This is a genomic window from Paraburkholderia sprentiae WSM5005 (assembly GCF_001865575.2).
GTDB classification, from domain to species: Bacteria; Pseudomonadota; Gammaproteobacteria; order Burkholderiales; family Burkholderiaceae; genus Paraburkholderia; species Paraburkholderia sprentiae.
Map to the genome: position 1 here is coordinate 964,646 of NZ_CP017561.2, position 114,224 is coordinate 1,078,869.

General features: G+C 63.2%; 106 protein-coding genes, 1 tRNA gene and 1 pseudogene. 65 read left to right on the forward strand and 43 right to left on the reverse strand.

Annotated features, from left to right (window positions below; genetic code table 11):
* Window positions 1-182: 182 nt before the first annotated feature.
* Together BJG93_RS04495 and BJG93_RS04500 are read left to right on the forward strand one after the other, a co-directional pair.
* Window positions 183-683: a GAF domain-containing protein gene (locus BJG93_RS04495; RefSeq protein WP_027197147.1), complete on the forward strand. Its 501-nt coding sequence runs from the start codon at window positions 183-185 to the stop codon at window positions 681-683.
* A gap of 110 nt (window positions 684-793) precedes the next feature.
* Window positions 794-1,603, forward strand: a complete 810-nt coding sequence (locus tag BJG93_RS04500; protein WP_027197148.1) for a mechanosensitive ion channel family protein — start codon at window positions 794-796, stop codon at window positions 1,601-1,603.
* On the opposite strand, the gene BJG93_RS04505 is transcribed toward BJG93_RS04500, so the two are convergent.
* Complete coding sequence (locus tag BJG93_RS04505; protein ID WP_027197149.1) at window positions 1,600-2,004, reverse strand: VOC family protein; 405 nt, start codon at window positions 2,002-2,004, stop codon at window positions 1,600-1,602. The genes BJG93_RS04500 and BJG93_RS04505 overlap by 4 nt on opposite strands.
* Before the next feature lie 276 nt (window positions 2,005-2,280).
* Here BJG93_RS04505 and BJG93_RS04510 point away from each other — a divergent pair, with 276 nt between their 5' ends.
* Together BJG93_RS04510 and BJG93_RS04515 are read left to right on the forward strand one after the other, a co-directional pair.
* Window positions 2,281-3,057, forward strand: coding sequence for a hypothetical protein (locus tag BJG93_RS04510; protein WP_027197150.1), 777 nt, complete (start codon window positions 2,281-2,283; stop codon window positions 3,055-3,057).
* Window positions 3,058-3,067: 10 nt separating this feature from the next.
* Window positions 3,068-3,484 (forward strand): DUF4279 domain-containing protein, encoded by a 417-nt coding sequence (locus BJG93_RS04515; protein ID WP_082194615.1) that lies wholly within the window; start codon window positions 3,068-3,070, stop codon window positions 3,482-3,484.
* Here BJG93_RS04515 and BJG93_RS04520 read toward each other — a convergent pair.
* The gene (locus tag BJG93_RS04520; RefSeq protein WP_027197151.1) at window positions 3,379-3,744 is read right to left on the reverse strand and encodes a hypothetical protein; all 366 of its coding nucleotides are present in this window, start codon (window positions 3,742-3,744) and stop codon (window positions 3,379-3,381) included. The genes BJG93_RS04515 and BJG93_RS04520 overlap by 106 nt on opposite strands.
* A gap of 690 nt (window positions 3,745-4,434) precedes the next feature.
* Here BJG93_RS04520 and BJG93_RS04525 point away from each other — a divergent pair.
* From BJG93_RS04525 to BJG93_RS04545, 5 genes and pseudogenes are all read left to right on the forward strand, one after another.
* Window positions 4,435-4,770, forward strand: a pseudogene (locus BJG93_RS04525) (protein mobD); the annotation flags it as partial.
* A 371-nt stretch (window positions 4,771-5,141) separates the two neighbouring features.
* Window positions 5,142-6,440, forward strand: coding sequence for an ATP-grasp domain-containing protein (locus BJG93_RS04530; protein WP_027197152.1), 1,299 nt, complete (start codon window positions 5,142-5,144; stop codon window positions 6,438-6,440).
* A gap of 10 nt (window positions 6,441-6,450) precedes the next feature.
* The gene (locus tag BJG93_RS04535; RefSeq protein WP_027197153.1) at window positions 6,451-9,150 is read left to right on the forward strand and encodes a CoA-binding protein; all 2,700 of its coding nucleotides are present in this window, start codon (window positions 6,451-6,453) and stop codon (window positions 9,148-9,150) included.
* Between the two features lie 140 nt (window positions 9,151-9,290).
* The gene (tcuC, locus tag BJG93_RS04540; protein WP_027197154.1) at window positions 9,291-10,589 is read left to right on the forward strand and encodes an MFS transporter; all 1,299 of its coding nucleotides are present in this window, start codon (window positions 9,291-9,293) and stop codon (window positions 10,587-10,589) included.
* A 45-nt stretch (window positions 10,590-10,634) separates the two neighbouring features.
* Complete coding sequence (locus BJG93_RS04545) at window positions 10,635-11,417, forward strand: substrate-binding domain-containing protein (RefSeq protein ID WP_027197155.1); 783 nt, start codon at window positions 10,635-10,637, stop codon at window positions 11,415-11,417.
* Between the two features lie 15 nt (window positions 11,418-11,432).
* Here BJG93_RS04545 and dctA read toward each other — a convergent pair whose 3' ends face one another.
* Window positions 11,433-12,734, reverse strand: coding sequence for a C4-dicarboxylate transporter DctA (gene dctA / locus BJG93_RS04550; protein WP_027197156.1), 1,302 nt, complete (start codon window positions 12,732-12,734; stop codon window positions 11,433-11,435).
* Complete coding sequence (locus BJG93_RS04555; protein ID WP_027197157.1) at window positions 12,731-13,660, reverse strand: LysR family transcriptional regulator; 930 nt, start codon at window positions 13,658-13,660, stop codon at window positions 12,731-12,733. Before BJG93_RS04555 ends, dctA begins: the two co-directional genes overlap by 4 nt.
* A gap of 957 nt (window positions 13,661-14,617) precedes the next feature.
* On the opposite strand from BJG93_RS04555, the gene BJG93_RS04565 reads away from it, so the two are divergent.
* Together BJG93_RS04565 and BJG93_RS04570 are read left to right on the forward strand one after the other, a co-directional pair.
* Window positions 14,618-15,967: an iron-containing alcohol dehydrogenase gene (locus BJG93_RS04565; RefSeq protein ID WP_231337434.1), complete on the forward strand. Its 1,350-nt coding sequence runs from the start codon at window positions 14,618-14,620 to the stop codon at window positions 15,965-15,967.
* Window positions 15,968-16,121: 154 nt separating this feature from the next.
* Window positions 16,122-17,633: a CoA-acylating methylmalonate-semialdehyde dehydrogenase gene (locus BJG93_RS04570; protein WP_027197159.1), complete on the forward strand. Its 1,512-nt coding sequence runs from the start codon at window positions 16,122-16,124 to the stop codon at window positions 17,631-17,633.
* A gap of 113 nt (window positions 17,634-17,746) precedes the next feature.
* Here the strand turns inward: BJG93_RS04570 and acuI are convergent, their stop codons facing one another.
* The 16 genes from acuI to upp form a co-directional block, all read right to left on the reverse strand.
* Window positions 17,747-18,754, reverse strand: coding sequence for an acrylyl-CoA reductase (NADPH) (acuI, locus tag BJG93_RS04575; RefSeq protein WP_027197160.1), 1,008 nt, complete (start codon window positions 18,752-18,754; stop codon window positions 17,747-17,749).
* A gap of 145 nt (window positions 18,755-18,899) precedes the next feature.
* Window positions 18,900-19,739 (reverse strand): ABC transporter permease, encoded by an 840-nt coding sequence (locus BJG93_RS04580; protein ID WP_027197161.1) that lies wholly within the window; start codon window positions 19,737-19,739, stop codon window positions 18,900-18,902.
* A gap of 4 nt (window positions 19,740-19,743) precedes the next feature.
* Complete coding sequence (locus BJG93_RS04585; protein ID WP_051374377.1) at window positions 19,744-21,006, reverse strand: ABC transporter permease; 1,263 nt, start codon at window positions 21,004-21,006, stop codon at window positions 19,744-19,746.
* A 52-nt stretch (window positions 21,007-21,058) separates the two neighbouring features.
* Window positions 21,059-22,096: an ABC transporter substrate-binding protein gene (locus BJG93_RS04590; protein WP_027197163.1), complete on the reverse strand. Its 1,038-nt coding sequence runs from the start codon at window positions 22,094-22,096 to the stop codon at window positions 21,059-21,061.
* Between the two features lie 39 nt (window positions 22,097-22,135).
* The gene (locus tag BJG93_RS04595; protein ID WP_027197164.1) at window positions 22,136-23,227 is read right to left on the reverse strand and encodes an ABC transporter ATP-binding protein; all 1,092 of its coding nucleotides are present in this window, start codon (window positions 23,225-23,227) and stop codon (window positions 22,136-22,138) included.
* A gap of 375 nt (window positions 23,228-23,602) precedes the next feature.
* Window positions 23,603-26,101: a CoA transferase gene (locus BJG93_RS04600; RefSeq protein WP_027197165.1), complete on the reverse strand. Its 2,499-nt coding sequence runs from the start codon at window positions 26,099-26,101 to the stop codon at window positions 23,603-23,605.
* Between the two features lie 286 nt (window positions 26,102-26,387).
* Entirely contained in the window at window positions 26,388-27,296 is a 909-nt protein-coding gene (gcvA, locus tag BJG93_RS04605; protein WP_027197166.1) for a transcriptional regulator GcvA, read from the reverse strand.
* 748 nt (window positions 27,297-28,044) lie between these two features.
* Entirely contained in the window at window positions 28,045-29,514 is a 1,470-nt protein-coding gene (gene rng / locus BJG93_RS04610; RefSeq protein ID WP_027197167.1) for a ribonuclease G, read from the reverse strand.
* Window positions 29,515-29,523: 9 nt separating this feature from the next.
* The gene (locus BJG93_RS04615; protein WP_027197168.1) at window positions 29,524-30,153 is read right to left on the reverse strand and encodes a Maf family protein; all 630 of its coding nucleotides are present in this window, start codon (window positions 30,151-30,153) and stop codon (window positions 29,524-29,526) included.
* A 138-nt stretch (window positions 30,154-30,291) separates the two neighbouring features.
* Complete coding sequence (gene rlmH, locus BJG93_RS04620; RefSeq protein ID WP_008919684.1) at window positions 30,292-30,762, reverse strand: 23S rRNA (pseudouridine(1915)-N(3))-methyltransferase RlmH; 471 nt, start codon at window positions 30,760-30,762, stop codon at window positions 30,292-30,294.
* Window positions 30,763-30,798: 36 nt separating this feature from the next.
* Window positions 30,799-31,248: a ribosome silencing factor gene (rsfS, locus tag BJG93_RS04625; RefSeq protein WP_027197169.1), complete on the reverse strand. Its 450-nt coding sequence runs from the start codon at window positions 31,246-31,248 to the stop codon at window positions 30,799-30,801.
* Between the two features lie 4 nt (window positions 31,249-31,252).
* On the reverse strand, window positions 31,253-31,996 hold the full coding sequence (locus BJG93_RS04630) for a nicotinate-nucleotide adenylyltransferase (RefSeq protein ID WP_027197170.1): 744 nt from the start codon (window positions 31,994-31,996) through the stop codon (window positions 31,253-31,255).
* A 19-nt stretch (window positions 31,997-32,015) separates the two neighbouring features.
* Entirely contained in the window at window positions 32,016-32,939 is a 924-nt protein-coding gene (gene hemF, locus BJG93_RS04635) for an oxygen-dependent coproporphyrinogen oxidase (protein ID WP_027197171.1), read from the reverse strand.
* A 112-nt stretch (window positions 32,940-33,051) separates the two neighbouring features.
* Complete coding sequence (gene purD / locus BJG93_RS04640) at window positions 33,052-34,335, reverse strand: phosphoribosylamine--glycine ligase (protein WP_027197172.1); 1,284 nt, start codon at window positions 34,333-34,335, stop codon at window positions 33,052-33,054.
* A gap of 103 nt (window positions 34,336-34,438) precedes the next feature.
* Complete coding sequence (locus BJG93_RS04645; protein ID WP_027197173.1) at window positions 34,439-35,167, reverse strand: YebC/PmpR family DNA-binding transcriptional regulator; 729 nt, start codon at window positions 35,165-35,167, stop codon at window positions 34,439-34,441.
* Between the two features lie 434 nt (window positions 35,168-35,601).
* Entirely contained in the window at window positions 35,602-36,252 is a 651-nt protein-coding gene (gene upp, locus BJG93_RS04650; RefSeq protein ID WP_027197174.1) for a uracil phosphoribosyltransferase, read from the reverse strand.
* A gap of 216 nt (window positions 36,253-36,468) precedes the next feature.
* Here upp and BJG93_RS04655 point away from each other — a divergent pair, with 216 nt between their 5' ends.
* From BJG93_RS04655 to BJG93_RS04725, 15 genes are all read left to right on the forward strand, one after another.
* On the forward strand, window positions 36,469-37,248 hold the full coding sequence (locus BJG93_RS04655; protein WP_027197175.1) for an SDR family oxidoreductase: 780 nt from the start codon (window positions 36,469-36,471) through the stop codon (window positions 37,246-37,248).
* A 101-nt stretch (window positions 37,249-37,349) separates the two neighbouring features.
* Window positions 37,350-37,739 carry a methylglyoxal synthase gene (locus BJG93_RS04660; RefSeq protein ID WP_027197176.1) on the forward strand — a complete coding sequence of 130 codons (390 nt, stop codon included), beginning with the start codon at window positions 37,350-37,352 and terminating at the stop codon, window positions 37,737-37,739.
* Window positions 37,740-37,785: 46 nt separating this feature from the next.
* A complete protein-coding gene (locus BJG93_RS04665; protein ID WP_027197177.1) occupies window positions 37,786-38,760 on the forward strand; it encodes a quinone oxidoreductase family protein in 975 nt (324 codons plus the stop codon).
* Window positions 38,761-38,942: 182 nt separating this feature from the next.
* Entirely contained in the window at window positions 38,943-39,053 is a 111-nt protein-coding gene (locus BJG93_RS04670; protein ID WP_027197178.1) for a hypothetical protein, read from the forward strand.
* Window positions 39,053-39,145, forward strand: coding sequence for a K(+)-transporting ATPase subunit F (gene kdpF, locus BJG93_RS04675; protein WP_027197179.1), 93 nt, complete (start codon window positions 39,053-39,055; stop codon window positions 39,143-39,145). Before BJG93_RS04670 ends, kdpF begins: the two co-directional genes overlap by 1 nt.
* Window positions 39,142-40,947: a potassium-transporting ATPase subunit KdpA gene (gene kdpA, locus BJG93_RS04680; RefSeq protein ID WP_027197180.1), complete on the forward strand. Its 1,806-nt coding sequence runs from the start codon at window positions 39,142-39,144 to the stop codon at window positions 40,945-40,947. The genes kdpF and kdpA overlap by 4 nt, the downstream gene beginning before the upstream one ends.
* Window positions 40,948-41,026: 79 nt before the next feature.
* Window positions 41,027-43,138 carry a potassium-transporting ATPase subunit KdpB gene (gene kdpB / locus BJG93_RS04685; protein WP_027197181.1) on the forward strand — a complete coding sequence of 704 codons (2,112 nt, stop codon included), beginning with the start codon at window positions 41,027-41,029 and terminating at the stop codon, window positions 43,136-43,138.
* 58 nt (window positions 43,139-43,196) lie between these two features.
* Window positions 43,197-43,775: a potassium-transporting ATPase subunit KdpC gene (kdpC, locus tag BJG93_RS04690; RefSeq protein ID WP_027197182.1), complete on the forward strand. Its 579-nt coding sequence runs from the start codon at window positions 43,197-43,199 to the stop codon at window positions 43,773-43,775.
* A gap of 152 nt (window positions 43,776-43,927) precedes the next feature.
* On the forward strand, window positions 43,928-46,762 hold the full coding sequence (locus BJG93_RS04695) for a DUF4118 domain-containing protein (RefSeq protein WP_027197183.1): 2,835 nt from the start codon (window positions 43,928-43,930) through the stop codon (window positions 46,760-46,762).
* Window positions 46,755-47,453 (forward strand): two-component system response regulator KdpE, encoded by a 699-nt coding sequence (kdpE, locus tag BJG93_RS04700; protein WP_027197184.1) that lies wholly within the window; start codon window positions 46,755-46,757, stop codon window positions 47,451-47,453. The genes BJG93_RS04695 and kdpE overlap by 8 nt, the downstream gene beginning before the upstream one ends.
* Window positions 47,454-47,555: 102 nt before the next feature.
* Window positions 47,556-47,876, forward strand: a complete 321-nt coding sequence (sugE, locus tag BJG93_RS04705) for a quaternary ammonium compound efflux SMR transporter SugE (RefSeq protein ID WP_027197185.1) — start codon at window positions 47,556-47,558, stop codon at window positions 47,874-47,876.
* A gap of 230 nt (window positions 47,877-48,106) precedes the next feature.
* On the forward strand, window positions 48,107-48,721 hold the full coding sequence (locus BJG93_RS04710) for a DUF4126 domain-containing protein (protein WP_027197186.1): 615 nt from the start codon (window positions 48,107-48,109) through the stop codon (window positions 48,719-48,721).
* 101 nt (window positions 48,722-48,822) lie between these two features.
* Window positions 48,823-51,312, forward strand: a complete 2,490-nt coding sequence (locus BJG93_RS04715; protein WP_034479918.1) for an ABC transporter permease — start codon at window positions 48,823-48,825, stop codon at window positions 51,310-51,312.
* Window positions 51,313-51,347: 35 nt separating this feature from the next.
* Window positions 51,348-51,761 carry a group II truncated hemoglobin gene (locus BJG93_RS04720; protein ID WP_027197188.1) on the forward strand — a complete coding sequence of 138 codons (414 nt, stop codon included), beginning with the start codon at window positions 51,348-51,350 and terminating at the stop codon, window positions 51,759-51,761.
* Window positions 51,754-52,398 carry a DUF924 family protein gene (locus tag BJG93_RS04725; protein ID WP_027197189.1) on the forward strand — a complete coding sequence of 215 codons (645 nt, stop codon included), beginning with the start codon at window positions 51,754-51,756 and terminating at the stop codon, window positions 52,396-52,398. Before BJG93_RS04720 ends, BJG93_RS04725 begins: the two co-directional genes overlap by 8 nt.
* A gap of 54 nt (window positions 52,399-52,452) precedes the next feature.
* Here BJG93_RS04725 and BJG93_RS04730 read toward each other — a convergent pair whose 3' ends face one another.
* The 11 genes from BJG93_RS04730 to BJG93_RS04780 all read right to left on the reverse strand — a co-directional run bounded on the left by BJG93_RS04730 (window position 52,453) and on the right by BJG93_RS04780 (window position 62,952).
* Window positions 52,453-54,513, reverse strand: coding sequence for an ArnT family glycosyltransferase (locus tag BJG93_RS04730; protein ID WP_027197190.1), 2,061 nt, complete (start codon window positions 54,511-54,513; stop codon window positions 52,453-52,455).
* A 277-nt stretch (window positions 54,514-54,790) separates the two neighbouring features.
* Window positions 54,791-55,537, reverse strand: coding sequence for an SDR family oxidoreductase (locus BJG93_RS04735; RefSeq protein WP_027197191.1), 747 nt, complete (start codon window positions 55,535-55,537; stop codon window positions 54,791-54,793).
* A 63-nt stretch (window positions 55,538-55,600) separates the two neighbouring features.
* On the reverse strand, window positions 55,601-56,188 hold the full coding sequence (locus tag BJG93_RS04740; protein WP_027197192.1) for an LOG family protein: 588 nt from the start codon (window positions 56,186-56,188) through the stop codon (window positions 55,601-55,603).
* Between the two features lie 2 nt (window positions 56,189-56,190).
* Entirely contained in the window at window positions 56,191-56,916 is a 726-nt protein-coding gene (locus BJG93_RS04745) for a TetR/AcrR family transcriptional regulator (RefSeq protein ID WP_027197193.1), read from the reverse strand.
* Between the two features lie 280 nt (window positions 56,917-57,196).
* Window positions 57,197-57,883: a diacylglycerol kinase gene (locus BJG93_RS04750; RefSeq protein WP_082194616.1), complete on the reverse strand. Its 687-nt coding sequence runs from the start codon at window positions 57,881-57,883 to the stop codon at window positions 57,197-57,199.
* A gap of 22 nt (window positions 57,884-57,905) precedes the next feature.
* Complete coding sequence (locus tag BJG93_RS04755) at window positions 57,906-58,937, reverse strand: glycosyltransferase family 4 protein (protein WP_027197195.1); 1,032 nt, start codon at window positions 58,935-58,937, stop codon at window positions 57,906-57,908.
* A 47-nt stretch (window positions 58,938-58,984) separates the two neighbouring features.
* Complete coding sequence (locus BJG93_RS04760) at window positions 58,985-59,926, reverse strand: UDP-2,3-diacylglucosamine diphosphatase (RefSeq protein WP_027197196.1); 942 nt, start codon at window positions 59,924-59,926, stop codon at window positions 58,985-58,987.
* A 704-nt stretch (window positions 59,927-60,630) separates the two neighbouring features.
* Window positions 60,631-61,155, reverse strand: coding sequence for an RDD family protein (locus BJG93_RS04765; RefSeq protein ID WP_027197197.1), 525 nt, complete (start codon window positions 61,153-61,155; stop codon window positions 60,631-60,633).
* Window positions 61,156-61,176: 21 nt separating this feature from the next.
* Window positions 61,177-61,944 carry a DUF3106 domain-containing protein gene (locus BJG93_RS04770; protein ID WP_027197198.1) on the reverse strand — a complete coding sequence of 256 codons (768 nt, stop codon included), beginning with the start codon at window positions 61,942-61,944 and terminating at the stop codon, window positions 61,177-61,179.
* A 16-nt stretch (window positions 61,945-61,960) separates the two neighbouring features.
* Entirely contained in the window at window positions 61,961-62,392 is a 432-nt protein-coding gene (locus tag BJG93_RS04775) for a DUF3619 family protein (RefSeq protein ID WP_027197199.1), read from the reverse strand.
* Entirely contained in the window at window positions 62,389-62,952 is a 564-nt protein-coding gene (locus BJG93_RS04780) for an RNA polymerase sigma factor (protein ID WP_027197200.1), read from the reverse strand. The genes BJG93_RS04775 and BJG93_RS04780 overlap by 4 nt, the downstream gene beginning before the upstream one ends.
* A gap of 358 nt (window positions 62,953-63,310) precedes the next feature.
* Here BJG93_RS04780 and BJG93_RS04785 point away from each other — a divergent pair, with 358 nt between their 5' ends.
* The 6 genes from BJG93_RS04785 (at window position 63,311) to BJG93_RS04810 (ending at window position 70,391) form a co-directional block, all read left to right on the forward strand.
* Window positions 63,311-65,074: an acetolactate synthase 3 catalytic subunit gene (locus tag BJG93_RS04785; RefSeq protein WP_027197201.1), complete on the forward strand. Its 1,764-nt coding sequence runs from the start codon at window positions 63,311-63,313 to the stop codon at window positions 65,072-65,074.
* 124 nt (window positions 65,075-65,198) lie between these two features.
* A complete protein-coding gene (gene ilvN / locus BJG93_RS04790; protein WP_027197202.1) occupies window positions 65,199-65,690 on the forward strand; it encodes an acetolactate synthase small subunit in 492 nt (163 codons plus the stop codon).
* Window positions 65,691-65,795: 105 nt separating this feature from the next.
* A complete protein-coding gene (gene ilvC / locus BJG93_RS04795; protein ID WP_008920617.1) occupies window positions 65,796-66,812 on the forward strand; it encodes a ketol-acid reductoisomerase in 1,017 nt (338 codons plus the stop codon).
* 131 nt (window positions 66,813-66,943) lie between these two features.
* Window positions 66,944-67,582 carry a phosphatidylserine decarboxylase gene (locus tag BJG93_RS04800; protein WP_008920616.1) on the forward strand — a complete coding sequence of 213 codons (639 nt, stop codon included), beginning with the start codon at window positions 66,944-66,946 and terminating at the stop codon, window positions 67,580-67,582.
* A gap of 24 nt (window positions 67,583-67,606) precedes the next feature.
* Window positions 67,607-68,476 carry a CDP-diacylglycerol--serine O-phosphatidyltransferase gene (gene pssA, locus BJG93_RS04805; protein WP_027197203.1) on the forward strand — a complete coding sequence of 290 codons (870 nt, stop codon included), beginning with the start codon at window positions 67,607-67,609 and terminating at the stop codon, window positions 68,474-68,476.
* Between the two features lie 367 nt (window positions 68,477-68,843).
* Window positions 68,844-70,391: a 2-isopropylmalate synthase gene (locus tag BJG93_RS04810; protein WP_027197204.1), complete on the forward strand. Its 1,548-nt coding sequence runs from the start codon at window positions 68,844-68,846 to the stop codon at window positions 70,389-70,391.
* 126 nt (window positions 70,392-70,517) lie between these two features.
* On the opposite strand, the gene BJG93_RS04815 is transcribed toward BJG93_RS04810, so the two are convergent.
* From BJG93_RS04815 to BJG93_RS04825, 3 genes are all read right to left on the reverse strand, one after another.
* Window positions 70,518-72,080, reverse strand: a complete 1,563-nt coding sequence (locus tag BJG93_RS04815; RefSeq protein WP_027197205.1) for a SulP family inorganic anion transporter — start codon at window positions 72,078-72,080, stop codon at window positions 70,518-70,520.
* Window positions 72,081-72,188: 108 nt separating this feature from the next.
* Window positions 72,189-72,824 carry a carbonic anhydrase gene (locus tag BJG93_RS04820; RefSeq protein ID WP_027197206.1) on the reverse strand — a complete coding sequence of 212 codons (636 nt, stop codon included), beginning with the start codon at window positions 72,822-72,824 and terminating at the stop codon, window positions 72,189-72,191.
* Window positions 72,825-73,052: 228 nt separating this feature from the next.
* Window positions 73,053-73,604, reverse strand: a complete 552-nt coding sequence (locus BJG93_RS04825) for a hypothetical protein (protein ID WP_027197207.1) — start codon at window positions 73,602-73,604, stop codon at window positions 73,053-73,055.
* A gap of 186 nt (window positions 73,605-73,790) precedes the next feature.
* Here BJG93_RS04825 and BJG93_RS04830 point away from each other — a divergent pair, with 186 nt between their 5' ends.
* The 30 genes from BJG93_RS04830 (at window position 73,791) to BJG93_RS04975 (ending at window position 102,200) form a co-directional block, all read left to right on the forward strand.
* On the forward strand, window positions 73,791-75,167 hold the full coding sequence (locus BJG93_RS04830) for a branched-chain amino acid ABC transporter substrate-binding protein (protein WP_027197208.1): 1,377 nt from the start codon (window positions 73,791-73,793) through the stop codon (window positions 75,165-75,167).
* 210 nt (window positions 75,168-75,377) lie between these two features.
* On the forward strand, window positions 75,378-75,650 hold the full coding sequence (rpsO, locus tag BJG93_RS04835) for a 30S ribosomal protein S15 (protein WP_008920609.1): 273 nt from the start codon (window positions 75,378-75,380) through the stop codon (window positions 75,648-75,650).
* A 345-nt stretch (window positions 75,651-75,995) separates the two neighbouring features.
* Window positions 75,996-78,131, forward strand: coding sequence for a polyribonucleotide nucleotidyltransferase (pnp, locus tag BJG93_RS04840; RefSeq protein ID WP_027197209.1), 2,136 nt, complete (start codon window positions 75,996-75,998; stop codon window positions 78,129-78,131).
* A 149-nt stretch (window positions 78,132-78,280) separates the two neighbouring features.
* Window positions 78,281-79,297, forward strand: coding sequence for an NAD(P)H-quinone oxidoreductase (locus tag BJG93_RS04845; protein WP_027197210.1), 1,017 nt, complete (start codon window positions 78,281-78,283; stop codon window positions 79,295-79,297).
* 167 nt (window positions 79,298-79,464) lie between these two features.
* Window positions 79,465-80,241 carry a triose-phosphate isomerase gene (gene tpiA, locus BJG93_RS04850; protein WP_027197211.1) on the forward strand — a complete coding sequence of 259 codons (777 nt, stop codon included), beginning with the start codon at window positions 79,465-79,467 and terminating at the stop codon, window positions 80,239-80,241.
* Window positions 80,242-80,323: 82 nt separating this feature from the next.
* Window positions 80,324-80,710 carry a preprotein translocase subunit SecG gene (gene secG / locus BJG93_RS04855; RefSeq protein ID WP_027197212.1) on the forward strand — a complete coding sequence of 129 codons (387 nt, stop codon included), beginning with the start codon at window positions 80,324-80,326 and terminating at the stop codon, window positions 80,708-80,710.
* A gap of 112 nt (window positions 80,711-80,822) precedes the next feature.
* Window positions 80,823-80,907: transfer RNA gene (locus BJG93_RS04860), tRNA-Leu, on the forward strand.
* Between the two features lie 158 nt (window positions 80,908-81,065).
* Window positions 81,066-81,425, forward strand: coding sequence for an NADH-quinone oxidoreductase subunit A (locus BJG93_RS04865; protein WP_027197213.1), 360 nt, complete (start codon window positions 81,066-81,068; stop codon window positions 81,423-81,425).
* A gap of 62 nt (window positions 81,426-81,487) precedes the next feature.
* Window positions 81,488-81,967 carry a NuoB/complex I 20 kDa subunit family protein gene (locus BJG93_RS04870; protein WP_006052903.1) on the forward strand — a complete coding sequence of 160 codons (480 nt, stop codon included), beginning with the start codon at window positions 81,488-81,490 and terminating at the stop codon, window positions 81,965-81,967.
* A 20-nt stretch (window positions 81,968-81,987) separates the two neighbouring features.
* On the forward strand, window positions 81,988-82,590 hold the full coding sequence (locus BJG93_RS04875; protein WP_027197214.1) for an NADH-quinone oxidoreductase subunit C: 603 nt from the start codon (window positions 81,988-81,990) through the stop codon (window positions 82,588-82,590).
* A gap of 9 nt (window positions 82,591-82,599) precedes the next feature.
* Window positions 82,600-83,853, forward strand: coding sequence for an NADH-quinone oxidoreductase subunit D (locus tag BJG93_RS04880; protein WP_027197215.1), 1,254 nt, complete (start codon window positions 82,600-82,602; stop codon window positions 83,851-83,853).
* A gap of 133 nt (window positions 83,854-83,986) precedes the next feature.
* A complete protein-coding gene (nuoE, locus tag BJG93_RS04885) occupies window positions 83,987-84,472 on the forward strand; it encodes an NADH-quinone oxidoreductase subunit NuoE (protein WP_027197216.1) in 486 nt (161 codons plus the stop codon).
* Window positions 84,469-85,797 (forward strand): NADH-quinone oxidoreductase subunit NuoF, encoded by a 1,329-nt coding sequence (gene nuoF / locus BJG93_RS04890; protein WP_027197217.1) that lies wholly within the window; start codon window positions 84,469-84,471, stop codon window positions 85,795-85,797. The genes nuoE and nuoF overlap by 4 nt, the downstream gene beginning before the upstream one ends.
* 143 nt (window positions 85,798-85,940) lie before the next feature.
* The gene (nuoG, locus tag BJG93_RS04895) at window positions 85,941-88,274 is read left to right on the forward strand and encodes an NADH-quinone oxidoreductase subunit NuoG (RefSeq protein ID WP_027197218.1); all 2,334 of its coding nucleotides are present in this window, start codon (window positions 85,941-85,943) and stop codon (window positions 88,272-88,274) included.
* Window positions 88,275-89,339, forward strand: coding sequence for an NADH-quinone oxidoreductase subunit NuoH (nuoH, locus tag BJG93_RS04900; protein ID WP_027197219.1), 1,065 nt, complete (start codon window positions 88,275-88,277; stop codon window positions 89,337-89,339).
* Window positions 89,340-89,354: 15 nt separating this feature from the next.
* Window positions 89,355-89,843 carry an NADH-quinone oxidoreductase subunit NuoI gene (gene nuoI / locus BJG93_RS04905; RefSeq protein ID WP_013088942.1) on the forward strand — a complete coding sequence of 163 codons (489 nt, stop codon included), beginning with the start codon at window positions 89,355-89,357 and terminating at the stop codon, window positions 89,841-89,843.
* A 192-nt stretch (window positions 89,844-90,035) separates the two neighbouring features.
* Complete coding sequence (locus BJG93_RS04910; protein WP_027197220.1) at window positions 90,036-90,722, forward strand: NADH-quinone oxidoreductase subunit J; 687 nt, start codon at window positions 90,036-90,038, stop codon at window positions 90,720-90,722.
* Between the two features lie 20 nt (window positions 90,723-90,742).
* Window positions 90,743-91,048 (forward strand): NADH-quinone oxidoreductase subunit NuoK, encoded by a 306-nt coding sequence (nuoK, locus tag BJG93_RS04915; protein WP_006052894.1) that lies wholly within the window; start codon window positions 90,743-90,745, stop codon window positions 91,046-91,048.
* A gap of 17 nt (window positions 91,049-91,065) precedes the next feature.
* Window positions 91,066-93,132, forward strand: coding sequence for an NADH-quinone oxidoreductase subunit L (gene nuoL / locus BJG93_RS04920; RefSeq protein ID WP_027197221.1), 2,067 nt, complete (start codon window positions 91,066-91,068; stop codon window positions 93,130-93,132).
* Between the two features lie 14 nt (window positions 93,133-93,146).
* Complete coding sequence (locus BJG93_RS04925) at window positions 93,147-94,637, forward strand: NADH-quinone oxidoreductase subunit M (protein ID WP_027197222.1); 1,491 nt, start codon at window positions 93,147-93,149, stop codon at window positions 94,635-94,637.
* A gap of 24 nt (window positions 94,638-94,661) precedes the next feature.
* Entirely contained in the window at window positions 94,662-96,134 is a 1,473-nt protein-coding gene (gene nuoN / locus BJG93_RS04930; protein WP_034479241.1) for an NADH-quinone oxidoreductase subunit NuoN, read from the forward strand.
* A complete protein-coding gene (locus tag BJG93_RS04935) occupies window positions 96,134-96,430 on the forward strand; it encodes a DUF2818 family protein (RefSeq protein WP_027197224.1) in 297 nt (98 codons plus the stop codon). Before nuoN ends, BJG93_RS04935 begins: the two co-directional genes overlap by 1 nt.
* A gap of 44 nt (window positions 96,431-96,474) precedes the next feature.
* Window positions 96,475-97,065: an NUDIX domain-containing protein gene (locus BJG93_RS04940; protein ID WP_027197225.1), complete on the forward strand. Its 591-nt coding sequence runs from the start codon at window positions 96,475-96,477 to the stop codon at window positions 97,063-97,065.
* A gap of 303 nt (window positions 97,066-97,368) precedes the next feature.
* Window positions 97,369-97,614 (forward strand): hypothetical protein, encoded by a 246-nt coding sequence (locus BJG93_RS04945; protein WP_082194617.1) that lies wholly within the window; start codon window positions 97,369-97,371, stop codon window positions 97,612-97,614.
* A 63-nt stretch (window positions 97,615-97,677) separates the two neighbouring features.
* Window positions 97,678-98,202, forward strand: coding sequence for a helix-turn-helix transcriptional regulator (locus BJG93_RS04950; protein WP_027197226.1), 525 nt, complete (start codon window positions 97,678-97,680; stop codon window positions 98,200-98,202).
* Window positions 98,203-98,413: 211 nt separating this feature from the next.
* A complete protein-coding gene (locus BJG93_RS04955; RefSeq protein WP_027197227.1) occupies window positions 98,414-98,839 on the forward strand; it encodes a DUF1178 family protein in 426 nt (141 codons plus the stop codon).
* 48 nt (window positions 98,840-98,887) lie between these two features.
* The gene (locus BJG93_RS04960; RefSeq protein WP_027197228.1) at window positions 98,888-100,084 is read left to right on the forward strand and encodes an acyl-CoA dehydrogenase family protein; all 1,197 of its coding nucleotides are present in this window, start codon (window positions 98,888-98,890) and stop codon (window positions 100,082-100,084) included.
* An 11-nt stretch (window positions 100,085-100,095) separates the two neighbouring features.
* Entirely contained in the window at window positions 100,096-101,223 is a 1,128-nt protein-coding gene (locus tag BJG93_RS04965; RefSeq protein ID WP_027197229.1) for an acyl-CoA dehydrogenase family protein, read from the forward strand.
* A 33-nt stretch (window positions 101,224-101,256) separates the two neighbouring features.
* Complete coding sequence (locus tag BJG93_RS04970; protein WP_027197230.1) at window positions 101,257-101,715, forward strand: MaoC family dehydratase; 459 nt, start codon at window positions 101,257-101,259, stop codon at window positions 101,713-101,715.
* Complete coding sequence (locus tag BJG93_RS04975) at window positions 101,712-102,200, forward strand: MaoC family dehydratase (protein ID WP_027197231.1); 489 nt, start codon at window positions 101,712-101,714, stop codon at window positions 102,198-102,200. The genes BJG93_RS04970 and BJG93_RS04975 overlap by 4 nt, the downstream gene beginning before the upstream one ends.
* A gap of 99 nt (window positions 102,201-102,299) precedes the next feature.
* Here BJG93_RS04975 and BJG93_RS04980 read toward each other — a convergent pair whose 3' ends face one another.
* From BJG93_RS04980 to BJG93_RS05005, 6 genes are read right to left on the reverse strand one after another with little or no spacing between them, the layout of a single operon-like run.
* The gene (locus BJG93_RS04980; protein ID WP_027197232.1) at window positions 102,300-103,001 is read right to left on the reverse strand and encodes a glutathione binding-like protein; all 702 of its coding nucleotides are present in this window, start codon (window positions 102,999-103,001) and stop codon (window positions 102,300-102,302) included.
* Between the two features lie 58 nt (window positions 103,002-103,059).
* Window positions 103,060-104,328 (reverse strand): acyl-CoA dehydrogenase family protein, encoded by a 1,269-nt coding sequence (locus BJG93_RS04985; RefSeq protein ID WP_027197233.1) that lies wholly within the window; start codon window positions 104,326-104,328, stop codon window positions 103,060-103,062.
* A gap of 56 nt (window positions 104,329-104,384) precedes the next feature.
* Window positions 104,385-105,491 carry a phosphotransferase gene (locus BJG93_RS04990; protein ID WP_027197234.1) on the reverse strand — a complete coding sequence of 369 codons (1,107 nt, stop codon included), beginning with the start codon at window positions 105,489-105,491 and terminating at the stop codon, window positions 104,385-104,387.
* A gap of 20 nt (window positions 105,492-105,511) precedes the next feature.
* Window positions 105,512-106,228, reverse strand: coding sequence for a histidine phosphatase family protein (locus tag BJG93_RS04995; RefSeq protein ID WP_027197235.1), 717 nt, complete (start codon window positions 106,226-106,228; stop codon window positions 105,512-105,514).
* Between the two features lie 23 nt (window positions 106,229-106,251).
* Window positions 106,252-107,040, reverse strand: a complete 789-nt coding sequence (locus BJG93_RS05000; protein WP_027197236.1) for an oxepin-CoA hydrolase, alternative type — start codon at window positions 107,038-107,040, stop codon at window positions 106,252-106,254.
* Window positions 107,037-108,593 (reverse strand): 3-hydroxyacyl-CoA dehydrogenase, encoded by a 1,557-nt coding sequence (locus BJG93_RS05005; protein WP_027197237.1) that lies wholly within the window; start codon window positions 108,591-108,593, stop codon window positions 107,037-107,039. The genes BJG93_RS05000 and BJG93_RS05005 overlap by 4 nt, the downstream gene beginning before the upstream one ends.
* 95 nt (window positions 108,594-108,688) lie before the next feature.
* Between BJG93_RS05005 and BJG93_RS05010 the strand changes: the two genes are divergently transcribed.
* Complete coding sequence (locus BJG93_RS05010; protein WP_027197238.1) at window positions 108,689-109,336, forward strand: glutathione S-transferase family protein; 648 nt, start codon at window positions 108,689-108,691, stop codon at window positions 109,334-109,336.
* A gap of 109 nt (window positions 109,337-109,445) precedes the next feature.
* Here BJG93_RS05010 and BJG93_RS05015 read toward each other — a convergent pair whose 3' ends face one another.
* Window positions 109,446-110,618: a pyridoxal phosphate-dependent aminotransferase gene (locus BJG93_RS05015; protein WP_027197239.1), complete on the reverse strand. Its 1,173-nt coding sequence runs from the start codon at window positions 110,616-110,618 to the stop codon at window positions 109,446-109,448.
* 152 nt (window positions 110,619-110,770) lie between these two features.
* Window positions 110,771-111,277: a putative toxin-antitoxin system toxin component, PIN family gene (locus BJG93_RS05020; RefSeq protein ID WP_027197240.1), complete on the reverse strand. Its 507-nt coding sequence runs from the start codon at window positions 111,275-111,277 to the stop codon at window positions 110,771-110,773.
* 57 nt (window positions 111,278-111,334) lie between these two features.
* Here BJG93_RS05020 and yaaA point away from each other — a divergent pair, with 57 nt between their 5' ends.
* Window positions 111,335-112,117 (forward strand): peroxide stress protein YaaA, encoded by a 783-nt coding sequence (gene yaaA / locus BJG93_RS05025; RefSeq protein ID WP_027197241.1) that lies wholly within the window; start codon window positions 111,335-111,337, stop codon window positions 112,115-112,117.
* Window positions 112,118-112,163: 46 nt separating this feature from the next.
* Window positions 112,164-113,330, forward strand: coding sequence for a M14 family metallopeptidase (locus BJG93_RS05030; protein WP_027197242.1), 1,167 nt, complete (start codon window positions 112,164-112,166; stop codon window positions 113,328-113,330).
* 110 nt (window positions 113,331-113,440) lie between these two features.
* Here the strand turns inward: BJG93_RS05030 and BJG93_RS05035 are convergent, their stop codons facing one another.
* Window positions 113,441-114,058: a BspC domain-containing protein gene (locus tag BJG93_RS05035; RefSeq protein ID WP_027197243.1), complete on the reverse strand. Its 618-nt coding sequence runs from the start codon at window positions 114,056-114,058 to the stop codon at window positions 113,441-113,443.
* Window positions 114,059-114,224: the final 166 nt, after the last annotated feature.

Consider the following 114,224-nt stretch of genomic DNA (forward strand, 5'->3'; position numbering starts at 1 on the left):
TGGAATATAGCAGAATAGACGCCGCAAAAAGACTAGTCGATTTAAGTTAGTGCGAATTGAATATTAAGATATTGCGACGCGCGCCGTGTATCGCAGCGCTCGACAGGCGCGCGCACGGCTAGCGCTTGCTTTACACTGCATCCGCTGGCACTTTTCATCCCGCACTGATCACGGACGCCGTCATGTTCGAAGTTTCCTCCACCTCGCATCTGCCCAAAGCCGCGCAATATCACGAACTGGTCGCGCAGGCGCGCGCGCTGCTCGCCGGCGAAACCGACTGGATCGCCAACGCGGCGAATTTTTCATCGTTCGTATTTCATTCGTTGAGCGATCTGAACTGGGCCGGCTTTTACTTTCACGACGGCCGCGAACTGGTGGTCGGCCCGTTCCAGGGCAAGCCCGCGTGCGTGCGCATTGCGCTCGGCAAGGGCGTCTGCGGTACGGCCGCGCAAACCCGTCAGACCCAGGTCGTGCGCGACGTGCACGAGTTTCCCGGCCATATCGCGTGCGATTCGGCGTCGCAATCGGAAATCGTCGTGCCGCTCGTCGCGCCCGACGGCACGCTGATCGGCGTGTGGGATGTCGATAGCCCGCTCGTCGCTCGCTTCGACGACGACGACGCCCGAGGCATGGAAGCGCTGTGCGCGGTGTTCGTCGAGGCAGCGTTGCCGCGCGTCGTATAACGTCGCCGATCCGCTGCGGCAAGCAACTCGCGTACCGCTCGGTGCAACGGCCGGACAGGAACGTATCGTGCTTAATCTGCGTCGGGACTCACAAACGATTCAAGCCGACGATGAACGACACGCTCTCCCGCTTATTTCATTTTCAGCCGTCGCTGCTCGTCACGCTGACGCACGACGTCGTGCATATCGTGATCGCCGTGCTGATCGTCGTGGTCGGCTGGTGGTTATCGAACCGCGTCGGCGCGATGCTCGCGAAGGCGCTCGCGCGCACGCATGCGGACCCGACTCTCGCGCCGATGCTCGCCGCGATGGGCACGTGGGCCGTGCGCGTGCTCGTCTTGATCGCGGCGCTCGGTGAAGTCGGCATCGCGACCGCGAGCGTCCTGGCCGTGCTCGGTGCGGCCGGCCTCGCGATCGGCCTCGCGCTGCAAGGCACCTTGCAGAACATCGCGGCCGGCATGATGCTGCTGTTGCTGCGGCCGTTTCGCGTCGGCGACGTGATCGAGGGCACTGGCGCGGCGGCGGGCATCGTGCGCGAGGTGGGGCTTTTCACGACGCGGATCGAACGCGGCGACGGCAACATCGTGTTCGTGCCCAACAGTCAGATCTGGAGCAATCCGGTGATCAATTTCAGCTGCGGCGGCACGCAGCGCATCGAGGTCGAGGTGGAACTCGCGCAGCGCAAGGACGTCGATGCGGCGATCGGGCAACTGCAAAAACTCGTGGCCGACGAGCCGCGCGTGCTGAGCGGCTCGACGCTGGCACCGGTGGTGTCGGTTGCCGACTATCCGGCGAATGGCGGCGCGACGTTGCGGATCGCTGCGTGGGTCAGGTCGCCGGATGCGTCGTTGGCGAGCGGCGATCTGCATCAGAGGGCGCAGGCTGTGTTGGAGCAGGCGGGGTGTGAGGTGGCGGTTTAGGGGTTCGTGCTCGGGCCATGACAGACGGCCTCGACGCGATTGCCAGCCGGGTCGGCCAGAAATGCCGCGTAATAGTCGCGGTGATAGTGAGGCCTCAAGCCGGGCTCTCCGTCGGATTTGCCTCCAGTCGAGAGTCCTGCTTTGAAGAATGCATCGACATGATCGCGCGACGGCGCTTTGAAGCACCAGTGGCGCCTGTTTTCTGTGATGTCGCCTGGATCGAGGTAGACGGCCAGATAGGTCGATGTTGTGTCGTCGGTCGTGCAACGCTCGCCATACCCTAAGGCAGTGGGGCGGTCGTAGACTTTGTTCGCGCCGAGAGCCGTCATGATGGCATCGTAGAAGCGGCGCGCTGCCTCGATGTCAGGTACACCGATCGATACGTGGTCAAGAAGCTGCATTGCACGTTCTCCTATTGAATTTGCACTGAGTTTATACGCGCGACTTGCTCCGTCGAGCGGCTGGAAAGGTAATAGACCGGCGGTACGGTCGCTGCCCGCGAGCATCCGCGCTACGGGCGCGAAAAACCGCAGTATTCCTGCGGGCGCTTTTTTTCCGTTTCGTCGAGAGCCGTGGCGATTTTGGGCGGTCGCCCATGTACGGACTGCCTGTCGCACGGTAATTATCTGACTGCTGTCAACCCCGGCAGCGACTTCAGATAGACCATCGACACACCCATGTCCCTGTCCGTATTTGAAATGCACTCCGTGGAGCTGTCCTGCCAGCGGCCACCGGGGGCCTGTTATGTCATCTGCGACGAATGGCACTATAAGGCGTGCCTCGGCAAGGCCGCAGACCTTCAGAGGGCCAAGGCGGAGACCCGGGAGTTTCTTGACATTGCCGAACTGAATCACAGGGCGTGGCAGGAGGACCGGAAACTGGTCAGGAATCTCATTGGCAGTCACTGGCTGTTTTTTCATCGCGTACGTGACCGCAACCCTGACACCGATGGCTGGTGGGTCATCGGTGCGCTTCTCGAAGAGGTGCGCCGGGGTGCCCTGCTTGCCATTAAAGGTCCGCGTAATGGCCTGTTTCCGTCACCGTACAGCAGCGCGCCGTTGAGGAATATCGCAGCGAGGGCCGGTAATCGCCCGGACGGCGAACCCATTCTGTCTGTGCAGTACGATCCGGCCACCTGGCAAACCCAACTGAACGCTGCCCGCGCAGCCAGGGCTGGCGATAGACGCGCATCAACGCGGCTCGGCGACGCGCAGCCGTTCGAGTATGTGCCTGATGCGTTGAGCGGCGATGTCGTTGAACTCGCCGCGAGCACGAACAACCCAAACTACGCGGCGAAGATGCTGGGGTATGACCGCAAGACGTTTGGGGCTATCTTGCACAGGTTCAAGCCAGGCAATGGCTTGGGGCCAGCCGATAACGTCATCTGGCATGACAACGGCGACGTGTACTTTAATGGTAACCACATCGGAAATTTTCATGACTGGGCAAACTGAGGCCGCTCCAATGGCAGATCACCAACTCGCGCACGCGACCTTTTACATATCCGGCGACTCATTGGAGCCAGCCTTTTGGACGGCGTATTTCGACATCGAGCCGGATACAGCGATTACCAAGGGACAGCCGTTCACCACACCGTCTGGGCGACCGAGCAGCGCGCCGGGCCGCGTTGGCCTTTGGGGCGTGCGCAGTGAGGGCGCAGTTCGTAGCGATTCACTTGAGCCGCATTTGCGTTACCTGATTGGGCGCCTGAATCTGCCGAGAGCGGAACTTGGCCAACAGCTCGCAGACAAGGGACTTCGGATGCGCTTCTTCTGTTACTGGTACAACGAGAGCGGCGACCGCGTGCCCGATGTGCCCGACGATATCCGCGTGATGATGGAAGCGATGGGCGGCACGGTCGAGATTGACGAGTACCGATAGCGCGGCGTGAGCCCGCCCAAACGCAAAAGCTGACCCTCGTAAGGTCGGTTTTCGTGCCCGTCTTTCCCGGCTGCCAGTTCGACGCCGGACTCGAAATCTGGCGTCGCGATCGCGATGCGCTGCGTCTGGCCGTTGGGCTGCGAAGCGAGCCAGTAGCCGCCCGCCTTGGCCCCGCCTGCGAGCGCCGACTTGCGGCCGTCATCGTCGATCATTTCGAGGCTGGTGAGCTGGCTGTTGCGCTCGATGCGGGCAATCAGCACGCGGCCCGCCAGTTTCTTGCCTGAAGCCTTGCGCGCAGCCGCTCAGCCTCCGCAACTTTGCTTGTCGCGCTCGATGTCGGGCGGAATCGCGGCGGGCGCCGCCTCGATGCGTTGCTGTTCATCCATGATTTCGCTCATTGCGTGCGCGCCTCCCGCGAGCGCAACTCGCGTTCATTTCCTGTCCCATCGCCGCCGAGCAGACGATGGGCTGTGTCACCTTGATTCCGTTTTCACGCATGGCTGAACTCCTGCGCGCTCGAGCTCGCGCTTGAGGGCTGCGAGAATGCAAGCAGCTTCCGCGCGGATCAACTCAGGGTCGACGCTGCGCGAGTCGAAGGCGCAGCGCGGCTGTATTGGGGAGTTGGCGCACAGTTCCAGAGGTGCCCACGGCTCGTAGGTAGTGGAATAGTCGGTGCCGCGCAGGGGTCACGCTGGCGTTCGCAACTGGCGGCCAGCGCATCAATAACCACGTCGGCCTTGGCGTCGATGTCTTCAGGCGAGACAAGCCGCGTGTCGACGGCGTGCGCAAAGCGATAGGGCCACGCGACCGACACCGCTACAACGGCCGCGCATTGACCCGGACGCGCGAATGATCCGGCACGATCCTCACATCAAAACAACGTCATACTATTCCATTTTGCGGGTGCCGATCGTTATCCAGTAAGGGTTTCGCGGCATTTTCCTGCGCGCGTGCTGTGGGTTATCAACCGGCAGCGCGACAGCCTCGAACTGCTTCTGAAGTTCGGTGCGACGTTCCCAGGTGCGATCACGCATGTGGTGCGCAACGGCTATTTCGGTACGCGGGAAAAATTCACCCTGTACCGGGATTCGCAATTGCGAAAGGCCGTCGAGGCGCAGGTCCGGTCGCTGGATTTTCCCGATCTCGCAGACCGCGTCGCGGATGAACTTCGCAGTCAGCGGCTGTCGATACGCAAGGCGGCAGAAACGATGCATATTGGCGAACGGGCCGAACTGCTGCGCTGGCGCGCGCTGTATAGCACGATGTTCGCCGCGGTGTGCCGGTGATGCCACGTTTCATGCAGCTGCATTGATAACGTGCAAACATCAATGCTTCGAAAAAATGCACTTATCGCGTGGCTCCATTTGCGTGAGTATCAGTACTCAAGATTCCAGCGAGATTGGAACGAAAGTAAAACGCATCGGAGACAAGCCTACGTACAACGCAAGGCGCACCTGGGGCGGCTAACGATCGCCCCTTGGGCCGGGTCGTCTCGAGCCTCAGCCGGTTCGAGCACCGGACAATTCAACACACATCAGCAACGCATTCCGAACGCCATCGGCGTCACGGCCGCTTGTCACGCCTGGCGCTTTCGCCAAACGACCAATCCGAACACCCGTTTCTTTCTATATCGCTATGCCCTTCAGGAGACAACTTCATGCAAATCACCGGTATGTTGCACGGCGCGCGCCTGCTGCAATTCGTCGGATTTCCGGCGAGTGAGATCCTCGGCCCGAGCGCGAGCGAAGAGGAAGTCAAGGCGCTGATCGACCGTCATCGCCAGATCTTCATCAAGCCCGTCTTCAAGGGGGGAGTCGGCAAGAAGGGCAAGGCAGGTTTGCTTGGCCGCGCGACCGACCTGAAGACCGCGCTCGCGGAAAAGGAGCGGCTCTACTTCGCCGAGCATACCGTCGGCCACATCAAGGCGAAGGCGAATGGCGTCACCTTCGAAGCCGGTGTGCCGGCCACGCACGAAGTCTACTTCTCGATTACGGATTCCACCCGCTTTCGTGCGCCGACCATGACGCTTTCGCATGTGGGCGGCATGGACATCGAGGAAGTCGACCCGAAGCAGGTGGCGATGGTGCCGTTCGATGCGCTGACCGGGCTGAAGGCGTTCGTCGTAGCGAATGCACTGAGCGAGATCGGCGCGCCGAAGGAGATCATTTCGCCGCTCGTGCAGCAGTTGCCGAAACTCTGGGAGCTCTTTCACGACTTCGGCATGACGACGCTGGAGTTGAATCCGATCCGCATGCGCGAGGACAGGCACGGTCGCCTTACGCCGGTTGCGTGCGACTTCAAGTGCGGCTTCGATCGCGACGATCCGCGCTGGGCGCGTCTTGGCCTGCCGCCTCATCTGTTCGCCGCCGATTACTCGGATTTTGAGCAGGAGATCAACCAGCTTCGCACCCATCAGGGCCAGAGCGACGTGTATGTCATCAACGAGAAGGGCACGATCCTGGCCCCGACCTTCGGCGGCGGCGCCAACTCGCTGGTCACCGAAATGCTGGGCGACGCCGCGATCATCTCGTCGGATTTCGGCGGCAATCCGCCTTACGCGAAGATGAAGGAAGTGGCGCGCATCTGTTTCAGGCACTGGCTCGGACAGGCGAACGTGCTCTTCATCATCGGCGGCAAGTCAAATAACACGGACATCTACGAGACGCTGCGCGCCATGGCCGACGCCCTGCGCGAGCACTTCAGCGAGCACGGACCGACACCGCTTTATGTCGTGCTGGGCCGTGGAGGTCCGAACCTCGTGCGGGGCATGTCGGCGCTGAGGGACACATGCGACTCGCTGGGCCTGCCTTACCGGCTGTTCGGCTTCGACTCTGACATCAGCGAAGTGATCCAGTACGCACGCCAGGCGGACGCCTGGATGCGCGCCGGTGGCCGCACCGAGATCGCAGCAAGGATTGGCGCGTCACCAAGGCAAACCGAAACGGCTCGTGCCTGAGGAGATCGACATGTACAAGCAAGGCAGCAATACGTTCAGGTATTTCGTTGGCGTCAGCTCACTCGCACAGATCGCCACGCGCGAGGATCGCGTGTGCGTGCTCAACATCCTGGGCGGTGAATCGTCGGACGTGACGCCCGTGAGTCACGCATTCTCGGGCGGTAACGTCGTATTCGGCACGGCGCCGGGCAAGGGCGGGCAAGTGCTCGCGACGCCGGCCGGCGATATCCCCGTGTACAACAACGTCCGTGAGGGGCTGCAGGCGGGACACCGGTTCAACTGCGGCGTCGTCTATCTGCCGCCGTCCGCGGCCCGCGACGGCGTCGCCGAACTGATTCGCGTGAATCCCGAGTTGCGGAAGATTTTCATCATCACCGAGAAGATCGCGGTCCACGACGCCCGCGAAATCCGCGCGATGGGCCAGCAGGCGGGCATCGACATCTTCGGCGCGAACGGCCTCGGCGTCGCCGATTCGTGGAATCGCGTGAGGATCGGCGGAGCGCTCGGCGGCGACAATCCTGACGATTCGTTGCGCAAGGGCTCGATCGCGATCTTCTCCAACTCCGGTGGCTTCAGCACGACGATTGCGCAATACCTGCGCATGGGTGGCTGGGGCACGTCGACAGTCATTTCCAGCGGCAAGGACGTCTATATCCACTATGCCGCGCCGGAATTCGCGTTCGCACTCGCCAACGATGCGCGCAGCAAGGCTGCGGTGCTTTACTGCGAGCCCGGTGGCTACTACGAGGCCGATGCGGTCTTCACGAAGCCAGTCGTCGCGTGCGTCGTGGGACGGTGGAAGAGCCGCCTCACGCGGGCAGTCGGCCACGCCGGCGCGATGGCCGGCGGCAACGACGATGCGCAAGCCAAGGAACGCTGGTTCATGCAGAAGTTCGGCGTCGAGCGCCTCTTCACGCCGGATGATCCATGCTGCTCGACGAAGGGTGCCGTGGTGACGAACATCGCGCACATCCCGGCCGCGCTGAGCGCCGTGATGCGCGCCAACGCGACGATGCCCGATTTCGACTCGGAGGGCAGTCTCGCGCTCAAGCCGTGGTTCGGCTCCGATCAGGGCCTCGCGTTGCCGGACGGCCTCGCGATTCCGGTCGTGGAAGCTGTTGCGCCGTATAACGAGCAGGTCCATCAGGTCAATCGACAGATCGGCGTGATCGCTCCGCGTCAGGCGCTCAAAGACGCATCGGGCGCATCGCAGATGGATGCGAAAACGCAAGTGAGCAGCCTGTACGGCGCCTCGATGCTCGACGCGGCGACGCATTCGCTCGAAGCGAACGTCAGCCTTGCCCTGCTTCACGAGTTCGGCGGAGAAAACGACGAGAAGCTCGTCGATGTGGCGATCGCTGCGTCCGTCAATCTGCACGGAACGCCGGAACTCGCGGCAGCGCAAGCCGCACGCGAGGCCGGCAATGCACCCAACGCCATCCTGGCCGCCGCGGCCTCCATCATCGGGCCGAACCGTCAGCGCGCGGCGCGGGATGCCGCGAAATGGATGATCGAACGCTTCTCGGCAGCCGGCCTGACGAGTGCGCTCGACGAGAACTTTGACATCGCCCGGATCGACGTAAACGGCTGCGAGCCGCTCTTTACCGACACGCGCGATCTGCGCGCCGAAGCGATGCTCGCGGGACTCGCCGAGCGTCGAGTCAGATCGGTCATCGTGCGCTGGCTCACGTCTCAGCCCGCTCACCCGACGGCAGACGCTGTTCTGGCCGCGATCTCCATGACGCTCGCGTGGGGACCGCTGATGCGCAAGCGCATCTCGCGCGTCACGGCCGAGAGCCTGCCCTGGTGGACCATGTTGTTCGGGACGCTGATCGGTGCATCGGCGGACGCCTCGCGACACCGTCCCGACGGCTTTTGCGGCTTTACCACGCAAGCGCTGCTGAACGAACGCAGCCTGACGGAAATCTGTTTTGCCGCGTTGCTCAACCTCGCGCCGGGACCCAACGATCTGTTCGCCTTCAAGACGCTCGTCGGTCTGCTGCTCACCAACGGTCCGGGCGCCATCTCGGCGCAGGGAGCAAAGGGCGCGGTATCCGCCGACGGCCCGGAAAGCCCCGAGCGCGTGCAACTCAACAAGGCGCTGGTCGGCTTTCTCACCCATACAGGCTACACGCACGGCGGCAATGGCTATGAAGGCATCGCCTTCCTGATCGAAGCGTTCAGGGACAGCGGGCTTGCCGATCCGTCCGACCCCGCGCACGGCGTGGACCTGCGCTCGCTCGCCGAGCGCTCGGCCGAGCGCTATGCGCAGTACAAGGCCCGACAGAAGCATGCCGGCAGCCTCGATATCGCGAAGCTGCCGGGCGTGAACCATCCCGTCTTCAAGGACAGGCCGGTCAACTACGATCCGCGCGAAGTGTTCATCGCGGAACTGTGCGGGAAGCGTGGGGAATATAACGTGTTCCATGCGTTCTATCGCGAACTGGTGCAGGCGTTGTTTGATGCCGGCGTCTCCCGCAACGTGTACTGCGTAAACGTCGATGCCGTGATCGCGGCGCTGCTGCTGAAGATGCTGTGGCAGCCGCTGCAACGTGGTGAATTGACTGAGACCGATCTGGAAACCGCCGCATTCACGATCTTCCTTTATCCCCGCATGCTCGGATGCGCGGCGGAAATCGACGATCACCTGAACCGGGGGCGCAACATGGACACCCGAACGCCCGCGTCCCAGTGCCGCTTCGTAGCTTGAGCGCTTCGCCGACACCGATAACCAGCGGACATCAATCGTTTCGAAAATAGCACTTATCGTTTCGTGCGGTCCGGGCGAATATTCGACAAACAACAAATCGCCCGAACACCGCAAGTTCAAAATTTTCTGGAGACACCTCGATGCATCCCTCCTCACCCCCGCTGGCCCCCGGGCAATCGAAGCCATTCGCCGTGCTACGCGTGACGGCAGGCAACTTCCTGGAGCAGTTCGACTTCTTCCTGTTCGGCTTCTATGCCACGCAGATTGCCGCGGTCTTTTTCCCGGCGGGGAGCGAGTTCGCTTCACTGATGATGACGTTCGCAGTGTTCGGCGCTGGCTTCCTGATGCGGCCGCTCGGCGCGATCATCCTCGGCGCGTATATCGACGATGTCGGTCGCCGCAAGGGCCTGATTGTCACGCTGTCGATCATGGCGAGCGGCACCATCCTGATCGCGTTCGTGCCCGGCTATGCGACGATCGGACTATTCGCCCCGGCCCTGGTTCTCCTTGGCCGTCTGCTGCAGGGCTTCTCCGCGGGTGCGGAACTGGGCGGCGTATCGGTTTACCTCGCCGAGATGGCGACGCCGGGCCGCAAGGGTTTCTTCACGAGCTGGCAGTCGGCGAGCCAGCAAGTGGCGATCGTCATCGCTGCCGCGCTCGGCTTCGCGCTGAATCATTGGCTCGACACGGCGACGATTGCTGCGTGGGGATGGCGCGTGCCGTTCTTCGTCGGCTGCATGATCGTGCCGTTCATCTTCATGTTGCGGCGCAATCTCGAGGAAACGCAGGAATTCAAACAGCGCCAGCACCGCCCGAGCATGAAAGAAGTCTTCACGACGCTCGTGCAGAACTGGAACGTCGTGATCGCGGGCGTGCTGCTCGTCGCCATGACCACCACGAGCTTCTATCTGATCACGGTGTATGCGCCGACTTTTGGCAAGACAGTCCTGCATCTCAGTACCGCCGATAGCCTGCTCGTCACCCTGTGCGTGGGGATCTCCAACTTCATCTGGCTGCCGATCGGCGGCGCGCTGTCGGACCGGATCGGACGCCGTCCACTCCTTCTCGGAATGACGATGCTGGCAATTGCGACGGCGTATCCTGCGCTATCGCTGCTGGCTCACGCGCCGAGCTTCGTCAACATGCTGCTTGTGCTGCTCTGGCTCTCGTTCATGTACGGGATGTACAACGGTGCGATGATCGTCGCGCTCACCGAAGTGATGCCGGTCGAAGTGCGTGTCGCTGGCTTCTCGCTGGCCTACAGCCTCGCGACGGCGGTCTTTGGCGGTTTCACACCCGTTATCTCGACCGCGCTCATTCACATGACGGGCGATAAAGCCGCGCCGGGCTACTGGATGAGCTTCGCGGCGGTCTGCGGGCTCGGTGCCACACTCGCACTGTATCGGCGCCGTCGCGTTCCGCTGCATGCGGCTTCCTGAAGCAGCGCTTCGCTGCTCGAACTTCAGCCTGACGTTCCTTCAACCATGAAATCCATCCTTCTGAAACTGTGCACTGCGGCGCTCCTCGGCAGCGCCGCCGCTGCGGCGAATGTGCAGGCCGCCGAACTACACGTGATGAGCTCTGGCGGCTTCACCGCCGCCTACAAGCTACTCGGCCCGAAGTTCGCGGCGTCCACGGGCAACACGCTCGATACCGCGCTCGGACCGTCGATGGGCAAGTCGCCGGAGGCCATTCCGAACCGGCTTCAGCGCGGCGAACCTGCCGACGTGGTGATCATGGTCGGCTATGCACTCGACGATCTCATCAAGCAGGGCAAGGTGATCCCCGATTCGCGCGTCGAGCTCGCGGATTCGCGCATCGGGATGGTCGTGCGCGATGGCGCGCCGAAGCCCGACATCGGGTCCGAGGCGGCGCTCAAGGAAACCTTGCTGCATGCCCGCTCGATCGCCTACTCGGATAGCGCGAGCGGCGTCTATATCGAGCGCGAGTTGTTCAAGCGGCTCGGCATCGAGGAACAGGCGAAGGCCAAGGCGAAGATGATCCCGAGGATCCCGGTGGCGTCGGTGGTCGCAACCGGCGACTACGATGTGGGATTTCAGCAGGTGAGCGAGTTGCTCCCGGTGAAGGGCGCGGCTTACGTCGGTAAGATTCCGGAGTCGGTGCAGTCCGTCACGCGCTTTGCAGGCGGCATCCCGGTCGGCGCGCAGCATCCGAAGGAGGCGAAAGCGCTGCTCGACTATCTCGCGTCGCCCGCCGTGCAGCCGGAGGTGACATCGACCGGGCTCGATTCCGTCGCCACGCATTGAGACGACGGCAACGATTCAGCCCGGCAGGTCGGCGGGCTGATCGAAGGCTTCTTCGGGCTGGTGCGCCAGGCTCAATGCATCCTTCAGACGCGTTCGGTCGCAGGCGCGCTCCCACATCGATACGAAGATCACCGCGCAGGCGTTGCTGATCACGCTCGTCAGGGCACGCGCCTCGGACATAAAGCGATCGATGCCGACCAGTAGCGCGACGCCTGCAACCGGCAGATCGGGAATGACGGCGAGCGTCGCGACGAGTGCAACCAGTCCGCTGCCCGACACGCCCGCCGCGCCCTTCGACGTGATCAGCATGACCACGAGCATCGTCGCGATCTGGCCGCCCGATAGGTGTACATCGCACGCTTGCGCGATGAACATCGAGGCGAGCGTCAGGTAGATCGCCGTGCCGTCGAGATTGAAGGAATAGCCGGCGGGCAGCACGAGACCCACGATGCCCTTGTCGCAGCCGAGCGCTTCGAGCTTGACGATGAGGCGCGGCAGCACGGGTTCGCTCGACGACGTCGCGAGCACGATAACGAGTTCCTCGCGAATGTAGCGCAGCAAACGCCAGAGGGAGAAGCGATGCAGGCGTGCGAGCGGACCGAGCACGCAGACCAGGAACAGCAGGCAGGCCGCATAGAACGACAACATCAGCATGCCGAGCGAGCCAATCGAATGGATGCCGAAACGGCCTACCGTGAACGCCATCGCGCCGAACGCCCCGACGGGGGCAAGCCGCATGATCAGCGCGAGGATGCGGAACAGCACGTGTGCGACGCTATCGATGAATTCCTGCACTCGCCGTCCGGCGCTTCCGCTGGCGTTCAATGCGAAGCCGAACAGAAGGGCAAGCAGCAGGACCGGCAGCACCTCGCCTTTCTCGAAGGCGCCGACGAGCGTCTCCGGAATCAGATGCAGTGCGAACTCGACGAGCCCGTGCGACTGCGTGCGCGTCGAATACTGCGCCAGCATGGCCGTGTCCAGATGATGCGCGTCGATGTGCAGTCCCGCACCCGGATGCAGCGTGAACGCGGTCGCGAGGCCCAGAACGAGCGCAACGATGGTGAGAACGTAGAACAACGCGAGCGCCTTCAGGATGGTCCGGCCGATCTTCGAGCCGCTCGCAAGCGACGTGATGCCGATGACGATCGTGCAGAAGACGATTGGCGCGATCATCATGCGAACCAGCGCGACGAACGCATCGCTGAGCGGCTTCAGCGACGCACCGACCTGTGGCCAGAAGTGGCCGACGGTCATGCCGAGCCCCATTCCAAGCAGGACCTGGACGTAAAGCAGCCGGAATGGCCTTGGCAGTGTCATTTCGGGCTCTTCTTCGCCGCGCGGGCCATGCCGCTGCGCTTCATGTCGAGAATCGTCTGATAGAACTGCTGCGCGGCCGGCGCGAGCGGACGCCCCCGGCGTCTGACAATACCCACTCGCCTCGTCACGACCGGATCGACGAGCGGCACGCTGGTCAAAATCGGGTGGTCGCGCATGGGCATTGCCATTGAAGGCACCGCTGCTGCACCGAGTCCCGCTTCGATCAGGCCGAGCATGGTGGTGACATGGCGAGTCTCGCAGACGCTCGGCACTGCCGGCGCCACGTTGGTCAACGCCTGATCGAGCAGCAGGCGGTTGCCAGAAGTCTTGTCCACGGATACATATTCGTGTTCATAAAGCTCGTTCCAGGTCACCTGCTTTTTCCTGGCAAGGGGATGATCGCGACGGCACGCGGCGACGAACCGTTCCTGCAGCAGGACCTTGAACTCGACCTCGGTTTCCTGGCTCCCCATGAAGCTGACGCCGAAATCGGCTTCACCGCTGATGACCGAGCCGAGCACTTCGTTGGCGCTCGAGTCCAGCAGCTTGACCCGGATACGCGGATAGCGGCTGTGATAGGCGGCAACGACGCTCGGCAGGAAATAGTAGGCGACCGACGGCACGCATGCGATGGTCACATGACCGAGGCGGCTGCTGGAGACGTCGCGGATGCCGAGCAATGCGACATCGAGATCGTCGAGAAGTTGTTCCGCGCTTGGGGCGAACACGCGACCTATGGTGGTGAGCGTCACGCTGCGAGTGGTCCGCTCGAAGAGCCGCACACCGAGCGCCGCTTCAAGCTTCTCGATGCGCCGGCTCAGCGCTGGCTGCGAAATATTGACCGCCTCCGCTGCTTTGCGGAAGCTACCCAATTCCACGACGGCTCGAAACGCCTGCAAATCGTTCAGGTCGAAGTTGACACCCACGGGCCATCCTCCGCGTTTTCGATGCGGCTATTTTGCATGATGCGGGTGAAAGCGCCCATCGAGGACAACTCTCGGTGATTAGCCCGCGAGGGGTTACCGAAGGCGGGATCGAGGGCCGACCCGATACGATAAGCGATAGTCAGGCACAGCGTTGCACCGACACGATGTTCGCCACTATCTTGCACGCGCCCTCGCAATAGCAGCCCGTCGAACTGCTGCCCGAGCATTTACGCAACCGGCCAACTTCGCTGAACCAGGTACCCGCCGAACCCATTCGTCGATGCCCTGGCCGTCCCAAACGGAGCTTCTCCGATCACAATCCCGGCTGATCACCGGTTACACAGCGTGGGGATTTTTACTTCGACACTCCCTCGACGAGCAGCCCGGACCGAAGGATGGCAAGAACAGCGGTCGTGACCTCGACTCGCAATACGCCTTGCGGGAGTTCGATTCCCGATGTGGAGAATAGACCAGTCGGCTATTTTTGCTGCAGTACACCCCTCAAAGCCAAGCCTGGCAGCGGTTTGCCGAGGATTTCAGATTTCGGGGGATGGGCAAAAATAGCCTTCCACTTCGCTCCCGACGGCCAAAGCCATAAGTAAAGCGGACCCATTACGGTCTTTTTTATTGCTTTACCCGCTCCTCGTTCTACCCGACAGTAACCTCAGCGCGCCGCCACGGCAGCTTGCAGCCGAAACGCGATTGATCAGTGCTGACGGCTACCTATGACAATGATGACCTGCATTGCAGAAAATCTGCGGGTCCGGGAGACGAGTCGATGATCCATATGGACAGAAGCTTAATCAACTACCGGCTTACGAAGTCAGGGGCCATTCACTTCGGCCAACACACGGCCGGCCCGGCCATGGGCACATCACCTTGCTGCTACCTCTATTAATGACGCGGGATTTATTGCGTCATTGCGATGCACGCCTGCAGGGACCTCTCGAACAGGTGATGCGCAACTGGGCATTAAGGAACACCGAAAACCATACCGCTCCGGCAAGTTTCACCATTCTCAATATCAAAGATATCGACTTCTTATTATCTAAATTATCGAAAAGACAAGACATCGAGCCGAAGACTTCAATTAATGAATGGATCCCGGCTAGCTTTTTATATTTAACCGACATTAATACTGGATTCGATATGTCTAACCAAATGATTTTGCCGCGCATCCTTCAGGTCGGCGCCAACGCCAGCGAGACAGTTTCCACGGTTCTGGCGACTCTCGGCTGCAGTCGCCCCTTGATCATCACCGACAAGATGATGGTGCAGCTGGGCTATGCCGGGCGCATTCAGGAAGGTCTCGCCGCCAATGGCAGGACAGCCGAAATTTTCGCTGATACGGTCCCCGAGCCCACGGTTGACTCGATTCGAGCTGGCGTGCAGAAGGCTCGCGCAGGAGACTACGACAGCATCATTGCACTGGGCGGCGGCAGTCCGATCGACAGCGCCAAGGCTATTGGCATTCTTGCCAAGCATGGTGGAGAAATGCGCGACTATAAATTTCCGCGCATTGTTACCGAGGTAGGGTTGCCCATTATCGCGGTGCCCACCACTGCGGGAACCGGCTCGGAAGTGACCCGTTTCACGATCATCACTGACGAGCAGAACGACGAAAAAATGCTTTGTGTGGGCATCGGCTTCATGCCCGTAGCAGCCTTGGTCGACTACAACCTGACCCTCAGCCTGCCGCCGCGCGTCACCGCCGATACGGGTATTGATGCGCTGACCCACGCGATCGAGGCCTACGTTAGCCAGAAAGCCAACCTGTACAGCGACAGTCAGGCCTTGGCGGCCATGCGCTTGATTGGCCCCAATCTGCGTAAAGCCTATCGATCCGGCCAGGATACAGCCGCCCGCGAAGCCCTGATGCTCGGTTCGACGCTCGCGGGTGTGGCGTTCTCCGCTGCATCCGTGGCGCTGGTACACGGCATGAGTCGACCGATCGGCGCTTTTTTCCACGTTCCCCATGGCCTGTCCAACGCCATGCTGCTGCCCAGTGTGACCGCGTTCTCGATCCCGGCGGCGGAAGAACGCTACGCTGAGTGCGCTCGTGCCATGGGCGTGGCCGACAGGCAGGACAGTACGCAGACCGCCAATGGCAGGTTGCTCGCTGAATTGCGGTCGATCAACGCTGACCTTCAGGTGCCGATGCCTGAACAATTTGGTATCGACCGCGAGCGCTTCTTCAGCTTAATGCCGACCATGGCACAGCAGGCTCTGGCCTCTGGCTCTCCTGGCAATAACCCACGCGTGCCCTCGGTCGCGGAAATGGTCGAGCTCTACCGCGGTCTCTGGTAAGCGAATTCCCCCTCAAAAAAACCGCATCGGATCTGTCGAAGTGACGGTCATTCAGACGCAACAACAACTCTGGCCATCGGAAGGCAAAACCCTATTCCCATCGCCCGTTTTTGTGGCACTTAGAACCTGTTCCAATCCCAGCAAGGAGTATGAAATGCAGCCCTTCAACGACGACGCAGACGTGGTTCACTTCATCAACGGTCGCCACGTGCCTGGCTCAGGCACTCGAAAGCAGCCGATATTCAACCCCGCGACCGGTTCTCCTGCACGCATGGTGCACCTCGGCGACGCGTCCGACGTAAGTGCCGCAGTAGCGTCGGGGAAACAGGCGTTCCAGGGATGGAGTAATACGCCACCCATCCGTCGCGCGCGCGTCATGCGCCGCTTTCTCGAACTGATGAACCAGTACAAGGACGAGCTGGCAGCGATCATGACCGCCGAGCACGGAAAAGTGTTCAGCGATGCGCAAGGCGAAGTGGCACGGGGCATCGATGTGATCGAGTTTGCCTGCGGCATTCCGCAATTGCTGAAGGGCGACCATACGGAACAGGTGTCGACCGACATCGACAACTGGACGACCCGGCAACCACTCGGCGTTGTCGCGGGAATCACGCCTTTCAACTTTCCGTGCATGGTTCCTTGCTGGATGTTTCCGATTGCGATTGCCGCAGGCAATGCGTTCATTCTGAAGCCCAGCGAGCGTGATCCGTCAGCGTCGCTCTACATGGCCCGCCTGCTGCAGGAAGCCGGGTTGCCTGACGGCGTGTTCAACGTCGTGCAAGGGGACAAGGTAGTCGTGGATGCGCTACTCGAGCATCCTGACGTAAAAGCCATCAGCTTCGTCGGTTCGACGCCGATTGCCAACTACATCTACGAGACGGGGGCAAAGCACGGAAAACGGATCCAGGCGCTTGGCGGAGCGAAGAATCACATGGTTGTGATGCCCGACGCTGACATTGATCAAGCCGTCGACGCTTTGGTCGGCGCAGGCTACGGCTCCGCGGGGGAACGGTGCATGGCGATCTCGGTCGCAGTCCTCGTAGGCGACGTTGCGGACAAGCTGATTCCGCGGCTCGCTGATCGAGCACGCTCCGTAATAGTAAAGAACGGCATGGAGGCCGACGCCGAGATGGGGCCAATCGTCACACGTCAGGCGCTGGAACGCATTGAAAACTACATCGCGATTGGTCTCGAAGAAGGCGCGTCGCTGGTTGTCGATGGACGTGGCCTCAAAGTTCCGGGGCACGAGGAAGGCTTTTTTACCGGTGCCACGTTGTTCGACCACGTCACGCCGGAGATGCGCATCTATCAAGAGGAAATCTTCGGACCGGTGCTGTCCTGCGTCCGTGCGAAGGACTTTACAGAGGCCGTCGACCTGGTCAACGCGCACGAATTCGGCAATGGCGTCGCCTGTTACACTCGCGACGGACACGTCGCGCGCGAGTTCGGCCGGAGAATCGAGGTTGGAATGGTTGGCATCAACGTACCGATCCCGGTACCGATGGCGTGGCACGGGTTTGGCGGCTGGAAGCGTAGCTTGTTCGGTGACACGCACGCGTATGGCGAGGAAGGCGTCCGGTTCTATACGCGTCAGAAGTCAATCATGCAACGCTGGCCGGAGAGTATCGAGCAAGGTGCCGAATTCGCGATGCCGACGGCGAGATAGCCTTTCCACTGCAAAATCCGCTACAGCTCCCGTGCTGCCACATCCCGGCACGGGAGAGCACACCACCGGTCCCGAAGTCGCAGGCCTTCAAATCCGAACGGAAGCGTCCGACATCATGCGCTGCGGCAAATGTCGACAACCGTTCGACCGCTCAGCTTTCCATCCATCATTTGCACGGCTGCCTCGGGCACGTCGTGCAACGCTATCAGGTGCGTGAGTTCGGCGAGCTTTGCTCGATCCAGATCTGCAGCGAGCCGATTCCACGCAATCTGACGATGAGCGATCGGACACATGACCGAGTCGATGCCCAACAGTTTGATACCGCGCAGAATGAACGGTGCAACGTTCGCCGGGAACTCCATGCCTTGCGCGAGACCACACGCCGTCACGACGCCGCCATATTTCGTCTGTGCGCATGCGTTGGCAAGCGTATGCGAGCCGACAGAATCGACAACCGCCGCCCAGCGTTCTTTCTGCAACGGCTTGCCGGCTGCCGACAGCGAGTTCCGATCGACCACATCGGCGGCGCCGATACGCTTCAGAAAATGCGCCTGCTCGGGCTTGCCCGTCGACGCCACGACCGTAAATCCCCAACTGCTCAATAGCGAGATTGCCACGCTGCCCACACCGCCGCTCGCGCCGGTCACGAGGACTTCACCGTCGGCCGGCTTGACACCCGCCTGTTTCAGCGCAAGGCAGGACAGCATCGCCGTGTAGCCGGCCGTCCCGATTGCCATGCTTTCGGCCGTTGATAGTCCCTGCGGTACCGCAATCAGCCAGTCGGCCTTCAGGCGGGCTTTCTCTGCGAGGCACCCCCAGTGTGTTTCGCCGAGGCCCCATCCGTTGACGAGGACAATATCGCCCGCTTTCCAGCGAGAATCTGTCGATGTCACCACCTCGCCGGCGCCATCGATACCCGCGATCATTGGCCAGGCGCGTACGACCGGACCGCGGTTCGTGACCGCTAGCGCGTCCTTGTAGTTAAGCGTCGAGTGCGCGATACGAATGAGCACTTCGCCGGCTGCGAGGGGATGCTCGTCGAGGGTTCGGTCATCGAGGCTGGTAACCCCGGCCGAAAAACCGTTGTCATTCTGCTGCAGATAAAGGGCTGAGAAAGCCATACTTGTCCTCTCTGACGGTAAACGCACGCGGTCAGGCATGGCGAAGTGATACATCCAGACAACATAAACCATTCGAGGATGTACCACTACGCCATGCCCGACGGGTTCCACGGGCATGAGGCGACAGGTGCCGCGGCAAGCAATGTCACGTCGCTATCTGCCGCGCCGCGCTTCTGGACCTCAGCCACTCCATCGTCACTAGAAGCAGGCTGGAAAATACAATCAGAATTGTCGCAAGGGCAGCAATCGTCGGAGTAATGTTTTCCCGCAGGCCGATGAACATCTGCAACGGCAGCGTACCTTGTGTCGGACCCGCGATGAACATCGTGATGACGACATCATCGAGCGACGTGGCAAATGCAAACAGGGCTCCAGAAATAACGCCCGGCGCAATGATGGGCAGGGTGACGGAGAAGAACGTCGTGACGGGCGACGCACCGAGGCTCAGGCTCGCGCGCACGTAATTCTGGTTGAACCCGGCAAGGGTGGCGTTGACAGTTACCACCACGAATGGAGCAGCGATAGCGGTATGACCCAGAATCAGACCAAGGTACGACCCGGCTAACCCCCACTTCGCAAAGAACAGATACATCCCGACGGCAGTGACGATCACCGGCACGATCATCGGCGAGATCAAAATGCCGATCAGCGCGCCCTTGCCTTTGAACGTCGCCTTGTTGAGGCCTAACGCGGCCAACGTCCCGAGGACAGTGGCCAGGATCGTGGCAAGCGGAGTTACGATGAAGCTGTTTTTTCCGGCACGAAGCCAGTCAATCGACGTAAACAGATTGTGGTACCACTTGAACGAGAACTTGTGTATCGGATAGACCAGGAATGTATTGTCCGTGAAAGAAAGCGGGATGATCACCAGTATCGGCAAGACCAGAAAAAGCAGGATCATGACATTGGTCGATCGCAAAACGTAGTGCCACGCGATCTCGGGAGCCGACGTATAAGGTGCAAAACGCGATATGGTCGTTTTCATGGTCCTAACCTACCTTCAGTTCATTGCCGACGATCTTTCGATAAACACCGAAGAGTATCAACGTCACGAGAAGCAAAACCGCTCCCAGTGCGCACGCCATCCCCCAGTTCAAGGCCACGTTCGTGAAATAGGCGATGTAGTAGCTCACCATCTGGTCGCCGGCTCCGCCCAGCAATGCCGGAGTAATGTAGTAGCCCAAAGCCGTGATGAATACCAGCAGTCCGCCGGCGCCGACTCCTGGCAGCGTTTGCGGAAAGTAGACCTTCCAGAACGCGCCGAACGGGTGACTACCCAGCGAGATCGCTGCCTTCGTATAGCTGGCTGGCACCGATTTCATGACGCTGTACAGCGGCAGAATCATGAACGGCAGGAGGATATGAGTCATCGAGATCAGCACCCCCGTCCGGTTGAACAGCAGTGTCAATGGAGACGATATCAGGTCCAGCGACAGCAACGCCTTGTTGACGAGGCCCGATCCTTGAAGGATGACAATCCAGGCGGAGATCCGCACGAGGATCGAAGTCCAGAAGGGAAGGAGCACCAGGATCATCAGCAGATTTGCCTTACCCGCCGGCAGACTGGAGATCCAGTATGCCAGGGGGTAGCCGAGGAGCAGCGCGGCGAGCGTTACCAGGCCGCTAATCACGAACGTTCGCTTGAATACCTCCCGATATGCCGAGGCGCCTGGATCGACCGGAACGATGTCACCGACAGAATTGCGACGGTAGTCCATCGTCGCGAGGAGATACTGGCTTGTGTATCGGGATGAATCTTTAGCGATTGCCTGCCAGTAACCGGGATCTTCCCAACGCCTGTCGATTTCGATCAGCTTTTGTCGAACCTCATGCGCAGGCAGCGCTGAATCATCGTCGCCGAACGGAAGTGCGCTCGAAGTCTTGTAAAACAACGAACGGAAACCCGCCTTCTGCCCGTTCAGTCGACCGGCAGCGGTACCTGAACTGTTGTTCCCGCCGTTGCGCTCGATATCGAGCATCAGCCCGCGAAAAGCGTCATCCGGAACCGCCGATTTCCGATCCCAGTTTCGCAGCGCCGCCGTCGTGTCTGGCAACGCGTCAACGACTTCCGGACTCTGAATCGACCGCGAAATCATGGATGCAACGGGCATCACGAATACCAAAAAAATGAAAATAGCAAGAGGAGCGATTAGCGCCAGCGCCGCCATCTGCTTGCGTAAATTCACGTTCCTAAGCGATCGCTTGAGCTCACGCAAATGCCAATCCTGCTGCTGAGTAGTTACCGCGCTCATGTCTCTCTCCTTCGCGTACCCATGCGTTCGAGCGATGGGTACACGATTCGCGTTATTTCGCTGCCCACGCGGTGAAGCGCTGTTCCAGCCCGTCGCCGTGGTCGGTCCAGAACTCTACGTCGTTGGGGATAGCGTCTTTGCCGTTCTTCGGCGAGTTAGGCAGGTTTGCAAGAGTGGTTGCATCAAGCAACTTTAAAGCGCCCTTGTTGGTTGGTCCGTACGGGATGTGCTGGGCGAACGTAGCTTGAGCCTGAGGTCCGAGCACGTAGGCAAGGTACTTCTCGGCTGCATCCTTATTTTTTGAGCCCTTCGGAATCACGAAAAAGTCCAGCTCATAGACGCTTTGGTCCCACGAGATCCCCAGGTTCTTGTTCCCTGCCCGCATTGCGGCGTCGATGCGGCCGTTATACGCGGTGGACATCGAAACGTCACCGGCGACCAGGAACTGCGGCGGCTGTGCGCCAGCCTCCCACCACTGAATGTGTGGCTTGAGTTCGTCCATCTTCTTGAACGCCCGATTGACGCCAGCCTCCGTGCCCAGCACGGTGTAGACGTCTTTCGCCGGAACGCCATCTGCCATCAGTGCGAACTCGAGGTTATAACGCGCCTCCTTCTTCATGCCACGCTTGCCAGGAAATTTCTTGACGTCCCAGAAATCCTTCCAGCCCTGTGGCGTGCCCTTCGTCAGCGTCGGGTTGTATGCCAGCACGGTCGACCACACGAATGTGCCGGCAGCGCAGGGAGTCACCGATCCAGGCACCAGATCACCCTTTTTCGCGATCTTCGACCAGTCGAGCTTCTCGAAGAGTCCGTCCTGACAGCCGCGTCCGATGTCTGCCGACTCGACTTCAACGACATCCCACGTGACATCTTTGGCGTCGACCATCGCTTTGACTTTGGCCATTTCGCCCGTGTACTCAATCGCATTCGTCGGAATGCCGCTCGCTTTCGAGAACGGTTCAACCCAGGCAGCTTTCTCGGCGTTCCCCACGGCGCCACCGTAATTGACCGTCGTAAGGCCGTCGGCCAATGCGAAAGCGGAACAACACATCATGGCAGCCACGCCGACCGTATTTCTAAAGAACCTCATTTCGTTCTCCTTGGCACAAGGTGATTTCGCTACGCGCGGTCAATTGAAAACTCGTAGATGATCTTCATGAAACGACAACGCGATTCGATTTCCCGGTTGGACATAGGCCGCCCCGTCCTGTCCGAGCGGAACCTTCACGAAACACTCTGTTTCTCCGGGGCAGCGGCAGCGTAGCCGGACGTGATCGCCGAAGTAGATCATCCCAAGCGTTTCGCTGTTGATGACATTGCGCTGCTGTTCGGATTGCCGTCCAATCGAGAGCCGCTCGGGACGGATCACCCCTGTGGCGTGGCTACCGACATTGAGTCCGGCAACATTCAGCGCACGTACGGTCGTACCGTCTGCAATGCACAACTCGCAATAGTTTCCATCCCGGCTTACGACGGTGCCTTCCACCCGGTTACTGTCACCAATGAAGTTGGCTACAAACAGATTCCTCGGCGATTCGTAGAGCGAGTCGACCCGGTCGAGCTGTTGGATCACCCCCTGATCAAAGACCGCGACTCGATCAGACATCGTGAGCGCCTCACCTTGATCGTGTGTGACGTACACAAAGGTCAGGCCAAGAGATTCGTGCAATGCCTTGAGCTCTATCTGCATGTGCACGCGCAGCTGTTTGTCCAGCGCGCCAAGCGGTTCGTCCATCAGCACAAGCTTTGGGTTGAACACCAACGCACGCGCAAGCGCCACTCGCTGTTGCTGACCGCCTGAGAGCTGAGCTGGCATTCGCTTACCCAGCTTTTCCATGTGGACCATCTCGAGCGCCCGCTTGACGCGCGCGGCCCGTTCGTCTGGCGGCATCTTGCGAACCTTGAGGGGATACTCGAGGTTCTGTCCGACGGTCAGGTGTGGAAAGAGTGCATAGTTCTGAAATACCATTCCAATGTCGCGTTTATGCGGCGGAATACGATTGAGCAACTGACCATCCAGCCAGATTTCTCCATCGGTTGGGTATTCAAACCCGGCGAGCATCATGAGACAGGTGGTCTTTCCCGAGCCAGACGGACCAAGCAAAGTGAGAAACTCCCCCTTCTGTATGTCGAGATTCAGGTCTTTGACGACGAGTGTTTCTCCGTCGTATGTCTTCCGAACATTGCGGAAGCTCACAAATGTGTTGCCCTGGTCTTGCATGATCGTTACCCTCAATGTCTTTCGGTGCGGAAGGCACCTGGCAGCGCAGGCGGTCGCGCTGTGTCTGCAGATCGGCTGCGGCGACAGGGAGGCGCACAGGGTACCTCCTTCCCCATGCCTCGCCATCGGCGTTTTCGCGCCATGTGCTGCGTAGCTCGATTGAGATTCTCGATAACGATTTCTGCGCCTCGCCGGGTGTTTTCGGTACCCGGGAGCTTGCGGTGTCGTACATGCATCTTTGTCTCCAATCTTATAAATAGTCGAACACCCCTTCGCTACAGCCTTTTTTCTTCTAGGGTGCTTGTTGCTATCGGCCGCGCCCACGCATCAGCGGAGCGGTCGCGATGTGTTCCGGCTTGCCCGCAACGGTGACGTTCAGCTGGGCAAGTACTCTTCGCACCAGCTTTCGCCGACCGCCCCTCGCGCAATCAACGTCGCAATCTGGGTATCGCTGTAGCCCATCTTGCGCAGAACCCCTCGGGTCGAGGCACCAAACTTTTCTGCTGGCGCCAGTGCGCGGATCGGAGCAACGTGGGGGCGAATCGCAAAAGGATCGAGTTGGATGACGCGTCGTCCACTCGGATGCTCGGCATACACACTGAATGAATAGCTGGCGTTATCGATACCCGGACGATTGTCAGCAGGGCGGCTGTAGCGTTGGCGCAAGTTGTCGATATTGTCCGGAATGGCTGCCGCCACATTGGCCGCTTGCAACCGCGTCTGCCAGGTTTCGGCGGAGGCCGTGGGGAACGCGGAGCTGAGAAACGCTGCGGGATCTGCCGCGTCGCGGATGCCCGTCAGTCCCTCTACGGCGTTTAGCTTGTCCAGTTCCTTTTCGCTGGCGTCCACATACAACCAGTCATCCGCGGCTCGAAAGAAGCGTGACAGGTTGCCAAAGCCCTGGGCGCTACGGCCGGAAGGCTCATCGAACGGGGCCCGCCGCGGGTAGTCGTAGCAGAAGGGAATCTGCACCAGGTTGCCGAGCGATGCCAGGGAGGTCCGGGCACGGCTGATCTGGCCGGTTCTGGCTTTGCGATATAACGCGGCGGCAATGCCGAGCGCTGCAGCGAACCCGCAATTCACGTCAATGGTTCCGACGTGAGCGTGTTCCTCTGGCGTTGCCATGCCGCCGCCGAAGCGCAGCATGATGCCGGTGCTGGCCTGGATCAAGTCGTCGTAACCGAGATAATCGGTCCGTGGGCCGCGACGCGGTCCCCCAAAGCAATCCAGTTGACAGAAGATCACGCCAAGGTTGACGGCCTGGAGACTGGCTTCGTCAAGACCCAAAGGTGCCAGTTGACGATCCGGTGCATTCATCACGATCACATCAACCGAACGGACCAATTGGTTAAACACCTCGCGTCCGTCAGGGCGGTTCAGGTCGACCAGGACGCTTTGCTTGCCGCGACCCGAAGACATGCCAAAGACCACTGTGTTCCAGGGATCATAGTTGGGTGTTACGGGGTCGAGCTTGATAACGTCGGCGCCGAACCGGCCGAGGTAGGAGGTCGAATGCGGACCCGCGATGACATTGGTCAGATCGAGGACACGCACACCATCAAGCCAGCCGCCAACACGCTGTTCGGTTGGGGGCGGCAGTGCCGTGGGCGCGCACTCATCGAGGATGGCCAGGGCTTCTTTGAGACTCACCGTGCGGCGTGCGTCGGGCGAGAGCATCAGTTCGGCACTGTCTTCCAGCCAGGCGATCGCGCCAGGCTGTTTCATGTTGCCGTACTGGTGGTCGTCGACATCGACCACCAGACCCGCGGCGTTGGCGTGCTCGTCGTGCAACCACTCCTGAGTCGAGCGGTGGGGTGCCCCGGGAAAACGGCCTTCGCCGAAGATGTTTTCCCACTCGGCTGCTGTCCTGGTCAGGAACACCTCCTTCATGCGTGCCGAAATGCGCCGGGCCCAATGGGCAGGCAACGGGTAGACACCGAGTGAGGCATCCCCCTCCCACTGAGAGATAGGAAGGTATGGGTCGCTCACTGTCGGCAGCCCGGCAGATAGCATTTCCTCGTACAAGCCCATCGCCTGAAGGCAACGCTTGGCGTGCGAGCGGTGTGACGGGCATACCGCATAGAACTTGCGACCGTCCGCGCACTCGTACGTGCGGTAAAAGGGGTCGAGATATTCTTGCAGTTCTTCGTAGCTGAGGTTCATCGGAAGATTTTCCGACCGCCGCCGCTCAATTTCCTTTTCGCGCAAGGTCTTGTAGCGTTCGGGATAACCGTCGATCTTGATCGAGTTGTAAGACAGCCCCTCCATCACCGCCGCGGCCAGAGGCACCTCGATCTGATCACCCACTCCCGTGCGCTCCCGCGCTTGCAGAGCGAGTGCCACCGCGGAGACAGCCAGCATGGTGCCGTAGGACGAGGCTAGCGGCAGCGGCGAAAAGCTCGGGTTTATCCCCATCAGTACGCGGTTCTGGCCCATATCGGTGAATACCCCGGAGGCCGACGCAATAATCGGCTCGAGCGCGCGCCAGTGACGACGCAACTGGTCGTTGCTGGCGAAGCCAGGGATGGACAGCGTGATGAGCTCGGGCCTTTGACGACGCAGCTCGGCGAAGTCCAGGCCCAACCGGGTCATGACGCCCGGCCGGAAGTTCTCGATCACGATATCGGCACGCGCGATGAATGCCATGGCCGCCTCGCGCCCCTGCGCGGACTTCAGGTCAAGCTGCAAGCAATACTTGTTGCGGTTCAGTACGGCATTGGCCGGGCTGTCCCAAAGCGGCCCAGCAGGGGGATCGATGTGAATGACGGTGGCGCCGAGATCCGCCAGGATCATCGCCACGGCCGGGCCGGCGATGTACTGGCCAAAGTCGATGACTTTCACGCCGCTAAAAGGCAGTTGATTATGCTTTCCCATGGCTCACCGACTCATCTCCAGGACCTGCAGATTTCCGAAACGCAGGTCATCATTGTGGTGGGTCGCCGCCCGTACCAATCAACCGCATTTCGAATGCGAGGCGAGTGGCCTTGGCGACGAACTGGGGATCACTGTCGGATACAACGGGGAGCCGGTAAAGCAATAAAAAAAACGAGGATGGGGCTATTTTATTTATGGCGGAGGCCGGCGGAGTTAACGCGCAGGAAAACGGCCAGTCGATCACTGGCAGCCCCGCGAAATGGACGGGCGATGTCAACCTGGTCGATCAGTTCCGCGCACGCCCCTCTTGGGCCTTCGCACTCAACCAGGCCACGAACGCCGCGGCATCAGGGTTGACGATGCTGTGCGGAGAATAGACCAGGTAGAAAGCTTCACTGGTCGTTAGCCGGGATTTGAAAGGCGCTATCAGTTGCCCAGTGTCCAGCATCGACTGGACCAGCGACGAGCGCGCCAAGGCCACCCCTTGACCAAGCTCGGCCATTCTCAAAGCAGAGATCAAGGTATCGAACTGCATTCCTTTCGAAGAGTCGACCTGTCCCGCGCCTGCTTTCTTCAACCAGTATCCCCAGCCCTCCTCGTAGCCCAGCACGTGGAGTAGTTCGTGGTGACGGAGATCCTTCGGAGTAGCCAGTGGCGCCTGTTCGGAGGGCAAGAATGGGGCGCAGACCGGCAGCAACGTATCCCAGGTCAGCCGCTCGGCCTTGAGTCCCGTCCATTCTCCATGTCCATAGCGGATTTCCATATCGGCTTCGACGTCGGTCACGCTCGAATCGCCCCCCCATATGTTGCTGGTGATACGCAGATTGACCTCGGGGTGGCGTTCACGAAAGTCGGGTAAGCGCATTGCCAGCCAATGGGTAAAGAACACCAGGCTGACCCGAACGGTAAGGACTCTGCCGTGACCTTGCCCGAAGATCTCTTCAGTTGCGGCCGCCAGTCGCTCTATGGCCTCGTGGACAACCGGCAAATAGGCTAGCCCGGCCTCAGTGAGTTCGAGTCCTCTTGGCAAGCGCTTAAAGAGGACTGCCCCCAACTGCGACTCGAGTCCCTTCACCTGTTGGCTTACCGCCGCCTGGGTCAGGCTCAACTCTGTCGCCGCATGGGTGAAGCTGAGATGCCGGGCAGACGATTCAAATGCGCGCAACCAGTTAAGCGGAGGTAATCGTTTTCTCATTCTGCAGGCCGTTTGACTCAAGCTGTCCGACTTCGTGGATTAGTTGCGTGTTGCGGCAACTCAAGATCCACTAGACCCGCGGACGCTGCGGCGTTCCCAGGCGTCGACGAGTGCATGCTCACTCCATCCAATCGGGCAATCGAACATATGTTAGCGCGGAATTTCGAACACTCTGAAATGACAAGCCTGGTGGGGCGGTTTCAAGAGCGAAGTGCAACACGGCCACGGGAGTGTTGCCCTTCCCAATGCAAGTATTCTCGCGACGTCAAGCGCAGTCGGGCCGACAACTGTACGTTGTTCGCGTTTGATTGTGGACACTCGCAGCTACCGACTACTTTGTCCGGCCGTTCGTTCAGGGCCGATGACGCGCCGAGCGACTGGCAGGAATGGATGGCCGCTGTAGTTGGCGCCAACCTTTAGTTGGAATGCCATCTGGCATAAGTGTTCTCAGCTTGTGCCGTTGAATGTACCAAAATCTGTTTGAATCAATTGCTGCCACCACGTGGCGTCACAGCGACGAGTAGCAGCTGACCTCGCTTTTACCGTCGGCGGTCTTCTGGGAATCAAGCTGGCGCTCTGGACGCGCCCCAGTCACCCAGATGCTCTCTCGTTATCCGATTATTCCAGCGCATTTCAAGCGTGCGGAGACGCTGCCGGGCAACAGATTGACCCGGACGGATCTTTTTATATGAAATTGAATTTAAAGATTTTGTTTGTATTCGCTCGAACTCATCGGACTTCGGTGGACCTACATGAGAACAATGTCGTACTGCTCCTGACTCAGATTCGACTCCACCTGCAAGGACACCGGCTTGCCGATGAAATCGATCAGCATCGCCAGATGCTGCGACTCTTCCTCGAGAAACAGATCGATCACCTGCTGAGAAGCGATCACGCGAAACTCGCGCGGATTGAACTGCCGCGACTCGCGCAGAATCTCGCGCAACACGTCGTAGCAAACCGTGCGCGCGGTCTTTACTTGCCCCTTGCCCTGGCAAATCGGGCACGGCTCGCACAGCACATGCGCGAGCGACTCGCGCGTACGCTTGCGCGTCATTTCCACGAGCCCGAGTTGCGAGAAGCCATTGACGGTCACACGCGTGCGATCGCGCGACAGCGCCTTCTTCAATTCTCCTAACACCTGGTCGCGATGCTCGACGTTTTCCATATCGATGAAATCGATGATGATCACGCCGCCCAGGTTGCGCAGCCGCAGTTGCCGCGCGATCGTGTGCGCGGCTTCGAGGTTGGTCTTGAAGATGGTGTCGTCGAAGTTGCGCGCGCCGACGTAACCGCCGGTGTTCACGTCAATCGTGGTCATCGCCTCGGTCTGGTCGATCACGAGGTAGCCGCCCGACTTCAGATCCACGCGGCGCGACAGCGCACGTTGAATCTCGGTCTCGATGTTGTACAGATCGAAGAGCGGCCGCTCGCCGGTGTAGTGATGCAGCTTCGACGAGACCGCCGGTGTAAATTCGGCCGCGAAATCGGCGAGCATCTGATGCGTCTCGCGCGAATCGACCTGGATGCGCGACGTTTCATCGTTGACGAAATCGCGTAGCACGCGCTGCGCGAGATTCAGATCCTGGTAGAGCAGGCTGGTGGGCGGCATGCGCTGCGCCTGCGACAGAATCGTCGTCCATGTCTTGCGCAGATACGCGACGTCCGCGGCGAGTTCTTCGCTCGTCGCATCCTCGGCGATCGTACGTACGATGTAGCCACCTTTCTCGTCGGTGGGCAGCACGGCGGTCAGACGCGCGCGCACGGCCTCACGCTCAGCTTCGCTTTCGATCTTCTGCGAGATGCCGATGTGGGGCTCCTGCGGCAGATACACCAGCGTGCGCCCGGCGATGCTCACTTGCGTGGACAGCCGCGCGCCCTTCGTGCCGATCGGGTCCTTGACGACCTGCACCATCAGCGTCTGGCCTTCGAACACGATTTTTTCGATCGGCTGGTGCGGCGTTTGATGTTGCGCTTCGCCGGCGATGCGCGGATGCCAGATGTCGGCGACATGAAGGAACGCGGCGCGTTCGAGGCCGATGTCGATGAACGCCGATTGCATGCCCGGCAGCACACGCACGACCTTGCCGAGATAGACATTGCCGACGCGCCCGCGCGATAGCGTTCGTTCGACATGAAGTTCCTGGACGGCGCCCTGTTGAACGAGCGCGACGCGCGTTTCCTGCGGCGTGACATTGATCAGGATTTCTTCATTCATGGTGTTGTTCTAGAAGTCGATGCGCGCTGCACGCAGGAGGGCAGCGGTTTCAAAAAGCGGCAAACCCATGATACCCGAATAGGACCCGTCTATACGCTCGATAAACTCCGCCGCGCGTCCCTGCACACCATACGCGCCTGCCTTGCCGAGCGGCTCGCCGCTCGCCGCGTAGCGACGCAGCGCGTCTGCGTGCACCGCAGCAAAACGCACCGTCGAGACTGATAGCGCGGCGGGCAGCAACGCGCCGTCCGCGTCGATCACGGCGAGCGCGGTCAGCACTTCGTGCGTGCGGCCCGCGAGGCGTGTGAGCATGGTGACCGCATCGTCGGCATCGATGGGCTTGCCAAGAATCGCGTCGTCGATCGTCACGGTCGTGTCCGCGACGAGGATCGGCCGCGCGGCGTGGCCGCCGTCGACGAGCCGCGCGCGCGCCGCATGCGCCTTCGCGATGCACACGCGCTGCACGTAGTCGCGTGCGTGTTCGCCAGGCAGTTCGGCTTCGAGCGCTTCGGCGTCTTCATCGGGACGCGGCAGCAGCAATTCGAAACGCACGCCGAGCTGTTGCAGCAGTTCCTGGCGGCGCGGACTTTGCGACGCGAGGTAGACGAACGGATGCAGCGAAGCGGAGGACATGGACATGAACGGGTCTTGACGGAGCGGGAAACGGATGGCGTGACGGGGAGGTGAACGCGGTGGGACGTGGACGCCTGGACAGAGCATCCACGACGCGCCATCAGCAATGAACGGTTGCAGGCGTCGCCGCGCCTCGCTCACCGCTCACGCGCGATGATAGGGATGATTCTGCGTGATGGTCCACGCGCGGTAAAGCTGTTCGGCCAGCAGCACGCGCACCATCGCATGTGGCAACGTAAGGCTCGACACGCGCAGCATCATATCGGCGCGTGCCTTCAGCTCGGGATCGAGCCCGTCCGCGCCGCCGATCAGAAAAGCCACGTCGCGGCCGTCCTGCTGCCAGCCCGGCAACGCGCCCGCGAGCTGCATCGTGGTCCAGTCCTTGCCGCGTTCGTCGAGCGCGACGATGCGGGCGTTCTTCGGCAACGCGGCTTCGATCTTCTGCCGCTCGGCGGCCATCACGCTTTCGGCCGAACGCCCTGACGAGCGCTGCTCCGGTTTGATCTCGCGCAGCTCGATGCGCAGCTCGGGCGGCATGCGCTTCGCATATTCGTCGAAGCCGGTCGCGATCCAGTCCGGCATCTTGTGGCCGACGGCGAGGATGTGCAGTTTCATCGCGAGGGCAGTAGCGGTGTGCCCGACACGGCGCGCTTACTTGCGGCGTGCCGTGGTCTTGCGCGCAGGCTTCGCGGCCGGCGTTTCGTCGTCTTCCTCGTCGTCGGGCTCGCTTGCGCGCGCGCCACCGAACGGGTCCGGCGTCGACAGCTTGATGCGCACCGGCTTGTCGCCCCAGATTTCCTCGAGGTTGTAGTACTGGCGCAGCGCCGGCTGCAGGATGTGCACGACCGCGTCGCCGCAATCGACCAGCACCCATTCGCCGATGTCCTCGCCCTCGGTGCTGATGATCTCGCCGCCGGCTTCCTTCACGCCTTCGCGCACGCTCGACGCGAGCGCCTTGGTTTGCCGGTTCGACGTCCCGCTCGCGACGACCACGCGATCGAACAGCGAGGTCAGGTGGCTGGTGTTGAACACTTTGATGTCTTGCGCCTTGACGTCTTCGAGAGCGTCGACGATCACGCGCTGCAGTTTGCGAATATCCATGGAGTTACCGGTGGTACAGATGATGTTGAAGAATATAGTCCCACACCGCGGCGGGGACGTGACTGGCGGCCTGATCCTGCACACTGTCCGCACCCGCGCGGGCGAGCCGCTGGTTGACCTGCTCGCGCAGATGCGCGCGAATGTCGGTGGCCGAGACGTTGAACGCGAGCGTCGTGTCGATCAGCAGATGGCCGCAGCGCGTGGCCTGCAGCACGTCGGCGCTGGCGCGGCGCGCGGCGATCTCGCGGACGACCTCGGGGGCGATCGAGGTCAGGTCGAAGCCGGGCCGGGTCGCCGCGCCGATATGCGCGAGCTCGAACAGGCGCCGCCAGTCGCGCCACGTGTCGAGATGCACCAGTTGATCCGCGCCGATCAACAGCGTGAGCGACGCGTCGTCGCCTTCGCGCTCGCGCCAGCGTTGCAGCGTGTCGACCGTGTAGGTTGCGCCTTCGTGCTCGATTTCGTCGGTCGCGACGCGCACCGTCACGCCGGGGATCGCGAGCGAACCGGCCGCCGCGCGCGTCATCGCGAGTCGATGCTCGGCGGGCGACACGTCGGTCTTCTGCCACGGCTGGCCGGCCGGCAGCAACACCAGCTCGGTCAGCCGCAGCACGTCGGCGAAACGCCGCGCGAGCGCGAGATGGCCGTCGTGGATCGGATCGAATGTGCCGCCCAGCAGACCGATCCGGCGAGGCAGGGCGACAGGGTGAGCGTTCGGCTTCAGGTGAGGATCCTTTGTCGTGACCATGCGCGAGCCAGGTGGCGCGTCAAACCCACTCGCGCGGCACGAGGAAATCGCTGTACAAACGGGCTTCCGGCGTGCCCGGTTCGGGCTGCCAGTCGTAGCGCCAATTCACCACGGGCGGCATCGACATCAGGATCGATTCGGTGCGCCCGCCGCTCTGTAGTCCAAACAGTGTGCCACGGTCGAAGACCAGATTGAACTCGACGTAGCGGCCGCGCCGGTACGCCTGAAACGCGCGCTCGGCTTCGCCGTACGGCGTATTGCGGCGCCGCTCGATGATCGGCAGGTACGCGTCGAGAAAGCCCTCGCCGACGCTTTTGAGCGTCGCGAACGACGCGTCGAAGCCCGGCGCCGAGAAATCGTCGATGAAAATCCCGCCGATGCCGCGCGGCTCGTTGCGGTGCTTCAGGAAGAAGTACTCGTCGCACCAGCGCTTGAAGCGCGGGTACAGGTCCGCGCCGTACGGCGCAAGCGCGTCGCGGCATACCCGATGGAAATGCCGCGCGTCCTCTTCGTAGCCGTAGTAGGGCGTCAGGTCCATGCCGCCGCCGAACCAGAACACCGGCTCTTCGCCTTCCCTGGTTGCGACGAGCAGGCGCACGTTCATGTGCACGGTCGGGCAGTGCGGATTATGCGGATGCAGCACGAGCGACACGCCCATCGCCTCGAATCCGCGCCCGGCCAGTTGCGGCCGCGCGGCGCTCGCCGAGCCCGGCAGCGCGTCGCCCGCGACGTCCGAGAAGCCGATGCCCGCGCGCTCGAAAAACTGCCCGCCTTCGAGAATCCGCGTGATGCCGCCGCCGCGCAGCTTCTCGCCGGGCTCGCGTTGCCATGCATCGGTCGCGAACGCGGTGCCGTCGAAGGCGCCGAGCGTGTTCGCGATATGCGATTGCAGGCCTTGCAGCCAGCTGCGCACGGCCGGTGCGTCGTAGCTCGAATTGCTCATGAATGCCGGTGCTGAGGGCGGCACGCTTGTCGTGCCGCGGGTTCGTCGATGCAGTGTAGCGCGCGCCGTTTGGCGTGGCCGCCGCCCGCGCGGCGGCCGACGCAAGCGCCGCTTACTTGCTGTCGTGCTTACGATTGAGCGCGCGATAGCCGATGTCGCGGCGATATTGCATGCCGTCGAACGCGATCTGATTGATCGTTTCATAGGCGGCCGCCTGCGCGGTGCGCACCGAATCCGCCAGACCCACGACGCACAGCACGCGCCCGCCGGAGGTGGTCAGCTTGCCGTCCGCCAGCGTGGTGCCGGCGTGGAACGTGACCGAATCCGCGGTTTCGGCGGGAATGCCGTTGATACGGTCGCCCTTCCTCGGCGTGTCCGGATAGTTGTACGCGGCGAGCACGACGCCGAGCGCCGTGCGGCGGTCCCATTCGAGCTCGACGGTGTCCAGCGTACCGGCAATCGCGTGTTCGACCACCTTCGAATAGTCGCCCTTCAGGCGCGCCATGATCGGCTGCGTTTCGGGGTCGCCCATGCGGCAGTTGAATTCGAGTGTCTTCGGGTTGCCTTGCGCGTCGATCATCAGGCCCGCGTACAGGAACCCGGTGTAGCGGATGCCTTCCTTCTCCATGCCGCGCACGGTCGGCAGGATGATTTCGCGCATCACGCGCGCATGTAGCTGCGGCGTGACGATCGGCGCGGGCGAGTAGGCGCCCATACCGCCGGTGTTCGGGCCTTGGTCGCCGTCGAGCAGACGCTTGTGATCCTGGCTCGACGCGAGCGCGAGCACGTGCTTGCCATCGACCATCACGATGAAGCTCGCTTCCTCGCCGGCGAGGAATTCCTCGATCACGACGCGCGCGCCGGCGTCGCCGAGCTTGTTGTCCGATAGCATCATGTCGACCGCGGCATGCGCTTCTTCGAGCGTCTGCGCGACCACCACGCCCTTGCCGGCGGCGAGGCCGTCGGCCTTGATCACGATCGGCGCGCCCTTGGCGTCCAGATACGCGTGCGCTGCCGCGACGTCGGCGAAGGTTTCGTATTCGGCGGTCGGGATGCCGTGGCGCTTCATGAACGCTTTGGCGAAATCTTTCGAGCTTTCGAGCTGGGCGGCCTCTTTGGTCGGCCCGAAGATCTTCAGACCGCGCGAGCGGAACAGGTTGACGATGCCTGCCGCGAGCGGCGCTTCCGGCCCGACCAGCGTGAACGCGATCTGCTCTTTCTCGACGAAATCGGCGAGCGCGGCCGGCTCGGTGATGTCGATGTTGCGCAGACGCTCATCCTGAGCGGTGCCGCCGTTGCCCGGCGCGACGTAGACGAGCTGGACCCGCGGCGATTGCGCGAGCTTCCATGCGAGCGCATGTTCGCGACCGCCGGAACCGACGACGAGTAACTTCATGTGAATCCCCGAGACTTAAAAACCATAAACGGCCGAGCGGTGCGCTCGGCCGTGCAATGAACCATCAACAGCAAGGGCGAACAGATGTGCGGCCGGCGTGCCATCACTCGTCGGCGATCGACGCGTTTGTATAGACTTCCTGCACGTCGTCCAGATTTTCCAGCGCGTCGAGCAGCTTCTGCATTTTCACGGCGTCGTCGCCGGTGAATTCGACTTCGGTCTGCGGCTTCATCGTCACTTCGGCCAATTCGGCCTTGAAGCCGGCTGCTTCGAGCGCAGCCTTCACCTTCGAAAAATCGTTCGGCGCGCACAGCACTTCGATACTGCCGTCCTCGTTCGTCACGACGTCGTCGGCGCCCGCTTCCAGCGCGGCTTCCATCAGCGCGTCTTCGGCGGTGCCGGGCGCGAACAGGAACTGGCCGATGTGATCGAACATGAACGACACCGAGCCGTCCGTGCCCATGTTGCCGCCGTTCTTCGAGAACGCATGACGCACTTCCGCGACCGTGCGCGTGCGGTTGTCGGTCATCGCGTCGACGATCACCGCCGCGCCGCCGATGCCGTAGCCCTCGTAGCGGATTTCCTCGTAGTTCGCGCCGTCCGCGCCGCCGACGCCGCGCTGGATCGCGCGGTTGATGTTGTCTTTCGGCATGTTGGCGTCGTACGCCTTGTCGACCGCGAGTCGCAGACGCGGGTTCGAGTCGATTTCGCCGCCGCCCAGACGGGCCGCAACCTGGATTTCCTTGATGAGCCGCGTCCAGACCTTGCCGCGCTTGGCATCGGCCGCTGCTTTCTTATGCTTGATATTGGCCCATTTCGAATGACCCGCCATACTTTTCTCCGTCGCGCGCGCCAGCGGGGCGCACGCATAGTGCAATTGTCGTTGCGATGTCGGGCGCCTCGCGTGTTGCGCCTCGATGTCAAACCGTCAGGTGAAAGGCTGCCGGCCGCTCGTTCTGGCCCGTCGGGTCGGCCACTGCTGCCGCCGATCACAGCCTGACCGTTCCCGTGCGCCATGCCGCGCGTGCCCGCCGGTAGGCGTGCGTGCCGGTTGCATGACCGGCCGGCCAAGCGGGGCCGCAGGGCGGCAGCGCGAGGGGGGCGGGGCGGCTTGCGCGGCTAGCCGCCGCATGACCTGATGCGAAGGCGCGTTGCGCCAGTCGAAATTGCGGACGGTGGTGCGAGTGATCGTGCGGGTCGAGCCGCTCGTCGAGCGGATTCGAATTTTATCACGCCGCGCGGGTGCGGCAGAGGGGCCGCGGCGCGTCAGTTCTTGGTACCGAACAGCCGATCGCCCGCGTCGCCGAGTCCCGGCACGATGTACGCATGCTCGTTCAGATGCGAATCGAGCGACGCGACGAACAGCTTGACGTCCGGGTGCGCGTCCTGGAACACCTGCACGCCCTCGGGCGCGGCGACCAGCGCGAGGAACATGATGTTCTCCGCGGCCACGTTGCGGCGCTTGAGCACATCGACGGCGTGCACAGCCGAGTAGCCGGTCGCGACCATCGGATCGCACAGGATGAACACGCGGTCTTCGAGGTCCGGCAGCCGCACCAGGTATTCGACCGGCCGATGGTCCTCGGCGCGATACACGCCGATGTGGCCGACGCGCGCCGACGGCACCAGCTCGAGCAGGCCGTCCGACATGCCGACGCCCGCGCGCAGCACCGGCACGATCGCGAGCTTCCTGCCGGCGATCACCGGCGCGTCGATTTCGACGAGCGGCGTGGTGATGCGCCGCGTGGTCATCGGCAGGTTGCGGGTAATTTCGTAGCCCATCAGCAGCGTGATTTCGCGCAGGAGTTCGCGGAACGTGCGCGTCGACGTGTCCCGGTCGCGCATGTGCGACAGCTTGTGCTGGATCAGCGGGTGATCGAGGATGAAAAGATTGGGGAAACGGCTGTCCTGGGTCATGGCGGGCTCGCGCGCGGCGGCAAGGTGGATCGGTTCGGCGCGTTTGTCCGTTCATTTCATCCGCACGCAGAAGCCGGGCGAAGGCAGGAGAAGCGCGCCACCGCGCAAGTTTATCGAAAGAGTGCCACCCGGCGATACCTGAGATTGCAGCGGCGCGGCACAGTCCGGCACCGATTCTTCTAGAATCTGAGAAAACTTCGCCACGAGGACACACACATGGACATGGGAATCGCAGGACGCACCGCGCTCGTTTGCGCGGCGAGCAAGGGTCTGGGACGCGGCTGCGCGGAGGCGCTCGCCGCCGAGGGCGTCAATCTGACGATCGTCGCGCGCACCGCCGAAACGCTCGAAGCGACCGCGGAGGCGATCCGTCAGCAGAGCGGCGTCGACGTGAAGACGGTCGCCTGCGACATCACCACGCCCGAAGGGCGCGCCGCCGCGCTCGCCGCGTGCCCGCAGCCGGACATCCTCGTCAACAACGCGGGCGGCCCGCCGCCGGGCGATTTCCGCAACTTCACGCACGAGGACTGGATCCGCGCGCTCGAAGCCAACATGCTGACGCCGATCGAGCTGATCCGTCAGACCATCGACACGATGAGCGCGCGCGGCTTCGGGCGCATCGTCAACATCACGAGCTCGGCGGTGAAGGCGCCGATCGACGTGCTCGGTCTGTCGAACGGCGCGCGCTCGGGGCTGACCGGTTTCGTCGCGGGGCTCGCGCGCAAGGTCGCACCGACCGGCGTGACGATCAATAACCTGCTGCCTGGCCTGTTCGACACCGACCGCATCGCGGTCACGTTCGAGGCGCAGGCGAAAACGCACAACATTTCCGTCGACGAAGCGCGCAAGCAGCGCATGAAGACGATCCCCGCCGGGCGCTTCGGCAATCGCGACGAATTCGGCCGCGCCTGCGCATTCCTGTGCAGCGTGCACGCGGGCTACATCACCGGGCAGAACTGGTTGATCGACGGCGGCGCTTATCCAGGCACGTACTGAGCGGGTACGTTCCGGGCCGCCGTGTAGGCGAAGCGCGCGCCGGAACGAACGACACACGTCACATCACAACAACATCACAACGGTTCGAGGAGTCTTACGTCATGACCACCCGCATTGCGCTGATCGCGCACGATCACAAGAAGGACGACATCGTCAAACTGGCCGGAGAATACGTCGACACGCTCGCGCGCTGCGAGATCGTCGCGACCGGCACGACCGGCGGCCGCATCAGCGATGCGCACGGCCTGACGGTCGAGCGCATGCTGTCGGGTCCGCACGGCGGCGACCTGCAGATCGGCGCGCAGCTCGCCGAAGGGCGCGTCGACATGGTGATCTTCCTGCGCGACCCGATGACGCCGCAGCCGCACGAGCCGGACATCAACGCGCTCGTGCGCGCGTGCGACGTACACAACATTCCGTGCGCGACGAACATCTCGACCGCGCGCATGGTGCTCGACGTGTTGACGCTGCGCATGTCCGGCGAGGCCTGAGGGCGCGCGTCACCGCACCCATATTCATCCAGATCAAGGAGACATGATGGCCAAGGCAATCCGATTCGATAAAACCGGCGGCCCGGAAGTAATGAAGTGGGTCGACGTCGAGGTGGGCGAGCCCGGCGCGGGCGAGATCCGCATCCGCCAGACGGCGGTCGGCCTGAACTATATCGACGTGTATTTCCGCACCGGTCTGTATCCGCTGCCGCTGCCGGGTGGGCTCGGTATGGAGGCGGCCGGTGAGGTCAGCGCGGTCGGTTCGGGCGTGAGCGGTCTGAAGGTCGGCGATCGCGTCGCGTATGTGGCCCGGCCGCCCGGCGCGTATGCGCAGGAGCGCGTGCTGCAGGCCGCACAGGTCGTCAAGCTGCCCGATGCGCTCAGCGACGAGCAGGCCGCCTCGGTGATGCTGCAAGGCTTGACCGCGCAGTATCTGCTGCGCCGCACGTATCGGGTCAAGGCCGGCGACACGATCGTCATCCAGGCCGCGGCGGGCGGCGTCGGTCTGCTCGTGTGCCAGTGGGCGAAGGCGCTCGGCGCGACGGTGATCGGCACGGTCGGTTCCGACGAGAAAGCCGAGATCGCGAAAGCGCACGGCTGCGATCACGCAATCGTCTACACGCGAGAAAACTTCACGAAGCGCGTACGCGAGATCACCAACGGCGCGGGCGTGCCGGTCGTCTACGATTCGATCGGCAAGGACACCTTCGAAAAGTCGCTCGACTGCCTCGCGCCGCTCGGCCTGTTCGTGAGCTTCGGCAACGCGTCGGGTCCGCTGCCGCCGATCGATTCGTCGGAGTTCGCGGGACGCGGCTCGCTGTTCTTTACGCGCCCGACGCTCTTCACCTATATGGCGAAACGCAGCGATTACGAGGCGATGTCGGCCGAGCTGTTCGACGTGCTGACCTCGGGCAAGGTCAAGACGAGCATCAATCAGCGCTATGCGCTGAAGGACGTCGGGCAGGCCCATGCCGATCTCGAGGGCCGCCGCACGACTGGGTCGACGATCCTGCTGCCGTAAAAAAATCAAAGCGCGGCCTCGGGCTGCAACATACGTCATCCGGCAAGGCCGTTTCATCGCGAGATGAAACGGCCTTGTCCGTTTACGCGATTTTTACGCGCACCCCGCCATCTTTTGATCAGCTCTTTAGGCGGATCGGCATACCGTTGCACCTATCCAAAATCCGTACATGGGGAACAACAATGGATCTGCTGTATGTCGGGGGGCTCGTCGTGTTCGCCGCGCTGACCTTTGGGCTGATCGGCGGCTGCGAAAAGCTGATGCAGTTCCGCCGCGGGCAGGGAGCGCGCTGATGACCTGGATGCTGTGGCTGGCCGGCGCGTGCACCGCGCTGCTGTTCGTTTATCTCGTGTATGCGCTGCTGCGCGCGGAGGACATTGAATGAACTCGAACAATGTCCTGCAGGCGAGTCTTTTTATCGTCGTGCTACTGGCCGCCGCGGTGCCGATGGCGAGCTATCTCGGCGCCGTGATGGACGGCAGCTCGCGCGTCGTGCGCTTGGGCGCGCCGCTCGAACGGCTGCTGTACCGCATCGCGGGCGTCGATCCATCCGCGGAAATGGGCTGGAAGCACTATGCGATCGCCACGGTCGCGTTCAATGTGCTCGGCGTGGCGTTCCTGTACGTGTTGCTTCGCGTGCAAGGGTGGCTGCCGGGCAATCCGCAGCAATTTGGCGCGATGTCGGTCGACAGCGCGTTCAACACCGCGGTCAGCTTCGTGACCAACACGAATTGGCAGGACTACACGCCCGAGCAGACCGTCGGCTATCTGACGCAGATGCTCGGCCTGACCGTGCAGAACTTCCTCTCGGCGGCAACGGGCATCGTCGTCGTGATCGCGCTGATTCGCGGCTTCGCGCGTCATACCGCGCAGACGATCGGCAACTTCTGGGTCGACATCACGCGCGTGACGATGTACGTCCTGCTGCCGATGGCGGCGATCATCGCCGCACTGCTGATGAGCCAGGGCGTGATCCAGAATTTCAAGGCATATCAGGAGGTGCCGACGCTGCAGACCACCACCTACGCTGCGCCGAAGCTCGACGCGCAAGGCAATCCGGTGAAGGACGCGAAGGGCGATCCGGTGACGCTCGACACGCCTGTAAAGACACAGACCATCGCGATGGGCCCGGTCGCGTCGCAAGAAGCGATCAAGATGCTCGGCACCAACGGCGGCGGCTTTTTCAACGGCAACTCCGCGCATCCGTACGAAAACCCGACGCCGTTCTCGAACTTCGTGCAGATCTTCTCGATCCTGATCATTCCGGCCGCGCTCACGCTGGTGTTCGGCCGCGTGATCGGCGACCGCCGGCAGGGCGTGGCCGTGCTCGCGGCGATGACGATCGCGTTCGGCGTCTGCGTGTTCGGCGAGATCAGCGCCGAGCAAAGCGGCAATCCCGCGTTCACGGCGCTCCACGTCGATCAGTCGGCGAACGCGCTGCAGGCCGGCGGCAATGCGGAGGGCAAGGAAACGCGCTTCGGCATCGCGCAGTCGGGCCTCTTCACGGTCGCGACGACGGCGGCTTCGTGCGGCGCGGTCGCCAATATGCACGATTCGTTGACGCCGCTCGGCGGCCTGTATCCGATGCTGCTGATTCAGCTCGGCGAAGTGATTTTCGGCGGCGTCGGCTCCGGCATGTACGGGATGTTGGTGTTCGCGCTGCTCGCGGTGTTCGTCGCGGGACTGATGATCGGGCGTACTCCTGAATATGTCGGCAAGAAGATCGAGGCCTACGAGATGAAGATGGTGTCGATCGTCGTGCTGCTCACGCCGCTGCTCGTGCTCGTGGGCACCTCGATCGCGGTGCTCAGCGACGCGGGCAAGGCTGGCATCGCGAACCCCGGCGCGCATGGCTTCTCCGAAATCCTGTATGCGTTCAGCTCGGCCGCGAACAACAACGGCAGCGCGTTCGCGGGTCTGTCGGTGAATACGCCGTTCTACAACTGGCTCACCGCGATCGCGATGTGGTTCGGGCGCTTCGGCACGATCGTGCCGGTGCTCGCGATCGCCGGCTCGCTCGCGGCGAAGAAGCGCATCGGCGTCACCGGCGGCACGCTGCCGACGCACGGACCGCTGTTCGTCGTGCTGCTGCTCGGCACGGTGCTGCTGGTCGGCGCGCTGACCTACGTGCCGGCGCTCGCGCTCGGCCCCGGCGTCGAGCATCTGATGATGATCGGCGTGCAGTGACCCGCGGCAGCGAGCCAACGACCGAACAGGCGCTTGCACGCGGCAAGCCTGCAAGCGCCCACGGACATTCGAGGATTCAATGACTGAACATAACGCTACCCGGTCCATGTTCGACGCGGCGCTGCTGCGCCCGGCGATCGTGGACTCCTTTAAAAAGCTCACGCCGCGCACGCAGTTTCGCAACCCGGTGATGTTCTGCGTGTACGTCGGCAGCATCCTGACGACCATTCTATGGATCGCCGCGCTCGGCGGTCAGGCCGAAGCGCCCGCGGGCTTCATTCTCGCGGTCACGCTGTGGCTGTGGTTCACGGTGCTGTTCGCGAACTTCGCGGAGGCGCTAGCCGAAGGCCGCTCGAAAGCGCAGGCCGCGTCGCTGCGCAGCGCGAAGAAAGACGTGATGGCCAAGAAGCTCAACGAGCCGCATCCGAAGTCGCCGATCCGCATCACCACAGCGACCGATCTGCGCCGTGGCGACGTCGTGCTGGTGGAGACCGGTGACGTGATTCCGGCCGACGGCGAAGTGGTCGACGGCGTCGCGTCGGTCGACGAATCCGCGATCACCGGCGAATCGGCGCCGGTGATCCGTGAGTCGGGTGGTGATTTTTCGTCGGTGACGGGCGGCACGCGGGTGCTGTCGGACTGGATCGTCGTGCGCGTCACGGCGAATCCGGGCGAGGCGTTCCTCGACCGCATGATCGCGATGGTCGAAGGCGCGAAGCGTCAGAAGACGCCGAACGAAATTGCGCTGACCATCCTGCTCGTCGCACTGACGATCGTGATGCTGCTTGCCACCGCGACGCTGCTGCCGTTCTCGATGTTCTCCGTCGAAGCGGCGAAGGCGGGCCACGTGGTGACGATCACCGCGCTCGCCGCGCTGCTGGTGTGCCTGATCCCGACGACGATCGGCGGCTTGTTGTCCGCGATCGGCGTGGCCGGCATGAGCCGCATGATGCAGGCGAACGTGATCGCGACCTCGGGCCGCGCGGTCGAAGCGGCCGGCGACGTCGACGTGCTGCTGCTCGACAAGACCGGCACGATCACGCTCGGCAACCGTCAGGCGTCGCAGTTTCTGCCCGCGCCCGGTCTGACCGAAGAGGCGCTTGCCGATGCCGCGCAGTTGTCGTCGCTGGCCGACGAAACGCCGGAAGGGCGCAGCATCGTCGTGCTCGCGAAGCAGCGCTTCAATATCCGTCAGCGCGATATGGCCTCGTTGCACGCGGTGTTTCTCGCGTTCACCGCGCAGACGCGCATGAGCGGTGTCGATCTGTTCGCGCAGGGAACGCCCTCAGGCGCGCCCGGCCGCGAAATCCGCAAGGGCGCGGCCGATGCGCTCAAGCACTACGTCGAAGCGCACGGCGGCCGTTTCCCGCAGGAAGTCAGCAATGCGGTCGCCGATGTCGCGCGACGCGGCAGCACACCGCTCGTGGTCGCCGAAAAGAGCGAGCAGGGCGCGCGCGTGCTCGGCGTGATCGAGTTGAAGGACGTCGTGAAGGGCGGCATCAAGGAGCGCTTCGCCGAGTTGCGCAAGATGGGCATCAAGACCGTGATGATCACGGGCGACAACCGGCTGACCGCCGCCGCGATCGCGGCCGAAGCGGGTGTCGACGACTTCCTTGCGGAAGCGACGCCCGAAGCCAAGCTCGCGACGATTCGCGCGCACCAGGCCGAGGGGCGTCTCGTCGCGATGACCGGCGACGGCACCAACGACGCGCCGGCGCTCGCGCAGGCCGACGTCGCGGTCGCGATGAACACCGGCACGCAGGCGGCAAAAGAGGCCGGCAACATGGTCGATCTCGATTCGAATCCGACCAAGCTGATCGAGATCGTCGAGATCGGCAAACAGATGCTGATGACGCGTGGCTCGCTGACCACGTTCTCGATCGCCAACGACCTCGCCAAGTACTTCGCGATCATCCCGGCCGCGTTCGCATCGACGTATCCGGCGTTGAATGCGCTGAACGTGATGCATCTGGCCACGCCGACCTCGGCAATCATGTCGGCGGTGATCTTCAACGCGCTGATCATCGTGCTGCTGATTCCGCTCGCGCTGAAGGGCGTGCGCTACCGCGCGCTAGGCGCCGCGATCCTGCTGCGCCGCAACCTGCTGATCTATGGCCTCGGCGGGATCATCGCGCCGTTCATCGGCATCAAGCTGATCGATATGGTGCTCGCCGGGTTCGGCTGGGTTTGAGCGCGAAGCGAGTCGCTACCAAGTAACCGGAAGTGATGAAAAGAGAAAGAGAACCATCATGAAAAATCTGTTCCGTCCGCTGATCGTGATCTTCGCGGTGCTGACCGCGATCACCGGACTCGCTTATCCCGCGGTGATGACCGCGTTCGGCCAGGCGGCGTTCCATGAGCAGGTGAACGGCAGCCTGATCGAGCAGAACGGCAAGGTGGTCGGCTCGCAGCTGATCGGCCAGCAGTTCGACGCGCCGCAGTACTTCTGGGGCCGGCTGTCGGCGACGAGCCCGATGCCGTACAACGCGCAAAGTTCGGGCGGTTCGAACCTCGGGCCGAACAACCCGGCGCTGCTCGACGAGATCAAAGGCCGGCTCGCCGCACTCAAGGCAGCGGGCACCGATATGTCGACGCCGGTGCCGGTCGATCTGGTCACGTCGTCGGGCAGCGGGCTCGATCCGGAGATCAGCCCGGCCGCGGCCGCGTACCAGCTCGAGCGGGTCGCGCGGGCCCGTCGCCTCACGCCGAACGACGTGCGGGCGCTCGTCGAGCGCTACACGACGGGGCGCCAGTTCGGCGTGCTCGGCGAGCCGCGCGTGAATGTGCTGAAGCTCAATCTCGCGCTCGATGAAATGAAGCGCGGTTGACACGACGACGCACGAGCCACGCACGAACCGCCGTTGCGGTTCATCGATAAGACAGCGGCGTGCGTGTGGCGCCGCGCCGTCATTTGCGGGCCGGCGCGGGCCGTGCCACCATGCAGGCACCGCCGCTCGCACGACTATCGCAATTACTGAGCATGAACCGCCCCGATCCTGATCAACTGCTCGACAAGCTGCAGCGCGACGAAGCAAAACGCCAGCGCGGCCGGCTGAAGGTTTTTTTCGGCGCGTCGGCCGGCGTCGGCAAGACCTATGCGATGCTGCAGGCCGCGCTGCGCCGCCAGCAAGAAGGTGTCGACGTGCTGGTCGGCATTGCCGAAACCCATGGACGCGGCGAAACCGCCGCGCTGCTCGCGGGGCTCGACGTGCTGCCGCTCGCGCAGTTCGAGTATCGCGGCCGCAAGCTCGGCGAGTTCGATCTCGACGCCGCGCTCGCGCGCAAGCCGCAACTGATCCTCGTCGACGAACTCGCGCATTCGAACGTGCAGGGCGCGCGCCATCTGAAGCGCTGGCAGGACGTCCACGAACTCCTCGACGCGGGCATCGACGTGTATACGACCGTCAACGTGCAGCACCTGGAGAGCCTGAATGAAGTGGTCGGCCAGATCACCGGCATCCGCGTGTGGGAGACCGTGCCCGATCGCGTGTTCGATCATGCCGACGAAGTCACGCTCGTCGATCTGCCGGCCGAGGAACTGCTCGACCGCATGCGCGACGGCAAGGTGTACATGGCGCAGCAGGCCGAGCACGCGGTGCGCAACTTCTTTCGCAAGGGCAACCTGATCGCGCTGCGCGAGCTGGCGCTGCGCCGCACCGCCGATCGCGTCGACGCGCAGATGCGTGAGTACCGCGCCGACCGTTCGATCCAGCGTATCTGGCAGGCGCGCGAGCGGCTGCTGGTGTGCGTCGGGCCAGGTGCGCAGGCGCCGGCGCTGGTGCGCTCGGCGGCGCGCCTCGCCGCGAGCCTGAAGGCCGACTGGCTCGCGGTCTATGTCGAAACGCCCGCGTTGCAGCGCCTGCCCGACGCGCGACGCGAGCGCACGTTGAATGCGCTGAAGCTCGCCGCCGAGCTCGGTGCCGAAACCGCGACGCTCGCCGCCGCCGATGCGCTCGACGCCCTGATCGGTTATGCGCAGGCGCGCAACGTATCGAAGCTGGTGGTGGGCGCATCATCGCGCACAGGCGTGAGCCGCTGGTTGCGGCGGCCGCTTGGCGAGCGTATCGCGCAGAAGAGCGGCGATCTCGATCTCACGCTGATTCGCGTGTCGTCGGAGCGCGACGGCGGCGCGCAGCGGCGTCTGTTGAACACGACCGCAAACGCGTGGCGCGAGGCGTTGAGCGCGGCGCGCGAGCGTCGTTCGCCGCCGCGCGCGTATGCGCTCGCGCTCGCGATCGGCGCGGCGATCACGCTGCTGTCGAGCCAGCTGATCGATCGCATCGACCAGACCAACCTCGTGATGCTGTATCTGCTCGGCGTGATCTTCACCGCAGTGAAGCTCGGGCGCGGGCCCGGTGTCGTGCTGTCGTTCGCGAGCGTCGCCGCGTTCGATTTCTTTTTCGTGCCGCCGCGCATGTCGCTGTCGGTCTCCGATACGCAGTACGTGCTGACATTCTTCGGCATGCTGCTGACCTCGCTCGTGATCAGCCATCTGACTTCGAGCCTGCGCCGCGAAGCAAGCGTCGCGCGCCGCCGCGAGCAGCGCACCGGCGCGATGTACGAGATGGCGCGCGAGCTTGCCGCGGCGCTTGCGACCGAGCAGATCGTCGGCATCGGCAGCCGGCACGTGAGCGAGGTGTTCGGCGCGCGCGTCGCGATTCTGCTGCCTGACAGCGCCGATCAGGTCCGACAGAAGATCGAGGACCCGGACGCGGCGATCACGCTCGAAGGCGATGCGCTCGATCTCGACGTCGGCCAGTGGGTCTACGATCAACAGAAGCCGGCCGGGCACGGCACCGACACGCTGCCGGGCGCCGCGGCGCTGTATCTGCCGCTGAAGGCGCCGATGCGTACGCGCGGCGTGCTGGCGGTCGCCGTGCGCGACGAGCGCGAGCTGACCGTGCCCGAACAGCGGCGCATGCTCGATGCGTTCGCCGCGCAGATCGCGCTCGCGCTCGAACGCGTGCACTACGTCGACATCGCGCGCGATGCGCTCGTCAATATGGAGTCGGAGCGGTTGCGCAATTCGCTGCTGTCGGCGATTTCGCACGATCTGCGCACGCCGCTGACGACGATCGTCGGCTTTTCGTCGATGCTCGCGCAAGGGCGGCAGCAGAGCTCGGCAGGCGAGGAGAAGCGCAGCGACGAACTCGTCGACGCAATCCACGAAGAAGCGCTGCGCATGACCGGCATCGTCACGAACCTGCTCGACATGGCGCGCTTGCAGGCCGGCAGCCTGCAACTGAACCGGCAATGGACGCTGCTCGAGGAGACCATCGGCGCCGCGCTGCGCGTGTGCAAACGCGTGCTCGCCGATCATCCGGTGCACGTCACGCTGCCCGCCGATCTGCCGCTGCTGCATCTCGACGCGGTGCTGATGGAGCGGCTGTTCTCGAACCTGTTCGAAAACGCGGCCAAATATACGGCGTCCGGCACGCCGCTCGCGATCGGCGCGCAGCAGATCGACGCGGACGGCGCGCCGTTCGTGCGCGTCACGATCGACGACAACGGCGCCGGCCTGCCCGCCGGCATGGAAGCACGCGTGTTCGAGAAATTCACGCGCGGCGAGAAGGAGTCGGCGAAACCGGGGATCGGCCTGGGGCTCGCGATCTGCCGCGCGATCGTCGAGGCGCACGGCGGTACAATCGGCGCGCTCAACCGGATCGCCGCCGATGGCCACGTCGAGGGTGCGCGCTTCTGGTTCACGCTGCCGGTCAAGCCGCCGCCCGACGCACCCGATCCGCTCGAAGACGAGGGCGCCGCCACCGACACCACCGTTGAGCTCAACCCGCTCACCCGACCCGCCCATGAGTGACCTGAGCATCACCGTCGTTCTGATCGAAGACGAAAAGCAGATTCGCCGCTTCGTGCGCGCGGCGCTCGAAGGCGAAGGCATCGCCGTATACGACGCCGAGACCGGCAAGCAGGGACTCGTCGAAGCGGCGACGCGCAAGCCCGACCTCGTGATCGTCGATCTCGGCTTGCCCGATACCGACGGCCTCGACGTGATTCGCGAATTGCGCGGCTGGAGCGAGCTGCCGGTGATCGTGCTGTCGGCGCGCACCCAGGAAAGCGAAAAGGTCGCCGCGCTCGACGCCGGCGCCGACGACTACCTGACCAAGCCGTTCGGCGTGTCCGAGTTGCTCGCGCGGATCCGCGCGCACCTGCGGCGGCGCAATCAGGGCGGCGCGAACGAATCGCCGCAGGTGCGCTTCGGCGCGGTCACCGTCGACCTCGCGCTGCGCCAGGTGACACGCGACGGCGCGGCGATCCATCTGACGCCGATCGAATACCGGCTGCTCGCGACGCTCGTGCGCCACGCCGGCCGGGTGCTCACGCACCGGCAGTTGCTGCGCGACGTGTGGGGGCCGTCCCATGTCGACAGTCATCACTATTTGCGCATTTACATGGCGCATCTGCGCGGCAAGCTCGAGCGCGATCCGGCGCAGCCCGAGCATATCGTCACGGAGACGGGCGTCGGGTATCGGCTGCTGGGCGCGGCGTGAGTCGGGCCACCATGCCGCTCCTTTATAATTTCGCGACGTAAGGACGACCTTGCGCTTGCATCAATCATCGGGGACGGCCCCACTTTTCATGGAGCTGTTTCGATGTCCTGGTTTCTTCTATTGATCGCTGGTTTGCTCGAAGTCGCGTGGGCCGCCGGTCTCAAAACTTCCGAAGGTTTCACCCGCTTGTGGCCGTCCGTCTTCACGGTCGTGACCGCGCTCGGCAGCTTCGTGCTGCTTGCGCTCGCCATGCGCCAGTTACCGCTCGGCACGGCCTATGCGGTGTGGACGGGGATCGGCGCGGTCGGCGCGTTCATCTTCGGGGCCGTGATGATGGGCGAGGCGTTGACGGTCGCGCGCGTCGCCAGCGCGTCGCTGATCGTGATCGGACTCGTCGGGCTGAAGCTGTCCTCGGGGCACTGACCCGGCGGCCGCGTCAGCTCTAGGCGCGGCGGCCATTGTCTGCGAGCCACAGCGAGGCTGCGCCGCTCTACGTTCTGCGAATTATCGTGGCTATAATGAGACGGGAAAGACCCTGAGATTGCCCTCGGCCCGGTTGGCGCGGCCGGCTGGCGAGCCTGACGGCTTCGGCGCGGAACACCCGCTTGTTCCTGCCGCGGCGCCCGGCACGCACAAAGCGCGTGGAGGCGGCCATGCTTGAATCACTTTCGCTTGCAGCGGGCCTTTCGTGGGGCAGCGGTTTGCGCCTCTATCTGACGGTCCTGCTGGCCGGCGCGTTCGAACGTCTTGGCCTGATCCACTTGCCGGACACGTTATCCGCGCTATCTTCACCGTGGGTCATCGGCGCGGCGGCCGTGCTGACGCTGGCCGAATTCTTCGCCGACAAGATCCCCGCGTTCGATTCACTGTGGGACGCGATCCACACCTTCATTCGGATTCCGGCAGGCGCTGTGCTGGCCGCCGGCGCGCTCGGCCACGCCGCCGATCCGGCGCTGCTGACCGTTGCGGCGCTCGCGGGCGGCACACTCGCCGGCACCGCGCATCTCGCGAAGGCGGGCACTCGCGCGCTGATCAACCTGTCGCCGGAGCCGGTGTCGAATCTCGTCACGTCGACTGCCGAGGACGGCCTCGTGTTCGGCGGCGTACTGCTTGCGCTGTTCGTGCCGCTCGTGTTTCTGGTCTTGATGGTAGGCTTCCTGCTGCTCGCGGCGTGGGCATTGCCGCGATTGTGGCGTGGCGTGCAGGGCGGTTTTCGCGGCATGGCCACGCACATGGTGTCGCGATTGGCGAGGAGCAGGCACGATTGAGCGAAGCACTACCAGGATCTAAGGCGGCTTCAACGACGCGTGCGGACACGCGGCCGGCGCGGCGGCTCGGCGGCATCGATCTGTGGCGCCAGGCCATGCAGATGACGGCGCGCGACTGGCGCGCGGGCGAGCTGACCATGTTGCTGCTCGCGCTCGTGCTGGCGGTCGCGGCGTTGTCGAGCGTCGGGTTTCTGGGCGACCGCCTGCATCAGGGGCTCGAGCGCGACGCGCGGCGCATGATCGCCGCCGACTTCGTCGTGCGCGCCGATCATCCGGTCGATCCGCAATTCGCCGCCGAGGCGCACGCCCTTGGCCTGCGCACCGCTACCACGGCAATCTTCCCGAGCATGATCAATTCGACCGGCGCGCAACCGGCGTCGCGACTCGCCGCGGTCAAGGCGGTGTCGCCGGGCTATCCGCTGCGCGGCGCGTTGCGCATCGCGCCGGCGCCGGGTGCGGCCGATCATCCGGCGACCTCGATTCCGGCGCCGGGCACCGTGTGGGTCGACCAGGCGTTGCTCGACGCGCTGAAGCTGAAGATCGGCGAAGCGGTGAAGGTCGGTAATCGCAATTTCACGGTCGGCGCGGTGATCACGCGCGAGCTCGACCGCGGCTTTTCGTTCGTCAACTTTTCACCGCGCCTGATGCTGAACGCCGCTGACGTTCCGTCGACCGGCCTCATCACCTACGGCAGCCGCGTCACGTACCGGCTGCTGGTCGCCGGTTCCGACAACGCGGTCGCGCGCTTCGCGCAGTTCGCGCATGACCGCGTCGACGGCGGCAAGATGCGCGGCGTTGCGCTCGAGTCGCTGCAAGACGGCCAGCCGCAGGTGCGTCAGACGCTCGATCGCGCGGGCCATTTCCTGACGCTCGTGTCGCTGCTGACCGCGCTGCTCGCGGCCGTCGCGATCGCGATGGCCGCGCATCGCTACATGCGCCGGCATCTCGACGGCTGCGCGGCGATGCGCTGTCTGGGCGTGAGCCAGGCCGCGCTGCGCGCGCTGTTTACGCTCGAATTCGTCGGGCTCGGCGTGATTGGCGGCCTGCTCGGCGTGGCGCTCGGTTACCTCGGCCATCTCGCGCTGCTGACGTGGCTCGGCGGCCTGATCGACGTGGTGCTGCCGCAGCCGACGCTGTGGCCCGCGCTCGAAGGCGTCGCGGTCGGCCTCGTGCTGCTGCTCGGTTTCGCACTGCCGCCGTTGTTGCCGCTCACGCGCGTGCCACCGGTGCGCGTGCTGCGCCGTGAGTGGGGCGAGGCGGGACGCACTGCGTGGGCCGCCTACGGGTTCGGCATCGTGCTGTTCGCGGGGCTGCTGATGCTCGCCGCCGGGGAATTGAAGCTTGGCGGCATCGTCGCGGGCGGTTTTGCGGGCGGGCTGCTGGTGTTCGCCTGCATCGCGCGGCTCGCGCTGTGGGGCGCTGCGCGCGCGGTGCGCAGCGAGCGCGTCAATGCGGGCATCGGCTGGCGCTATGCGCTGGCGTCGCTGGAGCGGCGCAGCAGCACGAGCGCGCTGCAGATCACCGCGCTCGGCATCGGCCTGATGTGCCTGCTGCTGATCGCGATGACGCGCAACGATCTGGTGCAGGGCTGGCGCAAATCGACGCCGCCCGATGCGCCCAATGAGTTCATCATCGACATCCAGCCCGATCAGCGCGGCGCGGTCACGCAGTATCTGGACACGCACGGGATCGCCGGCGCGGCGCTGTCGCCGATGGTGCGCGGGCGGCTCGTCGCGATCAACGGCAAACCGGTCGACCCGGATTCGTTCAAGGGCGAGGATGCGCGGCGTCTGGTGGACCGCGAGTTCAATCTGTCCTACACGACGCAGTTACCCGACGATAACCGGGTCGCCGCGGGCAGCTGGTTCGGCGAGACGACCAAGCCGCAGATCTCGATCGAGCAGGGTCTGGCGAAGCTGATTAACGTGAAGCCCGGCGACGTGCTGCGCTTCGACGTGACGGGCCTGACGGTCGAGGCGCCGGTGACGAGCGTGCGCAAGCTCGACTGGGGTTCGTTCAAGGTCAACTTCTTCGTGCTGATGCCGCCTGCCGCGTTGCAGGACTTCCCGGCGACGTTCATCACGAGCTTCCATTTACCGTCGGACCAACAGTCGACGATCGATGGGCTGATCGCCGCGTATCCGAATCTGACCGCGATCGATACCGGCCCGATCCTCGCGCAGGTGCAGCGCGTCTTGCAGCAGGTGATCGGCGCGGTGCAGTTCCTGTTCGCGTTCACGCTCGCGGCCGGCGTGCTGGTGCTGTACGCGGCGCTCGCCGGCACGCGCGACGAGCGTATGCGAGAATCCGCGCTGCTGCGCGCGTTGGGCGCATCGCATCGCCAGGTGCGTGCGGTGCAGGTGGCTGAATTCGTCGCGGTCGGCGCACTTGCGGGCCTGATGGCGGCGCTCGGCGCGCAGGTCGTCGGCTCGATGCTGGCTACCCACGTGTTCCAGTTTTATCTGGACTTCGACCCGTGGCTGCTGCCGGCGGGCGTTGCCGCAGGCATCGCGTGCGCGGGTGTCGGCGGGTGGCTGAGTCTGCGGCATGTGCTGGCGCGGCCCGCGCTGCAATCGCTGCGCGACGCGTGAGCTTTTTCGGGTGTTTGTTTGCTGTTGAGCAGGGTATGAGTGATTTGAACGACGAAGTGTCCTCGGACAAGCCGACGGCCTTCGAACTGATAGGCGGCGAGGCGCGCGTTCGCGAGCTGATCGACCGGTTTTACGACCTGATGGATCTCGAAGCGGATTTCGCCGGGATTCGCGCGCTGCATCCCGCGTCGCTCGAGGGTTCGCGCGACAAGCTGTTCTGGTTCCTGTGCGGCTGGCTCGGCGGCCCCGATCATTACATCAGCCGCTTTGGGCATCCACGTCTGCGCGCGCGGCATCTGCCGTTCGCGATCGCGTCGAGCGAGCGCGACCAGTGGTTGAGGTGCATGGCGTGGGCGATGGAGGATGTCGGCTTGCCCGAGCCGCTGCGCGAGCGCCTGCTCGGCTCGTTCTTCGACACCGCCGACTGGATGCGCAACCGCAATGGCTGACGCGCCGCGGCACGCCACACCGGCACCGTATTCGTTCGAAGCGGACTATGCGGCGCTCGCGCCGCGGGTGCGCGAGGTGCTCGACTGCTGGTTCGGCGCGCCGGGCACGGCCGAGCACGGCACCGAGCGCAAGCTCTGGTTCAAGCGCGACGACTCCGTCGATACGATGCTGCGCGAGCGTTTTGGTGACCTGATCGATGCGGCGAACGCGGGCGAGCTCGACGCATGGCAGGCGACACCGTTGGGCGCGTTGGCGCTCGTCATCGTGCTGGACCAGTTTTCGCGCAACTGCCATCGCCATACGCCGCGCGCCTTCGCGGCCGACAGCAAGGCGCTGCAAACCGCGCAACGGATGATCGCGAGCGGCGCCGATCGGCTGTTGCCGGACGTGCAGCATCGCGCGTTCGCGTATCTGCCGTTCGAGCACGATGAAACGCTCGCGAGCCAGCAGGAATCGCTGCGTCTGTTCGAACGGCTCGCGCAGGAGCCGGGCGGTGAGGGCTACTATCGGTACGCGCTGCGCCACGCGAAAGTCATCGAGCGGTTTGGCCGCTTTCCGCATCGCAACGTGCTGCTCGGGCGGGAATCGAGCGATGAGGAGATCGCGTTTCTACGCGAGCCCGGTTCGTCGTTCTGAATCGACGTGGACGCGTGCGCGAGACACTGAGCCGGCGCGACGCACTCCGCGGCGCTATTCGTCGCCGTGCAGCTCGCCCGCCACCGGCGTGCGCACGAATACGCGCAACAGCTCATCCGAATCGCCCGGCCGCGCGCCGGACCAGAACAGCCGCCATTCGCCGGGCGGCGGCCGCGCGTTGTCGCGGCGGCTTTCCTCGATCAGCCACGTGCAGGCGGTCGTACGCGGATCTTCGCTCGGCTGATGTTCGATGCCGGTGTAGTAGTAGAGCATCGGCGCCTCGGATTCGCCCAGTCCGGAGCTTGCCATGCAGTCGCCGTCGTTCCATTCGATATTCATCTTCGCGCCGAGGTCCCGGAACACCGAGCGGTAGCTTTTCGCGTAGTCGAGCCACGGCAGCAGCAACGTGCTGACCAGCCCCCAGGCGAGCATCGCGCCCGCGCACCAGCTGAGCGCGCCGCGCCATCTGCCCGCGTACTTGAACGACGGCAGCAGCCACAGCCAGCCGATCGTCAGCAGCAGCGCACCGACGATCAGTACGGGCGAAATCGGCAGCACCCAGTCGAGCGGCAGCCAGCGGCCGAGCAGATGCAGCGGCGCATGCGTGCTTGCCGGGCTCGTCATGGTCGACCAGACGATCCACACGAGCGCGGCCGCGCTGCCGAACAGCACTCGGCTCGTCATGTCCCAGCCGGCATGCAGGCGCGCCGGCAAGCGCTCGACGCCCTGCATCGCGACCAGCGCGAGTGGCGCGATGAACGGCAGGATGTACAACTCGCGGACCGTCGCCGAGCTTTGCAGCACCGCGAAGCCGATGCCAGCGAACAGCACCGGCAACGCGACGCGCGGATCGCGCCAGCGTCGCCATGCGCCGCCGGCGAGCGCAGCCAGCGCGAGCGGCACCACCGGAAAGCCGACGCTCAGCACGGTGCGCAGCACGAACAGGCGACTTTCGTTTTCTGAGCCCAGCTCGGCGACCGAAAAACCGAAGAAGCGCCCGACGTTGTTATCCCATAGCCACACTTTGAAGAGTGCCTCGGAGCGCAGGTAGAAGCAGACCGGCCAGATCAGCGTGAACGGCGCGCAGACGAGCGCGGCCAGAGCGAGCGTGCCCGCGAAGCTGCGGCTGCGGCATGCGGGATAGAGCAGCAGCGCCGCGCAGAGGGTCGCGCCGAACACGAGCGGTACGAACAGTCCCTTTGCCAGCAGCGACACGCCCACGCCCGCGCCGAGCATCGTCGCGCCGCTGATGATCGCGTGACGCCGCTCGCGGGCATCGAGCGGTTTGGTCTGGCTGGCGGCCAGCGCATGCATCGGCAAATACGACGCGGCGCGCGGATTGTCACGCAGATGCAGAAGTACCAGTTCGAACAGTCCGCAAAAGCCGAGCGCGGCGCCGGCCATCAGCGCGACGTCGGTCATCATGTCGTGCACGTGCTTGACGACCACCAGCGTGCCGCCGAACAGCGCGAGCGTACCGATCACGCGCAGGTCGAACCAGCTCGACGCATCGACCGCGCGACGCGCGACGCGCCCGGTGTAGTACATCGTCAGGCCCGCGAACAGCGCGCTCGCGAGCCGTGCCGCATCCGGCAGCGGCAGATAGCGGCCGAACATCCATGCTAGGCCGGCGGCGACCCAGTCGTAGAACGGCGGCTTTTCGACGAAGGGCTGCCCGGCATTGGTCGGCACGACGAGATCGCCGGTAGCGAGCATGTGCTGGACGATGCCGAACGTATAGGTTTCGTCCTGCTTCCACGGCTCGTGGCCAAGAATGCCTGGGATCAGCCACGCGCACAGGATCGCCAGCGCGACGAGCCACAGCAGCGGACGGAGCGCCGCGAGCGCATGCCAACGCTGCAGGCCGCGCGTAGCACGGTCGCCCGAAACGGCGGAGCCCGATGCCTGGGCGGTGTCGGTGCTGTGTATCGCGGGGGCGGAAGCTGCGGGATCCCCAACCGGCAGCTGGGTCTGCGCGTCGGTAAAGGCGTGCGCGGAGTGCGCGGTGCTGGCGGAAAGCGCGGCCTCGTGCGCGCCGCCTGCCGGAGCGGCCGAGGTCGACGCCGTCGCGCTGGCATTGTGCGCGCGCCAGCGCGCGGACTGCTTGTCTTGCATCGAAGTCTCAGGTCAGCGTACGCGGCGGCGTGGGCCTCGTACTGATGTTTTGCTTGCGTCGCCTGCGGATGCACACGATCCGGTCGATTGTAGCGCGGCATTATTACTGGACATTACAGACGCAGCGAGGCGCGCGTAATCGACGCGCGGCTGTCTCGGTTTCACGACAGACCGATTCCGACTAGCACGAAAGGAGGAGGAGAGCGCCGAAAATGCGTGGCCGTGGCCGACCGCGCCTTGCGTTTGACGCTGGCGGCCGCTCTCGCGCGGCCCTCGCTCAGCGGCCGCCGGTCACGTCGAACAGCGCGCCCGTCACGTACGACGCCGCGTCGCTCAGCAGCCACACGATGGCCTCGGCGACTTCGTCCGCGCGGCCGGGGCGGCCGAGCGGCGTGGTCGCGCCCAGTTGCGCGGCGCGCTCGGGCTTGCCGCCGCTCGCATGGATCTCGGTGTCGATCAGGCCTGGACGCACCGCGTTCACGCGCACGCCCTGCGGGCCCAGCTCTTTCGCGAGGCCGAGCGTCATCGTGTCGATGGCGCCTTTCGACCCCGCATAGTCGACGTATTCGTTGGGCGAACCGAGCCGCGCCGCCGCCGACGAAACATTGACGATCGCGCCGCCCGCGCCGCCGCGCTCGGTCGACATGCGACGCGCCGCTTCGCGCGCGCACAGATACGCGCCGAGCACGTTGACGTCGAACACGCGTTTCAGACGTGCGAAGTCCATGTCTGCGAGCTGGCTCGACGGCGCGACGATACCGGCGTTGTTGACGAGCGCATCGATGCGGCCGAAGGTTTGCTGGAGCGTGTCGAACATGCCGGTCACGTCGGCTTCGTTCGCGACGTCGCCGGCGATCGGCACCGCGCGGCCGCCCGCGTGTTCGACCTCGGCGACCGTCTGCTGCGCGGCGGCGAGCTCGCGCAGGTAGTTCACGCCGACGCACCAGCCGCGCTCACCAAGCAGACGCGCGGTGGCGCGGCCAATGCCGCGGCTGCCGCCGGTGATCAGAACAGCCTTGGTCATCGCAACCTCCTCGTTGGGTGATGCGTGCGTGGCGCGCTTCGCTCGGGTTTGGCGGAACGGGATTCAGACGGCGTCGCTTTGCACCGCCGCCCATTTGTCGCGCGCGGGCGGCGCGTAGTGTTGCAGCTTGCCGATCAGCGCGAGCGGATCGGCGTCGATCTGCAGCATGTCGAGATAAATCTTGCGCAAGAAGCCTTCGTCGACCGTGTGCTGAAGCAGGCGGATCAGCGGCTCGTAGAAGCCGCCGGTGTTCAGCAGTGCAACCGGCTTGCCGTGGTAGCCGAGCTGCGCCCAGGTGAAGACCTCGAACAGCTCCTCGAGCGTGCCCGCGCCGCCCGGCATCGCGACGAACGCATCGGACAGCTCGGCCATCATCTTCTTGCGATGATGCATGTCGGGCACCACGTGCAGTTCGGTCAAGCCGTTATGGCCCACTTCCTTGCTGACCAGCAGCTCGGGAATCACGCCGATCGCGCGGCCGCCTTCGGCCATCACGGTGTCGGCGATCACGCCCATCAGCCCGACCTTGCCGCCGCCGTAGACGAGCGCCAGATCCGCCTCGACCAGCGCACGGCCGAAGGCGCGCGCCGCCTGTGCATACAACGGTTTGGCTCCCATCGCGGAGCCGCAATATACACACACCGACTTCATGCTCAACTGTCCTTCGATTCGTTGCGAGGCGCGGCGCCCTCACGGGGCGGCAGGTAATCGTAGAACTCGCGTTTGGGCAGCTTGCCCGAGACGAGGTCGTCGAAGAGTTGCCGCGAGCGGCCGCGCAGGTAGGGCGCCATCAGCGAGACGATCTGCACGCTCACCTGGTGCAGCTCCTCGCGGATCGCTTCCTGCTCGTTGTATTTGCGCGGATTCATCACGAACTGATACGACAGCCAGTACGTGCCGATCACGCCGACGTTGGTCGCGATCACCTGCATTTCCTGCGGCGTCGCGACCATTTCGCCGTCGGCGACGAGCTGCTCGCAGAACTGGCTCGCGAAGCGCACCTTGTGGCTGATGATCTGCTTGAAGTGCGTCTCGAGCGTGCGGTTGCGCGCGAGCAGGTCGTTCAGGTCGCGGTACAGGAAGCGGTAGCGCCACGTGAAATCGACCATGTACTGCAGGTACGACCACATTTCGTCGATGGTCGCGCGATGGTCGTCCGGGAAACGCAGACGCTTCTCGATCTCCTGCTCGAACTGGCTGAAGATGCTGTTGATGATGTCGTCTTTGTTGCGGAAGTGGTAGTACAGGTTGCCTGGACTGATTTCCATTTCCTCGGCGATCGTCGTGGTCGTGACGTTCGGCTCGCCGATTTCGTTGAACAGCTTTAACGACAGTTCGAGAATCCGTTCGCGCGTGCGGCGGGGAGGTTTGCCTTCCATGTCGTCCGGCCCTGGTTATGCCGGGCTGGGCGCGTGGCGGCGTGCCGCTGCTGCGTGTTCCACCCGGATGCGGTTGGTATTTTGAGCGCTCCCGAACCCGCCGCCACGCGACGGGCTCCCCGAAAGGGCAGGGTGAGGTCCGACGGTGTTGCCTTGCGCCGGCGCTTTCCTGCGAGACCATCGAACGATTATAAACCGAGCGTTCTAATCCCCAACCGGCGGTGCGGATTTTCGTTCTGTGGGGCGTGGCCGGGCGTGCGCTTCGACCTGCATCGATCCATCAAAGCCACGCCCGAATCCAGCCGACGACCAGCGGCCCGACGATCACACCCCACGTCATCAGACACATGCCGAGTGCGACCATCACGGCCGCGCTGCCGAGATCTTTCGCGCGACGCGAGAGCTCGTGACGTTCGAGCGAGATCCGGTCGATCGCCGCTTCGACGCTCGAATTGAGCAGCTCGACGATCAGCACGAGCAGCACCGAGCCGAGCAGCAATACGCGCGACACGGGATCGACAGGCACCACGAGGCCGCACGGAATCAGGATCGCGGCCAGCGTGAGTTCCTGACGAAACGCACTTTCCTCACGAATCGCGACGCGAAAGCCGGCCAGCGAGTTTTTCATCGCGTGCCACGCGCGCGTGAGGCCGCGGTTGCCTTTGTAGGGGTTGAAGGGCAGCGGGGCGAGGGGGTCGTCGGGGCTGAGCGGTTCGTGAGCGGTGTCGAGGGTTGAGTCGCGGGTCGAGTCGTGCGCAGCGTTGCGTTGCGCGTCCTCCGCGGCGTTCGCGTCGCCGCTGATCGCGTTGTTGCCGCCGTTCACCCGGGGCGTGGCAGCCGTCTGCTCGCCCGCACCCGGCTCGCGTACATCGTCGAACGGTTCGATGCTGGTGGTGTCGCGGGCGGACTTGAAGGCGCGTAGCGCGCCGTTTGACGCGCCTTCGGCGCTGGATCGACTGCTTCGCATGTCTGGCTCCGCGCGCCCCGCATTACGCGGCGGCGCTCTCCTCGCGATACGTCGCGCCGCGCAGCGGCTTCAGATGCGCGGCGAATTGCGCGGACGCCGCCGCCCACGAGAAGCGCTCGGCCCACGCGCGCGCCTCCGATCGATCGATCTTCAATGCTTCGAGGCAGGCTTCGCGCAGATCCTCATGCATCGCGCCGGCGCCGCCGTCGCCGAGCACGTCGATCGGGCCGGTGACCGGATAGGCGGCCACCGGCGTGCCGCATGCGAGCGCTTCGAGCAGCACCAGCCCGAACGTATCGGTGCGGCTCGGAAACACGAAGACGTCGGCGGCCGCGTAGACTTTCGCGAGTTCGGCCTGCGACAGCACGCCCAGATAGTTGACCTGCGGATAGCGCGACTTCAGCTCGGCCAGTGCCGGACCCTCGCCCGCGACCCACTTCGAGCCGGGCAGGTCGAGCTGCAAAAATGCCTCGACGTTTTTTTCGACCGCCACGCGCCCGACGTACAGGAAGATCGGCCGCGCGGTGTTGAGTACCTTCGAGTCCATCGGGCGGAAGATCTCGAGATCGACGCCGCGCGTCCACAGCACGACGTTCGTGAAACCGAACTTCTCGAGGTCCTGCTTGACGACGGGCGTCGGCGCCATCACCGCGAGCGACGGCTTGTGGAACCAGTGCAGAAACTTGTAGGTTGCCGCGAGCGGGATACGAAAGCGCGCCTGCACGTATTCGGGAAAGCGCGTGTGATACGCGGTCGTGAACGGCAGCTTGTGCTCCAGCGCATATGCGCGCGCGCCCATGCCGAGCGGACCTTCGGTCGCAATGTGCAACGCGTCGGGCGCGAAACGATCGATGCGCTCGCGCAGCCGGCCGCGCGGCAGCAGCGACAGGCGTATCTCCGGATAAGTCGGGCAAGGGATGGTGCGGAATTCGAGCGGCGTCAGCAGGTCGACCTGATGGCCGAGCGCGGTGAGTTCGCGCCGGGTGTTCTTCAGCGTGCGCACGACGCCGTTGACCTGCGGCTCCCATGCGTCGGTGACGATCATGATCTTCATCGCGTTGTTCATCGCTGCGGCCCTGTGGAAGTGGAGAGTGGACGTGCTCAGGCAGTGGCGCGGGCTTTTTGCGTGCCCGCCTGGGGCGCGCGCAGCGCGGTCCAGAAGATCACCTTGAGCTCGCCTTCATAGGTCTCGACGAGCGCCGACAGACTCTCGACCCAATCGCCATCGTTGCAATAGAGCACGCCGTCGATCTCGCGCATCTCGGCCTTGTGGATGTGCCCGCAGACGACGCCGTCGCAGCCGCGGCGACGCGCTTCGTCGGTCATCACCCGTTCGAACGACGAGATGAAATTGACGGCGTTCTTGACCTGATGCTTCAGGTATTGCGACAGCGACCAGTACGGAAAGCCGAGCTTGCTGCGGATCCGGTTGAACCAGCGGTTCAGCACGAGAATCATCGTGTAGAGCGTGTCGCCGAGATAGGCGAGCCATTTCGCGTGCTGGATCACGCCGTCGAACAGATCGCCGTGCACGATCCACAGGCGCTTGCCGGCGAGCGTCGTGTGAAACGCTTCACCGCGCACGTGGATGTCGCCGAACGCGAGGTCGCAGAACTGGCGCGCGGCTTCGTCGTGGTTGCCGGGCACGTAGATGACCTGGGTGCCTTTGCGCGCCTTGCGCAGCACTTTCTGCACGACGTCGTTGTGCGCCTGGGGCCAGTACCAGCCCTTCTTCAACTGCCAGCCGTCGATGATGTCGCCGACGAGGTACAGGTACTCGGATTCGTTATGGCGCAGAAAGTCGAGCAGATAGCCTGCCTGGCAGCCGCTGGAGCCGAGGTGGATGTCGGAGAGCCAGATCGTGCGATAGCGATGCGGATCCTCGTGGCTGTCGTCGTGATGGTCGGCGTGGGCATCCAGTGACGGCGTCGCGGGCAGCGGCAGGCCGTGATGCGTAGAACCTGGGGCGGGCCGGAACGCGACTGGGTCGACGCTCGGGCCGGTTTGACGAAACAGGGAAGTCGCGGACGTATTGGGGTCCATGGCTCACGCGTCGAGTGGCGGTGCCCGTATTGGGCCGGGCGCGCGTGACTGCGGCGTGACAGTCATGAGAAGTTCTTATTACGGGGGGCTTGGCGGGGTCTGTTTTTTCGTTGTTCTGGCCTTGTTGGCCTTTCCTTGATTTGTTGTCGGTCTATTGGCGTTGCCCCTGTGCGGGGCGGCACCTACTTTCTTTGCTGCTGCAAAGAAAGTAGGCAAAGAAGACAGCTTTACACCGCCAGCTCTTAAGCGGGTCCCTTGGCTTGGAAGGGGTAGTGGTGCATCTGGAGTCGGTGCCCCCGCACATTTCACCCTGGTGACAAAGCCGTCATCCTTCCCACTCCGCACTGCGTGCGTCGTGGACGGGTCTGCCAGGGAAACCGACCGATGGTTTTGGAACGGGGTTTCGGCGCGCGCAGCGCCGCCGCAAGAATGACTGCCTTGTCACAAGCGCCGAACGTGCGGGAGCGCGGATTCCAGATGCACCACTGCCGGAGGCGGACCGAGGGACCCGCTTAAGAATTTGCGGTGTGAGCTGTCTTCTTTGCTTACTTTCTTTGCAGCAGCAAAGAAAGTGAGTGCCGCCCCGCACAGGGGCAACGCTAATAGACCGACAACAAATCAAGGAAAGGCCAACAACCCCACAGAACAGGACCAGGAGCGCCCCCCAGCCCGGGGAGACAACGCAACCGCAGACCCACGCGCGCTCAGCGCAAAACCGCCACTACCCGCGTCCCCGCAAGCCGATCATGTAAAAACCGCCGCTGCGGATCGAACCGTCCACTCGCCGCCCACACCACGAACCAGACACCCGCAACAACAAGCGTCTGCGGCACCCGCAGCCCAAGCATCGGATGCAACGCCAGCGGCGGCAAAAACCACAACCACGCGAACACATACCGCCCAATCGCCCGCCCAACTGAAACCGGCGCACCATCAGCGCCGACCACTCGTAACCGCCAGGTTTTCATCGGCAGCGTCTGGCCACCATGCGTCCAGAACCAGACGAAGTACACCCCGACCACGACGCCAATCCAGGCGGCGAGCAGATTGTGGTGCGCGAGCCCGTTACGCTGCTGCGTCAGCGTGCTGAACAGATAGCCGGCGAGGAACACGACGCCGAACAGAATGACCGCTTCGTAGAGTAGCGCCGCCAGCCGTCGCCGGACGGTGGGCGTCGTGCCGCCGGGTGCGGCGGCGGGCAGGGTCGGGGTGGCGAGCGGCTGGGACACGTAACGGGCTCAGGATCGGAATCAGGAGCCGTGGAAGATCGCCGGCGCTTCTGCCGGCGACACGGGCAGCGGCGTCGCCGGCACGAAGCTTCCGGCCGCAGGCATCGCGTTCGACGACGGCAGCGGGGCCGCGGCCGGTGCCGAGGCGGCCGCCGCGGGGCTCGCAGCCGCGGCGCCGCTGGCGCCCAAGCCGTGCTCGCGCGCGTTCACGAGGCGGTCGATGCCCTTGATCTCGTTGCGGGCCGACGGCGGCGCGCTGACGACGCTAGGGCGGCGCTTGCGCTCACTGGCGGCGAGCCGCTCCTTCGTTTCCTCGGGCAACTGTTGGTACGCTTTCCACGCGTTCTGGCGCGCTTCGCGCGGCAGTTCCTTCGAAAGCTGGTAGTTCTCGCGCGCGACGCGGCGCTGCTCGGGCGTCATGCGCACCCATTGGGTCATGCGCTCGTGCAGGCGCTTTTGCGCATCGGGCGACATCTTCGCGAATCTCGATACGATCTTGATCCATTTGCGCTTGCGTTCGTCGCTAAAGGAATCCCACTGAGAGGCGAAGGGCGCGAGCGCGGCATGGTCGGCCGCGCTCAGGCGCGACCACGCGAGCGGGCTATTGCTGCCCGGCAGGGCGGGTAATTCGACGGACAGTGCGGGGGCGGGCGCGGCGACGGTTACGCCGGGCGGCGGATTGCCCGCCGGCAACGGGCTCGGGTGAAAGCGCGGATACGTCGCGGCAAACGACACCAGGGCCGCGATCGTACATCCGAAAACAACGGCCAGGCCGCGCTTGTAACTCACCCGAGGAATCTCCCGCTCAGTGGGCGCGTGAAAGATACGCGTTGAAGCCGTGGTCGAGATAGGCATTGAGCGGCAGGTCGTCGCTTAGCATGGCCGCATCGATATCGGCGAGTTCGGCGGTGCGCTGGTGGTCTTCCCAGTACGCGATGCCGATCAGGCTCACGACCAGCGCCGCGAGCGGCCACGCGAGCGCGAAGCGGCGCAGCGGCCAGCGTCGGCGCGGCTCCAAGCCATCTTGCGGCAGTCCCACCATCCCGGGCGGCATGCCCGCGAGCACGGGTGCGAACACCGGCGCGCTGACGGCTTCGGGCTTCTTGCGAGCGAGCGCGGCCCGACGCGCGGCGGCAAGCCGGTCGACGGTGGCGGGCGGGAGGCTGGCGGTGTTCTCATCGAGCGCGCGGCGCAGTTGACGCGCAAACTCGAGTTCTGTGTTTTCGAGGGAGCTCATAGCGTAATTCCTTTCGCCTTGAGCGCTTGCGCCAGCGTGTGGGTGGCCCGCGAGCAGTGCGTTTTCACGCTGCCTTCGGAGCAGCCCATTGCGGCGGCAGTCTCGGCGACATCCATATCCTCCCAATAACGCATGAGAAACGCCTCCCGTTGACGTGCGGGTAATTTCTGGATCTCGTCGTCGATCAACTGCAGGACCTGCTCGCGTTCGAGCTTCTGTTCGTTGCTCTCCGCGCCGGCCGAACCACCCTCGGCCGCCAAGGTTTCCAGCGGATCGAATTCGTCGTCGTCGGTATTGCCGAGCGACGAGAACAGGCTAACCCATGTGTTGCGCACTTTGGCACGACGGAAGTGGTCGTGCGTCGCATTCTGCAGAATACGCTGAAACAGCAGCGGTAGCTCGGCAGCCGGACGGTCGCCGTATTTCTCGGCGAGCTTGATCATCGCGTCCTGCACGATGTCGAGGGACGCATCGTCGTCCCGCACGGCGTAGACCGTCTGCTTGAACGCGCGCCTTTCGACGCCCGCCAGAAAATCGGCGAGTTCCTTGTCTGATGCCATCCGTGTGGGGGTCGGCGCAGCAAGCGTGCGCGTAATCGGTCGAAAAAGTCGCAAAACTCGCGGATGCTAACAAACTTTTGCGCCGATTGGGGCGAAACCTGCTCGAGCTTGCATTTGCATGACGGTCGACATTCCACCGGATCGCGTCCCCCGGCGCGCAACCCCGAAAGGCAATATTTGCTTGACCGCGAGCGTGGCAGCCGCTATCGTCGCTGGTTCGCAACATAAGTGAGTTGTCTCAATTGAGGTGTGGCCCAAGAAGCCCGCCTGTCAACTGGACGCGCCGCTTGAACCCGAGTCACGAGCCCGGCAGAGAGCACCCGATCAATTTTTTGCCGAAAATTCGAAAGGTCAATCAATGAATATGCCCAGCGCGGAATTCTCCACGTCGGATACGACCCCTCATCACGAAGCAGACTCTATCGGCGCCACCGTGCTCATGAAGGCACTGGCCGACGAAGACGTCGAGTTCATCTGGGGCTATCCCGGCGGCTCGGTACTCTACATCTACGACGAGCTGTACAAGCAGGACAAGTTCCAGCACGTGCTCGTGCGCCACGAACAGGCCGCCGTACACGCTGCCGACGCCTACGCGCGCTCCACCGGCAAGGTCGGCGTGTGTCTCGTGACCTCCGGCCCCGGCGTCACCAATGCGGTGACCGGCATCGCCACCGCCTACATGGATTCGATCCCGCTGGTCGTGATCAGCGGCCAGGTGCCGACTGCCGCGATCGGTCAGGATGCATTCCAGGAATGCGACACGGTCGGGATCACGCGTCCCTGCGTAAAGCACAACTTTCTCGTGAAAGACGTGCGTGATCTCGCCGCGACCGTCAAGAAAGCTTTCTACATCGCCCGTACCGGCCGTCCCGGCCCAGTGCTGATCGACATTCCGAAGGACGTGTCCAAGACGCCCTGCCAGTACGAGCCGATCAAGAGCGTGTCGCTGCGCTCATACAACCCGGTCACGAAGGGCCACTCCGGTCAGATCCGCAAGGCGGTGTCACTGCTGCTGTCGGCGAAGCGCCCATATATCTACACCGGCGGCGGCATCGTGCTCGCGGACGCGTCGCGCGAGCTGAACCAGTTCGCCGATCTGCTCGGCTATCCGGTCACCAATACGCTGATGGGTCTGGGCGGCTACCGCTCGAGCGACAAGAAATTCCTCGGCATGCTCGGCATGCACGGCACGTACGAAGCCAATATGGCGATGCAGCACTGCGACGTGCTGATCGCGATCGGCGCGCGCTTCGACGACCGCGTGATCGGCGATCCGAACCACTTCGCGTCGCGGCCGCGCAAGATCATTCATATCGACATCGATCCCTCTTCCATTTCCAAGCGCGTCAAGGTCGACATCCCGATCGTCGGCGACGTCAAGGAAGTGCTGAAGGAACTCATCGAGCAGTTGCAGACGGCCGAACATGGCCCGGACAGCGCGGCGCTTGCCGACTGGTGGAAGGACATCGAAGGCTGGCGCGCGAAAGACTGTCTCAAGTTCGACCGCAAAAGCGACATCATCAAGCCGCAGTACGTGGTCGAAAAGGCGTGGGAGCTGACCGACGGCAACGCGTTCGTGTGCTCCGACGTCGGCCAGCACCAGATGTGGGCCGCGCAATTCTATAAGTTCAACAAGCCGCGCCGCTGGATCAACTCCGGTGGTCTCGGCACGATGGGCTTCGGCCTGCCGGCCGCGATGGGTGTGAAGATGGCCCACCCGGACGACGACGTGCTGTGCATCACGGGCGAAGGCTCCATCCAGATGTGCATCCAGGAGCTGTCGACCTGCAAGCAGTACGAGTTGCCGATCAAGATCATTTCGCTGAATAACCGCTATCTGGGCATGGTGCGCCAGTGGCAGCAGATCGAATACAGCAAGCGTTATTCGCATTCGTACATGGATGCGCTGCCGGACTTCGTGAAGCTCGCCGAAGCGTACGGTCACGTGGGCATGCGCATCGAGCGCACCGCCGATGTCGAACCGGCGCTCAAGGAAGCGCTGCGCCTGAAGGATCGCACGGTGTTTCTCGACTTCCAGACCGATCCGACCGAAAACGTCTGGCCGATGGTCCAGGCCGGCAAGGGCATCACCGAGATGCTCATGGGTTCGGAAGATCTTTAACGACGGGGCGTCTGGATAATTCCAGCGCCGGCTTCGCGATGCGCGCCTTCACAAAAGGCGAGGGCGGGCGAAGCGGCGCCGCTCCGCTCGCAGGCATCGACACAACATCTGGAAGAAGCGAAACATGAGACACATCATTTCCGTCCTGCTGGAAAACGAACCAGGCGCGCTGTCGCGCGTGGTCGGACTGTTCTCGGCACGCGGCTACAACATTGAAACCTTGACGGTGGCTCCGACCGAAGACCGTTCGCTGTCGCGCATGACCATCGTCTCCGTTGGCTCGGACGACGTGATCGAACAGATCACGAAGCATCTGAACCGCCTGATCGAGGTGGTGAAAGTGGTCGACCTTACCGAGGGCGCCCATATCGAACGCGAGCTGATGCTGATCAAGGTGAGGGCGGTCGGCAAGGAACGTGAGGAGATGAAGCGGATGGCGGACATTTTCCGCGGCCGCATCATCGACGTCACCGAAAAGACCTACACGATCGAATTGACGGGGGCAAGCGACAAGCTCGACGCCTTCATCGACGGGCTCGACTCCACGGCGATCCTAGAGACGGTCCGCACGGGCAGCTCGGGCATCGGTCGCGGCGAGCGCATTCTGAAGGTCTGACGCCGCGTTTCGCAAGGCCGGGCAACGCGGCATCCCCCGGCTCGCAGCACCTATTTCGCCGTACCTGAATTTCTCTGAATCATCGAATCTAGCCAAGGAACCGACATGAAAGTTTTCTACGACAAGGACGCCGATCTCTCCCTCATCAAGGGCAAGCAGGTCACCATCATCGGCTATGGCTCGCAAGGCCATGCGCACGCGCTGAACCTCAAGGAAAGCGGCGTGAACATCACGGTCGGTCTGCGCAAGGGCGGCGCATCGTGGAGCAAGGCTGAAAACGCCGGCCTGCAAGTAAAGGAAGTCGCGGAAGCGGTCAAGGGCGCGGACGTCGTCATGATGCTGCTGCCCGACGAGCAGATCGCCGACGTGTACGCGAAGGAAGTCCACGCGAACATCAAGCAGGGCGCAGCGCTCGCGTTCGCGCACGGCTTCAACGTTCACTACGGCCAGGTGATCCCGCGTGCCGACCTCGACGTCATCATGATCGCGCCGAAAGCACCGGGCCATACGGTTCGCGGCACCTACTCGCAAGGTGGCGGCGTGCCGCACCTGATCGCGGTTGCGCAGGACAAGTCTGGCGCGGCGCGCGACATCGCGCTGTCGTACGCAGCGGCAAACGGCGGCGGCCGTGCCGGCATCATCGAAACGAACTTCCGCGAAGAAACCGAAACCGACCTGTTCGGCGAGCAGGCCGTGCTGTGCGGCGGTACCGTCGACCTGATCAAGGCAGGCTTCGAAACGCTGGTCGAAGCGGGCTACGCGCCGGAAATGGCGTACTTCGAGTGCCTGCACGAACTCAAGCTGATCGTCGACCTGATTTACGAAGGCGGCATCGCAAACATGAATTACTCGATCTCGAACAACGCCGAGTACGGCGAGTACGTGACGGGTCCGCGCATCGTCACCGCTGAAACGAAGAAGGCGATGAAGGCCGTGCTGACCGACATCCAGACCGGCGAGTACGCGAAGAGCTTCATCATCGAGAACAAGGCTGGCGCACCGACGCTGCAATCGCGTCGCCGCCTGACGGCCGAGCACCAGATCGAGCAGGTCGGCTCGAAGCTGCGCGCGATGATGCCGTGGATCGCGAAGAACAAGCTCGTCGACCAGTCGAAGAACTAAGCGTCTCGATATAACAGGTCCGGCGCGGTGCTTCGGCGCGGTGGCCGGAACAGTCAAAAAGCCGTCCAAGGGTGCTGAACCCTGGGCGGCTTTTGCTATCCTACGGTTTTACAAAAACACAGAAGCCATCCATGAATTACCCTCATCCGATCATCGCGCGAGAAGGCTGGCCGTTCATCGCCATCGCGGCCGTCGTTGCATTACTGGTTCACGCCTTCGCGGGGTTCGGCATTGCGTGGCTCTTCTGGCTGATTCTGATCTTCGTCGTGCAGTTCTTCCGCGACCCGGCGCGTCCGATTCCGACCCAGGCCAACGCGGTGTTATGTCCCGCCGACGGTCGTATCGTCGCGGTGGAAACCGCGCATGACCCTTATGCGAATCGCGAGGCGCTGAAAATCAGCGTGTTCATGAACGTGTTCAACGTGCACTCGCAGCGCTCGCCGGTCGACGGCGCAATCTCGAAGGTCGAATACTTTCCAGGCGCGTATCTGAACGCGGCGGTCGATAAGGCTTCGCTCGAAAACGAGCGCAACGCGATCGTGATCGAAATGGCCGGCGGCCAGACGGTCACGTCGGTGCAGATCGCCGGGCTGATCGCGCGGCGCATTCTTTGCTACGTCCGTGCAGGCGAGCCACTGACCCGCGGCCAGCGTTACGGATTCATCCGCTTCGGTTCGCGCGTCGACGTGTACCTGCCGGTGGGCAGCCGTCCACGCGTGTCGATCGGCGAGAAGGTGTCGGCGTCGTCCACGATCCTCGCCGAGCTGTAAAGCGGCATACAGGAGGTTGTCCGAATGGCCGCATTCAAACCGCGTCGACCTCGCAGCAGCGGACCGCTGCCGCGTCCGTTTCGCCGCAACAAGCCGGTGGTCGCTGAATCGCCCGCCGCCGACAGCCGGCGCGCGCAGCGTCAGCAGTTCCTCAGGAAACGCGGCATCTATTTGCTGCCGAACGCGTTCACCACGGCCGCGCTGTTTTGCGGCTTCTTCGCCGTCGTGCAGGCGATGAACGTGCGCTTCGAGATCGCGGCGATCGCGATCTTCGTCGCGATGGTGCTCGATGGCATGGACGGCCGCGTCGCGCGCATGACGCATACGCAAAGCGCGTTCGGCGAGCAGTTCGATAGCCTGTCGGACATGGTGTCGTTCGGTGTCGCGCCCGCGCTCGTGATGTATGAGTGGGTCTTGAAAGACCTCGGGCGATGGGGCTGGCTCGCCGCGTTCGTGTATTGCTCGGGCGCGGCGCTGCGGCTTGCGCGCTTCAACACGAATATCGGCGTGGTCGATAAGCGGTTCTTCCAGGGCATGCCGAGCCCGGCCGCGGCGGCGCTGATCGCGGGTTTCGTGTGGCTTGCCACCGACAACCGCGTGCCGCTGAAGCTCGTCTGGCTGCCGTGGGTTGCCTTCGTGCTGACCATCTATGCGGGCGTGACGATGGTGTCCAACGCGCCGTTCTATAGCGGTAAGGCGCTCGACGTGCGGCATCGCGTGCCGTTCGGCGTGATCCTGCTGGTGGTGGTTGCGTTCGTGCTCGTGTCGTCCGATCCGCCGTTGATGCTGTTTGGTCTGTTCGTGCTGTACGGTCTGTCCGGCTATGTGTTCTGGGCGTATCAGGCAGTGCGCGGCAGGGCCAACCCGGCGCGTTCGATTTCGCACGACCGTTGACGATCTGAATCACGCTGCATCGCGGCGACGTACCAAAACGGCAGCCCGCGGGCTGCCGTTTTTCGTTGGTACGCGCGCTAACGAGTTCGCTTCTGACTGCGCCGCAGGCCGCACCGGCGCGCATTGTGCGGTGGCTGGAATGCCGTTATAGTTGTCGGATCAGTGCGTTGGCGTGGCCGATTTTGCCGGGCCGGCGAGACCGCTCGCTGCGCCGCGCCATCACGCCTCGTTTAAGCCCTTTATGCTTTTTGCGCTCCGTCCGCCCCGGCCGCGATCATCGTGATCGCCCTACCTCGCCAGCGGCGGCGACCATCGTCCTATTCCAAAACCAAGTCCCACATCCGAACGACTCCCGAGGAGGCCCCACATGTCCGACAAACTGATCATTTTCGACACCACGCTGCGTGACGGCGAGCAATCGCCCGGCGCGTCGATGACGAAGGAAGAGAAGATCCGCATCGCCAAGCAACTCGAGCGGATGAAAGTCGACGTGATCGAAGCGGGCTTCGCGGCCAGTTCCAACGGCGACTTCGACGCGATCCATACGATCGCGGGTCTCGTGAAGGACAGCACGATCTGCTCGCTCGCGCGTGCAAACGACAAGGACATTCAGCGGGCCGCCGACGCATTGAAGCCCGCCGAACATTTCCGCATCCACACGTTCATCGCGACGTCGCCGCTGCACATGGAAAAGAAGCTGCGCATGACTGCCGATCAGGTGTTCGAGCAGGCGAAGCTCGCGGTGCGTTTCGCGCGCAAATTTACCGACGACGTCGAATTCTCGCCGGAAGACGGCAGCCGCTCCGATATGGACTTCCTGTGCCGTGTGCTCGAAGCGGTGATCGCCGAAGGCGCGACCACGATCAACATCGCGGATACGGTCGGCTACGGCGTGCCCGAGCTCTATGGCCAACTCGTGAAGACGCTGCGCGAGCGCATTCCGAACTCGCACAAGGCGGTGTTCTCCGTGCATTGCCACAATGACCTCGGCATGGCGGTCGCGAATTCGCTCGCTGGTGTGCAGCTTGGCGGCGCGCGCCAGGTCGAATGCACAATCAACGGTCTCGGCGAGCGCGCGGGCAATACGTCGCTCGAAGAAATCGTCATGGCGGTGAAGACTCGCAAGGATTACTTCGGACTCGACGTCGGCCTCGACACGACGCAGATCGTGCCGGCTTCGAAGCTCGTGTCGCAAATTACGGGCTTCGTCGTGCAGCCGAACAAGGCCGTGGTCGGCGCGAACGCATTCGCGCACGCGTCGGGCATCCATCAGGACGGCGTGCTGAAGGCGCGCGATACTTACGAAATCATGCGCGCGGAAGACGTGGGTTGGTCCGCGAACAAGATCGTGCTCGGCAAGCTGTCGGGCCGCAACGCGTTCAAGCAGCGTCTGCAGGAGCTCGGCATCGCGCTGGATAGCGAAGCCGATCTGAACACCGCGTTCGCTCGCTTCAAGGAACTCGCCGATCGTAAGTCGGAGATTTTCGACGAAGACATCATCGCGATCGTCAACGAGGAATCGGCGGAAGCGCACGAGAAGGAGCACTATAAGTTCCTGTCGATGTCGCAGCATTCGGAAACCGGCGAGCAGCCGCACGCAAAGGTCGTGTTTTCGATAGAGGGTAAAGAGATCACCGGCGAAGCGCGCGGCAACGGGCCGGTCGACGCCACGCTCAACGCCATCGAAACGGAAGTGGGCAGCGGCTCCGAGTTGCTGCTCTACTCGGTCAATGCGATCACGACCGGCACGCAGGCGCAGGGTGAAGTCACCGTGCGGCTGTCGAAAAGCGGACGCATCGTCAACGGTGTGGGCACCGATCCGGATATCGTCGCGGCATCCGCGAAGGCCTATTTTTCGGCGCTCAACAAGCTGTATTCCAATGCGGACAAGTTGAATCCGCAGCGCTCGGAGTAACGGGAGCATGGCGCGCCGGTAGCGCGCAATCTCGAGTGAGGGTCGAAGGAGTAGCCCCGCGGCACCAGGCACGCGGGGCTTTTTTTTGCCGTCATCGCGCAGGCGCGGTGACGCGAAATTCCGGAATTACTCCGCCGCCGCGCGCCGTACCGACCAGCCGCGCGTTGCGCGCGCCTGCGCACGGACCTGATATCTGACGTCGACGCTGATCCGGCGGCGCGGCGCATCGGTGACGAACGCGTCCAGCAGCTCGCGCACGTCATGATCGACGAAATCGGCGCGCGTCGCGTCGACGATGACGGTGGCACCATCCGGAATCTGCTGCAAATAGTGCTTGAGCGGAACCTTGCCGAGAAACGACACGTCTTTGCGAAACGACAGCAGGTAGTGATCGCCATGCTGCGCGAGCACGATCGGGCCGCGCAGGTTCGCGTACAGCGCGAACAGCATGCTGCACAGTATGCCGAGCACGATACCGATCAGCAGATCGGTGACGAGCACACCAACGAGTGTGACGATAAACGGTGCGAACGGCGCGAACCCCTGCCGCGCGAGCCCGGCGAACAAGGACGGCTTGGCGAGTTTGAACCCGGTGAAGATCAGGATCGCAGCAAGGCAGGCGAGCGGGATCAGGTTGATCACGCTCGTGAGCGCAAACACGCTCACGAGCAGCAAGACGCCGTGAACGATTGCCGAGAGCCGGCTTTTTGCTCCGGCATGCACGTTCGCGGAGCTGCGCACGATCACCGAAGTGATCGGCAGCCCGCCGATCGCTCCGGCGATCAGATTGCCCACGCCCTGCGCCTTGAGTTCACGATCGGGCGGTGCACGGCGGCGTTCCGGATCGATTTGCTCGACTGCTTCGAGGCTCAGTAGCGTTTCGAGGCTTGCGACGATTGCGATCGTGATCGCAACACGCCATATGTCGGGATTGATCAGTTGGGCGAACTGGGGTCCGAAGTCTGCCGACTCGAGCGCGGCCAGCAGTGCCGCGAACGATTCGAGCGACGGCAACGCGACCCGTCCTTCGGCGGCCGGTGCCAGTGACGGCGCAACGAGATTCAGCGCGAGCGTCGCGCCGATGCCGAGCAGCACCACCGCGAGTGGCGCAGGCATGATGCGCACGACAGCGAAGCGGCGCAGCGCGCGCGTTTCCCAGCCGGCGAGGATCGCCAGCGACATCAGCGTGATGAGAACGGCAGTCACGGAGATCGCGCCGAGCGGTGTTGCGAGCGCCGCCGCCGACTTCACGGCGGCACCGCTGCCGGACAGGCCCAGCGCGGCGGGAAACTGCTTGAAGATCAACAGCACGCCGATGGCCGCGAGCATCCCCTTGATCACTGGCGACGGCACGTAGGCGGCGAACCGGCCGGCCTTTAGCATGCCGAAGCCGAACTGGATCACGCCCGACAGTAGTACGGCCAGCAGGAAAGCGGAAAACCCGCCAAGCCGCGCGATGCCGTCGACGACGATCACGACGAGGCCCGCGGCCGGGCCGCTCACGCTCAGACGCGAGCCGCTCAGGGCGGCAACCACGAGCCCGCCGATGATGCCGGACACCAGCCCCGCAAACGGGTCGACACCCGATGCGTGGGCAATGCCGAGGCAAAGCGGCAGGGCCACCAGAAAAACGGCCGTGCCGGCGAGCACGTCGCGCTGGAGCGCGGAGAAAGAGCTTTGAGTATTCATGATGTCGAAGAACGAGAGGTAGGGCGACGGGCGACTAACAGGTATGTGTCGATGACGATTCCGCTGTCGGCTCCGTCCAGGGTCCAATGGGGCGGCCGATGCGCTTCGCTACGCCGCACTATGCGCGGCGGTCGTGCAGGTCATTGCGTCGTCGGCGGTATAGCCGGAGGTGAGCACCTTGATGCGCCCGTCGTCGAGCGCAAAAATCCAGCCGTGTACGAGCGGCGGCGCGTCAGCCTTCTGCACGATCGCACTGGCCCGTAGCTGCCGCACCTGTTCGAGCACGTTCAGTTCGGCGAGGCGGTTGACGCGACCCGACTCGGTCGTGGCGCCGTCCAGTTCCGAACGATGCGTTTTTGCGAGTGTGCAGAGTGGCGCGATACGCCGGTTGACATGGGGTAGCGCGGGGTCTGGCGGCAGCAGCGCGGCGCGCACGCCGCCGCAGCCGTAGTGGCCGCAGACGATCACATGGCCGACCTTGAGCACCCGCACCGCGTATTCGAGCACGCTCGCGACGTTGTCGTCGTCAGGATCAAACAGGTTGGCGATGTTGCGATGGACGAACAGATCGCCGGGCTCGCAATGGGTGATCGTTTCGGCGGGCACGCGGCTGTCCGAGCAGCCGATCCACAGAATGCGTGGATTCTGGCCGCGCATGAGGTCGCGAAAAAAAGCGGGATTGCGCGTCGCGGTTTCATGCGCCCACGCGACGTTGGCGACCAGCAGGTGTTTGGGGCGGTTCATCGTAGCAACTCCGTCAGAGAGGCAATTGACCTGGCACCGGATACGACAACGGCCGCGCGGTTGATCGCGAGCCGGTACCCGAACGGGGTTTACAATAACCTTTCTTCTGCGAAATGGTTGACGCGAACAGGGTAAAATTCTGTTTTATGCTTAAAGAATAAAAAAGCCGCCTATCAAGGGCGGCTTTTTCGAGATTTTAGTGCTTCCTCTGAACAGGGCGCTCAGTGCTCAGAACAGGCTGCGGCGATCGGGGTCATGCAGCGGGTCGGGCGTCTTCTGCGTGAGGCGCAGGACGCCCTGGTCGTCGAAGTAGAAGCTGTACAGCATGTACCAGACGTTGTCCTCGAGATAGCGATAGGTCCACACCTCGCGTTTCATCATCGGGAAGTACGACGTTTCGACCGGGCGGCCAAAGTTCACCAGCACGTCGCTGCGCGTCCATTTGCCGATTTGCGCGCGGTAGAACTCGTTGGGCTGCAGTACCTGCCGCATGTCGACGATCTTGCCGCCCGCATCGATGTCGGCGGCGGTGGTGGTTTCGCCCATCGGCTGTGTCGGCCACATCAGACGTTTGCCGCCGTCGGGCAGGTCGTAGGTTTCGCGCGGCGGACCGAGGCGCGCGATGACCGTCGATGCGTCCGCTCCCTGTTGATACTGCTGCCACGGCTGCGCGCAGCCGGCGAGCGCGAGCAGGCTCAGGCAAGCGAGCGCGGCGCGGCGCAGGCCGGCCCCGGCCGGGGCGGTGGTAGAGGCCGCCGAGCGGTGGTGGCGGTTCGACATGGATTCCTCCGATGGCGTTTGAATAGCGGTTCTTATCATCGAGATGCACTATTTTGACACGCGCTGTGGCGAAACAATGGCGCGGCCTGAACGTGGTCACCTCGAAACGGTAACGGATGCGCCCGCTTGCCTATTCGCTGCCCGTCGGCCTATGATCCGCGCTTCGAAGATTCAGGCGGGACCAGCATGACGGCGATGTGGCAACGGGCGGCGGCAGTTGCGCTAGCGGCGATTTCGATGGCAGTGGCGGGACCCGGGGCGGCTGAGGCGGCGAATCCGGCGGCGACGGGCACGAATCCAGCGGCCACGCGGGCCGCAACGCCGGGCGTAATTCCCGCCAGCAAGTCCGGAAGTCTGCCGCCCGGCAAACCCACTGGCGCGCCAATCCAGCTTGCGCTGATCGAAGGCATGTCCGGCCCGTTCGCGAACGCCGGCGCGGCGGTCGAGCGCAATCTGCGCTTCGGCGTCGAGCAGGTGAACGCGCACGGGGGCGTGAAGCTCGGCGACGGCGCCCATCCGTTCGAACTCGTGGTGCTCGACAGCAAGGGCAGCACGGAGGAAGCGCTGACGCAATTACGCGCGGCCGCGGACCGCCACATCGGCTACATCCTGCAGGGCAATAGCTCGGCGGTCGCCGCAGCACTGATCGGGGCGATCGACAAGCAGAACAGCCGCGAGCCAGAGAACCGCGAACTGTTCCTCAATTACTCGGCCGACGACCCCGCGCTCACCAACGGGGACTGCAGCTTCTGGCACTTTCGCTTCGACGCGCACGCGGGCATGCGTATGGCCGCGCTCGCCGATGTGATCGAACGTGACAAGGCGGTAAAAAAGGTCTATCTGCTGAACCAGGACTACAGCTTCGGCCACGATGTGAGCAGCCTCGCGCGCTCGACGCTCGCGGCGAAGCGTCCCGACATCGCGGTGGTCGGCGACGAATTTCACCCGATCGGCCGCGTGAAGGATTTCGCGCCGTATATCGCAAAGATCCGCGCGAGCGGCGCGGACGCCGTGATCACCGGCAACTGGGGCAACGACCTGACGTTGCTCGTGAAAGCGGCGCGCGAGCAACGCCTCGACACGAAGTTCTACACGTTCTACGGCAACAGCCTCGGCGCACCGGCCGCGCTCGGCGACGCGGGCGTGGGCCACGTGATGGCGGTCGCCGAGTGGCATCCGAACGTCGGCGGCGCGGCGTCCGACGCGTGGTACGCGGCGTTCCGCGCGCGCTTTCCGGCCGCGCAGGACGACTATCCGGTGCTGCGCATGCCACTGATGATCGAAACGCTCGCCGCCGCGATGAACCGTGCCGGCAGCGCCGATCCGACGGTGGTCGCGAAAGCGCTCGAGGGCTTCCGTATCGACAACGATTTTCACGCTTCCTGGATGCGCGCCGACGACCATCAACTGATCCAGCCCCTTTACGTGATGCAAATGGACAAGACGGGCGCCCCCGGCGTGCGCTTCGATAACGAAGGCTCCGGTTACGGCTTCCGCACGGTGCTCGCGCTACCGGCCGAGCGCACGGTATTACCGACGGTCTGCCGGATGCGGCGCCCTTGAACGGCCGCATCCGCCGCCCGGTCTGCCGTGCCAGCCCGGGGTTCGCGGCCGGAGCCGCCTGTGCTACAATACGCGTCCCGTTGTTGGGCTGGGTTCCGATTCAGTCGATTCAGCCACGAACGGAAATCAGTGAAAGTAAATGGTGAAACGGGTATCCCACGGCACGGCCTTTCTTCCGTGACCGCCTGTCCAGTTATCAAGGAAATTGACATGTCCGCAGTTGAAGCAAGCAAGAAGTCCGAAGTCGTCGCGCAATTCGCACGCGCAGCCAACGACACCGGCTCCCCCGAAGTTCAGGTCGCGCTGCTCACGACCCGTATCAACGAACTGACCTCCCACTTCAAGGAGCACACGAAGGACCACCACAGCCGCCGCGGTCTGCTGCGCATGGTGAGCCGTCGTCGCAAGCTGCTCGACTACCTGAAGGGTAAGGACGCGGATCGTTATCGCAGCCTGATCGAGAAGCTGGGTCTGCGTAAGTAATCGGCCAGTCGTTCAGCAAGATGCCTGTGTCAGTTTCGCTGATACAGGCATTTTGTTTTTGCACGGTACGGTTCGTGTAACGCGTGCCGCCTGTGATTCGCCGCGTATGCCGGTTCGCGCGGCGTCCACGGGCAGCGCAGTAGCAGTAGCAAGACAGCAGTAAAACAGGCAGTAACAGGAACAAGGCCGGGCTTCAGGGCAGAGTTTTGTGTCATTCCAGCGGTTCGCGCGCACGCGCAGTGCGTGGCCCTCTGGAATGGCATAGCACGACTCTTCCCATGCGGCGCCGGCCCTGGCGTTGCCGCGCCGCTTCCGGTCCGCGCGGCATTACGATGAGGAAAAGCAATGACTATGTTCAACAAGATCGTCAAAGAGTTTAAGTGGGGGCAGCACAACGTTCGCCTTGAAACCGGTGAAATCGCTCGCCAGGCGGGCGGCGCGGTGATCGTCGACGTCGAAGATACCGTGGTGCTCGCCACCGTGGTCGGCGCGAAGACCGCAAAGCCGGGCCAGGACTTCTTCCCGCTCACCGTCGATTACATCGAAAAGACCTACGCCGCCGGCAAGATCCCGGGCGGCTTCTTCCGCCGCGAAGGGCGTCCGTCGGAAGGCGAGACGCTGATCTCGCGCCTGATCGACCGGCCGCTGCGTCCGCTCTTCCCGGAAGGCTTCTACAACGAAGTGCAGGTCGTGATTCACGTGCTGTCGCTGAATCCGGAAATCCCCGCCGACATCCCCGCGCTGATCGGCGCGTCGGCGGCGCTCGCGGTGTCGGGCCTGCCGTTCAACGGCCCGGTCGGCGCGGCACGCGTGGCCTACATCAACAATGAATACGTGCTGAACCCGACGCGTCCGCAGATGAAAGAATCGGCGCTCGACCTCGTCGTCGCCGGTACGGAACGCGCGGTGCTGATGGTCGAATCGGAAGCGCAGCAGCTCAGCGAAGAAGTGATGCTCGGCGCCGTCGTGTTCGGTCACGAGCAGATGCAGACCGCGATCGACGCGATCCACGAACTGGTCCGCGAAGGCGGCAAGCCCGAGTGGGACTGGCAACCGGCCGCGAAGAACGAAGCGCTGATCGCGCGCGTGACGGAGCTGGCGCAAGCCGATCTGCTCGCCGCTTACCAGATCCGCGACAAGCAAGCTCGCTCGACCAAGCTGAAGGAAGTCTACGCTGCGACCTCGGCGAAGCTCGAGGAAGAAGCCGCGGCAGCAGGCACCGTGGCGGCCGACAAGGCGTCGGTCGGCAACGTGCTGTTCGACATCGAAGCGAAGATCGTCCGTACGCAGATTCTGAACGGCGAGCCGCGCATCGACGGCCGCGACACGCGCACCGTGCGCCCGATCGAAATCCGCACCGGCGTGCTGCCACGTACCCACGGCTCCGCGCTGTTCACGCGCGGCGAGACGCAGGCGATGGTGATCGCGACGCTCGGCACCAAGGGCGACGAGCAGAACATCGACGCGCTCGAAGGCGAGTACCGCGAACGCTTCATGCTCCACTACAACATGCCTCCGTTCGCGACAGGCGAAACGGGCCGCGTCGGATCGCCGAAGCGCCGTGAGATCGGTCACGGCCGTCTCGCCAAGCGCGCGCTCCTCGCGTGCCTGCCGAGCGCCGACGAATTCGGCTACTCGATTCGCGTCGTGTCGGAAATCACCGAGTCGAACGGTTCGTCGTCGATGGCTTCGGTGTGCGGCGGCTGCCTCGCGCTGATGGACGCCGGCGTGCCGATGAAGGCGCACGTCGCCGGTATCGCGATGGGCCTGATCCTCGAAGGTAACCGCTTCGCGGTGCTGACTGACATTCTCGGCGACGAAGATCACCTCGGCGACATGGATTTCAAGGTCGCGGGTACGGAACAAGGCGTGACCGCGCTGCAGATGGACATCAAGATCCAGGGCATCACGAAGGAAATCATGCAGGTCGCGCTCGCGCAGGCGAAGGAAGGCCGCATGCACATCCTCGGCAAGATGACCACGGCCGTGGCCGGCGCGAACACGCAGCTGTCGGAGTTCGCCCCGCGCATGATCACGATCAAGATCAACCCGGAAAAGATCCGCGACGTGATCGGCAAGGGCGGTTCGGTGATCCGCGCGCTGACCGAAGAAACCGGCACGACGATCGACATCTCGGACGACGGCGTCGTCACGATCGCTAGCACGAACAGCGAAGGCATGGCCGAAGCGAAGCGCCGTATCGAATCGATCACGATGGAAGTCGAAGTGGGTCAGGTGTACGAAGGCACCGTGCTCAAGCTGCTCGACTTCGGCGCGATCGTGAACATCCTGCCGGGTAAGGACGGTCTGCTGCATATCTCCGAAATCGCCAACGAGCGCATCAAGGACATCAACGACTATCTCAAGGATGGCCAGCAGGTGAAGGTCAAGGTCATCCAGACGGACGAGAAGGGCCGTGTGCGTCTGTCGGCGAAGGCGTTGCTGAACGACGCGCCGCAAGGCGAACCGACTCCGCAGTAATGCGGTAGCGGACAAACGGCCGGCCGTGTCATGCGCGCCGGCCGTTTTTCATGCAGGATGGATTGCGTTGCGAATTCGAATCGCAGCGCGGCGCTACGGCAGACGCAACAACCGCTGGGCAACGCAATCCAATCTTGGAGTTGACGCAGATGAAAGCGATCGAAATCACAGAATTCGGTGCGCCGGAAGTCCTTAAGCTGGCGGAGCGTCCGATGCCGCAGCTCAAGGCGGGCGAGGTGCTGATCAAGGTGGCGGCATCAGGCATCAACCGTCCGGACGTGTTTCAGCGCAAGGGTGGCTATGCGCCGCCGCCGGGCGCGTCGGATCTGCCGGGGCTGGAGGTGGCGGGCGAAATCGTCGGCGGCACGATCGACGGGAAGAGCAATCCGTTCGGTCTAAAGATTGGCGATCGCGTGTGCGCGCTTCTGGCCGGCGGCGGCTACGCCGAGTATGCGGCCGCGCCGCTGCTGCAATGCCTGCCGGTGCCGGCCGGATTGTCGGATATCGAAGCCGCTTCGCTGCCCGAGACCTTTTTCACGGTGTGGAGCAACGTGTTCGATCGCGCGCAGCTCGGCCAGGGCGAAGGCGGCGGGAACGAAACGCTGCTCGTGCAGGGCGGTTCGAGCGGCATCGGCGTGACGGCGATCCAGATTGCGCACGCGCTGGGCTTCCGTGTATTCGCCACCGCGGGCTCGGACGATAAATGTCGCGCGTGCGAAGCGCTCGGCGCCGAACGGGCGATCAACTACAAGACTGAAGATTTCGTCGAAGTCATCAAGTCGCTGACCAACGATCGCGGCGTCGACGTGATCCTCGACATGGTCGCGGGCAGTTATGTGCCGCGCGAATTGTCAGCGCTCGCCGACGGTGGCCGCATCGTGCTGATCGCGCTGCTCGGCGGTGCGAAAGCGGAGCTGAATCTGAACGAAGTGTTGCGCCGCCGTCTGACGCTCACCGGTTCGACGCTGCGGCCGCGGCCGATCGAGTTCAAGGCACAGATCGCAGCGCAACTTAAGGAGCGCGTGTGGCCCCATCTCGAGGCTGGGCGCATCAAGCCGGTTGTGCATCGCGTGTTTCCAGCCGGCCAGGCTGCCGACGCCCATGCGCTGATGGAAAGCAGCGCGCACGTCGGCAAGATCGTGTTGACGTGGGGTCAGGAGGCTTGACGTCATCGGTTTGACCCGATCCACCCCAGGCAGTAAAATTGCGCGTTTTGCGCGCGCCGGATCAATCCGACAGGCGGGCCCCGAGCGCAGGAACAGGCTGCAGCGAAGCGCGAGCGCAGTCCGTCCGCGCACCAAGCGGGACCGGCAAGACAGGACAACACGAGACGATGTCGAATCAACAACGAGCCAAACTGGTAGTCGGTAACTGGAAGATGCATGGGCGGCTCGCCGCGAACGCCGCGTTGTTGCAGGCGGTGGCGCGGGGCTCCGGCGAGTTGCCGGCCGACGTGCGCGTTGGTGTATGTGTACCGAGCCTTTATCTCGCGCAGGCTCAGTCGCTGCTCGAAGGCAGCCCGGTCGTGTGGGGCGTGCAGGACGTGTCCGCGTTCACGCATGGCGCCTATACCGGCGAAGTGGCCGCGCCGATGGTGACGGACTTCGGCGCCACGTTTGCCATCGTCGGGCACTCGGAGCGCCGCGCGTATCACCGCGAGAGCGCCGAACTGGTCGCGGTCAAAACGCAGCGTGTGCTCGAAGCGGGTTTGACGCCGATCGTCTGTGTCGGCGAAACACTCGAAGAACGCGAGGCTGGCTCAACCGAGCAGGTGGTCGGCGGGCAGCTCGACGAAGTGCTCGCGAAGCTGTCGGCTCCGGACGCGGCTCGTCTCGTGGTTGCATACGAGCCGGTGTGGGCAATTGGCACCGGCAAGAGCGCATCGGCGGAACAGGCGCAGGCCGTGCATGGGTTCCTGCGCGCACGTCTCACGGCAAAGGGTGCGGCGGGCGTGCCGTTGCTGTACGGCGGCAGCGTGAAGCCGGACAACGCGGAAGAACTGTTTCGTCAGCTCGATATCGACGGCGGCCTGATAGGCGGTGCGTCGTTGAAGGATCAGGATTTCCTGGCGATCTGCAAGGCGGCCGCCGCGACCAGCGTTGCGGGTTAAGCGGAGCGTCTCGGCGAGGATGACTCCATTTCGCGCGGCACGCAGTGTGCGGCGCGGTTAAATAAAGACTCAGGTGAGTGTAATGCTGTATTTGAAAACATTGATTATCGTCGTTCAGTTGTTGTCGGCGCTCGGTGTCATCGGACTCGTGTTGCTGCAGCACGGCAAAGGTGCCGACATGGGCGCGGCTTTCGGCAGCGGGGCGTCGGGCAGTCTGTTCGGCGCGACCGGTTCGGCGAACTTTCTATCGCGGACCACGGCGGTGCTTGCAGCGCTGTTCTTTGCCACGACGCTGGCTCTCACTTACCTTGGTGCTTACCACGTGAAGCCGTCGGCAGGCGTGCTGGGCGCGGCTGCTACCGCACCGGTCACGGCTTCAGCGCCGGCTGCGGGCTCGGGTCCGGTGGCGACATCGCCCGCGGCGCCGGCTTCGCCTGCGTCGGTTCCGGCGACGGGCGTACCGAAATAAATTTTCGGCCGAAGCCCTCTTGTGCGTTGAACAATCTGTTTAGACAAGTTACAATTCAAGTCTTGAAGCGATTCGCGGGTTTTATAAGTCGTTTTCCCGGATTGCATATAGTGCCGACGTGGTGAAATTGGTAGACACGCTATCTTGAGGGGGTAGTGGCGAAAGCTGTGCGAGTTCGAGTCTCGCCGTCGGCACCAAATGTTATCTAAATGCCAGCCGCTTGCTTCGCTTCGGCTGGCATTTTCACTTCTGGCGTACGGCCGTAGGGCTTACGTCATGCGCGTTGAGGAAGTGATTTCGCGTCAGTGGTGCTATGCTCCTGACGGCACTCAGAACCAACCGATTGAGGATTGTCTTGAACCTCGCAGCCTATTTTCCCGTTTTGTTGTTCCTCATTGTGGGCACCGGTTTAGGCGTAGCACTGGTCAGTATTGGCAAGATCCTCGGTCCGAACAAGCCCGACACTGAGAAAAACGCACCGTATGAGTGCGGCTTCGAAGCATTCGAAGATGCGCGCATGAAGTTCGACGTGCGCTACTACCTCGTGGCCATTCTCTTCATCATTTTCGACCTCGAAACCGCGTTCCTGTTTCCGTGGGGCGTGGCATTGCGTGACATCGGCTGGGCTGGTTTCGCGGCAATGATGATTTTCCTGCTCGAGTTCCTGCTTGGTTTTGCCTACATCTGGAAGAAGGGCGGCCTCGACTGGGAGTGATGGATTAATCGCCGGTTTGCGTGGGTGGCCAGGCTCGCCGCCCCGTCTGGAGTGGAAAGCAAATGAGTATCGAAGGGGTCTTGAAAGAAGGGTTTGTCACCACTACGGCAGACAAACTGATCAACTGGACGCGCACCGGCTCGCTGTGGCCGATGACGTTCGGTCTTGCGTGCTGCGCGGTCGAGATGATGCATGCAGGTGCTGCGCGTTATGACCTCGACCGGTTCGGCGTGGTGTTCCGTCCGAGTCCGCGTCAGTCGGACGTGATGATCGTCGCCGGCACGTTGTGCAACAAGATGGCGCCTGCTCTGCGCAAAGTCTACGACCAAATGGCGGAGCCGCGCTGGGTGATCTCGATGGGCTCGTGCGCGAACGGCGGCGGCTATTACCACTACTCTTACTCGGTGGTGCGCGGCTGCGACCGGATCGTCCCGGTCGACGTGTACGTGCCGGGTTGTCCGCCCACAGCGGAAGCGCTGGTGTACGGCGTGATCCAGTTGCAAGCCAAGATTCGCCGCACCAACACCATCGCCCGTCAATAAGGCCAACGCCCCTCCACAATATGGCAAGCAAACTCGAGACCCTGAAAGCGAACCTCGAGGCGGCCTTTGGCGGCCTCCTATTGAGCGTGACCGAGTCGGTCGGTGAATTGACGATCGTCGTCAAGGCAGGCGACTACCTCCACGTGGCAAAGCGTCTGCGCGACGACCGCGCGCTCGGTTTCGAGCAGTGTGTCGACCTCTGCGGCGTCGATTATCAGACTTATGCCGAAGGCGCTTACGACGGCCCGCGTTTTGCTGCCGTACTGCATCTTCTGTCGGTGCAAAACAACTGGCGTCTGCGTCTGCGCGTGTTCGCACCGGACGACGACATGCCGATCCTGCCGTCCGTTGTCGACATCTGGAACTCGGTCAACTGGTACGAGCGTGAAGCGTTCGACCTGTATGGCATCGTCTTCGAAGGTCACCCGGACCTGCGCCGCATCTTGACCGACTACGGTTTTATCGGTCATCCGTTCCGCAAGGATTTCCCAGTCTCCGGCTACGTCGAGATGCGTTACGACCCGGAAGAGAAGCGCGTCGTCTATCAGCCGGTGACGATCGAGCCGCGGGAAATCACACCGCGCGTGATCCGCGAGGATCGCTATGGCGGTCTGAAACACTAAGAGAACGTCATGGCAGAGATCAAGAACTACACGCTCAACTTCGGCCCGCAGCACCCGGCAGCGCACGGTGTGCTGCGTCTCGTGCTCGAACTCGACGGCGAAGTGATCCAACGCGCCGATCCGCACATCGGTCTGCTGCATCGCGCGACTGAAAAGCTCGCCGAAAGCAAGACGTTCATCCAGTCGGTGCCGTACATGGACCGTCTCGACTACGTGTCGATGATGGTGAACGAACACGGCTACGTGCTCGCGATCGAGAAGCTGCTCGGCATCGACGTGCCGTTGCGCGCGCAGTACATCCGCGTGCTATTCGACGAAGTCACGCGTGTGTTGAACCACCTGATGTGGATCGGCGCGCACGCGCTCGACGTCGGTGCGATGGCGGTATTCCTGTACGCGTTCCGCGAGCGCGAAGACCTGATGGACGTGTACGAAGCGGTGTCGGGTGCGCGGATGCACGCGGCTTACTATCGTCCGGGTGGCGTCTATCGCGATCTGCCTGACGCAATGCCGCAATACAAGGCGTCGAAGATTCGCAATGCGAAGGCGTTGTCGAAAATGAACGAGAACCGTCAGGGTTCGCTGCTCGACTTCATCGACGACTTCTTCGCGCGCTTCCCGAAGTGCGTCGACGAATACGAAACGCTGCTCACCGACAACCGGATCTGGAAGCAGCGCCTGGTCGGCATTGGTGTGGTCAGCCCGGAGCGCGCGTTGCAACTCGGCATGACCGGCGCGATGCTGCGCGGCTCGGGCGTCGAATGGGACCTGCGCAAGAAGCAGCCGTATGAAGTCTATGACAAGCTCGACTTCGACATTCCGGTCGGCGTGAATGGTGACTGCTACGACCGCTATCTCGTACGCGTCGAAGAAATGCGTCAGTCCACGCGTATCGCGAAACAGTGCATTGAGTGGCTGCGCAAAAATCCGGGCCCCGTGATGACGGACAATCACAAGGTTGCGCCGCCGTCGCGCGTCGGCATGAAGTCGAACATGGAAGATCTGATCCATCACTTCAAGCTGTTCACCGAGGGCTTCCATGTGCCGGAAGGCGAGGCGTACGCCGCAGTCGAACATCCGAAGGGCGAGTTCGGCATTTACCTGATCTCGGACGGCGCCAACAAGCCATATCGCCTGAAGATTCGCGCGCCGGGCTATGCGCACCTGTCCACGCTCGACGAAATGGCGCGCGGCCACATGATCGCCGACGCAGTGACGATCATCGGCACGCAGGACATCGTGTTCGGCGAAGTGGATCGCTAGGACGTATTCATCGACGCGTGTCTGCGGTCATCGCACCGCCGCGCGCGTCAAGCAAAGGAACGCCGGGTCTGTCGCAGTATGCCGTGAGCGACAGGTTTTCGTTCGGTAGGAATTGAAAGAGTCGTGTCTGAAAATGATCTCAGCTGAAGGCCTGAAAGAAATCGATCGCGCGGTCGCGAAGTACCCCGCCGATCAGAAACAGTCCGCCGTGATGTCGGCGTTGGCCATTGCTCAAACCGAGCATGGCTGGCTGTCGCCCGAACTCATGCAGTTCGTCGCGGATTACCTCGGCATGCCGGCGATCGCCGTGCAGGAGGTGGCGACCTTCTACACGATGTATGAGACATCGCCGGTCGGCAAGTTCAAGATCACGCTCTGCACGAACCTGCCGTGCCAGCTCGGTCCCGACGGCGGTTCCGAAAGCGCCGCTGAATACCTGAAGCAGAAGCTCGGTATCGACTTCGGTGAAACCACGCCCGACGGCAAATTCACGCTGAAAGAGGGCGAGTGCATGGGTTCGTGCGGCGACGCGCCGGTGATGCTGGTGAACAACCAACGCATGTGCAGCTTCATGAGCCGCGAGAAGATCGACCAGCTGCTCGAGGAACTTTCGAAATGACGGCTTTACACGATCGTCACATCAAACCGCTGATTCTCGCCGGCCTGAACGGCGACAACTGGCATCTTGAAGACTACGTGGCGCGCGGCGGTTACGCGCAGCTGCGCCGCATCCTGGAAGAAAAGATCGCGCCCGAGCAGGTGATCGCCGACGTCAAGGCGTCGGGTCTGCGCGGCCGCGGCGGCGCGGGCTTCCCGACCGGTCTGAAGTGGAGCTTCATGCCGCGTCAGTTCCCTGGCCAGAAGTACCTCGTCTGCAATTCGGACGAGGGCGAGCCGGGCACGTTCAAGGACCGCGACATCCTGCGCTTCAACCCCCATTCCCTGATCGAAGGCATGGCGATCGGCGCATACGCGATGGGCATTACGGTCGGCTACAACTATATTCACGGCGAAATCTGGGAAGTCTATAAGCGCTTTGAAGAAGCGTTGGACGAAGCTCGTCGTGCCGGGTTCCTCGGCGACAACATCATGGGATCCGGCTTCTCTTTCCAGTTGCATGCGCACCACGGTTACGGCGCGTATATCTGCGGCGAAGAAACCGCGCTGCTTGAATCGATCGAGGGCAAGAAGGGTCAGCCGCGCTTCAAGCCGCCATTCCCGGCGAGCTTCGGCGTGTACGGCAAGCCGACCACGATCAACAACACCGAAACGTTCGCGGCGGTGCCTTTCCTGCTCGCCATCGGCCCGCAGAATTACCTGGAAATCGGCAAGCCGAACAACGGTGGCACGAAGATTTTTTCGGTGTCGGGCGACGTCGAGCGTCCGGGCAATTACGAAATTCCGCTCGGCACGCCGTTCGCGACGCTGATGGAACTCGCCGGCGGCATGCGCGGCGGCAAGAAGATCAAGGCCGTGATTCCCGGTGGCTCGTCGGCGCCGGTGATTCCGGGCGACATGATGATGCAGACCGACATGGACTACGACTCGATCGCCAAGGCCGGTTCGATGCTCGGCTCGGGCGCGGTGATCGTGATGGACGAGACGCGCTGCATGGTGCGCTCGCTGCTGCGTCTGTCGTACTTCTATTACGAAGAGTCGTGCGGTCAGTGCACGCCTTGCCGGGAAGGTACGGGCTGGCTATATCGCGTCGTGCATCGTATCGAGCATGGTCTCGGCCGCCAGGAAGATCTGGATCTGCTGAATTCTGTCGCGGAAAACATCATGGGCCGTACGATCTGCGCGCTGGGCGACGCGGCGGCCATGCCGGTTCGGGGCATGCTCAAGCACTACTGGGACGAATTCGAATATCACGTCGCTCACAAGCATTGCCTCGTCGACGGTCATGCCGGCATGGCGGCCGCGCCCGAAACAGTGGCTGCATGACGATGGCTGCATGAGTCGGGCCAACAAGGTTTGGCTCACGGATAACTACCAGACGAACACCTCAACCGCAGGATTCATCGCCCGAAGCGAGCGGTGAACAGGCGAACGATTGAGCGGTAACGGGTTAAGGAAGATTGACCATCATGGTTGAACTGGAAATAGACGGCAAGAAAGTCGAGGTGCCTGAAGGCAGCATGGTGATCCAGGCTGCGCATAAGGTCGACACCTACATTCCTCACTTCTGCTATCACAAGAAGCTGTCGATTGCGGCCAATTGCCGGATGTGTCTGGTCGATGTCGAGAAGATGCCGAAGGCCGTGCCTGCGTGTGCGACTCCGGTGTCGGCCGGCATGATCGTGCGCACCACGTCGGACAAGGCGGTGAAGGGCCAGCAAGCCGTGATGGAGTTCCTGCTGATCAACCATCCGCTCGATTGCCCGATCTGCGACCAGGGCGGCGAATGTCAGCTGCAGGATCTGGCCGTTGGTTACGGGAAGTCGTCGTCGCGCTACAGCGAAGAAAAGCGCGTGGTGTTCCACAAGAACGTGGGTCCGCTGATCTCGATGGAAGAGATGTCGCGCTGCATTCACTGCACGCGTTGCGTTCGCTTCGGCCAGGAAATCGCCGGTGTGATGGAGCTCGGCATGCTGGGCCGCGGCGAGCATGCGGAAATCACGTCGTTCGTCGGCAAGACGGTCGATTCGGAACTGTCGGGCAACATGATCGACCTGTGCCCGGTCGGAGCCCTCACCAGCAAGCCATTCCGCTACAGCGCCCGGACATGGGAGCTGTCGCGCCGTAAGTCCGTCAGCCCGCACGATTCCGTCGGCGCGAACCTCATCGTGCAGGTGAAGAACAATCGCGTGATGCGGGTTCTGCCGTTCGAAAACGAAGCGATCAACGAGTGCTGGATTTCGGACAAGGACCGCTTCTCATACGAAGGCCTCAATAGCCCCGAGCGTCTGACGAAGCCGATGCTCAAGCAGGGCGGCCAGTGGGTCGAAACCGACTGGCAGACCGCGCTCGATTATGTGGTCAAGGGGCTGAACGGCATCAAGGGCGACCACGGCGCGAACGCGCTGGCGGCACTGGCGAGCGCGCATAGCACGGTCGAAGAACTGTTCCTGTTGAAACAGATCGCCGAGGCGATCGGCACGCCGAACGTCGACTTCCGTCTGCGTCAGTCCGATTTCTCGGCGCCCGTTACCGGCGCGCCGTGGCTCGGCGGGGCGATCGCCGATCTGTCGAACGTCGATGCTGCGCTCGTGATCGGCTCGGATCTGCGTCGCGACCATCCGCTGTTCGCCGCGCGTTTGCGCCAGGTCGCTCGCGGCGGTTCGGCGCTCACGCTGATCCAGGCCACCAACGACGACGCGATGATCCCGCAGGCGCACCGCGTGGTCGCGGCGCCGTCCGCATGGCTCGACGCGCTCGCGGGTGTCGCCGGTGCGGTGGGCGAAGCGAAGGGCGTCGCGCTGCCGGAAGCATTCGCAGGCACGCAGCCGACCAACGCCCACAAGCAGATCGCGAAATCGCTGAGTACCGGCGAGCACCGCGTCGTGCTGCTCGGCAACGAAGCGGTCCGTCATCCGGATTTCGCGGCGATCCACGCCGCGGCGCAATGGCTTGCCGAGGCAACCGGCGCAACGCTCGGTTTTCTGACCGAAGCGGCCAACACGGTTGGCGCGCATCTCGTGAACGCGCTGCCGGGCGAAGGCGGTCTGAATGCGCGCGAAGTGTTCGAGCAGCCGCGTAAGGGCTATCTGCTGCTGAACCTCGAGCCGGAATTCGACACGGCCAATCCGGCGCAGGCGCTTGCCGCACTGAAGCAAGCCGACATGGTAGTCGTGATGTCGCCGTTCCAGACAGGCGCCGACTATGCCGACGTGCTGCTGCCGATCGCGCCGTTCACGGAAACGGGTGGCGCGTTCGTCAACGCGGAAGGCTCGGTGCAGCCGTTCAACGGCGTCGTGCGTCCGCTCGGCGACACGCGTCCGGCCTGGAAGGTGTTGCGCGTGCTGGGCAGCCTGCTCCGCGCGCCGGGCTTCGAATTCGACACGGTCGAAGAAGTGCGCGCGGCCGCGCTCGGCGACGGCGATTTGAGTTCGCGTCTATCGAACCGCACCGGCGTCGCGGTGACCCGCGGCAAGGCCGTGAAAGCGGCGCAAGGCAAGTTCGAGCGTCTCGCGAACGTGCCGATCTATCATGCCGACGCGCTCGTGCGTCGCGCCGAGTCGCTGCATCTGACCGCGGCGGCCCGTACGGCGAACTCGGTCGGCCTGCCGGCTGCGTTGTTCGACAAACTGGGTTTGAAAGAGGGCGACGCAGTGCGCGTTCGTCAAGGCGAGCAAGCGGTGCAGTTGCCGGCCGTGCGCGATGCGAATCTTGCGGAGACGGTCGTCCGCGTATCGGCGGCTACGCCTGCCGGTGCAGCGCTGGGCAGCCTGTTCGGTGAACTGGTGGTGGAGAAGGCGTAAATGAGCTTGTTCGATGCGATCAACTCGGGCGGCGCCCAACTTCTCGGTGTGGCATGGCCCACGGTGTGGGCGCTCGTGCGCATCCTGGTGGTGGCCGTCGCAGTCCTGCTGTGCGTCGCCTATCTGATCCTGTGGGAGCGTAAGCTGATCGGCTGGATGCACGTGCGTCTCGGTCCGAACCGGGTCGGCCCCGCCGGGCTCTTGCAGCCGATCGCCGATGTGCTGAAGCTGCTGCTCAAGGAAGTCATTCAGCCCGCGCAGGCGAGCCGCTGGATCTACGTCATCGCGCCGATCATGGTGGTGGTGCCGGCCTTCGCGGTCTGGGCGGTGATTCCATTCCAGGCGGGCGCGGTGCTGGGCGACATCAACGCGGGCCTGCTGTACGCGATGGCGATCTCGTCGATCGGCGTGTACGGCGTGATTCTGGCAGGCTGGGCGTCGAACTCGAAATACGCGTTCCTCGGTGCGATGCGCGCCGCCGCGCAGATGGTCTCGTACGAAATCTCGATGGGCTTTGCTCTCGTGGTCGTGCTGATGACGGCCGGCACGCTGAATCTGTCGGGCATCGTCGGCTCGCAGGAGCAGGGCTTCTTCGCGTCGCACGGCTTGAACTTCCTGTCCTGGAACTGGCTGCCGCTGCTGCCGATGTTCGTCGTGTACTTCATCTCGGGCATCGCCGAAACGAACCGCCACCCGTTCGACGTGGTGGAGGGCGAGTCGGAAATCGTCGCGGGCCACATGATCGATTACTCGGGTATGGCGTTCGCGCTGTTCTTCCTCGCCGAGTACATCAACATGATCGTGATCTCGGCACTGGCTGCAACACTGTTCCTTGGCGGCTGGAGCGCCCCGTTCGGGTTCCTGTCGTTCGTCCCGGGCATCGTCTGGCTCGTCGCCAAGGTTTTCTTCCTGTTGTCGGTGTTCATCTGGGCGCGTGCCACGTTCCCGCGCTATCGCTATGACCAGATCATGCGTCTTGGCTGGAAGGTTTTCATTCCGGTCTGCGTGGTGTGGCTCGTGGTGGTCGGCTTCTGGATCATGTCGCCGTTGAACATCTGGAAATAAAGGGCGGACGAACCTATGACCGCAATCCAAAACTTCTTCAAGACTTTCTTCCTTACGGAACTGCTGAAAGGCCTCGCACTGACCGGACGCTACACGTTCCAGCGCAAAGTCACCGTGCAGTTTCCGGAAGAAAAGACCCCGATCTCGCCGCGTTTCCGCGGTCTGCATGCGTTGCGCCGCTACGAAAACGGCGAAGAGCGCTGCATCGCGTGCAAGCTGTGCGAAGCAGTGTGCCCGGCGCTCGCGATCACGATCGAATCGGAAACGCGCGCGGACAACACGCGCCGCACGACGCGCTACGACATCGACCTGACCAAGTGCATCTTCTGCGGTTTCTGCGAAGAGAGCTGCCCGGTCGACTCGATCGTCGAGACGCACATTCTCGAGTATCACGGCGAGAAGCGCGGCGATCTGTACTTCACGAAGGAAATGCTGCTGGCCGTTGGCGACCGCTACGAAGCACAAATCGCCGCCAACAAGGCAGCCGACGCACCGTATCGTTGAAGCGCTGTCCCGCTGATGCAGTAATGGCGGCAGTAAAAGCAGTAACACGGCCTGCTGTCGGGCCGACCGCCGCGGCCTGAACGCCGCGGCACGGCGCACCTGTGTGGCGGTTTCGGCGGCTTCGTCCGCTGTTGCCAGCCACACGTGCCAAAGAACAATGCCTGACGATGGCCTAACGATGAACCGGTAATCATGGAATTCACGACCGTACTGTTCTACATCTTCGCGCTGCTCCTGGTGGTTTCGGGGCTGAAGGTGATCACCTCGCGCAACCCGGTTTCGTCCGCACTGTTTCTGGTGCTGGCGTTCTTCAACGCAGCCGCGATCTGGATGCTGCTGGAGGCCGAGTTCCTCGCGATCCTGCTGGTGCTGGTCTACGTCGGCGCGGTGATGGTGCTGTTCCTGTTCGTCGTGATGATGTTGGACGTCAATCTCGACGTGCTGCGCAAGGACTTCAAACGCTTTGTGCCGATGGCCTCGGCGGTAGGCGCGATCATCGTGGTCGAAACCGCGCTGATCCTGTGGCACGGCTACGGCGCGACCACCACCGCGCTGCACGACACGGCCGCTGCCGCGGCCGGCATGGGCGACTGGTCGAACACACGCCTGATCGGCAAAGTCATCTACACCGACTACATCTTCGCGTTCGAAATCGCCGGTCTGATTTTGCTGGTGGCCATCATCGCGGCGATCGCGCTCACTACGAGCCATAAGAAGGACAGCAAGCGCCAGAACGTCAGCGCTCAGGTCAAGGTCCGTGCCCAGGACCGCGTGCGCGTCGTGAAGATGCCTTCAGAGAAGACCGCGGCGACGATCGCGGCGGAACAAGCCGCTGCAGCGGCAGCAGCAGCCGACTCGGCACCTGCGAAGAACAGCTGAGCGGACAGGAGATAGAAATCATGTTGACCCTTGCCCATTACCTTGTCCTCGGCGCGATCCTGTTTGCGATCAGCATCGTCGGCATTTTCCTGAACCGCCGCAACGTCATCATCATCCTGATGGCGATCGAACTGATGCTGCTCGCGGTGAACACTAATTTCGTCGCGTTCTCGCACTACCTGGGCGACGTGCACGGTCAGATTTTCGTCTTCTTCGTGCTGACGGTTGCGGCAGCAGAAGCGGCGATCGGTCTCGCAATTCTGGTGACCCTGTTCCGTAGTCTCGACACGATCAATGTCGAGGATCTCGATCAGCTCAAAGGTTAATTTCAGGAAAAGCGGTTATGTCCACGATACTCAATGAAAACCTGCTGTTGGCAATTCCGCTGGCGCCCCTCGCCGGTTCCCTGGTTGCGGGGCTGTTCGGCAAGGCGGTAGGGCGAGCGGGTGCGCATTCGGTCACGATCCTCGGCGTCGCGGTTTCGTTCATCCTGTCGGTGATCGTCTTTTTGCAGGTGATGGATGGCGCGAGCTTCAACGCGACCGTTTATCAATGGATGTCGATCGGCAAGACGCAGCTCGAAGTCGGTTTCCTGGTCGACTCGCTGACCGCGATGATGATCGTCGTGGTGAACTTCGTCTCCCTGATGGTGCATATCTACACGATCGGCTACATGGCCGACGACGACGGCTACCAACGCTTCTTCTCGTACATCTCCCTGTTCACGTTCTCGATGTTGATGCTCGTGATGAGCAACAACTTCCTGCAGCTGTTCTTCGGCTGGGAGGCGGTGGGTCTCGTGTCGTACCTGCTGATCGGCTTCTACTTCAAGCGTGAGAGCGCGATCTACGCGAACATGAAGGCGTTCATCGTGAACCGCGTCGGTGACTTCGGTTTCCTGCTCGGTATCGGTCTGCTGTTCGCGTTCGCCGGTTCGATGAACTACGGCGAAGTCTTCGCGAAGCGTACTGAACTGGCGGCCTTGAACTTCCCCGGTACCGATTGGGGGTTGCTGACGGTCGCCTGTATCTGCCTGTTCATCGGCGCGATGGGTAAGTCGGCGCAGTTCCCGCTGCATGTGTGGCTGCCTGACTCGATGGAAGGCCCGACCCCGATCTCCGCGCTGATTCACGCGGCGACCATGGTGACAGCCGGTATCTTCATGGTCACGCGCATGTCGCCGCTGTTCGAACTGTCGGATACGGCGCTGTCCTTCGTCATGGTCATCGGCGCGATTACCGCGCTGTTCATGGGCTTCCTCGGGATCGTCCAGAACGACATCAAGCGTGTGGTTGCTTATTCAACGCTGTCGCAGCTCGGTTACATGACGGTCGCACTCGGCGCGTCGGCTTACTCGGTCGCCGTGTTCCACCTGATGACGCACGCGTTCTTCAAGGCACTGCTGTTCCTCGGCGCGGGTTCGGTGATCATCGGCATGCATCACGATCAGGACATGCGCAACATGGGTGGCTTGCGCAAGTACATGCCGATCACGTGGATCACGTCGCTGATCGGTTCGCTCGCGCTGATCGGCACGCCGTTCTTCTCGGGCTTCTACTCGAAAGACTCGATCATCGACGCGGTGAAGCTCTCGCATCTGCCGGGCTCAAGTTTCGCGTACTTCGCGGTGGTCGCAAGCGTGTTCGTGACCGCGCTGTACTCGTTCCGTATGTACTTCATGGTGTTCCACGGTGAAGAGCGCTTCCGCGGTCCCAAACACCCGGACTCGCCGATGGGCGCCGAGGCCGCGTCGCATGGGCATGACGCGCACGGCCACGACGACCATGGTCATGGTCACGACGACCACGCGCACGAGCCGCACGAAACGCCGTGGGTCGTGTGGGTGCCGCTGGTGCTGCTGGCGATTCCGTCCATCGTAATCGGCGCGATCGCCGTCGGTCCGATGCTGTTCGGCGACTTCTTCCAGCACGGCGTCGCGTTCGACAAAGTGATCTACATCAGCGAGAACCATCCGGCGCTGCATGAGATGGCAGAAGAATTCCAGGGCTGGGCGTCGATGGGTCTGCATTCGGTGTCGGGCCTGCCGGTGTGGCTGGCGCTCGCTGGCGTGCTGGTCGCATGGTTCCTGTATCTGGTTCGTCCGGATCTGCCCGCTGTCATCAAGCGCGCATTCGGCCCGATCTATACGTTGCTCGATAACAAGTACTACATGGACAAGATCAACGAAGTCGTGTTTGCGCGGGGCGCGGTCGCCATTGGCCGGGGTCTGTGGAAGGAAGGCGACGTGGTCGTGATCGACGGCATCGTCAACGGCAGCGCACGCTTTATCGGCTGGTTCGCGAGCGTGATCCGCTTCCTTCAATCCGGCTACATCTATCACTACGCGTTCGCCATGATTCTCGGCATGCTGGGGCTCCTGACCCTGTTTGTAACGCTCGGCGGCAAATAAGGCGAGGGACACTCATGCACGCTTATCCGATTCTCAGCATCGCGATCTGGTTGCCGATTTTCTTCGGTCTGCTGGTCCTCGCGATCGGCAACGACGACAACCCCGCCCCCGCGCGCTGGATTTCGTTGATTGGCTCGGTCCTGAGCTTCCTCGTCACGCTGCCGCTGATCACCAGCTTCGATTCGAGCACCGCCGACCTGCAGTTCGTCGAACAGGCGAACTGGATCGAGCGCTTTCATATCACGTACCACCTCGGCGTGGACGGCATTTCGATGTGGTTCGTCGTGCTGACCGCGTTGATTACGGTGATCGTCGTCATTTCAGCGTGGGAAGTGATCACGAAGAACGTCGGCCAGTATCTCGCGGCGTTCCTGATCCTGTCGGGGATCATGGTCGGCGTGTTCAGCGCGGCCGACGGCATGCTGTTCTACGTGTTTTTCGAAGCGACGCTGATCCCGATGTACATCATCATCGGCGTGTGGGGCGGGGCGAACCGCGTGTACGCGGCCTTCAAGTTCTTCCTGTACACGCTGATGGGCTCGCTGCTGATGCTGGTCGCGCTGATCTACCTGTACAACGAGACCGGCACGTTCGACCTCGCCACGTGGCAGCACACGCAAATCGGGATGACGCCGCAGGTGCTGCTGTTTATCGCGTTCTTCCTGGCCTTCGCCGTGAAGGTGCCGATGTGGCCGGTGCACACGTGGTTGCCGGACGCGCACGTGGAAGCGCCGACCGGCGGCTCGGTCGTGCTGGCCGCGATCATGCTGAAGCTTGGTGCGTACGGTTTCCTGCGCTTCTCGCTGCCGATCACGCCTGATGCGAGCCATTTCCTCGCGCCGGTCGTCATCACGTTGTCGCTGATCGCGGTGATCTACATCGGTCTCGTCGCCATGGTGCAGGCCGACATGAAGAAGCTGGTTGCGTATTCGTCGATCGCGCACATGGGCTTCGTTACGCTCGGCTTTTTCATCTTCAATCAGCTCGGCGCGGAAGGCGCGATCGTGCAGATGATCTCGCACGGCTTCGTGTCGGGCGCGATGTTCCTGTGCATTGGCGTACTGTACGACCGTATGCACTCGCGTCAGATCGCCGATTACGGCGGTGTCGTCAACGTGATGCCGAAGTTTGCGGCGTTCGTGATGTTGTTCGCGATGGCCAATTGCGGCTTGCCGGGCACTTCCGGGTTCGTCGGCGAATTCATGGTGATTCTGGCCTCCGTCCAGTACAACTTCTGGATCGCGGCCGGCGCGGCAGTCACGCTGATTCTCGGCGCGGCCTACACGCTGTGGATGTACAAGCGCGTGTACTTCGGCGCGGTCGCGAACGACCACGTGAAGAACCTGCTCGACATCGGCCGTCGCGAATTTTTCATGCTGGCAGTGCTCGCCGCGCTGACGCTGTTCATGGGCCTGTACCCGAAGCCCTTTACCGATGTGATGCACGTATCCGTGGAAAACCTCCTCTCCCACGTCGCTCAATCGAAGCTGCCGTTGCCTCAGTAACGACGAGCGGAGGAATTTAAGACCATGCAAAACGCCCCTATGACTGCTCTGTTGCCCGACGCATTGGTGATGCTCGCCGTTGTCGTCGCGTGGCTCAACGACACGTTCGTCGGCCAGGAGGGTCGCCGTACCACGTATTTCATCGCGTTCTTCTCGACGCTCGTCGCCGGGATCTGGTTCGCGATCAATGCGTTCGACCCGCAAGTGCACTACTTCTTCGATCACATGTACGTGATCGATCCGTTCGCCAACGTGATGAAGGCGGTGGTGTCGCTCGGCTATGCGGTATCCGTCGTTTATTCGCGTCGCTACCTGGAAGACCGTGGCCTGTTCCGCGGTGACTTCTTCCTGCTCGGCATGTTCTCGTTGCTGGGCCAGATCGTGATGATCTCGGGCAACAACTTTCTGACGCTGTACCTCGGTCTGGAATTGATGTCGCTATCGCTGTACGCGGTGATCGCGCTGCGTCGCGAAGTAGCATCGTCGAACGAAGCGGCGATGAAGTACTACGTGCTCGGCGCGCTGGCTTCCGGTTTCCTGTTGTACGGTATCTCGATGCTGTACGGCGCGACCGGCTCGCTCGACCTGAACGAAGTGTTCAAGGCGATCAGCACGAGCCACTACGATCCGACCGTGCTGCTGTTCGGCGTAATCTTTATCGTCGCCGGTGTCGCTTTCAAGATGGGTGCGGTGCCCTTCCATATGTGGGTGCCTGACGTGTACCAGGGTGCACCGACGGCGATGACGCTGGTGGTCGGCGGCGGCCCGAAGGTTGCGGCATTCGCATGGGGTCTGCGCTTCCTGGTGATGGGCTTGCTGCCGCTCGCGGTCGAATGGCAACAGATGCTGGTGATTCTGGCGGCGCTGTCGCTGATCGTCGGCAACATAACCGGTATCGTGCAGCGCAACGTCAAGCGGATGCTCGCGTATTCGGCGATCTCGAACATGGGCTTCGTGCTGCTCGGCCTGCTCGCCGGCGTGGTCGACCAGAAGACGACGGGCGCCGCGAGCGCGTACGGCTCGGCGATGTTCTACAGCATCGTCTACCTGATCACGACGCTCGGCACTTTCGGCGTCATCATGCTGCTCGCGCGCCGAGACTTCGAAGCGGACACGCTGGAGGACTTCAAGGGCCTCAACCAGCGCAGTCCGGTGTTCGCGTTCGTGATGATGATCATGATGTTCTCGCTCGCGGGTATTCCGCCGGCGGTCGGCTTCTATGCGAAGCTCGCCGTGCTGCAGGCGACGATGAACGCCGGCCTCACGTGGCTCACCGTGCTCGCCGTGATCACGTCGCTGTTCGGCGCGTTCTACTACCTGCGCATCGTCAAGCTGATGTACTTCGACGAGCCCCAAGACAAGTCGCCGATTCTGGCGGACACGAGCACACGCGCGTTGCTCGCGCTCAATGGCGTCGCCGTGTTGGTGCTCGGCATTGTGCCGGATCCGCTGTTGCGCGCGTGTCTGCAGGCTATGCAGCACACGCTGCTGCTCTGATGTCCGCTGCGGGCTGGTTTATCGTGCTGTTGGCGCTGGTTGGCGCCAACCTGCCGTTCCTGAATCAGCGCCTGTTCGCCGCCGTGCCGTTGAAAACGGCGAAGAAAAGCGCCTGGCTTCGGATTGCCGAATTGATCGTGCTGTATTTCGTGGTCGGCGCGCTGGGCTTTCTACTCGAAGCGCGCGCGGGAAATCGCTTCGAACAGGGCTGGCAGTTCTATGCGATCACGTTCGCGCTGTTCGTCGTGTTCGCTTTTCCCGGCTTTACCTTCCAATATCTCGTCAAACGCCGCTGACGGTGTCCTGCCGTCGCGCGCCTGGCTGGTCCGAGGTCCCGCACATGGCTGAACTTCCCAATCACGACGCCGCGCTAACCGAGACTTGTATCGACAGCAAAACGGTCCATCAAGGGCCGTTCATGACGGTCAAGTACGATACGGTCCGACTGCCGGACGGCAAACAGGCGACGCGCGAATACGTTCAGCATCCGGGCGCCGTCATGGTGATTCCCTTGTTGGATGACGGTCGCGTGCTGCTCGAAAGTCAGTATCGCTATCCGATGGGTAAGGTGATGGTCGAATATCCGGCCGGCAAGCTCGACCCGAACGAGGGCGCGCTGGCCTGCGCGGTGCGGGAGCTGCGCGAGGAAACCGGCTATACCGCGCGCGAGTACGTGTACCTCGCCCGGATTCACCCGATCATTTCCTATTCGACCGAATTCATTGATATCTATCTTGCCCGGGGTTTGACCGCGGGCGAGCGCAAGCTCGACGAAGGCGAGTTTCTCGAACTTTTCACAGCGACTGTGGAGCAGGTGTCCGAATGGGTGCGCACGGGCAAGATCACCGACGTAAAGACGATCATCGGTACATTCTGGCTCGAGAAAGTGCTGTCGGGCACGTGGCCGATGGAGGCGCCCGCAGCGGTATAAGTTCGTGTGTGCCGGATAGCTGATCCGCGTTGCGGCTCAGTGAAGCCCCCGTTGGTCGATGACCGGCGGGGGCTTTGCCATTGGTTCCTCTGTTTCCTTCGGGCTTAAAGCTGCCGTTTCCTATGCCTTCTGGCCGGCTCGTCGTGACGCCGACGGCCAGATAGTATGAACCTTTCGATCACGGTATCTGTCGTCGATTTTGTTTTGGATAACTGACGACGGACATCGGAGTGATCTGATTTCAGGTCGAGCATAGGTTGTCATTTGACAACCTATGCTCGACCGGCTACATTGGAGATATCGATGGTTCGACGAAGGCACGGGAAGAAAGAGATCGAGGTCGCATTGGCGCACGCGGAGCAGCACGGCTGGCGCGTTCAGGGCGGCGGAAAAGGTCATGCGTGGGGAAAAATCTATTGCCCATACGAGGACGGCGAGTGCCGTTGCGGGGAGTTCTGTATATCGAGCGTCTGGAGCACGCCGAAGAATCCCGGCAATCACGCGAGACACTTGCGGCGCATCGTCGACAACTGTACGGCTCAGCGCTAATGGGTTCGTCAATATCTAAGAGAAATCGCAATGACCTGGGCTAAACAAGAACAGGAGTAACGTATGGAATATGTGTTCACCTTGAAATACCGCCTCGTCGCGGAAGATTGCGATGCTGACGCAATCGTCGAGCGGTTGGCCAAAGCGGGGTGCGACGACGCCACGGTTGGCGTCGGGCAACCTGGCCGCCTCGGGCTGCTTTTCACCCGCGAAGGCGCGAGCGCATTTGCGGCTGTCACCAGTGCGCTCAAGCATGTGAAACGCGCGGTGCCCTCCGCGCAGCTGGTCGAGGCGGGGCCTGACTTCGTGGGGCTGACCGACGTGGCCGAAATGACCGGCGTGTCCCGGCAAAACATGCGCAAGCTGATGCTGAGTCATCCAATCGACTTTCCGCCGCCGGTCCACGAAGGCAGTGCGTCGGTTTGGCATCTTTCGGATGTGCTCGAATGGCTGACAGCGCGCGGCGGGTATGAGATTGAGACGGGTGCCGCGGATGTCGCAAAACTGGCGAAGCAGATCAATCTGGCGAAGGAGGCGCGTCAGATTGAACCGCGTGTGAGCCGTCAACTCGGAGATCTCGTGGCGTAGCAGTGCGGGGAAGCAGGCTGGGAACAGAGCGAACGCGGTACGGCTTAGGCGCCGGGCTACCTTCGGCAGCACATGCCGTAAAGCGTTAAAATCGCCCACCGCGCCATATTCCCCGCCGCAACGGGCGGCTGCGCGGCGCCGCAAGGTTTACGAACGACCGTTCACAAATTTCGATTTTGCGCTAAACTGGCAAGCAAGCCCCTGATTCCACATGAAGGTCCTCGATTTACAGTGTCCGCATGGCCATCGGTTCGAAGGCTGGTTCGCTTCGGCCGATGACTTCGAGTCGCAGCAGTCCCGCAAGCTCGTCGAATGTCCGATCTGCGGTGCGAACGAGGTGAGCCGTTTGCCGTCGGCACCGCGCCTGAATCTGTCCGGCGCGGCCGACCCGAAGGCGCCGGCGGGCGTGCAGCACATGCAGGCGCACATGATGCGAGCGCTGCGCGAGGTACTGGACAAGATCGAGAACGTGGGCGACCGCTTCGCCGAGGAAGCGCGGCGCATTCACTACAACGAAGCGCCTGCGCGCAGCATTCGCGGTGTCACGACACCGGAGGATGCACGCGCCTTGGTCGAGGAAGGCATCGAAGTAATGCCGCTGCCAGTCCCGGCTGCGCTGAAAGAACCACTGCAATAGCGTGGTGGCTCCAGGCGGCCGGGTGGTGGCGGCCAGGAGACACTACGCATGAATCTGGACTATTCCCCCGCTGAAGACGCGTTTCGCGCCGACATTCGCGCCTGGCTCGAAGCGAATCTGCCTCGCGAGCTGAGCGACAAGGTTCTCAATCACAAACGTCTTTCCCGCGAAGACTTCGCAAGCTGGCACAGGCTGCTCGGCACGCGAGGCTGGTCGGCGGTCGCGTGGCCGCGCGAATACGGTGGCCCCGGCTGGGACGCGACGCAACGACATATCTGGGAAGAGGAGTGCGCGCGTATCGGCGCACCTTCCGTGCTGCCTTTCGGTGTCTCGATGGTCGCGCCGGTGCTGATGAAGTACGGCAACGAGGCGCAGAAGCGCCACTACCTACCCCGCATTCTCGACGGCACGGACTGGTGGTGTCAGGGTTATTCGGAACCGGGGTCGGGCTCCGACCTTGCGTCGCTGCGCACCCGCGCCGAGCGCGTCGGTGACCATTACGTGGTCAACGGTCAGAAGACGTGGACCACGCTCGGCCAGTATGCCGACATGATGTTCTGTCTCGTGCGCACCGACAGCGGCGCCAAAAAGCAGGAGGGTATCTCGTTCCTGCTGATCGATATGAAAACGCCGGGCATCACAGTGCGGCCGATCATTACGCTCGACGAAGATCACGAAGTCAACGAAGTGTTCTTCGAAGACGTCGAAGTGCCGGTCGACAATCTGGTCGGCGAAGAAAACCGCGGCTGGACGTATGCGAAATATCTGCTCGGGCATGAGCGTACAGGCATTGCGCGAGTCGGTGCGTCCAAGCGTGAACTGGCGTTTCTCAAGCGCGTCGCGCTGAATCAGAACAAGAACCGTAAGCCGCTGCTGCACGATCCGGTGTTTGCGGCGAAGGTCGCCAGCCTCGAGATCGAATTGATGGCGCTCGAAGTCACCGTGCAACGCGTGGTGGCGAACGAGACGGGCGGTCGCGGCCCAGGGCCGGAAGCCTCGATGCTGAAGATCAAGGGCACGGAAGTGCAGCAGGCGCTCACCGAACTGATGTTCGAAGCGATCGGCCCGCTTGCTGCGCCGTTCGATGTGCCATTCCTCGAAGGCGAACGCGAGCACAGTCTCGCCGGCGACGACGATGCCGCGCCGCTTGCCGCGTATTACTTCAACTTCCGCAAGACGTCGATTTACGGCGGCTCGAACGAAATTCAAAAGAACATCATCGCGCAGATGATTCTCGGACTTTGAGGAGCCGCGCCATGGACTTCACTTTTAACGACGAACAGCAGCAATTTGCCGACGCGCTGCGCCGCTATCTCGAGAAGAACTACGGCTTCGAAGCGCGCCAGCAGGTCGTGCGCTCGGAGGTGGGGGTCTCGGCTGCGCACTGGGCTGCATTCGCCGAGCTGGGGCTGACTGCCCTCCCGGTGCCCGAAGCGCAGGGCGGCTTCAACGGCGGTCCGATCGACATGCTGGTGGTCATGCAGGAGCTCGGCCGCGCGCTCGTCGTCGAGCCGTATTGGGCGACCGCAGTCGGCATCGAAGCGCTGCGACTTGCCGGCACCGGCGACGGGGATGATGCCGCGCTGCTCGAACGGACGGCGCAGGGCGAAGCCAAACTGGCCGTGGCGTTTCACGAGCCCCACGCGCGCTACGATTTGTTCGACGTCGCGACGACCGCAAGCGCCCAAGGGGCGCAGCACACGCTGAGCGGCACCAAACACGTCGTGCTGCACGGTGCGCAGGCGGACGACTGGATCGTGCCGGCACGGCTCGATGGCGAGATCGCGCTTTTCGTCGTCGCGCGTGACGCGGCTGGCGTCAAGCTCACCGAGTACCGCACGATCGACGGTCAACGCGCGGCGACGCTCGAATTCAACGGCACGCCCGCGCGCCGGCTCGGCGGCAACCATGCGGGTGCGGCAACCCTCGAGCAGATCGCCGACTATGGCACGCTGCTGCTGTGCGCGGAAGCGCTCGGCGCGCTCGACGCGCTCAATCACGCCACCGTCGAGTACACGAAAACGCGCCAGCAGTTCGGCCAGCCGATCGCGCGTTTCCAGGCGTTGCAGCATCGCATGGTCGAGATGCTGATCCACGCGGATCAGGCGCGTTCGATCACGTATCTGGCCGCGATGCGTTACGCGAGTGAAGACGCGAACGAGCGCCGTCGCGCAATCTCCGCGGCCAAGGTTCGGGTCGGGCAGGCTGCGCGGTTCGTCGGTCAACAGGCGGTGCAGTTGCATGGCGGCATGGGTGTGACGAACGAAGTGGCGGCCGCGCACCTGTTCAAGCGTCTCGCGATCATCGAGACCACGCTCGGCGACGTCGATCATCATCTCGCGCGGTTTGCCACGCTGCCCGGATTTGCCGTCGCTGAAGTTTGATCGGGCCGGTTGCAACGAACAAAGAGGTGCACGATGAAAATCAGTTTCGAAGACATGGAAGTGGGCACGAGCCACGAAATCGGCAAGCACACGTTCACGCGCGAGGAGATTGTGGCGTTCGCGCAGAAGTTCGATCCGCAGCCGTTTCATCTCGACGAAACCGCCGCGGCCGAATCGCCGTTCCGCGGCCTCGTCGCGAGCGGCTGGCACACCTGCTCGGTGATGATGGGCATGCTTGTGCGCAAGGTACTGGCCGATTCGACGTCGATGGGGTCGCCGGGGATCGACGAGATCCGCTGGCTCAGGCCGGTACGGGTCGGCGACACGATCACGATGATGAACGTCGTCGTCGACAAGCGTGTGTCGGAAAGCAAGCCCGACCGCGGCATCGTATCGACCCGCTGGGAAGGCATCAATCAGCACGGCGAAACGGTGATCACGGTGCGCTCGAAGGGCATGTTCGGCCTGCGTCGTCCGGGAGCCGCGGCATGACGGCGAGCGCGGCGCTAACCGGGGCGGCAATCGCCGCTTTCGACAACGCGGATGCGTTGCGTGCGCTGATCGGCGCACAGCCACTCGTCAGCGAATGGCTGAGCGTCGATCAGGAGAGGGTCAACCGTTTCGCCGAGGCCACCGGCGATCATCAATGGATTCACATCGATCCCGAGCGGGCCAAACGCGAATCGCCGTTTGGCGGGCCCGTGGCGCACGGGTTTCTGACGCTGTCGCTGATTCCGGCTTTGCTCGGCAAAACAGTGCGGATCGAGCAGCGCATGGGGGTCAACTACGGCTTGAATCGCGTGCGTTTCATGTCGCCGGTGCCCGTGGGTTCGTCGCTGCGCGGCAAGTTCGCGGTCGAGTCGGTGACAGACGTGGACAACAGCGGCGTGCAACTCGCCTGGAACGTGACGCTGGAGCGTCAGGGCAGCGAGCGACCGGTGTGCGTGGCAGAGTTCATCACGCGGCATTACTTCTAGCGTTCGTCTTTCACAGATGAAATGAAAAAGCGCGAGTCGGCAAGCATGCCGCCCGCGCTTCCTGTTCGGGTCGTACAGTGCCTGAAAGACGGCTCGAAACTAGTGTTTCGCGTACTGCGTCGCGCCGAACAGCATCTCTTTCGCCTTGTCGTCCGTCAGCGGTGCGCGCGCCGACGCGAGCACGTCGACTCCGCGCACCACCGCCGGCCGCGCGGCGATCTCTTCATGCCAGCGCTTCACGTTCGGCAAGCTATCGAGGTCGATGCCCTGATTTGTCCACGAACGTGTCCACGGAAAGGCGGCGATGTCCGCGATCGTATAGTCGTTGCCCGCGAGGTAGCGCGTCTTGCCGAGTTGCGTGTCCATTACGCCATACAGACGTCGCGCTTCATTGGTGTAGCGATTGACCGCGTATTCGATCTGCTCGGGTGCATACACGCGAAAGTGATGCGTTTGTCCGAGCATCGGACCGAGACCGCCCATCTGGAACATCAGCCATTGAAGCGCCGCGTAGCGCGCGGCCGGATCGGTGGGTAGAAGCTTGCCGGTTTTCTCGGCCAGATAAATCAGGATCGCCCCCGATTCGAATAGCGCGAACGGCCGGCCGTCGGCGCCTGTCGGGCCTTCCGAATCGACGATCGCGGGAATCTTGTTGTTGGGACTGATGGCGAGAAATTCCGGCTTGAACTGGTCGCCGGCGCCGATGTTCACGGCATGCACGTTGTAGTGCAGGCCCGTTTCCTCGAGCATGATATGGATCTTGTGGCCGTTCGGGGTCGCCCAGCTATAGACGTCGATCATCCTGGCTCCTTTGTTCGTCAAAGCGGCGCCGCAAAGAGGGCGCCGCCGTTGTCGAAAATTAGAGCATAGATCGTGCGACGCTGCTTGCGGTGGCGTCGGCCCCCGCGCCCGCATCCAGATGACGCGCGAGCTCGAGCTTGGCGATTGCGTTGCGGTGCACCTCGTCGGGACCGTCGGCAAAACGCAGCGTGCGCGCAGATGCGTACGCATACGCGAGCGGGAAGTCGTCGCTGACGCCGCCGCCGCCATGAGCCTGAATCGCCCAGTCGATCACTTGACACGCCATGTTCGGCGCGACCACCTTGATCATCGCGATCTCGCCGCGCGCACCCTTGTTGCCGACGGTGTCCATCATGTACGCGGTCTTCAGCGTGAGCAGACGCGCCTGCTCGATCATGCAGCGCGCTTCGGCGAGACGCTCCTGCGTGACCCCTTGCGACGCCACCGGCTTGCCGAACGCGACACGTTGCAGCGAGCGCTTCGCCATCAATTCGAGCGCGCGTTCGGCGAGACCGATCAGGCGCATGCAGTGATGGATGCGTCCCGGGCCAAGGCGGCCTTGCGCGATCTCGAAGCCGCGGCCTTCGCCGAGCAGCAGGTTGGTGGCGGGCACGCGCACGTTGTCGAGGGTGATCTCCATGTGGCCGTGCGGCGCGTCGTCGTAACCGAATACCGTGAGCGGGCGATGCACAGTGATGCCGGTGGCGTCGGCGGGCACGAGGATCATCGACTGCTGCTGATGGCGCGGGGCATCGGGATCGGTCTTGCCCATCACGATGTAGACCTTGCAGCGCGGATCGCCCGCGCCCGACGACCACCACTTGTGACCGTTGATCACGTAATGGTCGCCGTCGCGCTCGATGCGGGTCTGGATGTTCGTGGCATCCGACGATGCGACCTCCGGCTCCGTCATCAAAAACGCCGAACGGATTTGCCCTTGCAGCAGCGGATCGAGCCATTCCCGCTTGTTCTCTTCGCTGCCGTACCGCTCGATCGTCTCCATGTTGCCGGTGTCCGGCGCGTTGCAGTTGAACACTTCGGGCGCCCAGGGCACACGGCCCATGATCTCGCACAGCGGCGCGTATTCGAGATTCGTCAGACCGGCGCCACGCTTCGACTGCGGCAGGAACAGATTCCATAGGCCGGCGTCGCGCGCCTTCTGCTTGAGTTGCTCGATCAGTTCAGTCGGCACCCACGCGTTGCCGTTCTGACGATTGCGCGCGATCTCCGCGTAGAACGCCTGTTCGTTCGGGTAAATGTGCTCGTCGAAAAAGGCGAGCAGTCTTTCGCGCAACGCCTGGACCTTCGGGGTGTAGTCGAAATTCATCTTGGACCTCGCGGGTAAGGAACTGCGAATGATGGGTAACGGGACGCGCCCTTGTGCTAGAGAACCTTCTGCGCGTAATGCCAGGCCAGTTCGGCCATCGGCTTCGCGCGCCGGCCGGCATCGAGTGCCTGCGCGCTCGACGCGGTACCGTCGACGACGCGCTTCATGATCCCTTGCAGAATCGCGGCGATGCGAAACATGTTGTAGGCCAGATAGAAATTCCAGTCGCCATGAATCTCGAAGCCGGTGCGTTGGCAATAGCGCTCGACGTAGCGCGCTTCATCCGGAATGCCGAGCGCGACCCAATCGAGTCCCGCGATGCCGCGGAACTGCGCCGGGTCGACATGCCAGGCCATGCAGTGATAAGCGAAATCGGCGAGCGGATTGCCGAGCGTCGACAGTTCCCAGTCGAGCACCGCAAGCACGCGCGGCGCGTGGCGATCGAAGATCAGGTTGTCGAGCCGATAGTCGCCATGCACGACAGACACGCGCTCGTTCGTCTCGGCCGGCATATGCCGCGGCAGCCATTCGATCAGCCGGTGCATCGCGTCGATCGGCTCAGTCTCGGACGCCAGGTACTGCTTGCTCCAGCGACCGATCTGGCGCGCGAAGTAGTTGCCAGGCTTGCCGTAGTCGGCGAGGCCGGCGGCGGCGACGTCGACGCTATGCAACGCCGCGATCACGCGGTTCATTTCGTCATAGATCGCCGCGCGCTCGGTGGGCGTCATGCCGGGCAGCGATTGATCCCACAGCACCCGACCTTCCACGAACTCCATCACATAGAACGCGCGGCCGATGACACTTTCATCCTCGCACAGTGCGAGCATGTGGGCGACCGGCACGTCGCTGCGGGCGAGCGCGTGCATCACGCGATATTCGCGTTCGATCGCATGCGCGGACGGCAGCAGCTTCGCCGCGGGTCCGGGCTTCGCGCGCATGACATACGAGCGCGATGGCGTGATCAGCTTGAAAGTGGGATTGGATTGTCCGCCCGCGAATTGCTCGAGCGTAAGTGGTCCCTCGAAGCCGTCGACATGTCCGGCCAGCCACGCGGCGAGCGCATCGTTGTCGAAGCGTTGCCGCTCGTTGACCGGGCGGGTGCCCTCGAAAGCCGAGTAGTCCTGTCTGCTTGCCGGTTCGCCGGTCTGCGTGGCTGGCGCCATGTGTCTCCTCCGGTTCGGTATCAGCTACGCTGGTATCGAATAAATTGAGCGTAGAGGATTTCCATCGTGGTGTTGCGAACATCGCGATGCAACGGCGACGGCGGTGAATAGTTGAGCGTGCGCAGCACCCAGTCGCGCGGCGCGGCGCCGACGTCGAGCGCATTGATGCAGCCGGTTGCCTGCGCCAAATGACCGAAGAACGTGCGGCCGCCCGCCGTCAGCGCGTGCGACAGGATCGCGCGATTGACGCCGCCGTGCAGCACCAGCAACACGGTGTCCCACGACGGGTCGTCGCGCAGCGCCGCGACGGCCGGCAGCACGCGATCGAACAGCTCGCCGATCGTTTCGCCGTCGAGAAAGCGCATGGTCTCCGGCACGATGCCGTCGAAGACCCCGAGAAACGCCGCCTCGATATCGCTCGGAGCAATGCTGCCAAGCCGCCCGCCGCGAATCTCCTGCCATGCGGGCTCGATCTCGGGTTCGATCTGCTGACCCGTTTCGGCGAGCACACGTCGCGCGGTTTCGATCGTGCGAGGCAAGCCGCTGACGATCACGCGGTCAAAGCGCACCTGCTGCTCGGCGAACACGCGGCCCGCCGCGCTTGCCTGCTCGCGGCCGTTCGCGTTCAACGGCACGGTTTCGGGATCGATCGCGCGGCCGGAATCGTCGAAGTAGGTGACGTCGCCGTGACGCATCAGGAAGATGCGGCGCCGTTTCGGCAGTTGGTAGTCGGGCATGTCGGGCGGCTCTCTCTCGTCGCTTATTTGTAGATCGGCGCGCGTTTTTCGAGGAACGCGGTGATGCCTTCGAGACCGTCGCGATGATGCAGCGACGCGACGAAGTTGTCGCGCTCGGTGACCAGATGGTCCGCGAGCGGCTGCGTGCCGGCCGCGGCAATCAGCCCCTTGATGCGCGCGACCGAATTGGGCGAAATCGCGCCGAGCTCGTCGGCCCAGGCGAGCGCGTTATCGAGCGCGGTGCCGGCTTTCGTGAGTCGGTTGACGACGCCGAGTTCGTGCAGACGCGCGGCGCCGATCGGCTTGGATTCGATCAGTACCTCGGTGGCCAATTGGCGCGGCAGCGCCTGCGCGAGGAACCATGAGCCGCCGCCGTCGGGTGTCAGGCCGACACGCGCGTACGACATCGCGAACTTGGCGTTGTCCGCGGCGACGAGCAGATCGCAGGCGAGCGCGAGCGAAAATCCAGCGCCGGCCGCCGCGCCTTCCACCGCGGCAATGACCGGTTTCGACGACAGCCGCAGCGCCGAAATCCATTGACCGAGCATGTCGATGCTATCGGCCTGCACCGACGGATCTTTGGCGCGATTTTCGAGCAGGCGGTTCAGGTTGCCACCCGCGCAAAAGAAGTCGTCGGCACCGGTGATCACGACGGCGCGAATCGACGGATCGCGCTCGACGGTATCGAATGCCTCGATGCCTGCTGCGTACATGTCCGGATGCAGCGCGTTGCGCGCGCCGGGGTTCGACAGCGTGAGGACCAGCGTGGATTCGCTGCTGGCCGGGCGCGAAGCGAGCAGGGCGGCGCTCATGATTGGGTCTCCGTTGGGATGTCGACGGCGTCGCGCTGCGTGAGCGAGAGGCCGAGTTGCGCGCGTCTTGCGAGCCACGGCGACGGACGGTAGCGCGGCTCGCCGAGCACGCTGTACATGTTGCGCAGGATGGTGAGAATGGCGGTGGCGCCGAGCGCGTCGCCGAGCGCGAGCGGCCCGCGCGGATAGCCGAGACCGAGTGTGACCGCGAGGTCGATGTCCTCCGGCGTCGCGATCTGCTTTTGCGCGATGTCGCAGCCGATGTTGACGATCGTCGCGACCACCCGCTGGGCGACGAAGCCGGTCGAATCGCGAATCACGGTGACGGGGATGCCATCGGCGGCGAACAGCGCATGCGCGCTGTCGCGCGCATCCCGCGTCGTGGCCGGCGTGGTCATCAGCGTGCGGCGTTGCGCGCCGACGAGCGGGAACAGAGCATCCACGGCGACGACGCGGCTCGCGTCGAGCGCTTCGTCGAGCGCGGCCGTGGTCGCGTCGTGGCCGAACGGCGTGACGACGATCAGCGAACCGGCGGCGGGCGTCGCGCCTTCGTCCAGCTTCACGCCGGCTTTGCCGACCAATTGCGCGACGGTGTCGTATGCGTCGCGGTAGCGTTGGCTGACCCACACGCTTTGCGGCAGCCTGGTCGGCGCGGGCGCTTCGGCGGGGACCTGCTGCTTGCCGTCCACGTAGCGATAAAAACCTTCCCCGGTCTTGCGGCCGAGCAGTCCGCCCGCTAGCCGCGTGCCGGTAATCGGCGACGGCGTATAACGCGGTTCTTCGTAGAACTGGTGATAGATCGACTCCATCACCGGATGCGACACGTCGAGCGCGGTCAGGTCCAGCAGCTCGAACGGTCCCAGCCGAAAGCCGGCCTGCTCGCGCATGATGCGGTCGATGTCCGCAAAGCTCGCGACGCCTTCGCCTGCCACGCGCAAGCCCTCGGTATTCATGCCGCGGCCCGCGTGATTGACGATGAAGCCGGGCATGTCTTTCGCGCGCACCGGCGTGTGACCCATGCGGCGCGCGAGGTCCATCAGCGCGTCGCCGGCCTCGGGGTCGCCGCGCAGGCCGTCGATCACTTCGACGACCTTCATCAGCGGCACCGGATTGAAGAAGTGATAGCCGACCACGCGCGATGGATCGGTGCAGCCTGCGGCGATCGCGGTGATCGACAGCGACGACGTATTCGACGCGAGGATGCAGCGACCGCTGACCACGGTTTCGAGCTCGCGAAACAGTGCCTGCTTCACCTCCAGTTTTTCGACGATCGCCTCGATGACCAGATCGCAGCCGACCAGTTCGCTGACGGCCTGCACGCCGCTCACGTTGGCGAGCGCGGCCAGCGAGCGCGACTGCTCGAGCTTGCCTTTGGCCGTCAATTTGGCGAAAGTCTCCGCGAGATAGTCGCGCGCCGCGCCGACGGCGGCCGCGTTGGTGTCATAGAGCCGCACGCGCAGGCCCGCCAGCGCCGCAATTTGCGCGATGCCGCGCCCCATCGCGCCGGTGCCGACGATGCCGATGGTCTCCATGCTGAAATTGCGAGAGTTCATTGTGATGGCCGACTCCATGGTTGTTTAGAATAGCACGGTCGTGCACTTCAACTTCGATGCACGGTCTCACACCCCATGACACAAGGAGACACCCGATGATCAAGCTGTGCGGTTTCGCGCTTTCCAACTACTACAACAAGGTCAAGTTCGTGCTGCTTGAACACGGCATTGAATTCGAGGAGCAGTTCGTGAAGCCGAGCCAGCAAGAAGCGCTGCTCGAACATTCGCCGCTCGGCAAGGTGCCTTATCTGCAGACCGAGCACGGCGATCTGTGCGAGTCGCAGTGCATCGTCGAATATCTGGCTGCGCGTTTTCCCGACAAGCCGATCTTCTCCGCCGATCCGTGGCAGGCCGCCAAGGAACGCGAAATGATCTTTTTCGTCGATCTGCATCTCGAGCTGACGGCGCGCAATCTGTACAACGAAGCGTTTTTCGGCGGCACGGTCAGCGACGCGACGAAAAAGCGCGTCGAGAAGCTGCTCACGCATCACATCGCCGGCTTCAGGCGGATCGCGAAGTTCGCGCCGTATCTGTGCGGCGAGCGATTCAGCGTCGCGGATGCCGCCGGCTACGTGAGCCTGCCGCTCATCGGTATGACGACGCAGACCATTTACGGCTGCGATTTTCTGCTCGAGGCGGGGATCGACTGGAAGAGCTACGTGAAGACGATCAACGCTCGCCCGGCGGCGCAGCGCGTGACCGAGGATCGCAAGGCCTGGATCGCGGCGTCGCGTACCTCCTAAGGTAACGACAGCGGTGTCGTGGAGCGCGCATGGGTGTGCAGGGCAGCGCCATGCCGCGCAGCGCGATGACAAGAAGCGGGGGCGCGTTCGTGACATCGCACGGAGCATGCTAGAGCCGCACGAGCCGTTCGAGCGCGGTGGCGAGCGTGCTTTCCTGCTTGGCGAAGCAAAAGCGCACCACGCCCGACTCGTGCGCCTCGTGATAGAACGCCGAGACCGGAATCGCCGCGACGCCGATCTCGCCGGTCAGCCATTGGGCGAATTCGGCTTCGGGCAGGTCGCTGATCGCCGAATAGTCGACGCATTGAAAATACGTGCCCGTGCACGGCAGCAACCGGAAGCGCGATGTCGCGAGGCCGCTGCGGAAGAAGTCGCGCTTGCGCTGATAAAACGCCGGCAGATCCACGTACGGCGCGGGGTCCTTCATGTAATCGGCGAGGCCGATCTGCATCGGCGTGTTGACGGTGAACACGTTGAACTGGTGCACCTTGCGGAACTCGGCGCTCAGCGCGGCGGGCGCGGCCACGTAGCCGATTTTCCAGCCGGTCACGTGGTAGGTCTTGCCGAAGCTCGACACGACGAAGCTGCGCTGCGCGAGTTCCGGATAACGCGCGACGCTTTCATGCGGCGCGCCGTCGTAGACCATGTGCTCATACACCTCGTCGGACAGGATCAGCACGTTGGTGCCGCGCACGATCTCCTCGAGCTTGCGCATGTCCTGTTCACGCCACACCGTGCCGCTCGGATTGTGCGGCGTATTGATCAGGATGAGCCGCGTCTTCGGTGTGATCGCGGCGGCGAGTTGGTCGAACGGGATCGCGTAGTCGGGTGCGTCGAGCGTGACGAAGACCGGCTTGCCGCCCGCGAGTTCGATCGACGGCAGATAGCTGTCGTAGGTCGGCTCGATCACGATCACTTCGTCGCCCGGATGGACGGTGCAAAGAATCGCGGTCAGCAACGCCTGCGTGGCGCCCGCGGTGACCGTGATTTCGCTGTTCGCATCGTAGCGGCGGCCGTACAGATTCGCCATCTTCTCTGAGATCGCCTGACGCAGCGGCAGCACGCCGGCCATCGGCGGATACTGATTGTGACCGTCGCGCATCGCGTTCGCGACCGCGTCGACGATGCGCGGATCGCAGGCGAAGTCGGGAAAGCCCTGGCCCAGATTTACCGCGCCTTTTTCCGCGGCGAGCGCGCTCATCACGGTGAAAATCGTCGTGCCGACGTTCGGCAGGCGAGACGGAAACGTGGGGCTCGTGGGCGTATCGTGCGGTGCGTTCATGGCGTCGTGGTAGCAGAGCGATAAGGGGGACCGGTTCTCGAACTGTCGTTGCGAAGGGCGAAGCCTGATTGTAGGGAATCACGACACGCTGCGCGCGCCGGGTTTCACGCTGACCGCGCGGCCGGCTCCGAGCAACGTGCGGGTGAGCGGAGTCACGCGCTGACGGGCTCGCCCCCGGCACGCTGCACGAGGCCGAGCGCCGCGACGAACGGTGCCGGTTGTGCGATCCGGAAGCCGAAATCGCGCGCGATCCGCTTGGCGAGCTTCAGCAGCGCGCGGTCTTTCGAGACGAGCCAGTCGGCCTTTGCCGAATGTGCGAGCTCGAGAAACTTCTGGTCGTCGCGATCCTTGCATTGGGGCAGCGGCCGCGCGTCGCTGGCGGATTCGGCCGGCGCGGGCGGCTCTAGCAGTTGCGCCAGCCGCGCGACGACCGCGAGCGCCGCGGCTTTGTCGACGTTGCGCTGCGCAAACTGCGGATAGTCGAGCACATAGGTGAGTTCGGCGAGGCAGCGTGCGTCGATCAGCGCGGCGAGCGCGCCGCTTTCGAGCGCGGCGGCGATCGGCCGCGTGTGCGGGTCGTCGAATACGAGAATATCGATCCACACATTGGAATCGAGTACGACGCGCAATGCGCCGCTTGAGGCGAGGGAACCGGGCATTCGTTACAATCGGGCTTTCGTCTTTGACCGCCAGGCACGGCGTGCCTGCAAGCCTCTATGATAATCGTTCTGTCGCCGGCGAAATCGCTCGACTACGACACCCCGCCGCACGTCAAAAAGCACACGATTCCCGATTTCGTCGATGACGCCGCCGAACTGATCAGCGGCCTGCGCCGTTTGTCGCCGCAACAGATTGCCTCGCTGATGAGCATTTCCGATCAACTCGCGCACCTCAATTTTCAGCGTTACGCGGACTGGTCGCAGCAATTCGGTACGCACAACGCCAAGCAGGCCGTGCTCGCTTTCAACGGCGACGTGTACGAAGGTTTCGATGCGAAGACGTTGTCGTCGGCCGATCTCGACTATGCGCAGAATCACGTTCGGGTGCTGTCGGGTCTCTATGGCCTGCTGCGTCCGCTCGATCTGCTGCAACCGTACCGGCTCGAAATGGGCACGCGCTTCGCCAACCCGCGCGGCAAGGACCTGTACGCGTTCTGGGGCGAGCGGATCACGCACGCGTTGAACGCGCAGTTGAAGAAGAATGCGGCGGCCTCGCGTGTGCTGGTCAATTGCGCGTCGGGCGAGTACTTCAAGTCGGTCAAGCCGAAGCTGCTCGACGCGCCGGTCGTCACGCCGGTGTTCGAAGACTGGAAGGGCGGCCGCTACAAGATCATCAGTTTCCATGCAAAACGTGCGCGCGGCTTGATGGCGCGCTTTGCGGTGGAAAACCGCCTCGATCGTCCCGAGCAGTTGAGGGACTTCGACGCCGAAGGCTATGCGTTCAGCGCCGAAGCCTCGAACGACTCCACTTTCGTGTTTCGCCGCCGCATCGCGGAATAGGCGTGCCGCTGATCAGGCAGCGTGAATCCAGGCTGGGAAGACTCTCATGACGTTATCGATTACGAGCAATTTCGACGCAGGCGCGATTGATGTGCTGTCCTGCGAGGACGCCGGCAATGTCCGCCTGCGCGTGCGGCCCGACAGCCACGCCGAGTTCGCGCAGTGGTTCTATTTCCGTCTCTCGGGCGCGGCGGGCGAACGCTGCGTGATGAGCTTCGAGAACGCCGCCGCGTGCGCGTTCGCGGAGGGCTGGCGCGATTATCGGGCGGTCGCGAGCTATGACCGCGTGAACTGGTTTCGCGTGCCGACGAGCTACGACGGCCGCGTGCTGACGATCGACCACACGCCCGATTTCGACAGCATCTACTACGCGTACTTCGAACCGTACAGCGAGCAACGCCATGCCGAGTTTCTCGGCGCCGTGCAGCAGATGCCGCACGCGTCGCTGACCGAGCTCGGCAAGACGGTCGAAGGACGACCGATTTCGCTGCTCACGCTCGCCACACCGCCGGCGGACGCTGCCGGCAGCGCCACGCCGAAAAAGAACGTCTGGCTGATCGCCCGCCAGCATCCGGGCGAGACGATGGCGGAATGGTTCATCGAAGGATTCGTGAAGCGCCTCGTGGGCTGGGGCGATTGGGCGGGCGATCCGGTCGCGCGCAAGCTGTACGATCACGCGGTGTTCCACATCGTGCCGAACATGAATCCAGACGGCAGCGTGCGTGGCAATCTGCGCACCAACGCGGCCGGCGCGAACCTGAATCGCGAATGGATGGAGCCAGACGCCGCGCGCAGTCCCGAGGTGCTGGCGGTGCGCGACGCGATTCATGCGACGGGCTGCGACCTGTTCTTCGATATTCACGGCGACGAGGCGCTGCCGTATGTATTCGTCGCGGGTTCGGAAATGCTGCCGGGCTTCACGGAACGGCAGGGACGCGAACAGAAGGCGTTCATCGAAGCGTTCAAGCATGCAAGTCCGGACTTTCAGGACAAGTATGGCTATGCGGCGAGCAAGTATCGCGAGGATGCGTTGAAGCTTGCGTCGAAGTACATTGGCAACGAATTCGGCTGTCTGTCGTTGACGTTGGAAATGCCGTTCAAGGACAACGCGAATCAGCCCGACGAGCGGGTGGGCTGGAACGGCGAACGCAGCGCATCGCTGGGCGCCGCAATGTTGCTGGCGATTTTGCGTCACGTGGAAACGTTCGCCTGAAGAAGCGGACGGATGGTCGCAAAAAACGAGGCACGCACGGAAAAAGTGCGTGCCTCGTTTTTTGTCGGGGCGACTGATCGAACGACGGCGCGAGTCGATCAGCGCACATGTTATTGGCTCTTTTTCTTCGCGCTCTTGTTGGCCGATTTGCTCGGCGTCGTGCGCGACGAGTGACCCGAGCCTGTCTTCGACGATTTTTTCGGCGTCGTGCCGTTGACGGCGTGTTTGCCTTTGCCGCGTTTGTGCTTGCCCGATCCCTCGCTATGCGCGCGGTTCGGCGGCACCGGATCGTTCCAGCTGAAGGCGAGCATCTGCGAGCCGACGTAGCCGCAGCGGAATTTGAGATCGGCTGGCTCGCCCGAGCTGTTCTGGCGCACGCCGACGCCCTCGACGGTCACGATGCTGTCCACCTTGACGCGCTGCTTGCCTTCGTCGAACGAGTCGTTCCACGGCGTGACCGACGAGTGGGCGCTGTCGAACGAACTGGACGGAAATTCGACGTGGTCGAACGCGGTCGACGTGCTCGCGACAAAGTCGCCGTGCGCGGCGCAGTCCGCGACGAGCGGATCCGCATGCATTTCGGTGATAAATCTGTTGACGAGGTCGTTGTGCTGTTCGAGTTGATCAGCGAATGCGGGAGCCGCGCAGGCGAGCGAGAGACTCGCTGCGCAGACTGCCAACCGGCCGATTACCCGCAGCAAGCGGCGCGGTACATTGGTGCGATCCATCTAGTTCTTTAGACGCAAATGGGAGATGAGGCAAATAAGATGCCCCGCGCACGGGTTGAGTTCAATGTCGCTGCAAATATTCTGACATCTTGTTCTGGCCGGAGTGACCAAAGAACCTCCAACGACGAGGCGCTGATTATCACGGGAGCCCCGCGCGCGACGTCAA

Bases quoted from the DNA above. Each gene is read 5' to 3' on its own strand.
- rng (WP_027197167.1), bottom strand. From the start codon at position 29,514: ATGAATGAAGAAATCCTGATCAATGTCACGCCGCAGGAAACGCGCGTC.
- kdpF (WP_027197179.1), top strand. From the start codon at position 39,053: ATGACCTGGATGCTGTGGCTGGCCGGCGCGTGCACCGCGCTGCTGTTC.
- BJG93_RS04815 (WP_027197205.1), bottom strand. From the start codon at position 72,080: ATGAATACTCAAAGCTCTTTCTCCGCGCTCCAGCGCGACGTGCTCGCC.
- BJG93_RS04950 (WP_027197226.1), top strand. From the start codon at position 97,678: ATGGAATATGTGTTCACCTTGAAATACCGCCTCGTCGCGGAAGATTGC.
- BJG93_RS05035 (WP_027197243.1), bottom strand. From the start codon at position 114,058: ATGGATCGCACCAATGTACCGCGCCGCTTGCTGCGGGTAATCGGCCGG.
- nuoN (WP_034479241.1), top strand. From the start codon at position 94,662: ATGCAAAACGCCCCTATGACTGCTCTGTTGCCCGACGCATTGGTGATG.
- rpsO (WP_008920609.1), top strand. From the start codon at position 75,378: ATGTCCGCAGTTGAAGCAAGCAAGAAGTCCGAAGTCGTCGCGCAATTC.
- BJG93_RS04515 (WP_082194615.1), top strand. From the start codon at position 3,068: ATGGCAGATCACCAACTCGCGCACGCGACCTTTTACATATCCGGCGAC.
- BJG93_RS05030 (WP_027197242.1), top strand. From the start codon at position 112,164: ATGACGTTATCGATTACGAGCAATTTCGACGCAGGCGCGATTGATGTG.
- purD (WP_027197172.1), bottom strand. From the start codon at position 34,335: ATGAAGTTACTCGTCGTCGGTTCCGGCGGTCGCGAACATGCGCTCGCA.
- BJG93_RS04495 (WP_027197147.1), top strand. From the start codon at position 183: ATGTTCGAAGTTTCCTCCACCTCGCATCTGCCCAAAGCCGCGCAATAT.
- BJG93_RS04745 (WP_027197193.1), bottom strand. From the start codon at position 56,916: ATGGAAGGCAAACCTCCCCGCCGCACGCGCGAACGGATTCTCGAACTG.
- BJG93_RS04590 (WP_027197163.1), bottom strand. From the start codon at position 22,096: ATGAGGTTCTTTAGAAATACGGTCGGCGTGGCTGCCATGATGTGTTGT.
- BJG93_RS04960 (WP_027197228.1), top strand. From the start codon at position 98,888: ATGAATCTGGACTATTCCCCCGCTGAAGACGCGTTTCGCGCCGACATT.
- nuoF (WP_027197217.1), top strand. From the start codon at position 84,469: ATGACGGCTTTACACGATCGTCACATCAAACCGCTGATTCTCGCCGGC.
- yaaA (WP_027197241.1), top strand. From the start codon at position 111,335: ATGATAATCGTTCTGTCGCCGGCGAAATCGCTCGACTACGACACCCCG.
- BJG93_RS04595 (WP_027197164.1), bottom strand. From the start codon at position 23,227: ATGCAAGACCAGGGCAACACATTTGTGAGCTTCCGCAATGTTCGGAAG.
- BJG93_RS04845 (WP_027197210.1), top strand. From the start codon at position 78,281: ATGAAAGCGATCGAAATCACAGAATTCGGTGCGCCGGAAGTCCTTAAG.
- upp (WP_027197174.1), bottom strand. From the start codon at position 36,252: ATGACCCAGGACAGCCGTTTCCCCAATCTTTTCATCCTCGATCACCCG.
- BJG93_RS04875 (WP_027197214.1), top strand. From the start codon at position 81,988: ATGGCAAGCAAACTCGAGACCCTGAAAGCGAACCTCGAGGCGGCCTTT.
- BJG93_RS04985 (WP_027197233.1), bottom strand. From the start codon at position 104,328: ATGAATTTCGACTACACCCCGAAGGTCCAGGCGTTGCGCGAAAGACTG.
- BJG93_RS04510 (WP_027197150.1), top strand. From the start codon at position 2,281: ATGTCCCTGTCCGTATTTGAAATGCACTCCGTGGAGCTGTCCTGCCAG.
- BJG93_RS04755 (WP_027197195.1), bottom strand. From the start codon at position 58,937: ATGAAGATCATGATCGTCACCGACGCATGGGAGCCGCAGGTCAACGGC.
- BJG93_RS04585 (WP_051374377.1), bottom strand. From the start codon at position 21,006: ATGAGCGCGGTAACTACTCAGCAGCAGGATTGGCATTTGCGTGAGCTC.
- nuoL (WP_027197221.1), top strand. From the start codon at position 91,066: ATGTCCACGATACTCAATGAAAACCTGCTGTTGGCAATTCCGCTGGCG.
- nuoI (WP_013088942.1), top strand. From the start codon at position 89,355: ATGACCGCAATCCAAAACTTCTTCAAGACTTTCTTCCTTACGGAACTG.
- BJG93_RS04955 (WP_027197227.1), top strand. From the start codon at position 98,414: ATGAAGGTCCTCGATTTACAGTGTCCGCATGGCCATCGGTTCGAAGGC.
- BJG93_RS04630 (WP_027197170.1), bottom strand. From the start codon at position 31,996: ATGGTCACGACAAAGGATCCTCACCTGAAGCCGAACGCTCACCCTGTC.
- BJG93_RS04925 (WP_027197222.1), top strand. From the start codon at position 93,147: ATGCACGCTTATCCGATTCTCAGCATCGCGATCTGGTTGCCGATTTTC.
- BJG93_RS04735 (WP_027197191.1), bottom strand. From the start codon at position 55,537: ATGACCAAGGCTGTTCTGATCACCGGCGGCAGCCGCGGCATTGGCCGC.
- BJG93_RS04990 (WP_027197234.1), bottom strand. From the start codon at position 105,491: ATGGCGCCAGCCACGCAGACCGGCGAACCGGCAAGCAGACAGGACTAC.
- BJG93_RS04720 (WP_027197188.1), top strand. From the start codon at position 51,348: ATGAGTGATTTGAACGACGAAGTGTCCTCGGACAAGCCGACGGCCTTC.
- nuoH (WP_027197219.1), top strand. From the start codon at position 88,275: ATGAGCTTGTTCGATGCGATCAACTCGGGCGGCGCCCAACTTCTCGGT.
- BJG93_RS04730 (WP_027197190.1), bottom strand. From the start codon at position 54,513: ATGCAAGACAAGCAGTCCGCGCGCTGGCGCGCGCACAATGCCAGCGCG.
- pnp (WP_027197209.1), top strand. From the start codon at position 75,996: ATGACTATGTTCAACAAGATCGTCAAAGAGTTTAAGTGGGGGCAGCAC.
- BJG93_RS04505 (WP_027197149.1), bottom strand. From the start codon at position 2,004: ATGCAGCTTCTTGACCACGTATCGATCGGTGTACCTGACATCGAGGCA.
- BJG93_RS04725 (WP_027197189.1), top strand. From the start codon at position 51,754: ATGGCTGACGCGCCGCGGCACGCCACACCGGCACCGTATTCGTTCGAA.
- BJG93_RS04500 (WP_027197148.1), top strand. From the start codon at position 794: ATGAACGACACGCTCTCCCGCTTATTTCATTTTCAGCCGTCGCTGCTC.
- BJG93_RS04780 (WP_027197200.1), bottom strand. From the start codon at position 62,952: ATGGCATCAGACAAGGAACTCGCCGATTTTCTGGCGGGCGTCGAAAGG.
- BJG93_RS04600 (WP_027197165.1), bottom strand. From the start codon at position 26,101: ATGGGAAAGCATAATCAACTGCCTTTTAGCGGCGTGAAAGTCATCGAC.
- BJG93_RS05020 (WP_027197240.1), bottom strand. From the start codon at position 111,277: ATGCCCGGTTCCCTCGCCTCAAGCGGCGCATTGCGCGTCGTACTCGAT.
- pssA (WP_027197203.1), top strand. From the start codon at position 67,607: ATGGCCGCATTCAAACCGCGTCGACCTCGCAGCAGCGGACCGCTGCCG.
- BJG93_RS04810 (WP_027197204.1), top strand. From the start codon at position 68,844: ATGTCCGACAAACTGATCATTTTCGACACCACGCTGCGTGACGGCGAG.
- BJG93_RS04825 (WP_027197207.1), bottom strand. From the start codon at position 73,604: ATGTCGAACCGCCACCACCGCTCGGCGGCCTCTACCACCGCCCCGGCC.
- BJG93_RS04545 (WP_027197155.1), top strand. From the start codon at position 10,635: ATGAAATCCATCCTTCTGAAACTGTGCACTGCGGCGCTCCTCGGCAGC.
- BJG93_RS04695 (WP_027197183.1), top strand. From the start codon at position 43,928: ATGAACCGCCCCGATCCTGATCAACTGCTCGACAAGCTGCAGCGCGAC.
- kdpB (WP_027197181.1), top strand. From the start codon at position 41,027: ATGACTGAACATAACGCTACCCGGTCCATGTTCGACGCGGCGCTGCTG.
- BJG93_RS04980 (WP_027197232.1), bottom strand. From the start codon at position 103,001: ATGATCGACGTCTATAGCTGGGCGACCCCGAACGGCCACAAGATCCAT.
- BJG93_RS04655 (WP_027197175.1), top strand. From the start codon at position 36,469: ATGGACATGGGAATCGCAGGACGCACCGCGCTCGTTTGCGCGGCGAGC.
- BJG93_RS04800 (WP_008920616.1), top strand. From the start codon at position 66,944: ATGAATTACCCTCATCCGATCATCGCGCGAGAAGGCTGGCCGTTCATC.
- nuoK (WP_006052894.1), top strand. From the start codon at position 90,743: ATGTTGACCCTTGCCCATTACCTTGTCCTCGGCGCGATCCTGTTTGCG.
- BJG93_RS04870 (WP_006052903.1), top strand. From the start codon at position 81,488: ATGAGTATCGAAGGGGTCTTGAAAGAAGGGTTTGTCACCACTACGGCA.
- BJG93_RS04670 (WP_027197178.1), top strand. From the start codon at position 38,943: ATGGATCTGCTGTATGTCGGGGGGCTCGTCGTGTTCGCCGCGCTGACC.
- BJG93_RS04565 (WP_231337434.1), top strand. From the start codon at position 14,618: ATGCGCAACTGGGCATTAAGGAACACCGAAAACCATACCGCTCCGGCA.
- dctA (WP_027197156.1), bottom strand. From the start codon at position 12,734: ATGACACTGCCAAGGCCATTCCGGCTGCTTTACGTCCAGGTCCTGCTT.
- BJG93_RS04975 (WP_027197231.1), top strand. From the start codon at position 101,712: ATGACGGCGAGCGCGGCGCTAACCGGGGCGGCAATCGCCGCTTTCGAC.
- BJG93_RS04820 (WP_027197206.1), bottom strand. From the start codon at position 72,824: ATGAACCGCCCCAAACACCTGCTGGTCGCCAACGTCGCGTGGGCGCAT.
- BJG93_RS04830 (WP_027197208.1), top strand. From the start codon at position 73,791: ATGACGGCGATGTGGCAACGGGCGGCGGCAGTTGCGCTAGCGGCGATT.
- BJG93_RS04760 (WP_027197196.1), bottom strand. From the start codon at position 59,926: ATGGACCCCAATACGTCCGCGACTTCCCTGTTTCGTCAAACCGGCCCG.
- BJG93_RS04645 (WP_027197173.1), bottom strand. From the start codon at position 35,167: ATGGCGGGTCATTCGAAATGGGCCAATATCAAGCATAAGAAAGCAGCG.
- BJG93_RS04785 (WP_027197201.1), top strand. From the start codon at position 63,311: ATGAATATGCCCAGCGCGGAATTCTCCACGTCGGATACGACCCCTCAT.
- BJG93_RS04535 (WP_027197153.1), top strand. From the start codon at position 6,451: ATGTACAAGCAAGGCAGCAATACGTTCAGGTATTTCGTTGGCGTCAGC.
- BJG93_RS04935 (WP_027197224.1), top strand. From the start codon at position 96,134: ATGTCCGCTGCGGGCTGGTTTATCGTGCTGTTGGCGCTGGTTGGCGCC.
- BJG93_RS04715 (WP_034479918.1), top strand. From the start codon at position 48,823: ATGACGGCGCGCGACTGGCGCGCGGGCGAGCTGACCATGTTGCTGCTC.
- gcvA (WP_027197166.1), bottom strand. From the start codon at position 27,296: ATGAGAAAACGATTACCTCCGCTTAACTGGTTGCGCGCATTTGAATCG.
- ilvN (WP_027197202.1), top strand. From the start codon at position 65,199: ATGAGACACATCATTTCCGTCCTGCTGGAAAACGAACCAGGCGCGCTG.
- rsfS (WP_027197169.1), bottom strand. From the start codon at position 31,248: ATGGATATTCGCAAACTGCAGCGCGTGATCGTCGACGCTCTCGAAGAC.
- nuoG (WP_027197218.1), top strand. From the start codon at position 85,941: ATGGTTGAACTGGAAATAGACGGCAAGAAAGTCGAGGTGCCTGAAGGC.
- BJG93_RS05010 (WP_027197238.1), top strand. From the start codon at position 108,689: ATGATCAAGCTGTGCGGTTTCGCGCTTTCCAACTACTACAACAAGGTC.
- hemF (WP_027197171.1), bottom strand. From the start codon at position 32,939: ATGAGCAATTCGAGCTACGACGCACCGGCCGTGCGCAGCTGGCTGCAA.
- acuI (WP_027197160.1), bottom strand. From the start codon at position 18,754: ATGGCTTTCTCAGCCCTTTATCTGCAGCAGAATGACAACGGTTTTTCG.
- kdpE (WP_027197184.1), top strand. From the start codon at position 46,755: ATGAGTGACCTGAGCATCACCGTCGTTCTGATCGAAGACGAAAAGCAG.
- secG (WP_027197212.1), top strand. From the start codon at position 80,324: ATGCTGTATTTGAAAACATTGATTATCGTCGTTCAGTTGTTGTCGGCG.
- BJG93_RS04910 (WP_027197220.1), top strand. From the start codon at position 90,036: ATGGAATTCACGACCGTACTGTTCTACATCTTCGCGCTGCTCCTGGTG.
- BJG93_RS04570 (WP_027197159.1), top strand. From the start codon at position 16,122: ATGCAGCCCTTCAACGACGACGCAGACGTGGTTCACTTCATCAACGGT.
- sugE (WP_027197185.1), top strand. From the start codon at position 47,556: ATGTCCTGGTTTCTTCTATTGATCGCTGGTTTGCTCGAAGTCGCGTGG.
- BJG93_RS04995 (WP_027197235.1), bottom strand. From the start codon at position 106,228: ATGCCCGACTACCAACTGCCGAAACGGCGCCGCATCTTCCTGATGCGT.
- tpiA (WP_027197211.1), top strand. From the start codon at position 79,465: ATGTCGAATCAACAACGAGCCAAACTGGTAGTCGGTAACTGGAAGATG.
- BJG93_RS04965 (WP_027197229.1), top strand. From the start codon at position 100,096: ATGGACTTCACTTTTAACGACGAACAGCAGCAATTTGCCGACGCGCTG.
- ilvC (WP_008920617.1), top strand. From the start codon at position 65,796: ATGAAAGTTTTCTACGACAAGGACGCCGATCTCTCCCTCATCAAGGGC.
- BJG93_RS04530 (WP_027197152.1), top strand. From the start codon at position 5,142: ATGCAAATCACCGGTATGTTGCACGGCGCGCGCCTGCTGCAATTCGTC.
- BJG93_RS04750 (WP_082194616.1), bottom strand. From the start codon at position 57,883: ATGCGAAGCAGTCGATCCAGCGCCGAAGGCGCGTCAAACGGCGCGCTA.
- BJG93_RS04580 (WP_027197161.1), bottom strand. From the start codon at position 19,739: ATGAAAACGACCATATCGCGTTTTGCACCTTATACGTCGGCTCCCGAG.
- BJG93_RS05000 (WP_027197236.1), bottom strand. From the start codon at position 107,040: ATGAGCGCCGCCCTGCTCGCTTCGCGCCCGGCCAGCAGCGAATCCACG.
- BJG93_RS05005 (WP_027197237.1), bottom strand. From the start codon at position 108,593: ATGAACTCTCGCAATTTCAGCATGGAGACCATCGGCATCGTCGGCACC.
- nuoE (WP_027197216.1), top strand. From the start codon at position 83,987: ATGATCTCAGCTGAAGGCCTGAAAGAAATCGATCGCGCGGTCGCGAAG.
- kdpC (WP_027197182.1), top strand. From the start codon at position 43,197: ATGAAAAATCTGTTCCGTCCGCTGATCGTGATCTTCGCGGTGCTGACC.
- BJG93_RS04615 (WP_027197168.1), bottom strand. From the start codon at position 30,153: ATGTCCATGTCCTCCGCTTCGCTGCATCCGTTCGTCTACCTCGCGTCG.
- BJG93_RS04880 (WP_027197215.1), top strand. From the start codon at position 82,600: ATGGCAGAGATCAAGAACTACACGCTCAACTTCGGCCCGCAGCACCCG.
- rlmH (WP_008919684.1), bottom strand. From the start codon at position 30,762: ATGAAACTGCACATCCTCGCCGTCGGCCACAAGATGCCGGACTGGATC.
- BJG93_RS04940 (WP_027197225.1), top strand. From the start codon at position 96,475: ATGGCTGAACTTCCCAATCACGACGCCGCGCTAACCGAGACTTGTATC.
- kdpA (WP_027197180.1), top strand. From the start codon at position 39,142: ATGAACTCGAACAATGTCCTGCAGGCGAGTCTTTTTATCGTCGTGCTA.
- BJG93_RS04970 (WP_027197230.1), top strand. From the start codon at position 101,257: ATGAAAATCAGTTTCGAAGACATGGAAGTGGGCACGAGCCACGAAATC.
- BJG93_RS04660 (WP_027197176.1), top strand. From the start codon at position 37,350: ATGACCACCCGCATTGCGCTGATCGCGCACGATCACAAGAAGGACGAC.
- BJG93_RS04710 (WP_027197186.1), top strand. From the start codon at position 48,107: ATGCTTGAATCACTTTCGCTTGCAGCGGGCCTTTCGTGGGGCAGCGGT.
- BJG93_RS04775 (WP_027197199.1), bottom strand. From the start codon at position 62,392: ATGAGCTCCCTCGAAAACACAGAACTCGAGTTTGCGCGTCAACTGCGC.
- tcuC (WP_027197154.1), top strand. From the start codon at position 9,291: ATGCATCCCTCCTCACCCCCGCTGGCCCCCGGGCAATCGAAGCCATTC.
- BJG93_RS05015 (WP_027197239.1), bottom strand. From the start codon at position 110,618: ATGAACGCACCGCACGATACGCCCACGAGCCCCACGTTTCCGTCTCGC.
- BJG93_RS04945 (WP_082194617.1), top strand. From the start codon at position 97,369: ATGGTTCGACGAAGGCACGGGAAGAAAGAGATCGAGGTCGCATTGGCG.
- BJG93_RS04740 (WP_027197192.1), bottom strand. From the start codon at position 56,188: ATGAAGTCGGTGTGTGTATATTGCGGCTCCGCGATGGGAGCCAAACCG.
- BJG93_RS04665 (WP_027197177.1), top strand. From the start codon at position 37,786: ATGGCCAAGGCAATCCGATTCGATAAAACCGGCGGCCCGGAAGTAATG.